The following is a 110,338-nucleotide window of genomic DNA, read 5'->3' on the forward strand; positions in this document are numbered from 1 at the left end:
GGGTCATGTGTACACCCTGTAGGAGCTGCCGAAGGCTGCGATCTTTTGGGATCAATGCGGTTTAACGAATCGCATCAATCCAGCATCAACACCTTGGCCAGAACGATCTTCGGCCCTTTCATCTTCTTGATGATGATCCGCAGGCCTTCGACTTCCAGCACTTCTTCCTCTTCCGGAACGCGCTTGAGGCTCTCATAGACCAGTCCGGCAAGGGTTTCGGCTTCGACGTGGTCGAGGTCGATGCCCAGCAGTCGTTCAACCTTGAACAGCGGCGTATCGCCCCGCACCAGCAGTTTGCCCGGCTGATACGCGAGGATCCCGCGTTCGGCCTTGCGGTGTTCGTCCTGGATGTCGCCCACCAGCACTTCCAGCACGTCTTCCATGGTCAGGTAGCCGATGATGTTGCCGTCGGCCTCTTCGACCACAGCGAAGTGCGAGCCGCCCTTGCGGAACTGCTCCAGCAGCTGCGACAGCGGCATGTGCCGCGACACGCGCTCCAGCGGGCGGGTCAGTTCGGCCAGGTTGAACGACTCGGGAATGTGGTCCAGCGCCGCCAGTTCCAGCAGCAGATCCTTGATGTGCAGCAGGCCGACGAACTCCTGGCGCTCGCTGTCGTACACCGGGTAGCGGCTGAATTTGTGGCGACGGAACAACGCCAGGATTTCCTTGAGCGGTGCATTGAACTCCAGGGTGACCAGGTCTTCCCGGGAGTTGGCCCAGTCGACCACTTCCAGTTCGCCCATCTCCACCGCCGAGGCCAATACACGCATGCCTTGGTCACTCGGGTCCTGGCCACGGCTGGAGTGCAGGATCAGTTTCAGTTCTTCACGGCTGTAGTGATGCTCGTGATGCGGGCCGGGTTCACCTTGCCCTGCAATGCGCAGGATGGTGTTGGCGCTGGCGTTGAGCAGGTAGATGGCCGGGTACATGGTCCAGTAGAACAGGTACAGCGGCACGGCGGTCCACAGCGACAGCAATTCGGGCTTGCGGATCGCCCAGGATTTCGGGGCCAGTTCGCCGACCACGATGTGCAGGTAGGAAATGATGAAGAACGCGGTGAAGAACGATACCGCCTTGACGACTTCGGCCGAATCGACTCCGACCGCGCTCAACACCGGCTCAAGAATGTGGGCAAACGCAGGTTCACCGACCCAACCCAGGCCCAGGGAGGCGAGGGTGATACCCAATTGGCAGGCAGACAGGTAAGCATCGAGTTGACTGTGCACGGTGCGCAGGATGTGCCCGCGCCAGCCGTTTTTGTCAGCGATGGCCTCGACTCGGGTCGAGCGTAGCTTGACCATGGCAAATTCCGCCGCAACGAAAAAACCGTTGAGCAAAACCAGGATCAGAGCAAAAAGAATCATGCCGAAGTCGGCGAAAATTGTAGCGAGGGTCAAGCCAGGGGAAGGGTCCATGATGGAGTTTTGCGGGTTCCGTATATTCAAGAGAGAAGTAAAAACCGCGCCTGAAAGGCAGGCGCAAGTCAGCCAATGTAGCGGCTGACTTGGCGGTTGCCTAGTGGCGCGTGCTGGCCGGTATCAATCGGCGGTGCTGATAACCCGTGATTTGGTGACCTGAGCCGGGGCAAAGTGGCAAGTAAAGGTGCTGCCGTGGCCCGGTACACTGCTGATTTCCATCCGTGCCCGATGACGTAACAAAACGTGTTTGACGATTGCCAGCCCCAGGCCCGTGCCGCCGGTGTTGGAGTTGCGGCTGGAGTCGACGCGATAGAAGCGTTCGGTCAGGCGCGGCAGGTGTTTGGCATCGATGCCGATCCCGGAGTCCTGCACACTCAGGTGCGCTCCCTGGTCATCGCCCCACCAGCGAATTCGGATATTGCCTTCGGCCGGGGTGTATTTCACCGCGTTGAACACCAGGTTGGAAAACGCACTGCGCAACTCAGCCTCGCTGCCCTTGAGCAGAATCGTCGGGTCGGCTTCCAGGATGATTTTCTGGTTTTTCTGGCCGGACAACTGCTGCGCATCGCTCTTGATCGATTGCAGCAAGCCGTCGATCGGCACCGGCTGGTTGTCCGACGGATAATCGGTGGCTTCCAGCTTGGCCAGCAACAACAGGTCGTTGAGCAGGGTCTGCATGCGTCCGCCTTGTTGCTGCATCTGCTGCAAGGCACGGCTCCAGCGCGGGTTCACCTCGTCGACGTTGTCGAGCAAGGTTTCCAGGTAACCGCAGATCACCGTCAACGGTGTGCGCAGTTCATGGGACACGTTGGCGATAAAGTCTTTGCGCATTTGCTCAAGCTGATGGATGCGCGTCACATCGCGCACCAGCATCAAGTGTTCGTTGTTGCCGTAGCGGGTGATGTACAGCTGAATGCGCACGCGGTCGTTGGTCGGCGAGGGGATTTCCAGCGGCTCGGCGTAGCTGTCTTGCTCGAAGTATTCCTTGAAGCGCGGATGGCGCACCAGGTTGGTCACCGGTTGGCCGCTGTCCTGTGGCGTCTTGAGGCCCAGCAGGGTTTCGGCGGCGCGGTTCCACCATTCCAGGTTGCCGTCGGTGTCGAGCATGATCACCGCGTCTTTCAGCGCGGCGGTGGATTCCTGAACCCGGTCGATCACCGCTTGCAGGCGCCCGCGAACCCGTTGGTCGCGGCGTTGCAGGTGATAGATGCTGTCGAATACCTCGCCCCACAGGCCGTAGCCGTCGGGCGGTGCTTCATCGGGTTTGTGCAGGCGCAGCCACTCGTGCAGACGCAGCAATTGCTTGAGGGTCCAGGCCAGGTAAAGACCCAGGCCTGCGGCGAGGCTCCAGCCGTAATAGCCGGTGATCAGGCCGATCACCAGGCAGGCGGTGACCAGCAGCAGCATGTGGCGAATCAGGGTGCCATGCCAGTTTTGGTTCACGAAAAAAATACGTCCTTGAAAGTGAAACCGCTGCGATCATCAGGCCTTGGTCGAGAACCGGTAGCCAGTGCCGCGCACGGTTTGTACCAGATTTTCGTAAGCATCGCCGAGGGCTTTGCGCAGGCGTCGAATGTGCACGTCAACCGTACGCTCTTCGACGTAGACGTTGCCACCCCAGACCTGATCCAGCAACTGGCCACGCGTGTAGGCGCGCTCCTGGTGGGTCATGAAGAATTGCAGCAGGCGGTATTCGGTGGGACCCATCTCGGCGGGACGGCCATCGATGGTCACGCGGTGGCTGATCGGGTCCAGCAGCAGACCGCCGACTTCGATCGGTGCCTCGCCATCGGTCGGACCGGCACGGCGCAGCACGGCCTTCAGGCGCGCCACCAGCTCACGTGGGGAAAACGGCTTGGTGATGTAGTCGTCGGCGCCGACTTCCAGGCCCTGGATCTTGTTGTCCTCTTCACCCTTGGCGGTGAGCATGATGATCGGGATGTCCCCGGTCAGTTCATCGCGCTTGAGGCGACGGGCCAGTTCGATACCGGACGTGCCGGGCAGCATCCAGTCGAGCAGGATCAGGTCCGGTTTACGGTCGACGATAATGGCGTGGGCCTGCTGGGAGTTTTCAGCCTCCAGGCAGTCATAGCCGGCCATTTCCAATGCAACGGCGATCATTTCGCGAATGGGCGCTTCGTCGTCGACGATCAGAATGCTCCTGCCAACCATGCCTTAATCCTCTTGTCATTTAACTGTCTTGCGCCGCATTAGATAACGGAATTATTGCAGTCGTGTGACAGTATTTTAGTTGCCCTGCGATTGTAGCGAACCTGGACTAAGCTCTAATTCCGAATCCTGACAACCACAAAAGGAAGGTTTCCATGAACTACATTGCTCAATCCTGGAAGGCTTTGCTGGTCACTGCTGCGTTAACGCTGCCGACACTGGCCTTTGCCGCCGACCCGGCGATGATGAAAGACGGCATGATGGTCGATCACAAGGGCATGACTGTGTACACGTACGACAAGGACAAGGATGGCAAGTCGATGTGCAACGGCGAGTGCGCCGAATACTGGCCGCCAATGATGGCGCCGGCGGGTGCCAAGGCTGAAGGTAAATGGACAGTCGTCAAGCGTGACGATGGCATGATGCAATGGGCCTATGGCGGTAAGCCGCTGTACTACTACAAGGACGACAAGAAAGCCGGAGAAATGAAGGGCGACAAGAAGAAAGACGTCTGGCACGTCGTTCACGAGCATATGTAACATCGCAAAAAGATCGCAGCCTTCGGTAGTAGCTGCCGCAGGCTGCGATCTTTTCAACGGTCAACGGTCAACGGTCAACGCAACGCATAGTCCAGAACAATCCCGACGAAAATCGCCAATCCCGCCCAGTGATTGTGCAAAAACGCCTTGAAGCAACGCATCCGGTCTTTGCCTCGGGTGTACCAGAATTCCCACGCAAAACAGCCCGCTGCCGCCAGCAAACCGAGATGGAACCAGCCACCGAGCTCGAACTTCGACCCGGCCAGCAACAAGCAGCCCAGCGCCAAGCCTTGCAAAGTCAGGATGATCACCCGGTCTGCATCGCCGAATAGAATCGCCGTGGATTTCACGCCGATCTTCAGGTCGTCATCGCGGTCAGTCATCGCGTAATACGTGTCGTAGCCCACGGTCCACATCAGGTTGGCGATCCACAGCAGCCACGCGACAGCCGGAAGTTCACCGGTTTCTGCAGTGAACGCCATCGGCATGCCCCAGGAAAACGCCGCGCCCAGCACCACTTGCGGGTAATAGGTGTAGCGCTTCATGAACGGGTAACTGAACGCCAGCGCCAGGCCGCCCAACGACAGCCAGATCGTTGCGGCATTGGTGCACAACACCAGCAGGAAACTCACGCCCATCAGCAATGCGAAGAACACCAGCGCCTCTTTGGAGCTGATCTTGCCGCTCACCAGCGGCCGCTGTTCGGTACGCTTCACATGGCCATCGACCTTGCGGTCCGCCCAGTCGTTGATCACGCAGCCGCCGGCGCGGGTCAGCACCACGCCGAGGACGAAAATCACAATGTTGGCCAGGGACGGCGAACCCTTGCCGGCAATCCACAGCGCCCACAGCGTCGGCCACAGCAGCAGGTAAATGCCGATCGGCTTGTCCATGCGCGTCAGCTGAATGAAATCCCAGGCCCGAGGGTTCAAGCGGTTCAAGGACTTGAGCAGGCTTTGGTACATCAACGATTCTCCGATTGGGCGCAGGCGACGTCCCAGAGGGAAGGCAGGAAAATTTCGGCCACCAGCACGCTCAGCGCGCCACGGTCAAAACGCGAACGGCGGCCCCACAGCTCAGGCGATTGCACCTCGGCGGGCAGCCACGCTTGCGGATAATGGCAAACCTCGATGGCCCGGCGCTGGAAGGCATGATCGCAAAACAGCAATTCGCCCAGCGAGCGGCTACCCAGTTCGTCCATGTGCAAGCCGTCGCCTTGCAATGCACTGCGTGACGCCACGCTGCGCGCAAACACCCACGCCTGGCCGTGACCGCGCAAATACACCTCACGCACCCAACCCTCACTGCCTTCGGCCAGATCCAGCGCTGCGCATTCGTCGGCACGCAGGGGTTGCCAGCCTTCGAACATCGGCGAGACGCTGAAGGCATCATTCGACAGATGAATCAGACGTCTGGTCAGCGAGCCTTCGTCGAACAGCCAGTCGAGGGTGGAGGCATCGGGGAGGGGCGCCAGTTCGCTGCGCGAGAGCCAGAGAGGAGCTGGAGAGGGAGATTCTGTGTGATGCACAATGAGTCATTATTGGCAGCAAATGAGGCGGCGAGCTTAACATGTCAGCCGCCGATATCGATTGAAATGGCCTGCCGTTGCGCCGAACAGGCTTGCATCCAGCGGCCCCGATCAGTACAAAACGCGCTGAGTTGGACGGCAGTGCTACAACCATCGACCGTCCGGCCGGCAAAACGCCTGAACCCTGAGGAAGTATCTGAATGAAAAAGTGGCAATGTATCGTCTGTGGCCTGATCTACAACGAAGCCGACGGTTGGCCGGATGACGGCATTGTGCCGGGCACTCGTTGGGAAGACGTGCCGGCAGACTGGCTGTGCCCGGACTGCGGTGTGGGCAAAATGGATTTTGAAATGATCGAAATCGCTGCCTGAATAATTGAGGAGTAAGGAATGAACGCACCTGTCGTCATCATTGGCACCGGCCTGGCTGGCTACAACGTGGCCCGCGAGTTTCGCAAACTCGATAGCGAAACCCCGCTGCTGCTGATTACCGCCGATGACGGACGCTCCTACTCCAAGCCGATGCTCTCCACCGGCTTCGGCAAAAACAAGGATGCCGATGGCCTGAGCATGGCCGAACCCGGCGCCATGGCCGAGCAGCTCAAGGCCGAAATACGCACCCACACGCGCATCAGCGGCATCGACCCGGGCCACAAGCGCCTGTGGATCGGTGAAGAAGCGGTGATCTACCGCGACCTGATCCTGGCCTGGGGCGCCGAAACCGTGCGCGTGCCCATTGAAGGCGACGCGGCGGATTGCGTATTCCCGATCAACGACCTGGAAGACTACGCACGCTTCCGTGCGGCGGCGGCCGGCAAGCGCCGCGTGCTGCTGCTCGGCGCGGGCCTGATCGGCTGTGAGTTCGCCAACGACCTGACCCTGGGCGGCTACGAAGTGCAACTGGTTGCTCCGTGCGAGCAAGTCATGCCGACCCTGTTGCACCCGGCGGCCGCGGCTGCCGTGCAGGCTGGCCTCGAAAGCCTCGGCGCGCGCTTCCACCTCGGGCCGGTGCTCAACCGCCTGCAGCGCGTGGCGGAAGGCCTGGAAGCGCACCTGTCCGATGGCCAGGTGATCCCGTGCGACGTGGTGGTCTCGGCCATTGGCCTGCGCCCACGGGTCGACCTCGCGGCAGCGGCCGGTTTACAGGTCAACCGCGGCGTCATGGTCGACCGGCACCTGAAAACCTCCCACGCCAACATCTACGCCCTGGGCGACTGCGCCGAGGTCGACGGGCTGAACCTGCTATACGTGATGCCCCTGATGAGCTGTGCGCGAGCGTTGGCGCAAACCCTCGCCGGCAATCCGGCCGCCGTCACCTATGGCCCGATGCCGATCACCGTCAAAACCCCGGTCTGCCCGTTGGTGGTATCCCCGCCGCCACGGGGCGCAGAGGGCATCTGGACAGTCGAAGGGCAGGGCGCCGACATCAAGGTGTTATGCCGCGATGCCGCGGGCAAGCTGCTCGGTTACGCCCTCACCGGTGCCGCCGTGATGGAAAAACTGGCCCTGAACAAAGAGCTTCCGGCTCTGTTGGCGTAAATACCGGTCGTTCTGTCGGAATCACCCCCCTTTTGCCCTAACAATGGCCGCGCCGATACTGGCGCGGGGCCTCACTGCGTGCCATCCTCACTCCCGTCTGCCGCAGAGTAGAGCACCTGCGGCGCTTTTGGCGCTGTTCCGCAGAGAGCAGCACGGACATAACAACAACAAACCGTCAAAGGGGCTTCACTCACATGCGTAAACCAGACCTCGCTGCAGCCATTGCTGAAAAAGCAGACCTCACCAAAGAACAAGCCAACCGCGTTCTCAACGCCGTTCTTGAAGAAATCACCGGTGCTCTGCACCGCAAAGACAGCGTGACGCTGGTGGGCTTCGGTACCTTCCTGCAACGCCATCGCGGTGCCCGTACCGGCAAAAACCCGCAAACCGGCGAACCCGTCAAAATCAAGGCCAGCAACACCGTTGCGTTCAAGCCAGGCAAATCGTTGAAAGACAGCGTTAATCCGTAAGCCGTTTTCACCTCTCGCGTAGCGGGGGAGTGGAATAAAAAATGGGCACGCCAACCAGGGTTGGGTGCCCATTTTTTGTGGGTGGCGAATCAGCCGAGCCCGCTTTGTTGCTTGGCGAGAATCGCCGCCATTTGCGGCTCATCCAGATGATCCAGCGCCCGCTCTACCAGCAAATGCGTCCCTTCAGCCATGCGACTGATCGCCAGGGCTACTGAGCGGCGCGAGCCGTCTACATCATCGGCCAGGTCAGCGGCGATGGCGCTGATGGACAGCAGATCTTCCGAGGCGTTGGCCAGGAGTGCTTCGGTATTGATGTCCGGGCAGACACTGAAGAGTTGGCCGCTGCGTTTCGTTGGTGTTTGTTTTGGTGGGGCGAGATAGTGATCTTGGGCGCGTTCGGCGGCTTCGTGGAGTTTTTTGGAATCGAGGGATTCGTAGGGGGATGTGGCTTCGTTTTCGGATGCGTCGGGCATCGGAGTCATTGGTGTAAATCCTTGGTTAAGAAGTTTGCTCCCGATTTCGGACTTGCACATCCGGTCGCCGTTTTTGGTGGTGACGATCAGAGGTTATCGATGAATTCAAAATTCGCCTAGTTCATGTATAGCGCAGCATTTTGAAGGAGGTTTCCGATAGGTTTGTAGGGTGGGGGGATCAAAAGATCGCAGCCTTCGGCAGCTCCTACAGAATGTGTTTCTTCAGGTACAGAAGTGGCGTGTGGAGTGGCCGGAGTGATGTGTTGATAATTGTGACTTGGTAGTCATCGTGCAGGTAATGGTAATGATCTTCTCCTAATGCAGCTGGATACTGGTGTTATCAGCTGAAGCCGTTAAACTGCTCCGGCCGTTCATTTTTCTCTTGAGGCTGTGCACATGAAATTTCGTTTTCTGCTGTGGATGCTGGGTTTGTTGATGGGTAAGGCCAGCCGGACTAATCCGGCGTTTCAGCAGCAGTTGGGTGACAAGGACCTGGTGTTTCAGCTGCAGACCCTGGACGGGAAAGTGGCGCGGCATTTCCGCGTGAAGGACCAGCGCATCACCAGCCAATCGGGTGTGCATGCCGAGCCTGCGTTTGCGATTGCCTTTAAGGATGCTGCTTATGGCTTTGCCACGATGCAGGCGAAGAACAAGCAACTGGCGTTCATGACGGGGATTCAGGACAAGTCGATTCAGATCAAGGGCAACCCGGCGCTAGTGATCTGGTTCCAGGGGCTGACCAAGTATTTGAAGCCGAAGAAGGCCAAGCCCAAGGCTTGAGGTCTTTCAGGTAGACCGAGTGATATTCATCGCGGGCAAGCCCGCTCCCACAGGGATCACCTAAATCCTGTGGGAGCGAGCTTGCTCGCGATGCTTTTCAGCCTTGGGTGAACTGCGAAGCCAGTTCGCGCAGCAGCATTTCGGCCTCGAGGACTTTGCTGACCACGTCGTTGGCTTTTTCGCGGCTCAGGCCAAGGCGTTCGAGCAGGGCGTCGGGGATGTCTTCGTCGGGGCCGGAGCCGATGCCTCGGCTGCGCAGCAGGCGCACCGACAGGCAGACCAGGTTCGGGTACTCAGCGAAGTCGCCGTCGTAGTGTGGATCGTGCTGGAAGCGCAGGGCGGTAGCCAGTTCTTCAGGCATGTCCCAGTAGCGCATCAGCCACGAGCCGATCTGTTCACGGCTGATGCCCAGCAGGTGTTGTTCCACAAAGCTGTGGCACAGGTGCGGGTTAACCTCCAGGTGGCGGCAGATCAGCGAGAAGTGCGGCGGGAACACGTGGGCCAGCAGCAGGTAGCCGAAGTTGTGCAGCAGGCCGGCCAGGTAGGTCAGGCCGGCTTCCGGGCGCTGGGCGCGCGGCATGGCGCGGGTCAGGCCTTCGATGACGGCGGCGGTGTAGATCGATTGCTGCCAGTACGGCGTGGAGTGTTGCGGGTGGTCCTTGGGCAGGCTCAGGGTTTTACCCAGGGCCAGGCCCAGCGCCAGATTGATCACCAGGTCGAAGCCCAGCACGCGCACGATGGCGTCTTCCACTGAACGGATCTTGCCCGGTGAGGCGTAGTACGGTGACGCGGCCCAGCTCACGACTTGTGCAGCCAGCGCCGGGTCGGTTTCGACCACGCCGGTGATGTCGTCGATGGTGGCATTGGGGTCGACGCGCAGCTTGATGATTTTTTGCGCGGTTTCGGCCAGCGGTGGAATCTCGATGGTCGCTTCCAGGCGCTGCTGGATACGCCGAGCAGTGAACGCCTGGACGGCCTGGGTGATTTCCTCGCGGTCGTCATCGGGGCGGTCGAGGTTGGGACGGATGCTGGTCAGGTTTTCACCGAAGTTGGCGGCGCTGGCCTTGGTCAGCATGGTCTTGAAGTCTTCGCTGGAGATTTCCAGCAGCACGCCCGGCTCACCGGAATTGACCAGCAGCTTTGGTTCGCGCAGCAGGCTTTCTTCGTACAGGCACGGCGAACTGGTGAGCGCCGGCAGGCCGGGCAACAGACTCAGGTTGTGCTTGCCGAGCATTTTTTCCAGGCGTTCGACGGGTACGGCAGTGAGGCGGCGACCGGTGAGTTCGGTCAGGCGATTGAGGTCGAGCAACTGGCTCTGCGGGAACAACACCATCAACGCGCCGACGCTGTCATCCAGCAGAACGGCCTGCACTTTGCGCGCGGCATTGAGGCCGTGATGGTCCAGCACTTCTTCGTAGGCAATGGCCAACTTGCCCAGCATCAGCCGAATAACCGACGGAGCGTGCGGGGTGGCGGGTGCGAGGGCAACTTCGGTCATGGACAGTATCCGTTTCAAAACAATTGCAGGAGTATAACCAGCTTGCTCAAACCCATGGCCCGGAAACTGCGACGGTGCTTACACTTGGCCGTATTGCTGCCCGTGACGCAGCCAGCGGTCGAGTAGCGGGCTGACGTGGGTCGGCCAGCGTTCGAGCAATGCCTGGGCGGCATCCCGTACGGCGGGCAACAAATCGGCATCGCGCATCAGGTCGGCGACCTTGAATTGCAGCAAACCTGTTTGCCGGGTGCCGAGCATTTCGCCGGGGCCACGCAGTTCCAGATCCTTTTCGGCGATGACGAAACCATCGTTGGTTTCGCGCATGATGCCCAGGCGCTGACGGCCGATTTGCGACAGCGGCGGATGGTAGAGCAGCACGCAATGGCTGACGGCGCTGCCCCGGCCGACGCGGCCGCGCAACTGGTGCAGTTGCGCCAGACCCAGGCGCTCGGGGTTCTCGATGATCATCAGGCTGGCGTTGGGTACGTCCACGCCCACTTCGATCACCGTGGTCGCGACCAGCAGTTGCAGGTTGCCGGCCTTGAACTCGGCCATCACCGCGGCTTTTTCTGCAGGCTTCATGCGGCCGTGGATCAGCCCGACCTTCAATTCGCCGAGGGCTGCGGTGAGGTCCTCATAGGTGGTTTCGGCGGCCTGGCAGGTCAACTCTTCCGACTCTTCGATCAGTGTGCAAACCCAATAGGCCTGACGCCCCTCGGCGCAGGCGCTACGCACCCTCTCGATGACTTCGACCCGCCGGGTGTCGGTGATCAGCACGGTGTTGACCGGGGTTCGGCCCGGTGGCAGTTCGTCGAGGATCGAGGTGTCGAGATCTGCGTAGGCGCTCATCGCCAACGTGCGCGGAATCGGCGTGGCGGTCATGATCAATTGATGCGGGCACATGCGCCCGCCGACGCCTTTCTGCCGCAAGGCCAGACGCTGCTGCACGCCGAAGCGGTGCTGCTCGTCGATGATCACCAACGCGAGGTTCTTGAATTGCACTTCGTCCTGGAACAGCGCGTGAGTACCAACCACCATCGGTGTGCCGCTGGCGATTTGCTCCAGCGCAGCCACGCGGTTCTTGCCTTTGAGCTTGCCGGCCAGCCACGCGACTTCGATGCCCAGTGGTTCGAGCCAGCGCTTGAACGTGATGAAGTGCTGCTCGGCGAGAATCTCGGTGGGCGCCATCAGGGCGACCTGATAACCGGCCTCCAACGCTTGCAGTGCAGCGAGGGCAGCAACCACGGTTTTGCCGGCACCAACGTCGCCCTGGATCAGCCGCAGCATCGGTTCGTGCTGGCTGAGGTCATAAGCGATTTCGTTGCCGACCCGTTGCTGGGCGCCGGTCGGGTTGAAGCCGAGGTTGGCCAGGTATTTGGCCGGCAGTTGGGTGGCTTTGGGCATCGCTGGTGCACGCAGGGAGCGCATGCTTTCGCGCAGACGCTGTTGCGACAATTGATGGGTCAGCAGTTCTTCGAAGGCCAGACGGTGCTGCGCCCAGTGGTGACCGAGGGCCAGCTCATCGACATCGGCATCGGCGGGCGGGTTGTGCAGGTAGCGGATCGCATCGGCCAACGGCGCCAATTGGTAGTCGCGGGCCAGTTCGTTCGGCAGCCAGTCGGGCAGGCTGCTGGGGCCGAGCAGGGTAAGGGTCTGCATGCACAACTGGCGCAAGCGCTGTTGGGTCAGGCCTTCGGTGAGCGGGTAGACCGGGGTCAAGGTTTCATCCACCGGCGGCGGTTCGTCACCAGTGATGGCGCGGTATTCCGGGTGGTAGATCTCCAGCCCCGAAGCACCGGGCCGCGCTTCGCCGTAACAGCGAATCCGCGTGCCGCGTTTGAGGCCTTCTTTTTGCGCGTTGCTGAAATGGTAGAAACGCAGGCTTAAGCCCCCGGTGCCGTCCTGCAGTCGAACCACCAGGCTGCGCCGACGGCCCATGACCACGTCGGCGCCGCTGACGGTGCCTTCGATGACCGCGTCCTGTCCGGGTCGCAATGCGCCAATCGGGACGACACGGGTGCGGTCCTGATAGCGCAGGGGCAGGTGGAACAGCACGTCCTGGAGGTTTTCCAGGCCGACCTTGGCCAGTTTCTCGGCCATGGCTTCGCCGACACCCTTGAGTGCCGTCACCGACACTTGCGACAACTCGCTCATGACCGTTGCTTAGCCCGCAGCGACTTGTGCCGCTGGCTTGGCCACCGAGCACAGGCGAATGGAGTCGGCGAGAATCTCGATTGCTTTCGGACGCGGGAAGCTGGCGCGCCAGGCAATGGCCACGGTGCGGAAGGGTACGGGTGCCGAGAGCGGGCGCACTTCGATCACGCCGGGGGCGTAGTGATGGCTGTCGACTGCCGATAACGGCAGGATCGAAATACCCAGGCCGGATGCGACCATGTGGCGAATGGTTTCCAGGGAACTGGATTCCACCGTGGTGTGCTTGGCGCCGTCGTTGCCTTTGGTCAGGGTCGGGCAGGCTTCCAGTACCTGATCGCGGAAGCAGTGACCTTCGCCGAGCAGCAGCAAGCTCTTGTCGTTGAGCAGGCTGGCGTCGATGGAATCTTTTTGCGTCCACGGGTGCTGCGCTGGCATGAGCACGTAGAACGGCTCGTCGTAGAGTTGCAGGGTCAGCACGTCGGCTTCATTGAACGGCAGCGCGATGATGATCGCGTCGAGCTCGCCGTTGCGCAGTTTGTCGCGCAGCACGTGGGTGAAGTTTTCTTCGATGTACAACGGCATCTGCGGGGCGACCCGGTGCAGTTGCGGAATCAGATGCGGAAACRGGTACGGCCCGACGGTGTAGATCGCGCCGACTTTCAGAGGGGCGGTCAGTTGGTTCTTGCCGGCCTGGGCCAGTTCGCGGATGCCCTGGGCTTGTTCCAGCACTTTCTGCGCCTGGGCGACGATGCCTTCGCCGACCGGGGTCAGGCGCACGGCGCTTTTGCTGCGCTCGAAAATCAGCACACCGAGTTCGTCTTCAAGCTTTTTCACGCCCACCGAAAGGGTCGGCTGGCTGACGTGGCAACGCTCGGCCGCGTGGCCGAAGTGCTGCTCTTGGGCGAGGGTAACGATGTAGCGTAATTCTGTAAGAGTCATAGCAAGCGTCCATGAAGTTGCGGGCCAAGCATACCGGCTGCAATCGATAGACGCACGTTATCAGACTGTACGTGTCGAGTGACACCGGGCAATGCGAAAGGCAAAAAAGATCGCAGCCTTCGGCAGCTCCTACAGGGATTACATCAACCTGTGTAGGAGCTGCCGAAGGCTGCGATCTTTTGATTGTTAACGCCGGCGTTTTTCCAGCGAGTAAACAAAGGGGGCAACAATTTCGATGGAGCCATTGGTCAGCATGTCGGCCGGTGGTTTGGGCAGCGGTTGAGCGCGGCGGATCATTTCCAGGGTGGCCCGGTCCAGATCGGCAGTGCCCGAGGCGCCGACCAGCTCAAACGACAACACATTGCCTTCGGCATCCACGACGAAACGCAGACGGTTCATGCCTTCCTTGCCCCGCGCCTGGGCACTTGCAGGGTACTTCTTGTACTTCTGCAGGTGCGCCAGCAAGGTGCCTTGCCAGTTGGCCTTGGCCGCCAGTTGAGCTGACGAAGGGCCGGGCGCAGGCTGGGCGGATTTCTCCGTTGGCGTTTGAGTCTGTTGCGTTTCGGCTGGTTTCTCTTCGGCCGGCTTTTCTTTCGGCGGTTCGGGTTTCTTCTCTACCGGCTTGGGCGGCTGCGGCTTCGGCTTGGGTTTGACCGGCTTGGGCACGGCAATTTCAGCTTTCGGCGCTTCGGCGAGCTTGGGTATCGGCAGTTCTTCAACCGGAGCCGGTGGCTGCGGCGGGGTGACGACCTTCGGCGGAGCAGGCGGTGGCGGGGCAGGAACCGGTGCCAGTTCGACCATCATTGCCTGAGGGGGCAATTCGATGGGCGGACGGCCGGACCAGTTCAGCGCCAGCGCGATGGCCAGCGCGTGAACACCCAGCACTACTGCCAGGCTACCGCTGTAACGCGTCAGCTTATGGCGCGTCGTGATCATTTCTTGGCTGCCGTCTCGAGACCGACCAGACCCACCTTCAGGTAACCGGCGGAGCGCAGGTTGTCCATCACGCTCATCAGGTCGCCGTAATCCACGCCTTTGTCGGCCTGGAAGAAGATCGTCGTGTCTTTCTTGCCCTGGGTCCTGGCGTCGAGCGTGGCGCCGAGTGCTTCGGCTTTCACCTCGTCTTCGCCGAGGAACAGGCGCTGGTCAGCCTTGACGCTGAGGAACACCGGTTTCTCTGGCCGCGGCGCCGGCTTGGCGGTCGAGGCGGGCAGGTCGACCTTGATGTCCACGGTGGCCAGTGGGGCCGCCACCATGAAGATGATCAACAGCACCAGCATCACGTCGATGAACGGCGTGACGTTGATTTCGTGGTTTTCGGACAGATCGTCGTCTGCCCCTTCTTTCAAATGCAGGCCCATGGCCGATTACCCCACTTTCACCATGTGCGGTTGCGAGCTGCGCTCAGGCTGGTGGTCGAGGTCGCGGCTGACCAGCAGCAGGACCTGTGCCGACGCGTCGGACACCTGAGCCTTGTAACCGGCAATGGAGCGGGCAAAGACGTTGTAGATCACGACCGCAGGGATCGCTGCAACCAGGCCCAGCGCGGTAGCCAACAGGGCTTCGGCGATGCCGGGAGCGACGACGGCGAGGTTGGTGGTCTGGGTCTTGGCAATGCCGATGAAGCTGTTCATGATGCCCCAAACGGTGCCGAACAGGCCGACAAACGGGGCAGTGGAACCGATGGTGGCGAGTACGCCGGTGCCGCTGCTCATGTTACGACCGCAGGCCGCGACCAGGCGCTCAAGACGGAAGCTCACGCGTTCCTTGATGCCTTCCTTCTCGCGGCTGTTGACCGACAGGCGCATCTCTTCGAGGGCGTCGTGCACCAGCAGGTTGGCCAGGGTGCCTTCCTTCGCCGCAGTGGCGCTGGCTTCCTTGAGGGAGGCGGATTTTTTCAGTTGGGCGATTTCACCGCGCAGACGACGCTTGGCGCCCATCAGCTCAAGACCCTTGGCGATCCAGATGGTCCAGGTGATGATCGAGGCGATGGCCAGGCCGATCATCACGATTTTTACGATGATGTCGGCGTTCTTGTACATGCCCCACGGCGACAGGTCATGGGCCATGCCCAGAGTGTTGTCGGCTTCGAGGACTTCAGGGGCGTCTTCACCCAGCGTTTCTGCCGGTGTGGCGTGATCGGCCGGAGCAGGTGCGGTGGCGGCTGGTGTGGCTGGCGCCTGGGCATCGGCGAAAGCGGCGACTGGCGCGAGCATCAGGCTGAGGAGCAGGGCGGCCACCGCGCTCCAGGCGCGAGGTCGTTTGGTTGGCGAAGCGGAGAATTGATTACGTGTCATGCTGGCCGGACCTGAGAGAAAAAACGGGTGATGTTCTTCCAGGCCTCGAAAGGCCGAGAACAAAAGTGGGGCGCATTATTGCAATTAATTCTTGTTAACAGAAGTAATAGCGTCTCTTTTTTTCCTGCATTGCTAGCCGCCTATCTATTGCCGGCGCTAGTCTGTGGCTTTCCGATGGGAGTTTTCTGATGTCTGCGCCTACTGTTTTGATCGCCGGCTGCGGTGATGTCGGCAGCCGCCTGGCCACACAATTGCTGGCGACGGGGTGGGAGGTCCATGGTCTGCGACGCGACGTTTCACGCCTGCCCAACGGCGTTATCGGTGTTGCTGGTGACCTGTTCAACAAAGATTGCCCGGCCACTTGGCCAATTGGCGCCGTGGATTACCTGGTGTATTGCGCGGCGGCCACCGATCACGATGAAGCCGGTTACCGTGCTGCCTATGTCCAGGGCCTGGAGCATGTGCTGGAGTGGCTGAACGACTACGGGCAGGTGCCCAATCGCCTGTTGTTTGTTTCCAGTAGCAGTGTTTACGGGCAACAGGAGGGCGAGTGGGTCGACGAAACTTCGCCAGCCGTGGCGGCAGGTTATTCCGGACGTGTGATGCTCGAAGCCGAGCAACTTGCCCTTAAAAGCGGCATTCCGGCCAGTATCGTGCGCTTGACCGGCATTTACGGCCCTGGCCGTGAATGGCTGCTGACGCAGGTGCGCCGGGGTTATCGCGTAGCGGTCGAACCACCGTTGTATGCCAACCGGATTCATGCGGACGATGCCGCGGGGTTGATAGCGTGCCTGCTTGAGGCGGATCGACGTGGTGTGGCGCTGGATGATATCTACATCGGCGTCGATGACGCACCGGCAGCGCTGGCCGATGTGGTGGGCTGGTTGCGTGAGTATCTGGGTGTGACTGAATGGGCCGATGACGACAGCGTGCGTCGCACTGGCAGCAAACGCTGCAGTAATGCGCGGGCTAAAGCCTTGGGCTGGACGCCGAAGTACCCGAGTTTTCGCGAGGGGTATGCGGCGATCATTGAAGGGCGCTGCTGACCTTCAGGCACCCTGAAACAACTGTGGGAGCGAGCAGGCCCGCTCCCACATGGGTTATGCGTAGGTTATTGCTTCTCGAGCAACCACTTGCGCTCGCCCGGCGTAAACGAGGGCATCTCGTCAGCCTGCGCCGTGTTCACGGTCTGGAAAATCTCCAGCTCTTTGCCCTTTCGCGCAAAGATCCAGGCGTTGCCCTGGCCATTTTGTTGCAGCCACATGTTGTCGTTGCCGCCGCTCATGGATGCGCAATCGCCGGCCAGGCACAGCGCATAGCGGTCGCTGCCTGGCAGGCCGGTCACCTGGCCATCGGCCTGGAATTGAACCGTGTTGCCTTCGCCTGGGCCGTTGACGATTGTCCAGCCGCCGCCCATGTAGGCTGAATACAGCGCACGTTCGAAGCTGGCGCCCATCGGTGCGCCATCCGGTACCTGGATCTGTACGCGGTCGAAGACTTGCTCAGGCTCATTGTCGCTGGCGGACTGGCTCAGTTGCTTGCCGTCACGCTTCAACTCACTGGCCGAGCTGCCATAAAAGTCGACTTTCCAGGCGCCGGACTCTTCACCCAGCAGCTTGCCGTCGACATTTTCAAAACCGTTGGTGTAGCGGGCCTGACCAGCCTTGGTGTTGATGTCCCATTCCAGGTTCGGGCCATTGGCCTGGAGCGCTTCGCGCAGGGGGACACCTTTGGATGCAGCGTCAATCGCCATCTGGTTGATCCAGGTGCCGCTGATGTCACGGTCGGCAGGGTTGCTGGCACATCCGCCCAGGAACAGGGCGAGCAGCGAGAGAGCAAGCGCGTTGCGCATGGTGGAATCCTTTCAAACTTTCTTTACAGCAGAGCAGTCGACGCAGCCTTGGGCTGCGCCGCACGCATTACTCGATGACCAGGATGGCATCCATTTCAACCTGCGAACCCTTTGGCAGGGCTGCTACACCGATGGCGGCGCGGGCAGGGTAAGGCTGGTCGAAGTACTTGCCCATGATCTCGTTGACCTTGGCGAAGTGGCTCAGGTCGGTGAGGAAGATGTTCAGCTTGACGATGTCCTTGAACGAACCGCCAGCGGCTTCGGCCACGGCCTTGAGGTTCTCGAACACCTGAACGGTCTGGGCTTCGAAGCCTTCAACCAGTTCCATGGTTTTTGGGTCCAGGGGAATCTGACCCGACATGTAAACGGTGTTGCCAGCCTTGATCGCCTGGGAGTAAGTACCGATGGCGGCCGGGGCCTTGTCGCTGGTGATAACAGTCTTGGTCATGTATGACTCCTTGTAATGAGTTGGCGAGCTATGCACGCATGCGGGTGATGCGAATCACCCCGGACAAGGCGCGCAGTTTCTTGATCACGCGGGCCAGGTGCACGCGGTCGTGCACGCTGACCACCAACTGGACCACGCTGATGCGACCATCGCGTTCGTCCATGCTGATTTTCTCGATATTGCCGTCGGCCGCGTTGACGCTGCTGGCCAGCAGGGCGATCAGGCCGCGCTGGTGCTCCAGCTCGACGCGCAGCTCGACGTTGAATTCGCCGGTGACATCCTTGGCCCACGAGAGCTGGATGCATTTTTCCGGGTTGTGCCGGATTTCGCTGATGTTGCGGCAATTATCCAGGTGCACGACCATGCCTTTGCCGGCAGACAGGTGACCGACAATCGGGTCGCCCGGGATCGGCGTGCAGCACTTGGCGTAGCTGAGCACCAGGCCCTCGGTGCCGCGAATCGCCAGCGGGCCTTCCGGACTTGGCAAATGTTCGCCTTCGCCCAGCAGTCGGCGGGCCACCACATAGGCCATGCGATTGCCCAGACCGATGTCTTCGAGCAAATCTTCGATCAGTTCGAGACGGTACTCGATAAGCATGGCCTTGACGCGTTCGGCCGGGATTTTCTCCAGCGCGCTGTCGAAACCGTTGAGGACCTTGTTCAGCAGGCGTTCGCCGAGGCTGATGGATTCGGAGCGGCGTTGCAGCTTCAGTGCGTGGCGGATGTGCGTGCGCGCCTTGCCGGTGACCACGAAGTTGAGCCAGGCCGGGTTCGGCCGCGCGCCGGGAGCGCTGACGATCTCGACCGTGGAGCCGCTTTGCAGCGGTTCGGACAGCGGTGCGAGTCGACGATTGATCCGGCAGGCGATGCAGCTGTTGCCGACGTCGGTGTGTACCGCGTAAGCGAAGTCGACCGCCGTAGAGCCCTTGGGCAGCTCCATGATCCGGCCTTTGGGCGTGAACACGTAGACCTCGTCCGGGAACAGGTCGATCTTCACACTTTCGATGAATTCCAGTGAGTTGCCGGCGCGTTGCTGCATTTCCAGCACGCCTTTGACCCACTGGCGGGCGCGGGCGTGAGTGCCTTTCGGCTGCTCGTCACCGCTGGACTTGTACAGCCAATGGGCGGCGATGCCGTTGTTGGCCATCTCTTCCATTTCGCGGGTGCGGATCTGGATCTCGATCGGTACGCCGTGCATGCCGAACAGCGTGGTGTGCAGCGACTGATAGCCGTTGGCCTTGGGGATCGCGATGTAATCCTTGAAGCGTCCCGGCAGTGGCTTGTACAAATTATGTACAGCGCCCAGCACGCGGTAGCAGGTATCGACCTTGTCGACGATGATCCGGAACGCGTAGACGTCCATGATCTCGTTGAAGGCCCGACGCTTGCCGCGCATTTTCTTGTAGATGCCGTAGAGGTGTTTCTGCCGGCCGCTGACCTCGCCCTGGATGCCATCGATGGCCAGGCAGTGGCTCAAGGACTCTTCAATCTTGTTGACGATTTCCTTGCGGTTGCCCCGGGCGCGTTTGACCGCCTGGTAGATCCGCGCGGAACGCATCGGGTGCATGGCCTTGAAGCCGAGGTCTTCGAATTCTATGCGGATGGCGTGCATGCCCAGCCGGTTGGCGATGGGCGCATAAATTTCCAGGGTTTCCTTGGCGATGCGTCGGCGTTTTTCGCCGGACAACACTTCCAGGGTGCGCATGTTGTGCAGGCGGTCGGCCAGCTTGACCAGGATCACGCGAATGTCGCGGGCCATGGCCATGGCCATTTTCTGGAAGTTTTCGGCTTGTGCCTCGGCCTTGGTCTCGAAGTTCATCTGGGTCAGTTTGCTGACCCCGTCGACCAGTTCGGCCACGGTTTCGCCGAACTGCGCTTGCAGCGCTTCCTTGGCGATACCGGTGTCTTCGATCACGTCATGCAGCATTGCAGCCATCAGGCTCTGATGGTCCATGTGCATGTCGGCAAGAATATTCGCAACCGCGAGTGGGTGCGTGACGTACGCCTCGCCGCTACGGCGGCGTTGGCCGTCGTGGGCTTGTTCGGCGTAGAAATACGCTCGGCGGACCAGGTTGACCTGGTCGTTGCCGAGGTAGGTCGATAAGCGATCGGCGAGGGCGTCTATGCTCGGCATGATATCTCCTGCCGTAAGCTTTTATCCCGCGCCGTGCTACGTCGACCAGGCATAGGCTTAGACGGCCTCGTTGGACTCGTCCTCGAATGCAGCAAAAAGCGGTTCATCTTCAACGATTTCGGCTTCGGCGATAGCTGCGTAGTCGATCAGGCCTTCAGCGATTTCGCGCAGGGCGACGACGGTAGGCTTGTCGTTTTCCCATGCTACTTTCGGCTCTTTGCCCCCGGTGGCCAGTTGACGGGCACGCTTGGTAGAGAGCATGACCAGCTCAAAGCGGTTATCCACGTGTTCTAGGCAGTCTTCAACGGTTACGCGGGCCATGGTCTTCCTCGTAGCAAATGCAATATGCGCGCTGCCCGGATGGGCGAGCGGACTCAACAGTTTAAAAAATCACCAGCGATTAGGGAAGCGCTGATTTTTTGACCAAGCCCCACAACGCGCTGCAAGTGCCAATGTAAAGCCCTTGCAGCGGTTTTGGGAAGAGCTGATTAACCGAGCAATTCAGCCAGCAATTTGCCGTGACGCTGCTGCTGACGCTTTTGAATCAGCTGATTGGCGCGGAAAATCGCCTTCAGATCGTGCAGCGCGTGGGCGAAATCGTCGTTGATGATCAGGTAGTCGTAGTCGACGTAGTGGCTCATTTCGCTGACGGCTTCGCGCATCCGGCCGTCAATGACTTCGTCACTGTCCTGGCCGCGATTGGTCAGGCGCTGGTGCAGGGCCTGCAATGACGGTGGCAGAATGAAGATCGAGCGGGCCTGAGGCATCAGCTTGCGCACTTGCTCGGCACCTTGCCAGTCGATTTCCAGAATCAGGTCGTGGCCTTCGTCCAGTGTCTGCTGCAGGTGGCTTTGCGACGTGCCGTAGAGATTGCCGAACACTTCGGCGCGCTCAAGAAAATCCCCGTGTTCGATCATCTTCACGAACTCGCTGCGGTCGACGAAGTGATAGTTCACGCCATTCACTTCACCGGGGCGCATGGCGCGGGTGGTGTGGGAGACCGAGACGCGGATCTCCGGATTGGCGTCGGTCAGGGCCTTGACCAGGCTGCTCTTGCCCGCGCCCGAAGGGGCGGAAATGATGTACAGGGTGCCGGTGCTGTGTGTCATGTCGGGGTAGCCTTACTCAATATTCTGCACTTGTTCGCGCATCTGCTCGATCAACACCTTGAGGTTGACCGCAGCCTGGGTGCTGCGCGGGTCGAAGGCTTTGGAGCCCAGTGTATTGGCTTCGCGGTTGAGTTCCTGCATCAGGAAGTCCAGGCGCCGACCGGCGGCGCCGCCGGATTTGAGCACCCGGCGAACTTCGATGATGTGAGTACTCAGGCGATCCAGTTCTTCGGCGACGTCGCTTTTTTGCGCGAGCATGACCATTTCCTGCTCCAGGCGCTGCGGGTCCATCTCGGCCTTCATGTCGGCGAAGCGGTCGAGGACTTTCTGGCGCTGGGTGGCGAGCATTTGCGGGACCAGTTCGCGCAAGGTCACCACGTCTTCTTCGATGGAGCTCAGGCGCTCGTTGATCAGCCGCGCCAGCTCCGCGCCTTCGCGCTCGCGGCCGGCCTTCAGTTCCTTGAGACCCTGATTGAACAGTGCCAGCGCTTCGGCGTTCAAGGCTTGCGGGTCGATTGCGTCGCCTACCAGTACGCCGGGCCAGGCCAGGACTTCCAGCGGGTTCAGCGCGGCCGGGTTCTTGATCAGGCTGGCGATGGTCTCGGCGGCGGCGACCAGTTGCGCGGCGCGCTCCTGATCGATTTGCAGCGCTTTGCCGGTGTTTTCTTCGGTGAAGCGCAGGGTGCATTCGAGCTTGCCCCGCGATATACCCTGGCGCAGGGCTTCACGAACAGCGCCCTCGAGGTCGCGAAAGGACTCCGGCAGGCGCAGGTGGGGTTCCAGGTAGCGGCTGTTGACCGACCGCAGCTCCCAGCTCAGGGTGCCCTGGACGCCGGCGTTTTCGACGCGGGCGAAGGCGGTCATGCTGTGCACCATGGCGGTACCTCGCAATGCAGATCGGCACCGAACCGAGGTTCCGGGAATCCGATATCAATGAATTAAAGCCGACTGGCAGCAAAGGCGCAGGATTGTAGCGCAGTGACGCGGATGCGCCCAAACACACGGTGTGACAAAGAACGGCAGGCCTGCACCGACGCGCGGTACAGAGCCCTCGGTCGTCGGCGGAATTTTTTAGAAGTGCCCAGTGGCGGCCGTCGGCTCTATAATGCTCCGCAGTTTTCCGTCCCCAGTACAGGTACTCCCTATGATACGTCCAAGTGGTCGCGCTGCCGATCAGCTCCGCTCGATCCGCATCACCCGCAACTACACCAAACACGCCGAGGGTTCTGTGCTGGTCGAGTTCGGTGATACCAAGGTCATCTGCACCGTCAGCGTTGAGCCGGGCGTACCGCGTTTCCTGAAAGGCCAGGGCCAGGGTTGGTTGACAGCCGAGTACGGCATGCTGCCGCGCGCTACCGGCGAGCGTAACCAGCGTGAAGCCAGCCGTGGCAAGCAAGGCGGTCGCACCTTGGAAATCCAGCGTCTGATCGGTCGCTCCCTGCGCGCTGCGCTGGACATGTCCAAGCTGGGCGACGTCACCCTGTACGTCGACTGCGATGTGATCCAGGCCGATGGCGGCACCCGCACGGCTTCGATCACCGGCTCCATGGTTGCGCTGATCGATGCCTTGAAAGTCATCAAGAAGCGTGGCGGTCTGAAGGGGGGTGACCCGGTCAAGCAGATGATCGCTGCTGTTTCCGTGGGCATGTACAAGGGTGAGCCTGTGCTTGACCTCGACTACCTGGAAGACTCGGCCGCCGAGACGGACCTGAACGTGGTGATGACCAGCGCTGGTGGTTTCATTGAAGTCCAGGGCACTGCCGAAGGCGCGCCGTTCCAGCCTGAAGAGTTGAACGCCATGCTCGAGCTGGCGAAGAAAGGCATGAACGAGATCTTCGAACTGCAAAAGGCCGCATTGGCTGACTGACCGGACTGCTCCAGGCAAGGAGGACACCATGAGTGACGAGCAACTGCCACTGCCCACGCCGAGCCAAGAGGTGCGTCAGTGGGCCATGTTTTGCCACTTGTCCGCCTTGCTGGGGATCTGGATTCCGTTTGGCACGATCATCGGCCCGCTGATTCTCTGGCAGATGAAACGCGAGATGGACCCGTTCATCGATGCCCAGGGCAAGGAAGCGCTGAACTTTCAGATCTCCGTCGCCATTGCCTCGGCCATTTGCTTCTTGCTGATGGTGGTGATTATCGGGTTCTTCCTGTTTGGCCTGATCGCGATCGGTGCGCTGGTGCTGACGATCATTGCCGGGGTGAAGGCCAATGAAGGGCAGCCTTATCGGTATCCGTTCACCTGGCGGTTGATCAAGTAAGCCAGGACGCTGGCGCTGTTTTAAGCGCAGTTCAATACAAATGCCCCGACATGTCGGGGCATTTGTATTTTTGCAATCAGATTAATCTCTAATGTTGCGTACTTGGTCGCTCGCTATTCAAATGAAGTTCATTCGTGCAAATAAAACTCCTTACACGTTTAGTCACAAACTGCAAGACTCAGTACGGCTTGTATGCTTGGCAATGAGACTTGGCGATTGATAAAGTTTCCGCAAGTAATATTTATAAAGAAATATTTCGATATATTCGGACCATTGACGGTCTCTGAATCCAATACTAGTCAGTGTTGAGATGGATCAACCTGTTCAAGAGGCGTGTCCAGGTAAAAAGTTCGCCCCTGAATGTAAAAGCAAGAATATCCCAAATGCTTCAGCTCGATTTTTATGGAACGCTTGTCGCCGCCTCTTTAGTACTTTTGCTGGGACGCGCTCTTGTCTCACGTGTCGGCTTTTTACGTACTTATAATATCCCGGAACCTGTAGCAGGCGGCCTGGTGGTTGCCTTGGGTCTTCTGGCTTTGAGAACCCTCGATTTCGAAATCCGATTTGATACCTCGCTGCAAACTCCCTTGATGTTGGCGTTTTTTGCCACCATCGGCTTGAGTGCAGACTTCGCCAGCCTGAAGAAGGGCGGGCGCGTCGTGGGGATCTTTTTGCTGGCGGTTGTCGGACTTCTGGTGATCCAGAATGCGATGGGTATCGGGCTTGCAACGGTGCTGGGGCTCGACCCCTTGATGGGCTTGCTGACAGGCTCGATTACCTTGGCAGGCGGCCACGGTACAGGTGCTGCGTGGGGGGCGACGTTCAGCGAGAAGTTCGGTCTGGCGTCTGCCTCTGAACTGGCCATGGCCTCTGCGACGTTTGGCCTGGTGCTGGGCGGTTTGATCGGTGGGCCTGTTGCCCGCCTGCTCATCAGTCGTGTCCAGACACCCGGCTGCGAGCAGGAAAAGCCACGGTTGCCCAAGGGCTTTGAACAACCGAACAAAGAGCGCTCGATCACGTCGTTTTCGCTAGTCGAGACATTGGCTTTGATCGCTGTCAGCCTGCTGGCGGGCTCACTCCTGAATGGGTGGCTTCAGGGGACCGCATTTGAGTTGCCAACGTTTGTTTGCGTGTTGTTCGTGGGCGTGCTTTTACGGAACGGGCTTTCGGCGCTTGGCGTGTATCAGGTGTTTGAGCGTGAAGTCTCAGTGCTGGGGAACGTCAGCTTGTCGCTGTTTCTGGCGATCGCTCTGATGTCACTCAAACTGTGGGATCTGGCTGCACTGGCTTTGCCGATCTTCATCATCCTGGCTGCGCAAACGCTGGTCATGGCACTGTTCGCGATTTTTGTGACGTTCAGGATGATGGGCAGTAACTACGATGCGGCTGTACTGGCGGCAGGGCACTGCGGTTTTGGACTGGGTGCCACGCCAACGGCCATCGCTAACATGCAAGCGGTAACACAGCGCTACGGGCCTTCGCAGATAGCGTTCCTGGTGGTGCCTATGGTGGGCGCTTTCTTCATCGACATCATTAATGTCATCGTGATCAAGTTGTACCTTGCACTGCCGTTTTTCGCCGCGGTTTGAAGTTCAGGCCGTTGGGCCCCCCTGAATAGAATGCATAAAAAATGCCCGTATCTTGCGATACGGGCATTTTTTCGACCGTCTATCAGACTGTTCAGTGAAAAATCACTTAGATCGTCAGCGTCCAGTCGTAGTCCACGATCAGCGGCGCGTGTTGCGAGAACCGCGGCTGGCGTGGCAGGCGTGCACTGCGTACGAAGCGGCGCAGGCCCGGGGTCAGCAGTTGATAGTCGAAGCGCCAACCGAGGTTGAGCATCTCCGCCTGTTCGTTGTCCGGCCACCAGCTGTACTGGTCGCCTTCACGGCTGACTTCCCGCAGGGCGTCGACATAACCCATGTTGCCGACAATCTCGTCCATCCAGGCACGTTCAGGTGCCAGGAAGCCCGGAGATTGCTGGCTGTCGCGCCAGTTCTTGATATCCAGCTTCTGTTGCGCCACGTACAGCGAGCCACAATAAATGTACTCGCGACGTTTGCGTCGCTGTTTATCCAGATAACGGGCGAAGTCGTCCATTAGCTTGAACTTCTGGTTCAAGTCTTCATCGCCGTTCTGCCCCGAAGGGAGCAGCAAGGTCGCGATGCTGACCTTGTCGAAATCGGCTTGCAGGTAGCGCCCGTAGCGGTCGGCCGTCTCGAAACCGAGACCGCTGATGACAGCCTTCGGTTGCAACCGCGAATACAAAGCCACGCCGCCTTGGGCAGGGACTTCGGCATCGCAGGCATAAAGGAAGTAGCCATCCAGTTGGAAGGCTGGGTCATCCAGTTCAAAGGCGGAGGCACGGGTGTCCTGCAGGCAGATGACGTCGGCATTCTGTGCTTGCAGCCAACTGAGCAAACCACGCTCGACTGCAGCCTGAATACCATTGACGTTCACACTGATGATCCGCATAAATGGCCCCAAAAATCGCGTGCGTGTATGATACACGGCGTCAAGCTAATTAGCTAAATCCGTGGTATTTGGGGTTTTTTTCATGCAAGCGTATCAGCGCGATTTCATTCGTTTTGCCATCGATCGCGGCGTTTTGCGCTTCGGTGAGTTCACCCTGAAGTCCGGGCGTACCAGTCCTTACTTCTTCAACGCCGGCTTGTTCAACTCGGGCTCGGCTCTGGCGCAACTGGGGCGTTTCTACGCCGCCGCCATTGCTGAAAGCGGCATTGCGTTCGACGTGCTGTTTGGCCCGGCCTACAAGGGCATCCCGTTGGCGGCGACCACCGCCGTGGCGCTGGCTGAACATCACAACCGTGACCTGCCATGGTGCTTCAACCGCAAGGAAGCCAAGGCCCACGGCGAAGGCGGCAGCCTGGTCGGCGCACCGTTGACCGGCGATGTGCTGATCATCGACGACGTAATCACCGCTGGCACCGCGATCCGTGAAGTGATGCAAATCATCGCTTCCCAGGACGGCGCCAAGGCCGCTGGCGTGCTGATCGCCCTGAACCGTCAGGAGCGTGGCAACGGCGAATTGTCGGCGATCCAGGAGGTCGAGCGTGACTTCGGCATCCCGGTGATCAGCATCGTTTCGCTGAATCAGGTGCTGGAGTTCCTGGCTGATGACCCGCAGCTCAAGCAGCATCTGCCGGCCGTGGAAGCCTACCGCGCCCAGTTCGGCGTCTGACGCTAGCCCCTGTAGGAGCGAGCTTGCTCGCGAAAAACTTCAACGATAACGCGGAATGACTGAGGAATCGCGGTGTTCTGACGTCCATCGCGAGCAAGCTCGCTCCTACAGGGATCGTGGGCAAAAAAAGACCCCGCTCAGCCAGGCCGAGCGGAGTCTTCTTGTTTGCGCTATCGCTTAAGGACGCTTGCGATTGCTGATCAGGGTGCCCACCCCGGTATCGGTGAAGATTTCCAGCAGGATCGCGTTCGGCACGCGCCCGTCGATGATCAGCGAGCTGCCCACACCGCCCTGGACCGCTTCCAGTGCGCAACGGATCTTCGGCAGCATGCCGCCGTAGATGGTGCCGTCGGCGATCAGGTCGTCGACTTGCTGGGTCGTCAGGCCGGTCAGGACCGTGCCCGACTTGTCCATCAGGCCGGCAATGTTGGTCAGCAGCATCAGCTTCTCGGCTTTCAATGCTTCGGCGACTTTACCGGCCACCAGGTCAGCGTTGATGTTGTACGACTCGCCGTTGGCACCGACACCGATGGGTGCGATCACCGGAATGAAATCGCCCTTGACCAGCAGGTTCAGCAGATCGGTGTTGATCCCGACCACTTCGCCCACATGGCCAATGTCGATGATTTCCGGGGTGGTCATTTCCGGGGTCTGGCGGGTAACGGTCAGCTTCTTCGCGCGAATCAGCTCGGCGTCTTTACCGGTCAGGCCGATGGCGCTGCCGCCATGACGGTTGATCAGGTTGACGATGTCCTTGTTGACCTGGCCGCCGAGGACCATTTCCACCACGTCCATGGTCGCGGCGTCGGTGACGCGCATGCCGTCGACGAAATGGCTCTCGATCGACAGGCGCTTGAGCAGGTCACCGATTTGCGGGCCGCCACCGTGAACCACCACCGGGTTGATGCCCACGGCCTTCATCAGCACGATGTCGCGGGCGAAGCCGGTTTTCAGCTCCTCGCTTTCCATCGCGTTGCCGCCGTATTTGATCACCAGGGTCTTGCCGACATAACGGCGGATGTAAGGTAGCGCTTCGGACAGGACCTTGGCGGTGTTGGCGGCGGCTTCGCGTTCGAGGGTCATTCAGGGCTCCGGGTGAATCAGAACGGTAGTTGGAGATCAGGTGCAACGCGCTTGAGCTGGATGTGGAACACATCCTTGATGCGTTGCAGTTCAGCCTCGTCATCGGCCTCGAAACGCAGCACCAGCACCGGTGTGGTGTTGGATGCGCGTACCAGGCCCCAGCCTTTGGCATAGTCGACTCGCACGCCGTCAATGGTGGTCAGGTCAGCGCCTTCGCCCCACTGCGCATCGTGCAATGCATCAATGATGCTGAATTTGCTCTCTTCGGTCACATGGATATTGATTTCCGGCGTAGAAATATCGTTCGGGAAGGTCGCGAACAGCTCTTCGGCCGAGGATTTTTCCTTGCTGAGGATCTCCAGCAAGCGCGCGGCGCTGTAAATGCCGTCGTCGAAACCGAACCAGCGCTCCTTGAAGAAGATGTGCCCGCTCATTTCGCCGGCCAACAGGGCGCCGGATTGTTTCATTTTCTTTTTGATCAACGAGTGACCGGTCTTCCACATTAACGACCGGCCACCGTATTCCTTGATCAGCGGTATCAGGCGGCGGGTGCATTTGACGTCGAAGATGATCTCGGCGCCCGGGTTGCGCGCCACGACGTCGCGGGCGAACAGCATCAGCAGGCGGTCCGGGTAAACGATGCTGCCGGTGTTGGTCACCACGCCGACGCGGTCGCCATCGCCGTCGAAGGCCAGGCCGATATCGGCCTTGGTTTCCTTGACCTTGTTGATCAGGTCCACGAGGTTTTCAGGCTTGCCCGGGTCCGGGTGGTGGTTGGGGAAATTCCCGTCGACTTCGCAAAACAGCGGGATGACTTCGCAGTTCAGCGCTTCGATCAGCTGCGGGGCGATCACGCCGGCCGCGCCGTTGCCGCAGTCGACGACCACTTTCAGGCGACGGGCCAGCTTGATGTCCTGGACGATTTCGGTGGTGTAGCGGTCAAGGATCTCGACCTGGGTGATGCTGCCCTGGCCGCTGCTCAGGTTGTTGGTCTTGAGGCGGTCATGCAGGGCCTGGATCTGTTCGTTGGCCAAGGTGTCGCCGGCAATGACGATCTTGAAGCCGTTGTAGTTCGACGGGTTGTGGCTGCCGGTAAGCATCACGCCGGATTTGCCGGCCAGTACGTTGGCGGCGTAGTAGAGCGCCGGAGTCGGGACCAGGCCGACATCACTGACGTGGCAGCCGCTGTCAGCGATGCCTTTGATCAGTTGTGCGACCAGTTCCGGGCCGGACAAGCGGCCATCGCGACCGACGGAAACGTTTGGCTCGCCCTGGGCCAGGCTTTGGGAGCCGACGGCGCGGCCGATCCAGTAAGCGGTTTCAGCGTTCAGGAATTCCGGAACGGTGCCGCGAATGTCATAGGCGCGGAAGATGCTGTCAGGGAACTTGGGTGCGACTTTGGCCGGGGTGTTCATCTGTGGAAATGCTCCATCTCGAAAGTGGCTGGACAGGCCGCCGATTCATTCGGCGGCAGGTTCAAACTGAAGGGTATGACGGCGTTTTTCACAGAGAGTTCGTGGTATGAAAGGGCCATGACGCGCCTGACGACAAGGGTTTGACCGGRCAATGCCTTGATTTTCGGAGCTAAACCTTGCAGATGACAATTTGAATTTTGTGGCGAGGGAGTCCGTTCCTCCACCACAAGAAGAGCGTGACCGGATCAGCGAGTACCGGTATGGCCGAAACCGCCAGTGCCGCGCTCGGTTTCAACAAACTCTTCAACCATCTCGAAGTGAGCCTGCACCACCGGCACCAGCACCAGTTGCGCCAGGCGCTCGCCGACCGGCATGGTGAATTCGGTCTGGCCACGGTTCCAGCAGGAGACCATCAATGGGCCTTGGTAGTCGGAGTCGATCAGGCCGACCAGATTGCCCAGTACGATGCCGTGCTTATGGCCCATTCCCGAGCGCGGCAGAATCAGCGCCGCCAGGTTCGGGTCACCGATATAGACCGACAGGCCGGTGGGAATCAGCACGGTTTCACCCGGCTTGATCACGGTGTCCTGTTCCAGCATGGCGCGCAGGTCGAGGCCGGCGGAGCCCGGTGTGGCGTATTGCGGCAGCGGGAATTCGGTACCGATGCGGGGGTCGAGGATCTTGGCTTGCAAAGCGTGCATGTAAATTAAACCTGGTTCAGACGTTCGGCGATAAAAGTGATCAGCTGGCGAGCAATCTTGCTCTTGCTGGTCTGGGCGAAGAGTGTGGCGTGTAGCTCACGGTCGATCACGCTGCAGGCGTTTTCTTCGCTGTTGAAGCCAATGCTCGGGTTGGCGACGTCGTTGGCGACGATCAAATCGAGGTTCTTGTCTTTCAGCTTGCGCGCAGCGTAATCGAGCAGGTGTTCGGTCTCGGCGGCGAAACCGACACTGAACGGGCGGTCGGGGCGGGTGGCGATGGTGGCCAGGATGTCCGGGTTACGCACCATCTGTAGCAACAAGCCGTCGCCGTTCGTAGGGTCTTTCTTGAGTTTCTGTGGGGCAACGACTTCCGGGCGGTAGTCCGCAACGGCTGCCGAGGCGATGAACAGGTCGCAAGGGATCGCCGCTTCGCAGGCAGCGAGCATGTCGCGGGCGCTGACTACATCGATGCGGGTGACGCGATCCGGGGTCGGCAGATGCACGGGACCGGTGATCAGGGTCACACGGGCACCGGCTTCCACGGCGGCTTCGGCCAGGGCAAAGCCCATTTTCCCGGAACTATGGTTGGTGATGTAACGCACCGGGTCGATGTTTTCCTGGGTCGGACCGGCCGTGATCAGCACGTGTTTACCGGTCAGGGCCTGACGCTGAAAGCAGTCGGCGGCGCACTGGGCCAGTTCAAGGGCTTCGAGCATGCGCCCCAGCCCGACGTCGCCGCAGGCCTGGCTGCCGGAGGCTGGGCCGAAGACCTTGATGTCGCGGCTTTCGAGGGTTTGCAGGTTGGCCTGGGTCGCCGGGTCGCGCCACATGGCCTGGTTCATTGCCGGTGCAACGGCGACCACTGCGTCGGTGGCCAGCACCAGCGTGGTCAGCAGGTCGTCGGCAATGCCTTGGGCCAGACGGGCGATCAGGTCCGCAGTGGCGGGGGCGATCAGCACCAGGTCGGCCCATTTTGCCAGCTCGATGTGGCCCATGGCCGCTTCGGCCGCCGGGTCCAGCAGGTCCAGGTGGACCGGGTGCCCGGACAGGGCCTGCATGGTCAGTGGGGTGATGAACTCTGCGCCGCCACGGGTCATGACCACGCGCACTTCGGCGCCCTGGTCGATCAGGCGGCGAACCAGGTCGGCGCTCTTGTAGGCGGCGATACCGCCGCCGACGCCCAGAACAATGCGTTTCCGATACAGCCGCTGCATAGGCCTGCCTTTCAATTCGTTGGTGACTTACGTGGCGAAACCCCCTCCCCAGGGTGAATTCGCCCGCAAAAAAGATGGGCTACGATATCACAGCGACCGCTACGGAACAGCGGCGCCCACAGACAGGGAGGTGCTATGAGTATTCGCGATTGGCCGGCGGCGGAACGGCCGCGGGAGAGGTTGCTTGAACAGGGCGCGGGAAGCCTTTCGGATGCCGAACTGCTGGCGATCTTTTTACGCACGGGCGTGGTGGGTAAAAGTGCAGTGGATTTGGCGCGACACCTGTTGAATCAGTTTGGCAGCCTGCGATTGCTGCTTGAGGCCGATCAGGAAACGTTCAGCAAGCAGTTGGGGCTTGGGCCGGCGAAATTTGCACAGTTGCAGGCTGCGCAAGAAATGAGCAGGCGTCATCTGGCCGAGCGTGCGCGCCAAAAATCGGCACTGGAGAATCCTCACGCGGTTCGTGAGTACCTGAAATCGATGCTGCGACACGAGCCACACGAGGTATTTGGCTGCCTGTTTCTCGATTCCAAGCATCAGGTGCTGACGTTTGAGACGCTGTTTCGCGGCTCCATCGACAACACCAGTGTTCATCCGCGAGAGGTGGTCAAACGCGCCTTGGCCAACAACGCAGCGGCATTGATCCTCTGCCACAACCATCCTTCGGGTAACACCGACCCTAGTCAGTCCGACCGGGTGCTGACCAAGCGCCTGCAAAAGGCGCTGGAGTTGATTGACGTGCGGGTGCTTGACCATTTCATCATCGGCGACGGCGATCCGTTGTCGATGGCTGAGTATGGGTGGATGTAGATCTGGTGGGGGAATGCAGAACCCTGTGGGAGCGAGCTTGCTCGCGATGGCGTCGGCACATTCAGCATTGATGTTGCCTGAAAGTCCGCTATCGCGAGCAAGCTCGCTCCCACAGGTTTTGTGTTGTGTCAGATTATTTGAGGTTTACCTTCGAATAATCCTGCCGCCCAAACGGGCTGACCGAGTACCCCTCGACATCCTTGCGCGTCAGCGCGAAAGCAGTCGGGTGGGCCAGGGGCAGCCACAACGCCTGTTGCTGGATCTGCGCCTGCGCCTGTTCGTAGAGTTTGCTACGCACACCTTGCTCGCCAGTGGTCTTGCCGGCGCTGATCAGCTTGTCCAGATCCTGGTTGCAGTAACGGGCGAAGTTGGTCCCGGATTTGACCGCAGCGCAGGAAAACTGCGGCGTGAGGAAGTTGTCCGGGTCACCGTTGTCGCCAGCCCACCCCATGAACAGCAAGTCGTGTTCACCGGCCTTGGCGCGGCGGATCAACTCGCCCCATTCGATCACGCGTATTTCTGCCTGAATGCCGATTTCGGCCAGATCGGACTGCAGCAGTTGCGCACCTAGGCTCGGGTTGGGGTTGAGCAGGCTGCCGGAAGGGCGGGTCCAGATGGTGGTCTGGAAGCCGTCCTTGAGCCCGGCCTTGGCCATCAAGGCTTTGGCCTTTTCGATGTCGTGAGGGTAGCCCGGCAGGTTTTTCGCGTAGCTCCAGGTGTTGGGCGGGTACGGACCGTTGGCCGCCTCGGCAGTATCCTCGAACACGGCTTTGACATAGCTGGCCTTGTCGAAGGCAAGGTTGATGGCCTGACGCACCTCTGGCTTGTCCAGCGGCGGGTGCTGGCTGTTGATGCCGACGAATGCGGTCATGAACGCGTCAGTCTTTTCGACTTTCAGGGTCGGCTCTTTCAGCGCTTCCTGTACGTCCAGAGGCTTGGGCGACAGGGCGATCTGGCATTCGTTACGGCGCAATTTCTGCAGGCGCACGTTGGCATCCGGCGTGATGGCGAAGATCAGCGGATCTACAGAGGGTTTGCCGCCGAAGTATTCGGGGTTGGCTTTGTAGCGAACCGAGGCGTCCTTCTGGAAGCGCGTGAATACGAACGGCCCCGTGCCGATCGGCTGGCTGTTGAGCTTCTCAGGCGTGCCGGCCTTCATCAGTTTGTCGGCGTACTCGGCCGAATAGATCGAGGCGAAGCCCATGGTCAGGGTCGCCAGGAAGGTCGAATCCGGGTGGTCGAGGGTGAAGCGCACGGTTTGTGGGTCAAGGGCGTCGATTTTCTTGATCAGTGCAGGCAACTGCATCGATTGCGCATGCGGGAAGCCGCTCTGGGCGACTTTGTGCCACACATTGGCCGGGTCGAGCATGCGGTCGAAGCTGAAAATCACGTCTTCGGCGTTCAGGTCACGTGTCGGGGTGAAGTACTCGGTGCGATGGAATTTCACCTGCGGGTGCAACTTGAAGACGTAGGTCAGGCCGTCGGGGCTGACTTCCCAGCTGTCGGCGAGGCTGGCGACCACTTTGCCACTGGCCGTGTCGAAGTCCACCAGGCTGTTCATCAGCACATCGGCCGAGGCGTTGGTGGTGGTCAGCGAGTTGTACTGCACCACGTCGAACCCTTCAGGGCTGGCCTCGGTGCAGACGCTCAGGGCGGCGGCAAAGGCCTGTGGGCTCAGCAGAAGCGGGGCGAACAACAGCGGTAGGGCAGCAAGGCGCATGGTCGGCTTCCTTTTCAGGTCGAAGGCCCATCTGCAAGTGCAGTCTGGAAAAGGCTTACCCTAGTGGGCTCTTTTGCAAATGACTATCCCCTTTTTCATTTTAAGGGGACTATAGGCGACTGAATTTGCTGTGCCACGGCTGAGCAAACTCTCTGGTTGGCTCGGTTAGCGATACTCTGCGACGAGCGGTCGCCATCGACGATAGCCTTTGTCCAAGGCGCTCGGAGTCCGAAAAACGGGGTTTTTGTGAATTCAACGCACACCGAATGTTGTTGCTCTCCAGTCTTTCTGGTATAAAGCAGCGCTCTTTTCTAGGGGCCCGGTTCCTTCACTGTAGGTGTAGCCGGTAAGACCTCTAAAGAAACGCGGCGCCTGGCGCCAAATGACTGAGAGATTAAGCGGCCAACCCATGCCGGGTTGGGCATGTGGTTTTAGAGGGCTGAGGCATGTCTAGAGTATGTCAAGTTACCGGTAAGGGTCCGGTAACCGGGAATAACATTTCCCACGCAAACAACAAAACCCGTCGTCGTTTCCTGCCGAACCTGCAGCATCACCGCTTCTGGGTTGAAGAAGAGAAACGTTTTGTGCGTCTGCGCGTATCTGCCAAAGGCATGCGTATCATCGACAAGCGTGGCATCACTGTCGTGCTGGCCGAACTTCGCCGCGATGGCAAGGTTTAAGGGAGCTAATCATGCGTGAATTGATTCGTTTGATTTCGAGCGCCGGTACTGGTCACTTCTACACTACCGACAAGAACAAGCGTACTACCCCGGACAAAATCGAGATCAAGAAATATGATCCGGTTGTTCGCAAGCACGTGATCTACAAAGAAGGCAAAATCAAGTAATTGATTTTTCCCTCTTACAAAAAAGGCCCGTATCGCGAGATACGGGCCTTTTTTGTTGCCTGAGGGTTTTTGTGTCGGCTTTCAGGGGCTCTTCGCCGGCTCAAACACCTGAAATCTTCAAGCCTTCTGTTCAAACGCCACATAGATCTTGCGGCATGGCTCCAGCACTTCCCAGGTGCCTTTGAACCCGGCCGGAATGACGAAGCGGTCTCCGGCGCGCAAGGTCTTGGCGTTGCCGTCGCTGTCGCGCAGCACCGAAACACCCTGAACGATTTCGCAGTATTCGTGTTCGGTGAAGTTCACCGTCCACTGGCCGACGGCACCTTCCCACACACCGGCGTTCAACTGACCACAAGGGCTATTGTAGTGGTTGTAAACCGCTTGCTCCGGGTCGCCCTTGAGCACTTTGGTCGGGTCCGGACGGTAGCGTTCGGCGGCGGTGGTAGCCTGGCTGAAGTCGACGACGTTCTGGATGTTCATTGTTGTTATCCCTCCGTGATTACGGCGCGAGTGGTTGGTCAGCCCAAAGTCTATGTTTATTAAAATGAACATCGCAAGGCCATTTGCCGGCGTTATGTCAAATATATTGAAACTTTATGGGCGGCTGGTTTAGGGTGGTGGATGCCTTGGGCCGATAAGCAGGCTGGCCGGGCAGAATTCCTGACAGCGCCCGCGAAGAACGCGGGTGTCGTATCAATAAGAGGAGGACACTCGCATGACCACCCTGACCCGTGCCGACTGGGAACAACGTGCCCGCGACCTGAAAATCGAAGGCCGCGCCTATATCAATGGCGAATACACCGACGCCGTCTCCGGCGAGACTTTCGAGTGCATCAGCCCGGTCGATGGCCGTCTGCTGGGCAAGATTGCCAGCTGTGACGCCGCCGACGCCCAGCGCGCCGTGGAAAACGCCCGCGCCACCTTCAATTCCGGTGTCTGGTCGCGCCTGGCGCCGACCAAGCGCAAATCCACCATGATCCGTTTCGCCGGCCTGCTCAAGCAGCACGCCGAAGAGCTGGCCCTGCTTGAAACCCTGGACATGGGCAAGCCGATCAGCGACTCCCTGTACATCGACGTTCCCGGCGCGGCGCAAGCCCTGAGCTGGAGCGGCGAAGCCATCGACAAGATCTACGACGAAGTCGCTGCAACCCCGCACGATCAACTGGGCCTGGTGACTCGTGAGCCCGTTGGCGTGGTCGGCGCCATCGTGCCGTGGAACTTCCCGCTGATGATGGCGTGCTGGAAACTGGGCCCGGCGCTGTCCACCGGTAACTCGGTGATCCTCAAGCCGTCGGAAAAATCGCCGCTGACGGCGATTCGCATCGCTGAGCTGGCTGTCGAAGCCGGCATCCCGAAAGGCGTTCTGAACGTGTTGCCGGGTTACGGTCACACCGTCGGCAAGGCCCTGGCCCTGCACAACGACGTCGACACCCTGGTGTTCACCGGTTCGACCAAGATCGCCAAGCAGCTGTTGATCTACTCCGGCGAGTCGAACATGAAGCGCGTCTGGCTCGAAGCAGGCGGCAAGAGCCCGAACATCGTGTTCGCCGATGCGCCGAACCTGCAAGACGCTGCCGAAGCGGCTGCCGGTGCCATCGCCTTTAACCAGGGCGAAGTTTGCACCGCCGGTTCGCGCCTGCTGGTGGAGCGTTCGATCAAGGATAAATTCCTGCCGCTGGTGATCGAAGCGCTGAAAACCTGGAAGCCGGGCAACCCGCTGGACCCGGCGACCAACGTTGGTGCGCTGGTTGATACCCAGCAGATGAACACCGTGCTGTCTTACATCGAGTCCGGTCATGCCGACGGCGCCAAGCTGGTGGCCGGTGGCAAGCGTACGCTCCAGGAAACGGGCGGCACTTACGTTGAGCCGACGATTTTCGACGGTGTGAGCAACGCGATGAAAATCGCCCAGGAAGAAATCTTCGGCCCGGTACTGTCGGTCATCGCATTCGACAGCGCAGAAGAAGCCATCGCCATTGCCAACGACACACCATATGGCCTGGCCGCTGCGGTCTGGACGGCCGACATTTCCAAGGCTCACCTCACCGCCCGCGCACTGCGTGCCGGTAGCGTGTGGGTCAACCAGTACGATGGCGGCGACATGACCGCTCCGTTCGGTGGCTTCAAGCAGTCCGGCAATGGTCGCGACAAGTCCCTGCACGCGTTCGACAAGTACACCGAGCTGAAGGCGACCTGGATCAAGTTGTAAGTCAGTGAGGGAGCTCGATGGTTAAGTCGGGCGTCCTGAGCGACGCAGATCCCCTGTGGGAGCGAGCTTGCTCGCGATAGCGGTGTAACAGTCGACTTCAATGTTGAATGTTGTACCGCTATCGCGAGCAAGCTCGCTCCCACAGTGTTTTGTGTTGTACATAAAAATATCCACAGGAGCGTGGAACATGCGTTGGGCGACGTATTTCGCCGTTTTGGCATCTGTCCTGAGTGTCGGCCTGGCCCTGGGGGTCAGCATGCCGCTGGTGTCGTTTCGCCTGGAAAGCTGGGGCTACGGCTCGTTTGCCATTGGTGTGATGGCGGCGATGCCGGCCATCGGTGTCCTGTTGGGGGCGAAAATCTCCAGCCATCTGGCGGCGCGTTTCGGCACGGCCAATCTGATGCGCCTGTGCCTGTGGGCCGGGGCGGTTTCGATCGGTTTGCTGGCGCTGTTGCCGAGCTATCCGATCTGGTTGGTGTTGCGCCTGATGATCGGGGTGATCCTGACCCTCGTATTCATCATCGGTGAAAGCTGGATCAACCAACTGGTGGTCGAGCAATGGCGCGGGCGGTTGGTGGCGCTGTATGGCAGCAGCTACGCACTGAGTCAGCTGGCCGGGCCGGTGTTGTTGGGCTTCCTTGGCACCGAGCACAATTATGGTTTTTGGGTCGGCGTCGGTTTGCTGATGGCGGCTCCATTTCTGTTGCTGGGGCGCAGTGGTGCGCCGAGCAGCGAGGCCAGCAGCGTGACCTTGCGTGATTTGCTTGAGTTCTGCCGTGGCCTGCCGGCGATTGCCTGGGCGGTGTCGCTGTTCGCCGCGTTCGAGGCGATGATTCTGACGCTGTTGCCGGTCTATTGCCTGCGCCAGGGCTTCACCACGGAGATCGCCCTGGCGATGGTCAGTACGGTGGTGGTCGGCGATGCAGTGCTGCAATTGCCGATTGGTGCGTTGGCCGATCGCTTGTCACGCCGTGCATTGTTTACCGGCTGCGCAGTCGTCTTGCTGCTGTCGAGTCTGGCGATTCCGATGCTGATCGACACGCTGCTGATCTGGCCACTGTGGGTGTTGTTCGGCGCCAGCGCTGGCGGGTTATTCACCTTGTCGTTGATCCTGATCGGCGAACGTTATCGCGACGATGCACTGGTGCGGGCTAACGCCCATATCGCCCAGCTGTGGGGGATTGGTTGTCTGATCGGGCCGCTGCTGGCGGGCGCCGGCAGCCAGTGGATCAGCGGTCATGCGTTGCCGTTGCTGATGGCGGTGGGGGCCTTGGGCGTATTGATCGTGGTGTCGCGGCAAGGGGCGTTTGGTACCGCGCAACCGGCATAGCTCAAAAGATCTTTTGAGGGTTCTACAACATCTTCTCCAGCCCAACCGTATTGCTCAGCCACGCATTGAATCGCCGCCACCAACTCCCTGGCTCCTTGGTCAGGGTGTGCATTTTTCCGTCGTCTTCGGTGGTCCAGACGATCTGACCGTTTTCCAGCTCCACCTGATAACTCAGGGCCGGCGCCATACCCTGCAGTGCCAGTTCGTGGACCCGTGCGGCCAACTCCGGACTGTCCACCAGCACGCCGACTTCGGTGTTCCACAGTACCGAGCGCGGATCGAAATTGAACGAGCCGATAAAGGACTTCTGCTGGTCGAAGATCATCGCCTTGCTGTGCAGGCTGGATTCAGAGCCGTGATAGGCGTTGCTGGAAAAAAGATACCGCCCGCTACCGCTGTCGCCTCCCTCGCCGGGTTGGCGACGCAATTCGTACAGCTTCACGCCGTGCTCCAGCAGTGCCCTGCGATAGGGCGCGTAACCACCGTGTACAGCGGGAACGTCCGTGGCTTCCAGTGAATTGGTCAGCAAGCTCACGGAAACGCCGGCATCGGCGCGCCCGGTCAGGTACACCAGTCCCGGCTGGCCGGGCACAAAGTAGGCCGAGATCATGATCAGCTCTTTGCTGACGTTATTGAGTTCAGGTGCGAGTTGCGTGGTCAGCAGCAACTGCGGATCGGGTTCGCCCTTGGCCAGTACCTTGCTCGGCGCATCCCACAATGCCTGGTTCCAGGCCCAGATCAGTTCGCGGCGCCAGATGTCCAGGCGTGGGTGGGTGGTGAAGGTCATCAGGTGTTTGTAGAGCGTGTGATTCTGTTTGCGCGTTTCCGCCAGGGACTCTTCCAGTCGGGCGCGAGTGTTTTCCAGGTCATGGGGTGTGGGTTTGCTCGACAGGAATTCGTCGATCGGTTTACTCAGGGCGCTGTTCCAGTACTGGTCGAAACTGTGCCCGAGTTGCTCGGCGACGGGGCCGACACCGAGCATGTCGATGTCAGTGAAATTCATGTTGGGCTTGGCATCGTAATACTCATCCCCCAGATTGCGTCCGCCGACGATGGCCATGCTGTTGTCCGCCAGCAACAGCTTGTTGTGCATGCGTCGATGTTGTTGCGACAGATTGAACAGCCGGCCCACGGTACGGGTCACGCCGGTGCTGCGGCCAAGATTCAGCGGATTGAACACGCGGATCTGGATTTTCGGATGCGCGGCGAGGGTGGCGATGACGCGGTCCAGGCCGTCGCTGGCGGTGTCGTCGAGCAGTACCCGCACCCGCACGCCCCGGTCGGCGGCCTTGAGCAACTCCTCGATCAACATGCGCGTGCTGATGCCGTCATGCACGATGTAGTACTGCAAGTCGAGGCTGCTTTGGGCGTTACGGATCAGTTCGGCGCGGGCGGTGAAGGCCTCGGTGCTGTCTGACAGCAGGCGAAAGCCCGATTGCCCCTTGTAAGGTGCAGCCTGTGCCTGGACCGAGCGACCGAATGCGGAGTCTGAAGCCGGCAACGCCTGGCTCGGCACACGCTGAGCGTCGAAGCTGGAGCAACCGCCCAGGAACGTGGCGAGCAGCAAAAGAGCAAGCAGGGGTTGTCTGGCTCTCACGTAGGATCGTTCCGTTTGGCGGCGCACATAGGCATATGGACGCTGATTCCCGAAGAAAAGTCAGTCACTGAGCTGATCGGTTTCCGCCAGCAGTTTGATCGCTGTCGCACCGACCTTGCGCACCGCGTCTTCGATCTGCGGTGTTGGTTTGGCAGCGTAGTTCATGCGCAGGCAATTGCGGTACTTGCCCGAGGCGGAAAAGATGCTGCCCACGGCAATCTGTACGCCCTGGTCGTGCAATGCACGATTCAGTTTCAGGGTGTCGAAGCTGTCCGGTAGCTCCACCCACAGCATGAAGCTGCCTTGCGGACGACTGGCACGGGTGCCGGCCGGGAAGTAGCGGCTTACCCAATCGATCATCAGGTCGCGATTGCGATGGTATTGCGTGCGCATCCGCCGCAAATGCGGTTCGAAATGGCCATCTTTAAGGAATTCGGCGATGGCGATCTGCGGTTGTGGGGCAGTGGAACCGGTGCTGATGTATTTCATGTGCAGCACCCGTTCCAGATAGCGGCCGGGCGCGACCCAACCGATGCGCAGGCCCGGGGCCAGGGTCTTGGAAAACGAACTGCACAACAGGACCCGACCGTCCTCGTCGAAGGACTTGATCGTGCGTGGACGCGGGTAGGTGTAGGCCAGTTCGCCATACACATCGTCCTCGATGATCGCCACGTCATAGCGCTGGGCAAGCGTCAGTAACGCGCGTTTACGCGACTCCGGCATGATGTAGCCCAACGGGTTGTTGCAGTTGGGGGTCAACTGTATGACCTTGATCGGCCACTGCTCCAGGGCCAGTTCCAGCGCTTCGAGACTGATGCCGGTCAGCGGATCGGTGGGGATTTCCAGGGCTTTCATGCCCAGGCCCTTGAGGGTCTGCATCGCGCCGTGAAAGCTCGGCGAGTCCACCGCGACAATGTCGCCGGGTTCGCAGATCGCCCGAATGCTGGTGGACAGCGCTTCGTGGCAACCCGTGGTGACCACCAGATCACTGGCGCTCAACTGGCAGCCGGAATCGAGCATCAGGCGAGCGATCTGTTCGCGCAGTTCGAGGTTGCCGTGGATGTTGTCGTAATACAGGCCAGGCATGTCCTRCCGCCGGCTGATTCGCGCCAGGTCGCGCAGCAGCGGTTTCATGGTCGGAGTGGTGATGTCCGGCATGCCGCGGCCCAGTTGCACCACGTCTTTGCGCGGCACGGCGCGGATCAATTCCAGCACCTGATCCCATTGAGAGATGTCCACCGGGCGCTGGGCCGGGCGACCGACCGCTGGCAAATCCGGCAATTCGCGACTGGCAGGAACGAAGTACCCGGACTTGGGCCGTGGCATGGCCAGCCCGCTGTCTTCCAGCACCCGGTAGGCCTGCTGCACCGTGCTCAGGCTGACGCCGTGCTCGACGCTCAGCGCCCGTACCGAGGGCAGCCGGTCACCGGGGCGATAGAAGCCCTGTTCGATACGTGTGCCGAGCAACTCGGCGAGGTTGACGTAAAGGGTCATGGTGCAGCCTCGATAGGGGTGATTTGGTTAACCAGCACAGATCGAGCGAAAAATCGGGATTCAGTGGTGGAATCGGCAAAACTGTATGGAGTTAATACAGCTGTTTTGAATCTGTAATGCTTTTGCGCGCCCACGCATCATGGAGCCTCTGGCTACCCAAGTAAACAGGAGCATCCAAGATGAACGGTTTGAGCGATGTGCGGCTGACGTTACACAGTCAGGAACTGGTGACCGGGCAGAACAACGGCACGCGGGAGGCGGGCATGCACAATGTGTTGTCCGACCAGAGTCGTTGGGATCAGTTCTGGCGTCGGCTGCACACGCGCAAGGCGTTGCTGGCCCTGACGGCTGACCAGCTCAAGGATATCGGGCTGACGCGGGAGCAGGCGCGGGAGGAGGGGCTGAAGCCTTTCTGGAGGATCTGAGTTTTGCAGTGTTCTTCAGGGCCTCATCGCGAGCAAGCTCGCTCCCACAAGGAGCGGTGTTGAACACAAATCTTGTGAACACCGCCAAACACTGTGGGAGCGAGCTTGCTCGCGATGGCGCCGGTACAGGCCCAGCAAAACCTTCAGACCAACTCTTTAAGCCGATGCCACAACATCCCCAGCGCTAACAACGGCGAACGCAAATGCTTGCCGCCGGGGAAGGTGATGTGTGGCACCTTGGCAAACAGATCGAAGCCGCCGCTGTGCTGGCCGCTGATAGCTTCGGCCAGCAGCTTGCCGGCCAGGTGCGTGGCATTCACGCCATGACCGGAATAGGCCTGGGCGTAGTACACGTTCGGCTGGTCCTTGAGTCGTCCGATCTGCGGCAGGCGATTGGCACCGATGCCGATCATGCCGCCCCATTGGTAATCGATCTTCACTGCGCTCAGTTGCGCAAAGACCTCCAGCATTTTCGGGCGCATATACGCGGCGATGTCTTTCGGGTCGCGGCCCGAGTAATGGCAGGCGCCGCCAAACAGCAGGCGCCGGTCCGCCGAGAGCCGGTAATAATCCAGCGCCACTCGCTGGTCACAGACCGCCATGTTCTGCGGCAGCAGGGCGTGGGCCAGTTCTTCGCTCAATGGTTCGGTGGCGATGATGTAACTGCCGGCGGGCAGGACTTTTCCGCTGAGTTCCGGATTGAGGTTGTTGAGGTAGGCGTTGCAGCCCAGCACCAGGGTTTTGGCGCGCACCGAGCCCTCGGCGGTATGGACCTTGACCTCGGGGCCATAGTCGATGCGGGTCACGGCCGAGTGCTCGAACAACTGGACCCCCAGATGTTGTGCCGCGGCTGCTTCGCCCAAGGCCAGGTTCAGTGGATGCAGGTGCCCCGAGCCCATGTCGATCAGGCCGCCGACGTAACGCGTGGAGCCGACCACGGTGTGCATCTCATTGGCTTGCAGCAATCGGGTCTCGTAGCGATAACCGAGGCTGCGCAATTCTTCGGCATCCTCGGCGAATCCTTCAAGGTCACGGGGCTTGTTGGCGAGGTCGCAGTAACCCCAGGTCAGGTCGCAGGGGATCTGGAAGCGCTCGACCCGTTGCCGGACGATTTCCACGGCTTCCAGGCCCATGAGTTTCATCTGCCGTACGCCTTCGACGCCGATGATGTTAGCGAATTGATCGAGGCCGTGGCCGACGCCGCGAATCAGCTGCCCGCCGTTGCGTCCACTGGCGCCCCAACCAATTTTATGGGCTTCAAGCAACACCACGCTGAGGCCACGCTCGGCCAGCTCAAGCGCCGTGTTCAACCCCGAAAACCCGCCGCCCACCACACAGACATCGGCCAGCACTTCGCCTTTGAGCGCCGCAAGTTCGGGCTGCGGCAGGCTGCTGGCGGCGTAGTAGGAAGCGGTGTGGTTCAGAGCAGGCTGTTGAGCACGGGCATTCATGTGCGTGATCCTGGTTCTTGCTTTTAGAAAACTTGACGGAGCATAAGCCGGACCTTTCCGGGCGGGCAACATTGGTCGGCTGGTACTGTCTGGATCGGAGCTTTTGCGTCAGAATCCCGCTCTATTCCGCTATTGGTCACCGCTGCAATGAGCTGCAACAGCCAGACAATCCGCACATTGCGACAACAGATTCCCTCGTTCGAGTGCGTTCCCGGCTGCCATGACTGCTGCGGGCCGGTGACCACCTCGCCGGAAGAAATGTCGCGCCTGCCGCGCAAGACCCGCGCCGAGCAGGATGCCGCCATGGAAGAACTCAACTGCGTGCATCTGGGGCCGAATGGTTGCACGGTGTATGACGAGCGGCCGCTGATCTGCCGGTTGTTCGGCACCACCAAGACCTTGCCGTGCCCGAATGGGCGCGGGCCGGTGGAGCTGATTCATCCGCGGGTGGAGACGCAGGTGTTTGAGTACATGGCCAACACTCGGCAGGTGTTGGTTTAAAAGATCGCAGCCTGCGGCAGCTCCTACAAAAAGCGTGTGTACACACGTAGGAGCTGCCGCAGGCTGCGATCTTTTGATCTTCAATCCGGAATCGGCAAGGTCAGGCTCTCCTTCACCTCTTCCATCACGATATAGCTCTTGGACTCGCGCACATGGGGCAACTTGAGCAGGATGTCGCCCAGCAACTTGCGGTACGACGCCATCTCGGAAATCCGCGCCTTCACCAGGTAGTCGAAATCCCCTGACACCAGATGACACTCCAGCACGTGGGGCAATTTCAGCACCGCACGTCGGAACTCTTCGAAAGTATCGCCGGATTTGTAGTCCAGGCTGATCTCGACGAACACCAGCAGACTACCCTTCAGGTGCTGCGGATTGAGCCTGGCGTTGTAGCCCATGATGATCCCTTCGCGCTCCAGACGCCGGACCCGCTCAGTACAGGGCGTGGTCGAGAGCCCGACCTTTTCTCCAAGCTCCGTAAAGGAAATCCGCCCGTCCGCTTGCAGGATCCGCAGGATGTTGCGGTCGATCTTGTCCAGCTCACGTTTGGTCTGAGTGTTGGTACGCATAGGGGATGCGCCTCCGTGAAAAGGGTTTTTGCCGAGAATTGTCGCCAAATATAGGCGCTTATATAGTGAAAAGCACTGGTAAATCTTTTTTACACTGCGCGCATCTGAAGCTCTGAATAACAAACGTCAGCGGTTATCCGCGATGAGGGATATGAAAATGCGCGTCATGGTCTTGGGTAGCGGCGTCATCGGTACCACCAGTGCTTATTATCTGGCCCGTGCCGGGTTCGAAGTGGTGGTGGTCGACCGGCAGCCGGCTGCTGCCATGGAGACCAGTTTCGCCAACGCCGGGCAGGTCTCGCCGGGTTATGCCTCGCCGTGGGCCGCGCCGGGCGTGCCGCTCAAGGCCATCAAGTGGCTGTTGCAGCGCCACGCGCCGCTGGCGATCAAGGCCACTGCCGACATCGACCAGTACCTGTGGATGGCACAGATGCTGCGCAACTGCACCGCCAGCCGTTACGCGGTGAACAAGGAGCGCATGGTCCGCCTGTCCGAGTACAGCCGTGACTGCCTCGACGAACTGCGTGCCGAAACCGGCATCGCCTACGAAGGCCGCAGCCTCGGTACTACCCAGTTGTTCCGCACCCAGGCCCAGCTCGACGGCGCGGCGAAAGACATCGCCGTGCTGAAAGAGTCCGGCGTGCCGTTCGAACTGCTCGACCGCGAAGGCATTGCCCGCGTTGAGCCGGCGCTGGCCAGCGTCACGGACATCCTCGCCGGTGCCCTGCGCCTGCCGAACGACCAGACTGGCGACTGCCAGATGTTCACCACCAAGCTTGCAGAAATGGCCGCAAACCTCGGTGTGCAATTCCGTTTCGGCCAGGACATTCAGCGCCTCGACTTCGCCGGTGACCGCATCAACGGTGTGTGGATTGACGGCAAGCTGGAAACCGCCGACCGCTACGTGCTGGCCCTCGGCAGCTATTCGCCGCAGCTGCTCAAGCCGCTGGGGATCAAGGCACCGGTGTATCCGCTCAAGGGCTACTCCCTGACCGTGCCGATCACCAACCCGGCGATGGCCCCGACTTCGACCATTCTCGATGAGACCTATAAGGTCGCGATCACCCGTTTCGACAACCGCATCCGCGTCGGCGGCATGGCTGAAATTGCCGGTTTTGACTTGTCGCTGAACCCGCGCCGGCGCGAAACCCTGGAGATGATCGTCAACGACCTTTATCCTCAGGGCGGCAATCTGGCCGAGGCCAGCTTCTGGACGGGCCTGCGTCCGACCACTCCGGACGGCACCCCGATTGTCGGCGGAACAAAGTTCAAGAACCTGTTCCTGAACACCGGTCACGGCACGCTCGGCTGGACCATGGCCTGTGGCTCCGGTCGCTTGCTGGCTGACCTGATGGCGAAGAAAAAGCCACAGATCAGCGCCGAAGGCCTCGATATTTCCCGTTATGACAACAAAACCCAGGAGCCTGCAAAGCATGTCAGTCCAGCGCCAGCTCACCAATGAGCGCATGAGTCAGATCGTCACCCATAACGGCACGGTTTACCTGGCCGGACAGGTCGGCGATGACATGAACGCCGGGATTGAGCAGCAGACCCGTGAAACCCTCACCAACATCGAGCGGTTGCTCGATCTGGCGGGCACCGACAAGCACAATCTGTTGTCGGTGACGATTTACCTGAAAGACATCGACGCGCATTTCGAAGGCATGAACGCGGTGTGGGACAAGTGGCTGCCAAAAGGCGTCGCCCCGGCCCGCGCCACGGTTGAATCGAAATTGTGCGAACCGCAAATCCTGGTCGAGCTGTCGGTTGTCGCCGCTCTGCCATAAGCTTTCAGACAGATCCCTCTCCCGGTGCTGCTGGCGGTTCACGCCGTCAGCCAGCGCCGGTTTTTCTTCCCGATAACCCGACCAGAAGTCTGCCGCCATGCGTCCTGCCCGTGCCCTGATCGACCTTCAAGCCCTGCGCAATAACTACCAAATCGCCCGTGAGCTCACGGGGGCCAAAGCCCTCGCGGTGATCAAGGCCGATGCCTATGGCCATGGCGCTGTGCGATGCGCACAAGCGCTGGAAGCCGAGGCGGACGGGTTTGCCGTGGCCTGCATCGAAGAGGCGTTGGAGCTGCGGGCGGCGGGTATTCGTGCGCCGATCCTGCTGCTGGAAGGTTTTTTCGAAGCCGACGAGCTGGCACTGATCGTCGAGCATGATTTCTGGTGCGTGGTGCATTCGCTGTGGCAACTCGAAGCCATCGAGAAAGCGGCGTTGAGCAAGCCGATCACGGTGTGGCTCAAGCTCGACTCGGGCATGCACCGGGTTGGCCTGCATCCGGCGGATTATCAGGCGGCCTACCAACGACTGCTGGCCAGCGGCAAGGCCGCGAAAGTGGTGCTGATGAGCCACTTTGCGCGCGCCGATGAGTTGCACGAACAGGCCAGCGCCGACCAGGTGGCGGTGTTTGAAGCGGCGCGTAAGGGTTTGTCCGCCGAAGTGAGTTTGCGTAACTCGCCGGCAGTGCTCGGTTGGCCACAGATTCCGAGCGATTGGGTGCGTCCGGGCATCATGCTCTATGGCGCCACGCCGTTCGAAGAAGCCAATGAAGTGGCTGCGCGCCTGCAACCGGTGATGACGCTGGAATCGAAAGTGATCAGTGTGCGTGAACTGCCGGCCGGCGAGCCTGTCGGTTACGGCGCCAGATTCATCACCTCCAAACCGATGCGCATTGGCGTCGTGGCCATGGGGTACGCCGATGGCTACCCGCGTTCGGCACCGACCGGCACGCCGGTGTTGGTGGCTGGTCAGCGTAGTCAGCTGATTGGCCGGGTATCGATGGACATGCTCTGCATCGACCTGACCGATGTGCCGCAGGCCGGCCTCGGTTCGACCGTCGAATTGTGGGGCAAAAACATCCTCGCCAGCGATGTCGCCATGGCTGCCGGCACGATTCCATACCAGATATTCTGCAACCTGCGCCGAGTGCCACTGCTCTATTCCGGGGCTTAGTGCCCGAAGCTCCAGACCGGAAGTCGCCTCGCTGAACAGGATTCAGGTCAAAGTGTTGTAAATACTGAACGCTGTCGCCATGATAACGCTCACTATTCCAACAATTTTGAATCCTGGAGGCGCAAGCTTTGGACGTCGGTGAACGACTGCAATCCATCCGTAGGCTCAAAGGCCTTTCCCAGCGTGAGCTCGCCAAACGGGCGGGGGTCACCAACAGCACGATTTCGATGATCGAAAAGAACAGCGTGAGCCCTTCGATCAGTTCGCTGCGCAAGGTGTTGGGCGGGATTCCCATGTCCATGGTCGAGTTCTTTTCCGAAGAAATCCTGCAGGAAAAACCGACTCAGATCGTCTACAAGGCCAACGAGCTGATCGATATTTCCGATGGCGCGGTGACCATGAAACTGGTCGGGCGTGCCCATCCGAGCCGGGCGATCGCATTCCTCAATGAAATCTATCCGCCAGGCGCCGACACCGGTGACGAGATGCTCACCCATGAGGGTGAGGAAACCGGCATCCTGGTCGAAGGAAAACTGGAACTGGTGGTCGGTCTCGAAACTTTTGTCCTCGAAGCCGGCGATAGCTACTACTTTGAAAGTACCAAGCCACACCGTTTCCGTAATCCGTTCGATGTACCGGCGCGACTAATCAGCGCAGCCACGCCGGCGAACTTCTAAGAAAAGAGGCGTCCTGCCAGCATCGCAGAGGCGCCCGGGCTGTGTTTCCGCCGCAGCCTATGACCCCTCCGACTTTGGGGTTGTTTCAGTGCGACGGGCTTACCGCTATACTTGCGCCCGCCTGCGAACCGTGGCCGTAGGCGTGACTAGCCACCATTGAGGGTGAACGCGTGAACCTAATTATGAAAATGCTGGCTGCACCAGCAACCGTATTGGCCCTATGGGCTGTCAGTGTCAGCGCTCAAGCTGTAACCAACGACGAAATCGCCAAACGCCTTGAGCCAGTCGGCCAGGTTTGTGTTCAGGGTAAAGAGTGCAAGGGCATGGAAGTGGCCGCTTCCGCTGGCGGCGGTGGCGGTGCAAAAACCCCGGATGAAGTGATTGCAAAACATTGCAACGCTTGCCACGGTTCAGGCCTGTTGGGCGCGCCGAAAATCGGTGATGCCGCCGCTTGGGGCGAGCGTGCCAAGAAAGAAGGTGGTGTTGACGGCCTGCTCGCCAAGGCGATCTCCGGCCTCAACTCGATGCCGCCAAAAGGCACCTGCGCCGATTGTGCAGACGCCGAGCTCAAAGGCGCCATCCAGAAGATGTCCGGCCTGAAATAAGCCTGAGTCTTGCTGCTGAAAAGCCGCTTTCGAGCGGCTTTTTTGTGCCTGTGATTTCGAAAAACGCCGCTGATCTCTGTAGGAGCGAGCTTGCTCGCGAAGCGTTCGAAGGCGCCGCAGGGTGTCAGGCTCGCCGCGTTATCGTTGACGACCATCGCGAGCGAGCTCGCTCCTACAAGGTTTTTGTGCTCGCGATTAGACCCTTAGCCTGTTCATTGCGGCAAAGACCCGGCAAGCTCGGAGCAACCCCAATCCATGGAACGTGAGGGAGGATCCGATGGTTCAGCTGTGCTCTATCGAACAGGCGGTCGATGACGTACTGGCGCGGTTGCCGGTCCACATTCACATGGGCCTGCCCCTGGGCCTGGGCAAACCCAACCATTTCGTCAACGCGTTGTATCGACGTATCGCGCAGTCTCCCGAGCGGCGGCTGACGATCTACACCGCGTTGTGTCTGGGGCGCCCGCCCTTGGGCGATGGTTTGCAAAAGCGTTTTCTCGAACCCTTTGTCGAAAGGGTCTTCGGCGATTATCCGGAGCTGGAATTTCTCGCCGACCTGCGTCGCGACCAACTGCCGGGCAACATCCACATCCAGCAATTCTTCATGCAGCCCGGCAGCCTGCTCAACAGTGCCACGGCGCAACAGGATTACGTCAGCAGCAACTACAGCCATGCGGCGCGGGACATCAACGCCGCCGGGTTGAACCTGGTGGCGCAATTGGTGGCCAGCGATGCCGAACATCCCGACCGCTTGAGCCTGAGCTGCAACCCGGACATCACCCTCGACCTGCTGCCGATGATTGCCAAGCGCCGCGCCGCCGGAGAAACCATCCTGATGGTCGGCCAGGTGCACAACGATCTGCCTTACATGCCTGGCGATGCGGAGCTCGGCATCGACACCTTCGACTTGCTGATCGACCAGAAGGACAACACCACGCTGTTCTCCACGCCGAACATGCCGGTGGGGTGTCAGGACCATTTCATCGGCCTGCACGCCAGCACCCTGGTGCGTGACGGCGGCACCTTGCAGATCGGCATCGGTTCCATGGGCGATGCGCTGACGGCGGCGCTGCTGGCGCGGCAAGCCGACAACGACGGATACAGCGCTTTGCTGGCAGACGTAAACCTCAGCCACTGGGCGCAACTGGTCGAGCGCGAGGGCGGTATCGAACCCTTCGCCAAAGGCCTGTATGGCTGCAGCGAAATGTTCGTCAACGGCTTGCTGGTGCTGGCCGATGCCGGGATCGTGCGGCGCAAGGTTTATCCCGATGTGGCGACCCAGCAGCAGGCGAATGCCGGCACCCTCGACGAGACTGCTCAAACCGATGGCATCTCGGTGCACGGCGGATTTTTCCTCGGTCCGCGCAGCTACTACGAGCGCTTACGCGAGTTGCCGCAAAGCAAGCGGCTTGCATTCAATATGACCCGCATCAGCTACATCAACGAGCTCTACGGCCAGGAAGAACTCAAGCGCTTGCAACGCCTGGATGCGCGGTTCATCAACACCGCGTTCACCGTGACCTTGCTCGGTGCGGCGGTGGCGGATCAGCTCGAAGACGGACGTGTGCTCAGCGGCGTAGGCGGGCAATACAACTTCGTGGTTCAGGGCCATGCGCTGGCAGGCGCGCGCTCGGTGTTGCTGCTGCGCAGCTGGCGCGAGTCCGGCGGCGACGTCAGCTCGAACATCGTCTGGGAGTATGGTCACTGCACGATTCCGCGGCATCTGCGGGACATCGTGGTCACCGAGTACGGCATCGCCGATCTTCGCGGCAAAACCGATGCGGCAGTGATTGAGGCCTTGCTCAATATCAGCGACTCGCGTTTTCAATCGGGATTGATCGAGCAGGCGCAGAAAGTCGGCAAACTGCCCAAGGACTTCCGTCTAGATCCGCGCTTTACCGATAACAGTCCGCAGCGTTTGCAGGCGATTCAGGCGCGGCATCCGCAGCTGTTTCCAGAGTATCCGCTGGGCTGTGATTTCACCGAGGTGGAGCAGGATCTATTGCGGGCGCTGAATTGGCTCAAGAGCAAGTTCAAGCTGAGCGAGGTGCTGGAGTTGGGCAAGGCAGCGCTGGATGCGCCGGAGGCGGCAGCATTTCCGGAACATCTGGAACGCATGCAACTGGCTAACCCGGAGGGGATGAAGGAGGATTTGTATCAGCGGTTGCTGCTCACAGGCCTCAAGGCCACCGCGCAGTAACCGACCACCGAAAACAACTGTGGGAGCGAGCTTGCTCGCGATAGCGGTGTATCAGTCAACGAAGATGTCGACTGACACTATGCAATCGCGAGCAAGCTCGCTCCCACAGGGTATTGCAGTGTTCGGGCGTTATTCGATGAAGGTCACAACACCATCGGCCAGCGACTTCACGCGGGCCAGCGACTCTACGCGATAACCCTGGGAGTCCAGTTCCGCACGGCCGCCTTGGAACGACTTCTCGATCACGATGCCCAGGCCCGCCACGGTGGCGCCGGCCTGTTTGATGATCGAAATCAGCGCCTGGGACGCCTTACCGTTGGCCAGGAAGTCATCGATGATCAGCACACGGTCGCTGCTGGTCAGGTGGCGCGGGGAGATCGCGACGGTGCTTTCGGTCTGCTTGGTGAACGAGTACACGGTCGCCGACAGCAGGTTTTCGGTCAGGGTCAGGGACTGGTGCTTGCGGGCGAAAATCACCGGCACGCCGAGGTTCAGGCCGGTCATGATCGCCGGGGCGATGCCCGAGGCTTCGATGGTGACGATCTTGGTGATGCCCGAATCCTTGAACAGCGTGGCGAATTCGTCGCCGATCAGCTTCATCAGGGCCGGGTCGATCTGGTGGTTCAGAAAGGCGTCGACTTTCAGGACCTGGTCGGAAAGCACGATGCCTTCTTCGCGAATTTTCTTGTGCAGGGCTTCCATGAAGCTGTCCTCTTTTGGCGCCTGTGCGCCGAAGGTCATGTAAAAGTGGTCAATTCTAGCGCTTTAACATCGCGCGTATATCCGCCAATGCGTTGTTGCCTCGCACGGCTTTGACTTCGGTCGGTGTGTCGTCGTTACCTTCCCAGGCCAGATCGTCCGGCGGCAGCTCATCGAGGAAACGGCTCGGCGCGCAATCGATGATCTCGCCGTACTGCTTGCGCTTGGCGGCGAAGGTGAAGGCCAGGGTCTGGCGCGCGCGGGTAATGCCCACGTAGGCCAGGCGACGTTCTTCTTCGATGGTGTCGGCTTCGATGCTGGAGCGGTGCGGGAGGATTTCCTCTTCCATGCCCATGATGAACACGTAGGGGAATTCCAGGCCCTTGGAGGCATGCAAGGTCATCATCTGCACGCCTTCGGCGCCGTCTTCCTCTTCCTGCTGACGCTCCAGCATGTCGCGCAGCACGAGTTTGCCGATGGCGTCCTCGACGGTCATCTCGCCTTCTTCGTCTTTCTCCAGGGTGTTCTTCAGCGCCTCGATCAGGAACCAGACGTTACCCATGCGGTAGTCGGCGGCCTTGTCGCTGGAGCTGTTGGTGCGCAGCCAGTTCTCATAGTCGATGTCCATGACCATGCTGCGCAGGGCCGAGATCGGGTCTTCGCCGGCGCACTGCTCGCGCACCCTGTCCATGAAGCGCTTGAAGCGCGACAGGCGATCGGTGAAGCGGCTGTCCAGATGCTCGCCCAAACCCATCTCGTCGGTGGCGGCGTACATCGAGATCTTGCGCTCGGTCGCATAGTTGCCCAGCTTCTCCAGCGTGGTCGAGCCGATCTCGCGGCGCGGCACGTTGATCACCCGCAGGAAGGCGTTATCGTCATCCGGGTTCACGATCAGGCGGAAGTAGGCCATCAGGTCCTTCACTTCCTGACGTCCGAAAAAGCTGTTGCCGCCAGACAGGCGATACGGCACCTGGTGATGCTGCAACTTCAGCTCGATCAGCTTGGCCTGGTAGTTGCCGCGATAGAGGATCGCGAAATCACTGTATGGGCGGTCGGTGCGCAAGTGCAGGCTGAGGATTTCCATGGCCACGCGCTCGGCCTCGGCGTCCTCGTTGCGGCAGCGGATCACGCGGATCTCGTCGCCGTGGCCCATTTCACTCCACAGCTGCTTTTCGAATTCGTGGGGGTTGTTCGAGATCAGCACGTTGGCGCAACGCAGGATGCGGCTGGTGGAGCGGTAATTCTGCTCCAGCATCACCACTTTCAAGGACGGGTAGTCTTCCTTGAGCAGCATCAGGTTTTCCGGGCGGGCACCACGCCAGGCATAGATCGACTGGTCGTCGTCACCTACCACGGTGAACTGGTTGCGTTTGCCGATGAGCATTTTTACCAGCAGGTACTGGCTGGCGTTGGTGTCCTGGTATTCATCGACCAGCAGGTAGCGCACCTTGTTCTGCCACTTTTCCAGGATGTCGGCGTGCTCTTCGAACAGCTTCACCGGCAGCAGGATCAGGTCGTCGAAGTCCACCGCGTTGAACGCCTTGAGCGTGCGCTGATAGTGGGTGTAGACGATGGCGGCAGTCTGTTCCTTGGGGTTGCGCGCGTTTTCCAGGGCCTGGGCCGGCAGGATCAGGTCGTTTTTCCAGGCGCCAATCATGTTCTTGATCTCGTCGACGCCGTCGTCGCCCGAGTATTCCTTCTGCATGATGTCGGTCATCAGGGCTTTGACGTCAGTCTCGTCGAAGATCGAGAAGCCCGGTTTGTAGCCCAGCCGCACGTGTTCCTTGCGGATGATGTTCAGGCCCAGGTTGTGGAACGTGCAGACCGTCAGCCCACGACCTTCACCGGCACGCAGCAGAGTGCCAACCCGTTCCTTCATCTCGCGGGCGGCCTTGTTGGTAAAGGTCATGGCGACGATGTACTGGGCGCGAATGCCGCAGTTCTGGATCAGGTGCGCGATTTTGCGCGTGATCACGCTGGTCTTGCCGGAGCCGGCGCCGGCGAGCACCAAAAGAGGGCCGCCGACGTAGCTCACGGCTTCTTGCTGCCGGGGATTGAGTCGGGACATAGGTAAATTCAGGAGTCAGTCACAAAATGGGCCGGCATTTTAACAGGCTCAGCGAATTGTGCTGCTCTGTCCGACTTGTGACGTACCACGCTATCTGTAATTGCCGGTTTTGTTACTTTCACGCAGGATGCGCAATGAATTTGCGGCTAATGTTCGTAATTCCAGATGCAAAGGGCTCGATTTGATAACTGATGTCATTGTCATTAGTTATCGGAACGGCATAATGCCCGTCGCCTACATCTTTGCAGAGTCTAGGGAGCTAGCTTGTCTACGCCTGTCGAACCCTTGCGTTTGCTGCTACTGGCCGAAGAGCCAGCGTGGGCAGCGTTGTTGCGCGAGTGTCTGGTTCCTATGGGGAGCTCGGCCGTTCTCATCAGCGCGCCGAGTTGGGAGTCGGTCAGCAGCCTGTTCGATGACAACCGCAGCGCGGTGTTATTGACCATCCCGCAACTTCAACCGGCGCCGGGCCGTTGCGGCCTGCCGACGGTGTTGCTGCTCGACCATGAGCCGCTGACCCCGCCCGACGGTGTGAGTGACTGGCTGGTGCGCGATCTGCTCGATACCGGCATGTTGCGCCGCTGCCTGCGTCATGTGCGCGAGCGTGGCGTCCTGGAAAACACTCTGCAACGCCTGGCCGAGCAAGATCCGCTCACTGGCATCGCCAATCGCCAGGGCTTCCAGACCCTGCTGACCGCGCGGCTGGCGGAAAACGACGGGCGCGGCCTGGCCCTCGGTCATCTCGACCTCGACAACTTTCGTTATGCCAACGATGCCCTTGGCCATCAGGCCGGTGACCGTTTGATCCTGCAAGTGGTGGCGCGGCTCAAGAGCCAGCTCGAGACCGGCGATCAACTGGCACGCCTGGGCAGCGATGAATTCGCTTTGCTGATCGACACCCGTCGCGCTCCCCAGCGTGCCGAGTGGATGGCCGAACGCATCAGCGAAGCATTGGCCGAGCCTTATTGGGTCGACGGCGAAAGCCTGCTGATCGGTTCCAGCCTGGGCATCGCCTACGCCCGGGCCCAGACCGATGCGGATCCGCTGATGTGGCATGCACATATCGCCATGCAGCAGGCCAAAAGCACCCAGGGCTGCACCTTTCACATTTTCAACGAACGCATCAACCGCAATGCCCGCAGCATCGCCGACCTCGAAACCGAGCTGCGCCGGGCGCTGCGCCGCGATGAGCTGGAGCTGCACTACCAGCCACGGCTGAACCTCGCAGACGGGCAAATCGTCGGCCTCGAAGCCCTGGTGCGCTGGCGCCATGCCGAGCGCGGCTTGTTGCCGCCGAGTGAGTTCGTGCCGCTGGCTGAGCAAAGCGGTCTGATCGTGCCGCTGGGCTACTGGGTGATTTCCCGGGCCTTGCGCGACATGCAGGCGCTGCTTGAGCTGGGTTTGCCACCGTTGCACATGGCAATCAACCTGTCGTTCCGGCAATTCCAGGACAGTCAGTTGCTTTCGACCTTGAGTCGCCTGATTGCCGAGCGTGGCGTCGAGGCGCAGTGGCTGGAATTCGAGCTGACCGAAACCGCCGTGATGCGCCGCAGCGATCTGGTCAAGCAGACCATGGACGCTCTCGGGCGTCTCGGTGTGCGCTTCTCCCTCGACGACTTCGGCACCGGTTTCTCGTCCTTCGTGCACCTCAACAGTCTGCCGATCACCTTGCTGAAGATCGACAAGAGCTTTGTCGGCGGCATGGAACAGCGTGAGGAAAACCGCAAGCTGGTCCACGCGATGATCAACCTGGCGCACAACCTCAACCTTGAGGTGGTCGCAGAAGGTGTGGAAACGCCGGAGCAACTGGATCTGCTGCGCGGATTTGAATGCGATCAGGTGCAGGGATATTTGATCAGCAAGCCTTTGCCGTTGGCTGAGCTGGTGGAGTATCTGATGTTTGGCAGCAATCAGCAGTCGATGCTGGAAATCGTGAATTAAAAACCCCACGACCCCCTGTAGGAGTGAGCCTGCTCGCGATGAGGCCAGGTCAGTCAACATTCATGTCGGCTGATAGTTCGCTATCGCGAGCAGGCTCACTCCTACAAGGGATATCAGTCTGTCTGAGCGACCTCGAAGCGCTGCTCTGACGTCGTGTCCCGCTTGATCATCCGTTTCATCTTCCATTCAAATCCCAGCGTCAGGCTCACCGCCGCGCACGCCAGCCCCAGCGCCAGGCCCCACCAGACACCCGTTGGCCCCCACTGCAAATGGAACGCCATCCACCACGCCGCCGGTGCGCCGATCAGCCAATAGCAACCCAGGCCGACGAGGAAAGTGGTCTTGGCATCCTTGAGTCCGCGAATGCAGCCCATGGCAATGGTTTGCACGCCGTCGAACAGCTCGAACCAGGCCGCCACCGCCAACAGGCTCACGGCAAGGTTGATGACATCGCGAAACGCCGGGTCATTGTGGTCGAGAAACAAACCGACCAACTGGTTTGGCAGCAACCAGAAGACCATGGCGAAACACAGCATCGCCGCCGCCCCGAATGCAATACCGACCCGCCCGGCCAGCCGTGCATCCAACAGTTGCCCGGCACCGTAGTGCTGACCGATACGCATGGTGATCGCGTAGGAAATACCCGCCGGGACCATGAATGCCACCGAGACGATTTGCAGGGCGATCTGGTGCGCGCCCAGTTGTGTGCTGCCCATGGTGCCCATGCACAGCGCAGCGAAGGCAAACAGCCCGACCTCCACGGCATAGGTACCGCCAATCGGCAGGCCCAGACGCCACAGCTCCTTCAGGTACTGGCGGTTCAGCCGAGACAGGCCCTGACGCAGCGGATAGGCCTCATAAGCCGGATGCCGCCGAATGTGCCACGCCAGTGCGAGTGCCATCAGGTTGGCGACAATCGCCGTGACCAGCCCGATGCCCATCAATCCCGGTTTCGGCAGGCCGAACATCCCGGTAATCAGCGCATAGTTGAGCAGGAAATTGGCCACGGTTCCGCCCAGGCTGATGACCATCACCGGTGTCGCACGGCCAATGGCACTGGTGAACCCGCGCAGGGCCATGAAGCTCAGGTAGCCGGGCAGGGCGAACGGCAGGAAGATCAAAAACTGCCCGGCCATCTGGACGTTGCTTTCGGTCTGGCCGAATAACAACAGTACCGGTTTGAGGTTCCAAAGCAGCAAACCGGCGGCCAGCGCCATCAGCCATGCCAGCCACAACCCGGCCTGGGTCAGCCGGGTAGCCCCGACAATATCGCCGGCACCCTGACGGATCGCCACCAGTGTGCCGACCGCCGCGATCACGCCGATGCAGAAAATCGACACGAACGAATAGGTCGCTGCACCGAGCCCGCCACCGGCCAGTGCTTCGGGACTCAGGCGCGCCATCATCAGGGTGTCGGTGAGGACCATCAGCATGTGCGCCAACTGCGAGGCAATCAGCGGCCCCGCCAGCCGCAGGATGGCCCGGAGTTCAGTACGTGCTGGATGCTGCATGATCATCACGCTCGATTGTCAGAGAAAACAGGAAGCGTCGATTCTCGGCGCTCTGCGGGGTTTGCACAAAGGGATAAAAAGGATGGGTGGCATGATTAAAACTCATGTGAGAGAGTTTCCGATAAGTTGAAGCAATCGTGCTGTAGGAGCTTTCCTGATGTCCCGTCGTCTTCCTCCCTTGTATGCCCTTCGAGCATTCGAAGCGGCGGCGCGGCATAGCTCGTTTACTCGCGCCGCCGAAGAACTGTCGATTACCCAGAGTGCGGTCAGCCGACATATTCGTACGCTCGAAGAGCATTTTGCCTGCCGCTTGTTTCACCGCAGTGGCCGCAACCTGCAACTGACCGAGTCGGCCCGTTTGCTGTTGCCGGGCATCCGCGAAGGCTTCACCGCCCTGGAGCGCGCCTGCAATACCTTGCGCGCCGAGGACGACATCCTGCGCATGAAAGCCCCGTCGACCTTGACCATGCGTTGGCTGTTGGCGCGGCTCAGTCGTTTCCGGCACCTGCGACCGGGGAACGAAGTGCAATTGACCAGCGCCTGGATGGACATCGATACGGTGGACTTCAACCACGAACCCTTTGACTGCGCTGTCATCCTCAGCAACGGGCATTTTCCCCCGGACTGGGAGGCGACTTTCCTGTTCCCCGAAGAGCTGATTCCGGTGGGCGCGCCGAATCTTCTGAAGGATCAACCGTGGGACGTTACGCGTCTGGCCAGTACCGAGCTGCTGCATCCGACACCGGACCGCCGTGACTGGCGCAACTGGCTGGAGCGCATGGGCCTGACCGATCGAATCTCGCTCAAGGGCGGGCAAGTGTTCGATACGCTGGAGCTGGGCATGATCGCTGCCGCTCGAGGTTACGGCGTATCCATGGGCGATTTGCTGATGGTGGCGGAGGATGTTGCGCAGGGACGTCTGAGTTTGCCGTGGCCGACCGCCGTCGCCAGTGGTGAGAATTATTACCTGGTCTGGCCGAAAACCCGGCCCGGTGGCGAGCGTTTGCGTCGCCTCAGCGATTTCCTGCAAGGCGAGGTCCGGGCCATGGAGTTACCGGATGTCGAGCGCCTGGACTGAATCGATGGCATCGACTCAATTTCCGTTTGTCGCACATCTGCGGATCAATTGTCTTTCTTGGCATTTGCTACCGATGTCTCCACTTTTATGCTTGCTGAAACGTTTCTTCAGGTCTATAAAAATGGCACAACTCCAAGAAAGGCTATTGCCATGACCCCACTCAAACTCTTCGTTGCCCTCAGCGCACTGTCCGCTGCCTCCCAAGCCCTAGCCTGGGATTACGTCCTGCTCGACACCGACAAAGCCGCCCAGAACTGGCAAATCACCAGCCAGCAACTCGGCGTAAAAACCGACAAACCTTTCAGCGTGACCCTGCGCACCTTGCACGGCGGTCGGCAGGAAGGCGTCAGCATCGTCGACATCGATAACGGCACGATGAAACTTTCGGTAGTTCCAACTCGCGGCATGAACGTCCTGCAGGCCTCGGTCGGTAACGTGCGCATGGGTTGGGATTCGCCAGTCAAGGAAGTGGTCAATCCGTCCTTCATCGAGCTCAACGGCCGTGGTGGCCTGGGCTGGCTGGAAGGCTTCAATGAATTGGTCACCCGCTGCGGCTACGAATGGGTCGGCCACCCCGGCATCGACAACGGCGAACTGCTGACCCTGCACGGTCGCGCTGCCAATATCCCGGCCAACAAAGTCACTCTGCACATCGATGAAAAACCGCCGTACGCCATCAGCCTGCGCGGCGAGCTGAAAGAACAGGCTTTCAAGAAAGTCGACTTCTCGGTCGCGACCGAACTGGTCACCGAGCCCGGCAGCGTAGCGTTCGCCCTCAACGACACCCTGACCAACAACGGCGACTATCCGAAGGAATACCAGGCGCTGTATCACAGCAACTTCAGCACCCCATTCCTGGAGCAGGGCGCCCGCTTCGCCGCGCCGGTGAAACAGGTGTCGCCGTTCAACGATAAAGCCAAAAGCGATTTGCCGGACTGGCAAACCTATCGTGCACCGACCAAGGACTACGACGAAACGGTTTACAACGTAGTGCCGTACGCCGATGCCAAGGGCGATACATTGACCGTCCTGCATAACAAGGCCGGCAGCCTGGGCGTCTCGGTCGGTTTCAACACTCAAACACTGCCCGTGTTCTCCCTGTGGAAAAACACCGATACCCAAGGGCAGGGCTATGTCACGGGGCTGGAGCCAGGCACAAGTTTTTCCTACAACCGCCGGTATCAGCGGCCACTGAACCTGGTGCCAATGATTGGGCCGAAGGAGCAGAAGCAGTTCCGCATCAGCTACGGCTTGCTCGCGGATAAGACCGCTGTGGATAAGGCGCTGAAGCAGGTGAGCGAGATTCAGGGTGGGCGGGAGACTGAGGTGCGGCAGACGCCGTTGGTTGATCTCAGCAAGGGGTGATGCTGACTAGAGTGTTGTTGGCCGATATTGCAGCGCTTCGGCCAAGTGCTCGCGTCTGATCTCATCGACTTGTTCAAGGTCCGCCAGAGTGCGCGCTACTTTGAGCAGTCGATGGGCCGCTCGCAGCGACAAGGTCAGCCGTTCACACGCYGTTTCCAGCCAGGTTTCGTCGACTGTGGATAACTTGCAGTGTCTGCGCAGGCCCGGCAAATCGAGAAATGCATTGGCACAGCCCTGGCGTTTTTGTTGCCGTTCTCGTGCATTGGCAACCAACTCGGCGGCGGTGGCAGTGTCGTCACCGGGTTTTAACGCAGGATTTAACGCCGTGGCTTCGCGTGCGACGGTTAGATGCAGATCAATGCGGTCCAGCAGCGGCCCCGACAGTTTGTTGCGATAGCGCTGCACCATGTCCGGCGTACAGGAACAGCGGCCGCTCGGTTCGCCAAGATATCCACAGGGGCAGGGATTCATCGCAGCGACCAGTTGAAAGCGAGCCGGGAAGCGCACGCGGTCCTTGGCGCGGGAAATCACGATGTGGCCGGATTCCAGCGGTTCTCTCAGTACCTCCAGTACCTTGCGATCAAATTCCGGGAGTTCATCAAGGAACAGCACACCGTGGTGGGCGAGGGTGATTTCGCCGGGTTGCGGTTTCGAGCCGCCACCGACCAGTGCAGGACCTGATGCAGAGTGATGTGGCTGGCGAAACGGTCGCTGCGGCCAGTGGCTCAGCGGCACACAGCTGGCGACTGACTGAATCGCCGCGACCTCCAGTGCTTCGTTTTCGGCCAAGGGTGGCAACAGCCCTGGTAATCGGCTCGCCAGAAGTGTCTTGCCCGTACCTGGTGGCCCGCTGAACAGCAGGTTATGCGCACCCGCTGCCGCAATCAGCAGCGCGCGTTTGGCTGCCATTTGCCCCTGAACTTCATTCAAGTCGGGATAGGGTTTACTGGCGTAGAGCAAACCATTGGAAACGTAAGGCTCGATGGGCGTGTGCCCATTGAAATGTGCCACTGCCTGCAGCAGATGGTCCACTGCAATGACCTTCAACCCCGACGCCAGGCAAGCCTCCTCGGCATTCGCCTGCGGCACCATCAACCAGCGCCCGGCCTTGCGCGCCGCCAATGCCGCCGGCAGCACCCCACGGACGGGCCGCACTGCACCGGAAAGCGCCAGCTCCCCCAGGCACTCCACGTCATCCAGTGTCAGCGTCGGCACCTGCACGCTGGCCGAGAGAATCCCCAGGGCAATCGCCAGATCGAACCGCCCGCCATCCTTGGGCAAATCCGCGGGCGCCAGATTCAACGTGATCCGTCGCGCCGGAAATTGCAGCCCCGAATTGATGATCGCGCTGCGCACCCGATCCTTGCTTTCCTTCACCGCCGCCTCGGGCAGGCCGACCATGGTCAGCGACGGCAAACCATTGGCCAGATGGACTTCAACAGTAACGGCTGGCGCCTCCACGCCGACCTGGGCGCGGCTGTGGACGATGGAGAGGGACATGGTCGTTCCTTGAGCTAAACGGGGGCCGCTTCCTGCGGGTTGTTCAAGGGTAGTCAGAAGATGGGAATTTTGCGTGGCGGGAGGGAAGGTGAACTTTCGCAGGATGTTGCCAGCCATCGTCGGATGATTGGCAGACAAAAAAACCGCCAGTCAGGCGGTTTTTTTGGGGGGCAGATTCAAGCTCTTTTACCGGCAAGCAGGCCTGGAGGTTCAAGTTCTCTGCCGTGCGCGATGGCAACTTCAATAAAGCGTTGTTGATTGGCTGATAAACTTCCAGCCAAGCGAAGCGCTTCCGCGTGCAACTCAGCAATTTGTAGCAGCTTCGCCTTTCGCTTTTTGGGGCTCATACACACCTCGTGCGATTGGATGTTTGTTTTGATGTTATTGGTCGCTCAAGTAGATGACAAGGCGGTTGGTCTGGTCAAAGTCGAACCCGAGCTCTCGATAGTAAAAAACAACGTTCGGATCAGGATCCTGGATTTCGATCTCTCTGCACCCAAGCATACGCGCATAGAAATCTGCGGCCAGTAATGCGATTGGAGCAATCAAGCCACGAAGCGGATGGGATTTATCTGGATTCCCCTGCAAAAGAACCACCTTCAAACAAATAGTGCTCCTTCGCGGGGTTGCATAGCACAAGCCACAAAGACTCTGCTCACACCAAATTGCCAAATCCAAACCCTTGGCATCTTTGCGCTTCCAGTCTGGGATGTAATCCCACGGGTAGATTGCTACTCCTTCCCAAAAATGACTTTTTTCTATCGCTGCTGCAGTAATGGGCTCAAACCTGACAGCGGATACGTCAATTTTTAATGCACGAGGCGCGATTTTCTTAATGAATGTTTTGTAGGCGAGCTTCCGCGCGTTTGATTTAAGAGTTTGGTTACGAAGGTCCGTGCCTTTCCCTTTTCTTCTCATTGCTTACGTCTATCGAATATCAAGGCGAAAAGCGTAAACGAACGGGTGCGGAGTGATAAATCAGGCCGGAGAGCTGGTTTTTGTAGGACCGTGCCTAGAAAGATGAAGGACGTCGGTGAAAGAGCGTGGATGGTCTTGCCTGAGGAAGGTTGCTGCTTATGATCTCGCTGAATGCAACCGTAGGAGGCGTGAATGAACAAGAATGGAATGCGGCCGATTCATCCTGGTGAAGTTCTAAGTGAGGAGTTTCTGAAGCGTCTGGGCATTACAACCAATGCTCTGGCTCGCTCGCTGAACGAACCAGGGGCGGAAATAAGCGATGTTGTGAATCAGCGGAGCGGTGTCAGTGTTGGTCTGGCGCAAAAGCTATCCATCCACCTGAATACCACACCCGATTTCTGGCTGAATCTGCAATCGACCTACGAACTGCGCTCAGCCTGGATCGAGCGTGGTTGAACGTTAAATATTCAAAGCGACTGCAAGACCCGTGAAGCCCGCTTCCACCACGGTTTTACCGGGCGTCTTGCCTGCTCCCGCTCTGTCATCATCTGCGGCACATCCTGCAGCCGAATCCACGGCTGGTTGTTCCAGTGCAGCAAGCTCAACGACATTTCCGGCCAATTGAGCAGGCTCAGTTGTGGGCGCTCGATTGCAGCAGGGTGTTGGGCGTCTCGCAGGGCGGGAACGACTTCGTGGGTGAGCCATTCGCGTAAGGCTCGGTATTCGGGGCAGTAGTGATAGACCAGTAATGCGTAAACGCCGGATTCGCTGATCAGAAGGGTGTTTTCGATGCTGCCGTGGATGAGCATTTTTACGGTTTGACGCTGGTCGGGATCGAGTTTCCGGACGGCGCGTTCGTCGAGGTAGAGGCGCAGGAGGCGGCCGAGGTCGCGGGCGCTGAACCAGGGTTGGTTTTGCAGGAGAAGTGCATGGAGGTGGAGTTTGTGGCGGGTGAAGACGTGAGGGATCAGGTAAGCGTCATCGCTATTCATTGATACAGCTCCTTTTGCTTAAGGGCTGCCAGTAATTGTCGCCAAACAATTGGGTGGCAGTTGTACGCGGGTTGGCGAACCGGAGCAAAAGGAACCCGGCAGATCCGAAGATCTCCCACGCACAACCGCCATGACTCGATGTGGCGGAGTATTTCCCGCCTTCGGATGGTCGTCGTGCGCCTTAAGCTTCCAGGTCGCCAAACCCAGTGCTGAATGTTCAGCCGGGATGAGCTTAGGAATCGGCGCTTAGCGACGCAATCGGACGGCGGTGTGATGTTTGTAGGACGTTGCCGGGATTTTTGCGGGGCTTAGGATCAAAAGATCGCAGCCTTCGGCAGCTCCTACAGGGGCTGTATTTCAAATCAGGATTGATGAGTTACTCGGTCGGCGGACTCAGCTTCGCTTCCAACTCCGCCACCTTCGCCTCTAGGCTTTCCAACCGTGCCCGGGTGCGTGCCAATACAACCATCTGGCTATCGAATTCTTCCCGGCTCACCAGATCCAGTTTGCTGAAGCCGCTCTGCAGCAACATTTTGAATTGGCTTTCGATTTCTGCTTTCGGCAGAGGCGTGTCGCCGCTGAAGAGGCGGGAGGCGGTGCCGGTGAGGGCGTCGAGGAAGTCTTTGGGCGCGAGCATGGGCAATGTCCTGGAAACAATGGCGGGCAGTGTATCACGCAGTGTCTATAGTTCTTTGCGCAGGCGAAGGGCGCACACTTTTCGCGCATGGGGACGGACGGCGTCGCACCGTTATTGTGCGTAACCCGGCGAGTGTTGTTGCGATATGGCGGACATCTGCCGGCAAAAGATTGAAAACTATGAGTTTTGTGGAGATGGCAAGGTTTCTGCTTAGATGCTGGTGACCCATGCACTGATGCAGTCGCTGTGACGAATGCAGTGCGCCAAGCGAAACACGGGGGAGTGCTTCGTGAGGAGCGGTTAGCTGGCGTCGAACGGGCAGGTAAGGCCGACGATGCGTTACAAAGCCAGGCACTGCGCTTAGACTTGAGACGGGTTTGTTTTCCTGGGGCAAGTTCACCAATTCGGGAGAGAGTTTTCATGAAGCTAGTCACTGCCATCATCAAGCCGTTCAAGCTGGACGACGTACGCGAGTCGCTGTCCGAGATCGGCGTGCAGGGCATTACCGTCACTGAAGTCAAAGGCTTTGGTCGGCAGAAGGGTCACACCGAGCTGTATCGCGGCGCGGAATACGTGGTCGATTTCCTGCCCAAGGTGAAGATCGACGTCGCCATCGACGACAAGGATCTGGACCGGGTAATCGAGGCCATCACCAAGGCTGCCAACACCGGCAAGATCGGTGACGGCAAGATCTTCGTGGTCAATCTGGAACAGGCGATTCGCATCCGTACCGGCGAAACCGATACCGACGCTATCTAAGCCGCCACAAACCCAACGCCCCAGGAGAAAACAATATGACTCTGCGTAAATTCGCAGGGCTAGGAGCCCTGTTGTCCATCGTAATGCCCAGCCTTGCCTTGGCGGCAGACGAAGTGGCGGCACCCGTCCTCAACTCCGGCGATACCGCCTGGATGATGACCTCTACAGCCTTGGTGCTGTTCATGACCATTCCCGGCCTTGCGCTGTTCTACGGCGGTATGGTCCGGTCGAAAAACATTCTTTCCGTGATGATGCAGTGCTTCGCCATTACTGGTCTGATCAGCGTCCTGTGGGTCATTTATGGCTACAGCATCGCGTTCGACACCACGGGCATGGAGCAGGGCGTCATCAACTTCAACTCGTTCTTCGGCGGCATGGGCAAGGCATTCCTCGCCGGCATCACGCCTGCCAGCCTGACCGGTCCTGCGGCGCTGTTCCCCGAGGCGGTGTTCGTCACCTTCCAGATGACCTTCGCGATCATCACCCCGGCGTTGATCGTCGGCGCCTTCGCCGAGCGGATGAAGTTCTCCGCGATGCTGGTTTTCATGGGCGTGTGGTTCACCCTGGTTTACGCGCCGATTGCGCACATGGTCTGGTCCGGTAACGGCGGCCTGTTGTGGGACTGGGGTGTTCTGGACTTCGCCGGTGGCACGGTGGTGCACATCAACGCCGGTGTGGCCGGTCTGGTTGCCTGCCTGGTGCTGGGCAAGCGTAAGGGCTTCCCGACCACGCCGATGGCGCCGCACAACCTCGGTTACACCTTGATGGGCGCGGCCATGCTGTGGGTCGGCTGGTTCGGTTTCAACGCCGGTTCCGCCGCTGCGGCCAACGGCACCGCCGGTATGGCGATGCTGGTGACGCAAATCGCTACCGCCGCTGCGGCGCTGGGCTGGATGTTTGCCGAGTGGATCACCCATGGCAAACCTAGCGCACTGGGTATCGCTTCGGGCGTGGTTGCCGGTCTGGTGGCAATCACCCCGGCTGCCGGCACCGTTGGCCCGATGGGCGCGCTGGTAATCGGTCTGGCGGCTGGTGTGGTGTGCTTCTTCTGCGCCACCACCCTGAAGCGCAAGCTTGGCTATGACGACTCCCTGGACGCCTTCGGCGTGCACGGTATCGGCGGTATCCTCGGCGCAATCCTGACCGGTGTGTTCGCAGCGCCGTCCCTGGGTGGCTTCGGCACCGTCACCGACATCGCCGCACAAGTGTGGATTCAGTGCAAAGGCGTGGGCTTCACGGTGATCTACACCGCGATCGCCACATTCATCATCCTCAAGGTGCTGGATGCGGTCATGGGCCTGCGCATTAACGAAGAAGAAGAAGCGGTCGGCATCGATCTGGCGCTTCACAACGAACGCGGCTACAACTTGTAAGCACGCGCATAAAAAACTTGCCCGGCTTGCCGGGCATTTTTTTGTCTGAAATTTGTCGTTGGAGGAACAGCTGAATGGTTTTTTCCTACAGGTTTTGCGATGTTTGCGCCGGGTGTTTTTGTGCGGTCGAAGGCTTACAGGATTGAAGGAATATTAGGGCCTTTGTTTTTTCCCAGAGCGCGCTAGAATGCGCCCCGAACGTGCGGAGAACTGTATGTGGCAACAGACTCTGATTACCTTGCGGGCGAGGCCTCGGGGCTTTCATCTGGTAACGGACGAGTTACTCGCCGGCCTGCCTGAACTCAAGGCGTGTCGGGTCGGTCTGTTGCATTTGTGGCTGCAGCATACCTCGGCGTCGTTGACCATCAACGAGAACGCCGATCCGGCGGTACGTCGCGACTTCGAACGATTTTTCAATCGTCTGATCCCACAAGGAACAGACGGCTATGAGCATAACGACGAAGGCCTGGACGACCTCCCGGCGCACTTCAAGGCCAGCGTGCTTGGCTGTCAGCTCAGTTTGCCGATTTCGGCAGGCCGGCTGGCGTTGGGGACCTGGCAAGGCGTTTACCTGGGCGAGCACCGTGATCATGGCGGTGCCCGCAAAGTCCTCGCCACCGTGCACGGTGAAGAGGCATAACCGCTGGTCAGCAGCGGCTGTTGATTTTTTTCCGGCAGCCTTCGACAGAGGGCAAAGCTGGGCTATAACTAATCTGCTTTTCGCAAGTCATGAGGTAGAACATGAGCGACGATGATCTGGAAAACGACGACCTCGAAGTAGGCGACGACGAAACTGAAGAAGGTCTGGAAGCAGCGGCGGAAGACGTCGCTGAAGACGACGGCGGTGATGCGCCGGTTCCGACCGCCAAAGGCAAGGCCAAGGCAGCGGTATCGGTCGATGAGCTGCCGAGTGTCGAAGCCAAGAACAAGGAACGCGATGCTCTCGCGCGGGCCATGGAGGAGTTTTTGGCCAAGGGTGGCAAGGTGCAGGAAGTGGAGGCCAATGTGGTCGCCGATCCGCCCAAGAAGCCGGACAACAAGTACGGCAGCCGGCCTATCTGAGCCTGCTACCCGCTTGCTGAAAAAGCCCGCCGTCGCTGCGGGCTTTTTCGTGCCTCATGGAAAAGCAAAAGATCGCAGCCTTCGGCAGCTCCTACAGGTATACGCAAATTTCTGTAGGAGCTGCCGAAGGCTGCGATCTTTGTGAAATCACCCTCGAAACTAAACGGTATTCCACCGCGCCAGCAACGCCGGCAGCTCGGTCAGGCTGCGAATCTCCGCATCCGGCAGTCGTTCTGCTTCCCAGACCTTGCCTGCCGGGTTGAACCAGATTGCCCGCAACCCGGCCTGTTGCGCCCCGGCAATGTCATCACCCGGATGATCGCCGATGTGCACCGCCGTTTGAGCGGTCGCACCACCCCGTTGCAACGCCTCATGAAACAGTCGCGCATCGGGTTTGGCGATGCCGATGTCTTCGGCACACAACGCAAACTTGAAGTAGTCCGCCAGCCCCAGCCGACGCACATCGGCATTGCCATTGGTGACCACGCCGAGGGCGTAATGATTGGCGAGGATTTCCAGGGTCGGTTCGACCTCCGGAAACACATCGATCTGATGGCGAGCGTGCAGAAACACTTCAAAACTCTTGTCCGCCAGATCCGACGCCTCGTGATGTCCGTAACCGGACTCTTCCAGCGCATGGAACAGCACTCGCCGACGCAGGGCGCTGATGCGGTGCTTGAGGCTTGGCTCGTTGCTCAATACACGCTCGCGAATAGCCCACAGGTGCTCCACCGGCACTGCCCCAAGGTTGGGCGCGTGCTCGGTCAGCCATTCACGCAAAACGGCTTCGGCGCTGACGATCACGGGGGCGGTGTCCCACAGGGTGTCGTCGAGGTCGAAGGTGATCAACTGAATACTCATGAATCGTCGCCTTTCATGCGTTTGGCCCGTGGGTGGGCGCTGTCGTAGACCGCTGCCAGATGCTGGAAGTCCAGGTGGGTGTAGATCTGCGTGGTCTTGATGTCCGAGTGGCCGAGCAGTTCCTGCACCGCGCGCAGGTCCTGGGAGGACTCCAGCAAATGGCTGGCGAAGGAGTGCCGCAGCATGTGCGGGTGCAGGTTCTGCCCCAGTTCGCGCTCACCCGCAGCCTTGACCCGCACCTGGATCGCCCGCGGGCCGAGACGCCGGCCTTGCTGGCTGACAAACACCGCATCGTCTGCCGGGTTGGTCATGGCCCGCAGAGGCAGCCACTGTTCCAGCGCCTCGCGGGCCTTTTTGCCTACCGGCAGCAGGCGAGTCTTGCTGCCTTTGCCAAGCACCTGGACCATGCCGTCGGCCAGGTCGAGCTGATCGAGATTGAGCCCCGTCAACTCCGACAGCCGCAGGCCGGAGGAATAGAACAGCTCGAGAATCGCCTGGTCCCGACGCGCCAGAAAGTCATCTTCAATCCCGCCTTCAAGCAGTTGCAGAGCGCGGTCGGTGTCGAGAGTTTTCGGCAGGCGGCGTTCGCCTTTCGGCGGCGCAAGGCCATTGGCCGGATCGTGGTCGCACAGACCTTCGCGGTTCAGGTAGTGATAGAGCCCGCGAACGGCCGACAGCAATCGCGCCAGGCTGCGGGACGATTGGCCCTGGGCGTGCAAACGGGCAATCAGGCTGCGCAGGCGCTGGATGTCCAGCGCCGCCCAACTGCCGATGCTCTGTTTGACGCACCAGCCCAGCACTTTATCGAGGTCGCGGCGGTAGGCCGACAGCGTGTGCGGCGACACTTGCCGCTCACTGCGCAGGTGTTCGCAGTAAGCGTCCAGTTGCCGTTCCATGTTCAGCGTACCGAGCGCAGGGAGTTGTTGACCCGTGGCAGCACGCGACCCATGACTTCAGCGATGTAGCTCAGGAACAGGGTGCCCACCGAGCTTTTGTAGTGCTGCGGATCACGGCTGGCGATGGCCAGGATGCCGTGGATGCCTTGGTGGCTGATGACAACGACCGCGGTGGAGCCAATCTGCTTGCGCTGTTCTTCACCGAACAGGAAGTCCAGTTCGTGCTCGCGCAGGCTGCCGCTGACGCTTTTGTCTTCCGAGAGCAAGCCGCCGATGGCCACTTGTGCTTCGGCGTGAGTGGCCCAGCGGCCGACCGGCATGGCGTTGTCGCCGAGCAGGATGAGGCTGACGAAGGGCACCTGGAACTCTTGGCGCAGACTGTCTTCGACGCACATCACCACGTCTTCCAGGCTGGCGGCATCCATCAACGCCAGGATCAGGCGACGGGTCTTGTCGAACAGTCGGTCGTTGTCCCGGGCCACGTCCATCAAATGCGAAAGGCGATGACGCAGTTCAATGTTGCGGTCGCGCAGGATCGTCATCTGTCGTTCCACCAGCGACACGGTATCGCCGCGTCGATGGGGAATACGCAGGGACGGGAGCAGTTCTTCGTGCTCGACGAAGAAGTCCGGATGAGCCTCCAGGTAGGCGGCAACAGCCGCCGCCTCCAGGCTTTCGGACGGTGATTCGTCAGCTTGTCGTGCGGGTACCTGAGGCTTGTCGGTCATGGATTTCGCTCACTCAAAGACGCACTTGTCCTTCATATACGCGCACTGCCGGGCCGGTCATCATCACCGGTTGGCCAGGGCCTGCCCATTCGATGGACAGACGCCCGCCTGGCAGGTCGATCAATAGCGGCGAATCCATCCACCCCTGGCTGATCGCGGCCACTGCGGCGGCACAGGCGCCGGTTCCGCAGGCCTGGGTTTCCCCGGCTCCACGCTCCCAGACGCGCAACTGCGCGCGGCTCCGGTCGATGACCTGGAGAAAACCGACATTGACCCGTGCCGGGAAGCGCGGGTGATGTTCGATTTTCGGCCCCAGTTCATGCACCGGCGCATTGTTGATATCGCTGACCCGCAGCACGGCATGGGGGTTGCCCATGGACACGGCAGCCAGATCGACCGGGGTGCCGTCGACGTCGACCTGATAACTCTTGGCCTGCTCCGGCGCCTGGAACGGAATATCCGCAGGCACCAGACGCGGGGCGCCCATGTTGACGCCGATCTGGCCGTCGTTTCGCACGTCCAGTTCGATGACGCCGCTTTTGGTCTCGACGCGGATCTGCCGTTTTGCGGTCAGGCGCTTGTCCAGTACGAAGCGGGCGAAGCAGCGCGCACCGTTACCGCACTGTTCCACTTCGGAACCGTCGGAGTTGAAGATCCGATAGCGGAAGTCCACGTCCGGGTTACTCGGCGCCTCGACGATCAGCAACTGGTCGAAACCGATGCCGGTGTGCCGGTCACCCCATTGCTTGGCGTGCTTGGGCAGAATATGTGCGTGCTGGCTGACCAGGTCGAGGACCATGAAGTCATTGCCCAGGCCGTGCATCTTGGTAAAACGCAGCAGCATGTTTTTACTCCGGCAGCAGGCTTTCGCCAGCAAACAACTCGGCTACCGTCTCACGGCGACGCACTTCAAATGCCTGATCACCGTCCACCAACACTTCAGCGGTACGGCCGCGGGTGTTGTAGTTGGAGCTCATGACAAACCCATAGGCACCGGCCGAATGCACGGCCAGCAGGTCGCCTTCTTCCAGTGCCAACTGACGATCCTTGGCCAGGAAGTCGCCGGTTTCGCAGATCGGGCCGACGATGTCGTAGGCGCGAGCAGCGGTATTGCGCGGGCGCACGGCAGTGACGTCCATCCAGGCTTGATACAGCGCCGGGCGGATCAGGTCGTTCATCGCGGCGTCGACGATGGCGAAGTCTTTGTGCTCGGTGTGCTTGAGGTACTCGACCTGGGTCAGCAATACACCGGCATTGGCCACGATGAAGCGGCCCGGCTCGAACACCAGCGCCAGGTCGCGGCCGTCGAGGCGTTCACGCACGGCTTTGATGTAGTCGGCAGCCAGTGGCGGCTCCTCGTCCTTGTATCGCACGCCCAGGCCACCACCGAGATCGATGTGGCGCAGGTAGATGCCACAATCGCCGAGGCGGTCGACCAGGCCCAGCAGGCGGTCGAGAGCGTCGATGAACGGCGGCAGGGTGGTCAGTTGCGAGCCGATGTGGCAATCGACGCCGACCACTTCCAGGTTCGGCAGCTGCGCGGCACGCACGTACACGTCTTCGGCGTCGGCGATGGCGATGCCGAACTTGTTCTCTTTGAGACCGGTGGAAATGTACGGGTGGGTGCCGGCATCGACATCCGGGTTCACGCGCAGCGAAATCGGCGCGCTAACGCCCAGTTCGGCGGCGACCACTTGCAGGCGTTCCAGCTCGTCGGTGGATTCGACATTGAAGCAATGCACGCCGACTTCCAGGGCGCGACGCATGTCGTCACGGGTCTTGCCGACGCCGGAAAACACAATCTTGTCGGCGCTGCCGCCAGCGGCCAGTACGCGTTCCAGTTCGCCACGGGAGACGATGTCGAAACCGGCGCCCAAACGCGCCAGGACATTCAGGACACCCAGGTTGGAGTTGGCCTTGACCGCGAAGCACACCAGGTGCGGCGTGCCGGCCAGTGCATCGGCGTAAGCCAGGTATTGGGCTTCGATGTGTGCACGGGAGTAAACGTAAGTCGGTGTGCCAAAGCGCTCGGCGATTGCAGAGAGGGCAACACCTTCCGCGAACAGTTCACCGTCACGGTAGTTAAAAGCGTCCATGAGGTTCCCTTATTGGTAGACGTCGTGCTTGTGTGCTTTGGAGGCAGGCTGCTGCTGTGACGATTTGGCCTGCTCGGCAGGGTCCTGATTTTCGTCAGGCAGGTACAGCGGGCCTTTTTGACCGCAGGCAGACAGCAGGCAGGCAACCGCGAGGAGCGCAGCAAGGGAGGAGATCAGGCGCTTCATGGCGAAATCCTTGAAAATGCATTAATTGCGCCGGAGTATACCGGCCACCCGGCAGCTTGCCTATGCAGCGGACCGCCCGTCTGGCGGGGCTTGGCCGCAAGCACATCGAACCCTGTGGGAGCGGGCTTGCCCGCGATGAGGCCATAACAGGCGCATTGATGTTGAATGTGAGGCCGCCATCGCGAGCAAGCTCRCTCCCACAGTTAGGCAACTGGGCGTTATCCTTTGCAATCGACGGGGCTCGGTCGTATCTTGCGGCGCTTGAGCCTGATCAGACACTTTTTGAGGTTGCCGTAATGAGTTTGTCCGAAGCGCGTTTCCATGACCTGGTCGATGCCACCCAGCAAACCCTGGAGGACATCTTTGACGACAGCGATCTGGATATCGATCTGGAGAGCTCGGCCGGTGTGCTGACCGTCAAGTTCGAGAACGGCAGCCAGTTGATCTTCAGTCGCCAGGAGCCGCTGCGTCAGCTGTGGCTGGCAGCGGTTTCCGGCGGTTTCCACTTCGACTACGACGAAGAAAGCGAGCGCTGGATGTGCGACAAGAGCGAAGAGCAGTTGGGTGAAATGCTCGAGCGTATCGTCCAGCAACAGGCTGGCGTCGAGCTCGATTTCGAAGGCCTGTGAGATCGTGACTCAGCCTGCGCCTGTCCGTGCGCCCAAGCCGCTCTACAGCAATGTCAGCCTGGCGGTGCCGTCGCCCTGCAGCGGTGTCTGTCGGCTGGACGAACAGAAAGTCTGCCTGGGGTGCTTTCGTCATGTCGAAGATATTCGTGAGTGGCGTTCGGCCGATGACGAACGTCGGCGGGTGATTTGCGCGCAGGCTTCGAATCGCAAGGCTGGCGCTCTGTAGGAGCTGCCGAAGGCTGCGATCTTTTGGCAGCTCTGAAGATTGCCGAAGAACAAGATCAAAAGATCGCAGCCTGCGGCAGCTCCTACGCCGCCGCGTGGCGGCTTGTATATTTTTTGAGCTGTGATAGTGTCCGGAAACGCCTCAACCCACCGAGGCTTATGAAAACCCCGCCTTTTTCTGGCGGGGTTTTGCTTTTTTCGTGCAGAAGAAAGGAGTCTGCCCAGATCATGACCGCACCTTCCATCACCCTTACCCGTCTGGACGTCCAGCGTCTGGAGCGTCTGATCGACAGCCTGGACGAGACGCTGCCGGGCGTTATTGCGCTGCAAACCGAACTGGATCGCGCTGATACCGTGGTCGGCCACGATGAAGTGCCGGCGGATGTCGTGACCATGAATTCCCGTGTGCATTGTCGAGAAGAAGGCAGTGGCAAGGACTACCACCTGACCCTGGTGTACCCCAAGGATGCGAATGCCGACGAAGGCAAGGTCTCGATCCTGGCGCCGGTGGGCAGCGCGCTGCTTGGCCTGAAGGTTGGTCAGCATATCGATTGGCCGGCTCCGGGCGGCAAGACCCTGAAGCTGACGCTGCTGGAAGTCGAATCGCAGCCGGCCAATGGCGGCGCGTTCCCCGAGTGACACCCCCTCAGACCTGATCGAGCGCCTCGTTCAACGCGTGCTCCAGGTCGGCTTTGTAGCGCAGGTACAGATGGGTGGAACTCTGACCTTCGCCGACCAGGCCTGACAGGTCGAGGTCGGTGATGTAGCAGCGGTAGCGTTCGGTTTCCCGGCGCTGCCCGACGATTTCCCGGGCGACCACGCTGAACAGCTGGTCGCCATGCTCCAACTCGGAAAACTCCCGTTGATTGCAATACAGCGTGACCTGCACCTGACCCGGTGCGGCTTTGCCGACGATCGCCTGCACGTCGTAGAGCGGCTTGTTCACCGGTGTCTGCGGTACCGGTCGGGCTTCGATGCGGCGCGCCCGGCCAGGGCCTGACGGCAGCAACTGGCAATACAGGGTGTCGAGGTTCAAGGGGTGGGCAGCATCCATTGGCAACAGGGTATCGCGACGGTGCTGGATCGATTGCAGGAAACGTTGCAGCGGCACCAGCAGGCTTTGCTCGTCGTGCCAGGGCAGGCGTTGCTGCCACAGGGCATTGAACTCATCGAGCACGTACAGATCGGCCTGATTTTCGTTGACCCGATAGAACACTTGTATGCAGTCCGGCTGGCCCGTCGGCAGGAGCAGCGCGAGGTCGTGGTCTTCCAGTGCCTTCGGATCCAGGTGCAACGGGCTGTAGCTGGCCATTTCCTCGCCCAGGTAATCGATCAGCGCCGGTAGAGTGGCCAGCGCGATGTGCTGGACCTGGCCGGGCACCAACTCCAACACGTGGTAGTGCTGCTGGACCTGGATCAGGTAGCGATGATTGAGCCGGCTCAACAGCAGGTTCTGCGCAGTATCGAGGATTTCCTCCACCCGTTGGGCAATGAACTGCGCGCGGTTATGGCAGAAGCAACGTACCCGCAGCTTCGGCTGATGTGGCCCGGCCGGCAGGTTGTTGAGGTAATCGCGGATGCAGTCGAGCAGGGCGTGGGGGCCGTCGTAGCGACCGACCAGCACTTCATTCCAGCTGTTGAGTGTGACCTGGTCCAGGGTCAGCACCAGGTTTTCCCGGACACCGGCGTAGCTCAGGGAATCGGTGCGCTCGGTGGTCATCAGGATGTTCAGGTCGCGATGGTGCTTGAGCGGATCGATGCCGACATTCACCAGAATCAGCACTTCACTCGGCACGCTGGCGCGCAGCAGCGGTTCTTCGGCGACGGTGGGCAAGGGCAGGGCGATGGTCTGTTGCAGGCTGCGGAGCAAGTTGAACAGTTCGAATTCGCTCAAGTCGCTGGTGCCGGGGTGTAAGGCCAGGCGGGTACTGCTGTCGATCACGCCATTGCGGTGGCACCAGGTCAACAGTTCCAGCAAGTGGCGGCTGCGTTTGATCGGCGCGAAATGTTCCCACTCCAGCGCCGTCAGGTTGCCGTTGTACAAGCCCCACTGGCTTTGCCCCGGTTCTTTCCTGTTCGGTGCCTGCACCAGCGTCAGGGTGTCTTCAGCCAGGTCCGGGGCGATACCGGGGTTGATGAACTCGACTTTGCCGGCCTTGCGCTCGAACGCGGCGTACAGGCGACGGCCGAGGACACTCAGGTCGCGCTTGTTGATGCGGCTGACCGTTTGTTCGTGACGGGCAAACTGTGTGAGAAAGCGGTAGCTGTAGTTCAGTTCATTGACCAGCGCCCGCCGCTCGGAGCTGACCTGGCGGATTTTCCACTGACTGCGGCTATCGAGCAGGGCCAGTTGGCGCTGGTCCCAGTGCCATTCGCGGGCCAGGCGCTCGAGCAAAGAGCGTTGCCAGCTCTGGGTGCGGCTGCTGCCGGTCAGTTTGCGATTGACCTTCAGGTACAGCGCGCGACGCACCAGCTCCAGCCTTTCCGGTTCGTTGCGGGCGACCAGGTATTCCTCGATGCGCCGGTACACCACGACATACGGGTCCAGCTCGTCGAGGTCGAGCCGGTTGGCGAATACCGCTTGTTTGAAGCGCAGGCTCAGGCAATGGACCCTTGGGTGTTCACTGGCGTAAACCTCGGTCAGCAACAGCTTGAGTACCGATTTGTAGGGTGACTCGATGCCCTTGAACAACTGCCAGAGCCCGGCGCCGATAAATTCACCGGGCGGGATGAAGGCCAGGTTGCCGAGGTCGAGGGTTTCATCTGCGCGGATGAAGCGTTTGGAGATCAAGGTATGGGTGTATCGGTCGTAGCTCGACTCTTCGTAGACCGGCACCAGCCACCAGATCGGTGTACGTCCGGCCAGCCAGATCGCGGTGCGGTAAAACTCGTCCAGCAACAGGTAGTGCTGGGTGGTGCCGCAATCTTCCGAACTCAGCTGGGTATCGCGCTCGCCCCGGACGAAACGGGTCGGGTCGATCAGAAAGAAGTGCGCCTCGGCACCCTGGCTGGCGGCCCAGACTTCCAGCAACTGGCATTTTTTGTGCAGTTCGGCGAGTTCGTTCTCGGTCAGGTCCGGCCCATGGCAGACCCACACATCCATGTCGCTCTGGTCGGCCTGAGCCAGGGTGCCGAGGCTGCCCATCAGGAACAGTCCGTGAATCGGCCGGGGCGGGTTGCTGCCGTGGCGCGGTTTGTAGGAAAACGATCGGGTCAGGCGCTGGGCTTCAGCGAGGACATTGGCATCCGGTTCGAAATTCGACAGCCCGGCCGGCGTACTGCCGCAAACGTAGCCGGGCAACAGCGGATGGTTCACGTGGAAAAACAGCGGCAGCAAGGTCAGGACCTCTTGCTGGCGGGTCGACAACCCTTCCATGGCGCGAGCCATGCGTCCTTCGTTGAGTTTCAGAAAGCGTGCGCGCAACTGGCTGAGAACCTTGCGGTCGATTCCCTCGTCCAGATCGGGGCGGATTTCATGGTTGCGGGTCATGTCAGCTCAAACCGGCTCGCAGGGCTCGGACGTGGGGCTCTTCGGATGAGGGGCAGTTTAGCGTCTTGAGGCGAGGACCTTTAAGCTGATTTTTTCTGGCGTCAGAATTCTATCGGCTGGAGACGGAAATCAGGGGAATGTGCCCGCGGAAATCCCTGGCTCGGGGTCTCCGTGGGCGATGCGGCAGAATTCAGGCTGTTACTTCGGCGTTAAGAATGGTCAGCACGGATTGCACATTTTGCGCGGCGTCACGACCCAGGCTGGTCAGGTAACCGCCATCAGGCTGGTCGGTCAGTTCTTTTTCAAAGAGGCGTTTGGCGGCGGCAATGTGTTTCGGGGCAGCGGTCTGATGAATTTTCAGACCTTCCTGGGAACTGTCCAGGTTGAAGAGTGCGAGGACTTCCAGTTCGGCAACCAACTCAGGGGTAAGCGACATAAGGACTCCAGACTTTCTAGGAATTGGACGACAGCGCCCCTAAGGTGAACCCGCTTGTCCGGCATGTCCAGTGCCCGCGACAGGGTTTTTTTCTCTGTAGGAGCGAGCTTGCTCGCGAAGGTCATCAACGATGACGCTGGAAACCTGACGCCCCGCGGCGCTCTCGGGTTTTTCGCGAGCGAGCTCGCTCCTACAGGGAGCGGGTAGGGCTTACTGCTTTTCCGGCGGCAGCTCGGGCAATGCACGCAGTGCAGCTTCGTACCATTCGGTGTTGAACGCGCGGTCTTCTTCGAGGATCGCGTCGATTTCTACCGCCAAAACGTGAGCCATCAAGTTGAGGATTTCTTCCCGCTCGTAACCCACCAGCGTCAGCTTGTTGAACGTCGCCTTGGCCGCTGGCGGGTTGTCGCTTTCGATCTGGTTTTCGATGGCCTGGATCAGGGTACTTTCGGCGAACTCTTCTTCGTCGTTGTCGATATCGTTCAGCTCGCTCATGGCAGGCTCCTCAGGGAAAGGTGGTCAGTTTACCCGCATTCAACCGCGTGATGCTGCTGGCAAGAATCCCGGCAGCGTTCTATAAACAGGCACTGCCCACCCCGCATGGTCTGGAGGCTTTGTGATGATCAAGCTTTATGGATTCTCCGTCAGTAACTACTACAACATGGTCAAGCTGGCGCTGCTGGAAAAAGGTCTGCCTTTCGAAGAAGTACCGTTTTACGCCGGCACCAGCCCCGAGGCACTGGCCATCAGCCCCCGCGGAAAGGTCCCGGTGTTGCACGTAGAACAGGGCTTCATCAATGAAACCAGCGTGATCCTCGAATACATCGAGCAAAGTCAGAACGGCACGCCGCTGCTACCGAGCGATCCGTTCGAACGCGCGCAGGTGCTGGCACTGGCCAAAGAGATCGAGCTGTATATCGAATTGCCGGGGCGGGCCTGTTACGGCGAAGCATTCTTCGGCATGACCGTACCGGAAGCGATCAAGGAAAAAACCAAGGCCGAACTGTTGTTGGGGATGGCAGCCCTGGGCCGGCACGGCAAATTCAGCCCTTACGTGGCTGGCGACAGCTTGAGCGTGGCGGATCTGTATTTCCTGTTCAGCGTGCCGCTGGCGTGTGGGGTCGCCAAGAAGTTGTTTGACATCGATCTGTTGGCCGAGCTGCCGGCGGCCAAGGCGCTGTTGCAGCGGTTGGGGGAAAACCCGAACGTTCAGCGAGTGGCGGCGGACAGGGAAGCGGCGATGCCGGCGTTCATGGCGATGATTGCTGCCAAGAAGTAGTTCTGCGGGGTTTTGAGGTCAGTCATCGTCGGAACGCCGCCCGGAGCCGGCTCGCTCCCACAGGGTTGGATGTGCGAACACTATCCAGTGTGGGAGCGAGCCGGCTCCGGGCGGCGATCCGACGATGCATTTGACGATTTAGCGACTGGCCAGAAGTGCCTGGCCGCGCACTACAGCAGCCTTCACCTGTGCCGGCGCGGTGCCGCCGATGTGGTTACGGGCATTGACCGAGCCTTCGAGGGTCAGCACGGCGAACACGTCCTGATCGATCTGGTCGCTGAACTTGCGCAGCTCTTCCAGGCTCATTTCCGCCAGGTCCTTGCCGCTGTCCACGCCGTACTTCACGGCATGACCGACGATTTCGTGGCAATCACGGAATGGCAGGCCGCGACGCACCAGGTAGTCGGCCAGGTCGGTGGCGGTGGAGAACCCGCGCAGGGCCGCTTCGCGCATCATCGCGTGCTTGGGCTTGATCGCCGGAACCATGTCGGCAAAGGCCCGCAGCGAGTCGCGCAGGGTATCGGCGGCGTCGAACAGCGGTTCCTTGTCTTCCTGGTTGTCCTTGTTGTAGGCCAGAGGCTGGCCTTTCATCAGGGTCAACAGGCCCATCAGCGCGCCGAATACGCGACCGGTCTTGCCACGCACGAGCTCCGGTACGTCCGGGTTTTTCTTTTGCGGCATGATCGAGCTGCCGGTGCAGAAACGGTCCGGCAGATCGATGAACTGGAACTGCGCACTGGTCCACAGCACCAACTCTTCGGAGAAGCGCGACAGGTGCATCATCGCGATGCTGGCGGCCGAGCAGAATTCGATGGCGAAATCGCGATCGGAGACGTTATCCAGCGAATTGCCGCCTACCGCGTCGAAACCCAGCAGTTGAGCGGTGTATTCACGATCGATCGGATAGGTAGTGCCGGCCAGCGCGGCGCTGCCCAGCGGCATGCGGTTGGTGCGCTTGCGGCAGTCGACCAGGCGCTCGTAGTCGCGGCTGAGCATTTCGAACCAGGCCAGCATGTGGTGCCCGAACGTCACCGGCTGTGCAGTCTGCAGGTGGGTGAACCCCGGCATGATGCTGGCGGCTTCGCGCTCGGCTTGCTCCAGCAGGCCATTTTGCAGGCGGGTGATTTCGGCCAGGATCAGGTCGATTTCGTCACGCAGCCACAGGCGGATGTCGGTAGCGACCTGATCGTTACGGCTGCGGCCGGTGTGCAGTTTTTTACCGGTCACGCCGATGCGGTCGGTCAGCCGCGCCTCGATGTTCATGTGGACGTCTTCGAGGTCGATGCGCCAGTCGAACTGGCCGGCCTCGATTTCACCCTGGATGGTCTTCAGGCCATCGATGATGCTGTCGCGCTCGGCATCGGTCAGCACGCCGACCTTGGCCAGCATGGTGGCGTGGGCAATCGAGCCCATGATGTCGTGGCGATACAGGCGCTGGTCGAAGGTGACGGAGGCGGTGAAGCGGGCGACGAAGGCGTCGACGGGTTCACTGAAGCGGCCGCCCCAGGACTGATTGGTCTTGTCAGTGCTCATGAATTCGCTCGTATCGGCTTGAAGTAGGAAGGCGTGGAACGCTGACGCGGATAATAACAGGGTTGCCAATCCTGTCGCTGACACTGGTCGACAGGTTTTTTTGGGGGGACGAGTCCAGGCTTGGGTAAGCCCCGCGCATTTTTGCGGAACGATATTTTCCAATTGAGCTGTATCGTCCCGGCAACCGTCTACAGTTGGACAGTAGGATCAGCGCACTTTTCGTTGCAGCCGCTGATTATAAAAAGAGGGGAGTGTTCAGATTGCGTAACAGCAAACCCTGTGGCGACGTGTCGCCAATGCGGGCCTGGGCCGCCAATCGCCCGGCAGATGAAAATTTAGCCGCCGGACCAGCGGCACTTTTTGACGCTCGCGCTAGTCTTAGCGTGGATCGCGGTGACGGACGTCACTTCACCTGTCTACGCTATCCTTGTGCGAGACTCACGCAGGAATCCAGCGCAATATGAATGTCCTGATCGTTGATGACGAACCCTTGGCCCGCGAGCGCCTGAGCCGAATGGTTGGCGAACTCGAGGGATACAGTGTCCTGGAGCCTAGTGCCACGAATGGCGAAGAGGCGTTGGCACTGATCGACAGCCACAAACCGGATATCGTGCTGCTTGATATCCGCATGCCCGGCCTGGATGGCCTGCAAGTGGCTGCGCGGTTGTGCGAACGCGAAACCCCTCCCGCCGTGGTGTTCTGCGCCGGGCCCGATGAATTTGCCGTGGAAGCCTTACAGGCCAGCGCCGTAGGCTATCTGGTGAAACCTGTGAGAACTGAACAATTACATGACGCATTAAAGAGAGCCGAGCGCCCCAATCGTGCCCAGCTCGCCGCCCTGACCCGCCCTGCTGCCGAAAGCGGCAACGGACCGCGCAGCCATATCAGCGCCCGAACCCGTAAAGGGATCGAGCTGATTCCGCTGGATCAGGTGGTGTATTTCATTGCCGACCACAAATACGTGACCTTGCGCCACGAAGGCGGCGAAGTGCTACTCGATGAGCCGCTCAAGGCCCTCGAAGACGAATTCGGTGACCGTTTCGTGCGTATCCATCGCAATGCGCTGGTCGCCCGCGAGCGTATCGAGCGACTGCAACGCACACCCCTGGGGCATTTTCAGCTGTTCCTCAAAGGCCTCAATGGTGATGCGCTGATCGTCAGCCGGCGTCATGTGGCTGGCGTGCGCAAGATGATGCAACAGCTTTAAACAGCTGTTCGCAGGCGAATTTCACACCCGATTGCCGGACATCCGGGGCCAGGGAGGCCGAGTAGTATCTGATACAAGTCAAAGTGGATTTGGCTGAGCTGTTATTATCCGCCGTATCTATTCAGTACGGATTGATCCATGTCCTCTCGCCAGATCCGCATCGCCACCCGCAAAAGCGCTCTCGCCCTGTGGCAGGCCGAATTCGTCAAAGCCCGTCTTGAAGCGGCTCATCCGGGCCTGCTGGTGACACTCGTCCCCATGGTCAGTCGTGGTGACAAGCTGCTTGACTCACCGCTGTCGAAAATCGGCGGCAAGGGCCTGTTCGTCAAGGAACTCGAAACCGCTCTACTGGACAATGAAGCAGACATCGCCGTGCACTCCATGAAGGACGTGCCGATGGACTTCCCCGAAGGCCTTGGCCTGTTCTGCATTTGCGAAAGGGAAGACCCGCGCGACGCCTTCGTTTCCAACACCTACACCAGTCTCGATGAGTTGCCCCATGGCAGCATCGTCGGCACCTCCAGCCTGCGCCGCCAGGCTCAATTGCTGACCCGTCGCCCGGACCTGGAAATCCGCTTCCTGCGCGGCAACGTCAACACTCGCCTGGCCAAGCTCGATGCCGGCGAATACGACGCCATCATCCTCGCCGCTGCCGGCCTGATACGCCTGGGATTTGAAGATCGCATTACCTCGGCCATCAGCGTCGACGACAGCCTTCCAGCCGGTGGCCAGGGCGCGGTGGGTATCGAATGCCGCAGCGCCGACCGTGAAATCCACGCTCTGCTGGCGCCCCTGCATCACCAGGACACCGCCACCCGCGTGACCGCCGAACGCTCTCTCAACAAGCACCTCAATGGTGGCTGCCAGGTGCCGATTGCCTGCTACGCCGTGCTGGAAGGTGAGCAGGTGTGGTTGCGCGGGCTGGTGGGCGATCCAAAGGGTGGTCTGCTGCTCAGCGCAGAGGCCCGCGCTCCTCGCGGCGATGCCGAAGCGCTGGGAGTGCGAGTGGCCGAAGACCTTCTCAGCCAGGGTGCCGACGCCATACTCAAAGCGGTCTATGGCGAGGCTGGTCACGAGTGATCGGCTGGCGCTTGCTGCTGACGCGTCCCGCCGATGAGTCGGCGGCGCTGAGCAGTCTTTTGGCCGAGCAGGGGATATTCAGTAACAGTCTGCCGCTTTTGGACATCATGCCCATTGCGGCCACTGACACAATGCGCCAGGTGATTCTGGCGCTGGATCAGTTCTGCGCGGTCATTGTGGTCAGCAAGCCGGCCGCCCGGATCGGCGTCGAACTGCTCGAGCGGTATTGGCCAACACCGCCCGGTGTGAAGTGGTTCAGCGTCGGCGCGGCGACTGCGCAGATCCTCGAGGATCACGGATTGGACGTGAGCTTCCCGGCAGAGGGCGATGACAGTGAAGCCTTGCTCGAACTTTCCCGACTGCGCGAGGCTATCGCACAACCCGATGCGCGAGTGTTGATCCTGCGCGGGGAGGGCGGGCGCGAGTTGCTGGCGGAGCGTTTGCGTGAGCTTGGTGCTAGTGTCGAGTATCTGGAACTGTACCGCCGGGCATTGCCGATTTACCCGCCGACAGCGCTGCCGGAACGGATCCAGGCGGAACGCCTGAACGGGCTGGTGGTCAGCAGTGGACAAGGTTTTGAGCACCTGCATCAATTGGCCGGCGACGCCTGGCCGCAGTTGGCGCAGTTGCCGTTGTTTGTACCAAGCCCCAGGGTTGCCGAGCTGGCGCGTGCCGCCGGGGCCAAAACAGTTGTGGATTGTCGCGGTGCGAGTGCCGCGGCCTTGCTGACGGCGTTACGGGAGCATCCCGTACCCGTTTTCTAATGCAAAGGATGGATACGTGAGCGAAACAGCCTTGCCTAAAGATGACTCGCGACGGGTGATCGATGCACCTGTTGATGCACCTGTTGATGAAATGCCGCCGCCGCCACCTGCTGCCGAGCAGCGTCGAGGCAATGGTCTGGCAATCATTGCGCTGCTGTTGGGAGCGGCCGGTGTCGCGGTGGGCGGTTGGGGTGTCTGGCAGGTGCGTCACCTGCAAGCCAATAATCAGCAGCAACTGAGCCAGATGCAGGTGCTGAATGACCAGGCGCAAAACCTCAAGCTCAATGAGGAGCGCCTGAGCGCACGCCTGGCGCAATTACCTCCCGCCGATGAACTGGAAGCACGTAGCCGTCTGGTGATTCAGCTGCAAGGTGATCAGCAGCGGCTGAACCAACGGCTGGAAACCGTACTCGGCGCCAGTCGCAAGGACTGGCGTCTGGCCGAGGCCGAGCACCTGCTGCGTCTGGCCAGCCTGCGACTGTCGGCCTTGCAGGACATCAGCAGCGCCCAGGCACTGGTCCAGGGTGCCGATGAGATACTGCGCGAGCAGAACGACCCAGGCTCTTTTGCCGCTCGCGAGCAGGTGGCCAAGACCCTGATTGCCTTGCGCAGTACCGAACAACCGGATCGCACCGGGCTGTTTCTGCGTCTGGGCGCGCTGCGCGATCAAGTGGCCAGCCTCACCGAGCTGGCGCCGGAGTACAAGGACCGTGGCGATTCGTTGCTGGGTCTGACCGCCGATGGCGACGGTGCCAGCCGCTGGGCGCAATGGTGGGATCAGATTTCCCGCTACATCCGTATCGATTTCAGTGCCGACAAAAACGTTCGCCCATTGCTGGCCGGCCAGAGCCTGAGTCAGGTACGCCTGGCCCTGAGCCTGGCGCTGGAGCAAGCGCAGTGGGCCGCACTCAATGGCCAGGCGGCGGTTTACTCCCAGGTGCTGGACGAAGCGCGGGACATCCTCAAGGGCAACTTCAACCCGGACAACGCACAAAGCAAAGTAATGCTTGAGCAGGTGGCCGAGTTGAGCAAGCAACCTGTCACCGTAGTCACTCCGGACATGACCGGCACCCTGAGCGCGGTGCAGGGGTATCTGGAGCGGCGCAACCTCAATGCCGAAGATTCGGTCAAGCCACTGGCCAGGCCTGCCGCGAACACCGCGCCGGAGGCCACGCCATGAAACGCCTCTATGTGATCGTGTTCCTCGTGATCGCCGCTGCCGCTGCGCTGGGGCTGGCGATTGCCGAACACTCCGGTTACGTGCTGATTGCCTACAAGACCTTCCGCTACGAGTCGAGCCTGTGGGCTACTTTGGCGCTGGTGGCTGTGCTCTGGCTGGTGATCTGGGGCGTCAAATCGCTGGTCGAACTGGTGATGACATCCAGTGGCGTGGTCAACCCGTGGTCTCGGCGTAACCGCAGTCGTCGGGTGCAGGTGGCGATCGAGCACGGTCAACTGGACCTGGCCGAGGGTCGCTGGGCCAGTGCGCAACGTCACTTGCATCGGGCCGCCGAAGCCGAGCGCCAGCCGCTGCTTTACTACCTCGGTGCGGCCCGTGCCGCGAACGAACAAGGCCATTACGAAGAAAGCGACAACTTGCTGGAGCGCGCCCTGGAGCGTCAGCCTCAGGCCGAGTTGGCTATCGCCTTGAGCCACGCTCAGTTGCAGACCGATCGCGGTGATACCGAAGGTGCCCTCGCCACCCTGCAAGCCATGCGTGAACGCCATCCTCATAACGCACAGACCCTGCGGCAGTTGCAGCGCTTGCTTGAGCAGCGTGGTGACTGGTCGGCAGTGATTCGCCTGCTGCCGGAGCTGCGCAAAGACAAAATCCTGCCGGCGGCCGAGCTCGCCGAGCTGGAGCGTCGGGCCTGGGGGGCGAACCTGTCTCTGGCAGCGCAACGGGAAGAAAACGGAACGGAGGGGCAGCAATCGCTTGAACGTGCCTGGCAACAACTGACCTCGGCACAGCGTCAGGAGCCGCAACTGGTGCTCGCGTATGCCGAACAACTGCGTCAATTGGGGGCTCAGGTCGAGGCCGAAGAAGTGCTGCGTACTGCTCTCAAACGCAGTTACGACAGTCATCTGGCACGACTCTACGGACTGGTTCGCGGCAATGATCCGGCCCGCCAGTTGCAGGCCGCCGAAGGCTGGCTCAAGGACCATCCGGCCGATCCGGGCCTGCTACTGACACTGGGTCGTCTATGTCTGCAAAACAGTTTGTGGGGCAAGGCCCGGGACTATCTGGAAAGCAGCCTGCGTGTACAACGCAATCCGGAAGCCTGTGCGGAACTGGCACGCTTGCTGGCGCAAATGGGCGATACCGAGCGCAGCAACCAACTGTTTCAGGAAGGCCTGGGGTTATTGGATGAACGCTTGCTCGCGGCCCCTCTGCCAGTGCCAGTCCGCGCTTGACCCGTTCGCTGGCGCCAGGTTTCGGCGTCTGAGCGATGACCTGCGGCGAAGGAGTGATCGCCCTCGCCGCAGTGCGATGAATAGTTGAAATTCAGTTGCCGCATCTCGTCGCAGACAAAGTCCTACAGAGGACTACATTTTATCCTCTCGCCTGCGTCGGGATTTCCCTACGCCTGTGCTGAAGTCTCTGTGGGCACTTGCCTTGTAAGGCCGTCGTGCTTTCCTCTACCGTAATGGTCTGTCACTACTTTTACGGAAAAGCCATGTCTTTGGCCTGCTCACGCTCCTTGTTTTTCATGGCTTTCATTGCGGGCGCTCTGGCGATAGGCGTTTCCTACTACCTGGAATATGCAGTCGGCCTGCGGCCTTGTGGATTGTGTCTGTTGCAACGGTTTTGCATGGCGCTCTTTGCCGGTGTCTGCCTGTTGGCTTCGGTCCATGGCCCCGGTCGCATCGGAAACGTTCTGTATTGGCTGCTCAGTCTTTGTTGCAGCCTCGCGGGCACTGTCACGGCGTGGCGACAGGTCCTGCTGCAAAGCCTTCCGATGGAACAGGCAGCGGCGTGCTCGACCCATCTGGCGGACCTGTTGGCCAGTTCTCCGTGGCTATCCGTCGTACAACAAATGTTCAAGGGCGCTGCCGATTGTGTGGAAATTTCCTGGACGCTGTTCGATCTGAGTCTCACCGAGTGGAGCCTGCTGTTCTTCGTCGCGATGATGATTCTGGCCGTTTACCAGTCGTTGCGACTGGTCTGGACCAGCTATCAGCGACCACTCAGCGGCGAGTCGTCGCACCGGGCCTTTGCGGGCGATTAAACACTTGTATGAACTTTATCGCCTGCGTACCTTGAAGCCAGTGTCGTGCGGGCATAATCTGGCCCGCACGTGTCATTGGAATTATGTTGCTCGATGACGCTCTGCCTGAAATCGCCCCCGACGTAACAAGAGGGCGACGGGCATTGAGCAGCTGACCCACAAGGGAAGAGAGATCACCATGCTCGAAAGTTGTCAGAATGCTCAGGAACGCTGGGGTGGAGTGCACCTGCTGATCGATCGCTGGTTGCAGGAGCGCGAAGAGCTGATCGATGCATACGACAAGCTCGGTGCCGATCCAGAGGCACTGTCCACGAATCGCAAGCCATTGCAGGAGTTCTGCGGCGTGTTGGTCGATTATGTATCGGCCGGGCATTTCGAGATCTACGAACAGCTGACGGGGGAGGCCAAGGCCTTCAACGACAAGCGTGGGCTGGAGCTCGCCGAGACCATCTACCCGCGCATCGATGTCATCACTGAAAAGCTGCTTGCGTTCAATGACCTTTGCGACGAAGGCAAATGCGTTGCCGAGAAGTTCAAGGAACTGGGTAGCCTGTTGCACGAACGCTTCGAACTGGAAGACTGCCTGATCGAAGTGCTGCACACAGCCCACAAGGAAGCCGATTCGGTTCAGGCCTGAAGCACTTCCTGCAAGACCCCGAAACGGCGTGCCAAGGCACGCCGTTTTTCATTTCCGCTGTCAGCTGGTTGCACCGCGCAATTCGACTTCGAACACCAATGGAGTGAACGGTGCGATCACGTCGCCGGCACCGTCGGCGCCATAGGCTTGGGCCGACGGAATCACCAGTCGCCATTTCGCCCCGACCGGCATGTTTTGCAATGCACTGCGCCATCCGGCGATCACGCTGTCGAGACTGAACCATTGTGGCTGGCTGTTCTGATCGAACACCGTGCCATCGGGCAAGCGACCGATGTACAGCACCTGCACTTTGCCGTTCGGTCCGGCCTTGGCACCAGTGCCTGGCGTCAACTCCTTCAGCAACACGCCATCAGCCAGTTCGCGCACGCCGGGCTTGGTCTTTTCTGTGGCGAGAAAACGCTGTTCCTTTTCCAGCGCCATTTCGCTTTGCGGCTCGGCTGACTGCATGGCGATCCGGGCTTCATGTTCGGTCAATATCTGCCGGATCTGCTCGTCCTTCAGCGCCAGCGGTTTGCCCTGATAGGCCTGCTGCAATCCTTCGACCAGCGCCTGGAGTTGCAGGTCGGGAGCCTCCTGGCGCAAGCGTTCGCCAAGGCTCGCACCCAGGCTGTAAGCGAGATCGCGGGCTTCATTTTCCTGTGTTGTCGCGGCGGCTTGGGCCACCGAAAAAAACACGCACAGCGATAAAAAAAGGTAGCGCGACATGGGCACTCTCCGATCTGAATTGCGGGCGATTATGCCAGTGAGAATGCGCGCAACGGTGAACTGCTTTTGCGTCGCGACAGAAGTTTTTCGATCCTTTGCAACGCGGGGCTTTCGATAGTGTCAACATGCCCTAGCGGCGGTTGCAGCAGAGGTCTAGTATGAGCCGCACTCACTTCAGCCAGGAGGTAAACCATGTCGGCCACCAAGAAGCCAGTAAACACTCCATTGCACCTGCTCCAACAACTCTCGGGCAGCCTGCTCGAGCACCTGGAAACCGCTTGTTCCGAAGCCTTGGCTGATGCTGAAAAACTGCTCGCCAAACTGGAAAAGCAGCGCGGAAAAGCGCAAGAGAAACTGCACAAGTCCCGCACCAAATTGCAGGACGCTGCGGCGGCCGGAAAAGCCAAGGCACAAGCCAAGGCCAAGGACGCAGTGGCCGACCTTGAAGAGCTGCTCGATGCCCTCAAGGATCGTCAATCGGAAACCCGCGGCTACATTCTGCAACTCAAGCGCGATGCCCAGGAAAGCCTGAAACTGGCCCAGGGCGTCGGTCGTGTACAAGAGGCTGTCGGCAAGGCGTTGTCCCTGCGTGCAGCCAAACCTGCTGCGGCACCTGCGAAGAAAGCCGCTGCCAAACCGGTTGCTGCAAAAGCACCGGCCAAGCCGGCCGCCAAAGCACCGGTGAAAGCCGCAGCCAAACCAGCAGCGAGAAAAGCAGTCGCTGCCAGCGCTGCGAAACCGGCTGTTAAAACGACGCCAGCCAAGCCTGCCGCAGCCAAATCTAGTGCTGCAAGAACTGCTGCCGTCAAACCCGCCGTGGCGAAAACCGCGGCTGCAAAACCAGCTGCAAAAACGGCCGCTAAACCCGCAGCAAAACCCGCAGCCAGAACCGCAGCAGCGAAGCCTGCTGCGAAGCCGGCCGCCAAATCTGTCGCGGCCAAACCCGCTGTAAAACCTGCTGCGAAAACTGCGGCCAAACCCGCTGTAAAAGCAGCGGCCAAGTCGGCCGCTAAACCGGCCGCCAAACCTGCTGCGGCTAAACCTGCCGCTGCTGCCAAACCGGCCACCGCCAAACCCGCTGCCAAGCCAGCGGCGGCGAAGCCAGCTGCAAAACCAGCAGTGAAAAAACCTGTTGCCGCCAAGCCGGCCGCCGCGCCAGTTGCCAAGCCAGCCAACCCGGCTCCGGCAGCAACGTCTGCTTTAGCAGCAGCCACCTCGACAGCCACGCCAGCGCCAACGCCGGCCGCCGCATCGATCGCAGCAACCACCCCAACCAGCGCTTCCTAAGTGCCGGTTACCGCGACGCGCAGCTGATGCAGCGCGTCGCGGTCCAGGTGGGCGGCGCCTGCCGCCACACCATTGAGCCAGGCCGATAGATCGGTCGCCTCACCTTGCGGCCAACTCAACGCCGATCGTTCCAGTCGTACCAACAGATGTCGCTCGGCTTCCAGTTCGAGTGCCTTCACTTGCTCGCGCAAAGCATTCAGTTCGCCATCGTCGGCGGCAACGACTTTCCAATTCACCCGCAAGGCTCGCAGCGGTCGCACCACGTCTGCGTCCCACGGCTCGGCCACGCTACGCAGTTGCTGCAATCGGTGTTCGTTAAAGGCGACGCCACGTTCTCCCAGCCACAGTCCGCAGAGTAGCAAGCACACATTGATGCCCGCCGACTGCAATTGCAGGCATGCGGGTTCAACGCCGGGCTGGGCATAAGTACTAAGGGAAAAACTCCACAGGTCAGAGGACATAGTGCTACTCGCGCCAGTTGCGAGCGAAGCTGGTAGACTCCGCCGCCATTATGATTCGACTTCAGAACCTGACTTTACAGCGTGGCCCGCAACGTCTGCTAGAAGACGCCGAGCTGACCCTGCACGCCGGCCACAAAGCCGGCCTCATCGGTGCCAACGGCGCCGGCAAATCGAGCCTGTTCGCCTTGCTTAGGGGCGAGCTGCACCCGGACTCGGGTGATTGCTTCCTGCCGGCCGACTGGCGTATCGCCCACATGCGCCAGGAGGTCGACACCCTCGAACGCCTGGCGGTCGACTACGTGCTCGATGGCGACCTGCGCCTGCGCCAGGTGCAACGCGACCTGGCGGCAGCCGAAGCGGCCCATGACGGTGCCGCACAGGCCCGCCTGCACTCCGAACTCGACAGCGCTGACGGTTACACCGCCGACGCCCGGGCGCGCAAGTTGCTGGCCGGTCTCGGGTTCACCAATGAGCAGATGGATCGTCAGGTCGGGGATTTCTCCGGTGGCTGGCGGATGCGTCTGAACCTGGCACAGGCCTTGATGTGCCCATCGGACCTGCTGCTGCTCGACGAACCGACCAACCACCTGGACCTCGACGCCATCATCTGGCTCGAAGAATGGCTCAAGAGCTATCCCGGCACCTTGATGCTGATTTCCCACGACCGCGACTTCCTCGATGCCGTGGTCGATCACGTGGCCCACGTCGATCAGCGCAAAATCACCCTGTACCGCGGTGGCTACAGTGCCTTCGAGCGTGCCCGTGCCGAACGCCTGGCCCAGCAACAGCAGGCCTACGAGAAGCAGCAGGTGCAACGTGCGCACATGGAAAGCTACATCGCCCGCTTCAAGGCCCAGGCCACCAAGGCGCGTCAGGCCCAGAGCCGGATCAAGGCACTGGAGCGGATGGAAGAGCTGACCGCTGCCCACGTCGATTCGCCGTTCGACTTTGTCTTCCGTGAATCGCAGAAGATTTCCAGCCCGCTGATCGACCTGTCCGATGCCCGCCTGGGTTACGGCGACAAAGCCGTGCTGGAGAAGGTCAAGCTGCAACTGACCCCGGGTGCGCGAATCGGTCTGCTCGGCCCGAACGGTGCCGGTAAATCGACCCTGATCAAGAACCTTGCCGGTGAGCTCTCGCCATTGGCCGGTCGCTTGACCCGTGGCGAGAACACCGTGGTCGGTTACTTCGCCCAGCATCAACTCGATTCTCTGGATTCCAAGGCCAGCCCTTTGCTGCACTTGCAGCGCCTGGCGCCGACCGAGCGCGAACAGACCCTGCGCGACTTCCTCGGCGGTTTCGACTTCCGTGGCGCGCGAATCGACGAACCGGTACTGAATTTCTCCGGTGGCGAGAAAGCGCGCCTGGCGTTGGCCTTGATTGCCTGGGACCGACCGAACCTGTTGCTGCTCGACGAACCGACCAACCACCTGGACCTGGAAATGCGCCTGGCGTTGACCATGGCCCTGCAGGAATTCAGTGGTGCGGTACTGGTGGTCTCTCACGATCGTCACTTGCTCAAAAGCACCACCGACAATTTCTATCTGGTGGCGGACGGCAAAGTCGAAGAGTTCGACGGCGATCTGGAGGACTACACCCGCTGGCTGGTGGAGTATCGCCAGCGCAACGCCCCGGTCAGCAACACGCCGGTCAACCCGGACAAGACCGACAAGAAAGCCCAGCGTCAGGCCGCTGCTGCGTTGCGTCAGCAACTGGCACCGCACAAGCGCGAGGCTGACAAGCTCGAAGCCGAGCTGGGCAAGGTCCACGAAAAGCTGGCGAAAATCGATGCCAGTCTCGGCGACAGTGACATCTACGAACCGGCACGTAAGAACGAATTGCGTGATCTGCTAGCCGAACAGGCCAAGCTGAAGGTGCGTGAGGCGGAGCTGGAGGAAGCGTGGATGGAAGCCCTGGAATTGCTGGAAGGCATGCAGGCGGAGCTGGAGGCACTGTCCTGATGGACGCCTTCAAGCTGCCGCTGCCGGCGGTGTGGGTCGAGCCGATCTGGCTCGGCGTGCAAATCCTGCTGATCCTGCTCGCCGGTTACATCACCCAGCGCTTTGTTGCCAAATGCCTGACTCGTCTCGGTGAGCGCTACCCGTTTCCGCCGCAGTTGCTGATGCCGCTGCGCGGGGGCCTGCGCTGGCTGATCATGGGCAGTGCGTTGATTTTCGTGCTGGGGCGCCTCGGGGTTTCGGCCACGGTGCTCTGGACCGCGCTATCCGGTTTTGTCGCGGTCGCGGCGGTGGCGTTTTTCGCCATGTGGAGCGTGCTCTCCAATCTGCTCTGCGCGATTCTGATCTTTACCGTCGGTCCGTTCCGCCTCGGTGATGTGGTCGAGTTGGTGGACACCACCGACAAGCCTGGCGTCAAAGGCCGGGTGGTGGCGATCAACCTGCTGTACACCACGCTGATCGAGGCCGAAGAACTCGGCACTGGCAGCGCCATGGTGCAGGTGCCCAACAGTTTGTTCTTCCAGCGTTCGGTGCGGCGCTGGCGGGGGACGGATGGTTTCCCTTCAAGCGGGTTTGAGAAGTAAGCCAGCTCAAGATCTTTGCTTTTGGCTGTTAGCAGTCGCCATGTCCTACAAAAAATCGGTAGTCATCCAATCAAAGCCGCATTAGTTTAGACGTCTGTCACGAGTCTGAGTCGAGGTGTGCAATGGAGCTTGAAACATGGCTGGCGTTTTTTGCCGCCTGCTGGGTGATCAGCCTGTCCCCCGGTGCCGGCGCCATTGCGTCGATGTCCAGCGGTCTGCAATACGGATTCTGGCGCGGCTACTGGAACGCCCTGGGTCTGCAATTGGGCCTTGCAGTGCAGATCGCCATCGTCGGCGCCGGTGTGGGCGCGATTCTGACGGCGTCGGCCACAGCCTTCTATGCGATCAAATGGTTCGGCGTGGCGTACCTGGTCTACCTCGCGATCAAGCAATGGCGTGCGCTGCCAAGCGATATGAGCGATGACGCGGCGGTGCGTCAGATCGGCAAGCCGATGGCCCTGGTGTTCCGTGGTTTCCTGGTGAACATCAGTAACCCCAAGGCGCTGGTGTTCATGCTGGCGGTGTTGCCGCAGTTCATCGATCCCCATGCTCCACTGCTGATTCAGTATCTGGTGATCGGCGTGACCATGATCTGCGTCGACTTGATCGTCATGGCCGGCTACACCGGTCTGGCGTCCAGGGTGTTGCGTCTGCTGCGCACACCGAAACAGCAAAAACGCATGAATCGGACCTTTGCCGGACTGTTCATCGGTGCGGCAGCATTCATGGCGACGCTGCGCAAAGCTGCGGTCTAAACCCGCAGAAATCCAGGAAGGCGACCCATGAGGTCGCCTTTTTCATTGGTGTATCAATACCTTGGAGAGCCCGTGATTTCACCGGAAGTCCCGACAATGCTTGAGCGAAACCCGTTGGGCGTTAACAATATGTAACTTCGTTTTTCAAATTGAGATTCATTCATGATTGCCCCCTCCCGTTTGCTGGCCTGGCTGTTGCTGCCGCTGTTCGCGGCGTGCAGCGTTCAACTGCTGGCCGCCCCCGCCGAAGGTGCGCCGCAGGCGCTGCACTTGCTCGATTACATCGGCGCGGATTACCCGGACACGGTGCAGGCGGGCAGCATCACGGACCAGGCCGGATTTCGCGCGCAACAAGAGTCGGTCAAGACGCTGGGAAGTCTGATTGCGGCCATGCCGGCCAAACCGGAAAAAGCCGCGCTGGAGCAAAGCCTGACCGCGCTGGGAAATTCCATCGGCGCCCGTCAGGACGGTGCTGATGTCACTCGCCAGGCCCGGCAACTCGGTGCAAAGCTGGCTGTGGCCTATGAAGTCAGCCAGGCCCCGGTCATTACGCCGGACCCGGCGCGTGGCGCGCCGTTGTACGCTCAGCATTGCTCGGTCTGCCATGGCGATACAGGGGCCGGCGACGGCCCGGCGGGCGTCGGGATGAAGCCACCGCCGTCCAACCTGCGCGATACCAAGCGGCTGGATCGACAGAGCCTCTACGCGATCTACAGCACCTTGGGTCTGGGCGTCGAGGGGACTGACATGCCGGCCTTTGCCGATCAACTGGATGATCGTCAGCGTTGGGACCTTGCCACCTATATCGCCAGCTTCAGTGTTGACCCGGCGACGGCCAAGGCTGAAAAGACCTACAACATCGCCGACCTGGCTCGTCAGACCCCGGCGGAAGTACAGACCGCCGAAGGCCCGCAAGCCACCGCAACCTTCCGTGCCCAGCGGGCGCAACCGCCGCAGGTCAAGCGTGGCCCGGCGCAACTGCTCGACTACACCGCAGCCACTCTGGACAAGAGCATCGCGGCGTATCGTACCGGTGAGCATGATCAGGCTTATGACTTATCCGTAGCGGCGTATCTGGAAGGCTTCGAGCTGGTTGAGAGCTCGCTGGATAACATTGACGCCAACGTGCGTAAAGACACTGAAAAATCCCTGATGGCCTACCGTCAGTCGTTGCAGGACGGTCTGCCGGTGAGCGAGGTCGAGCAGCGCCTGGACGTGGCCAAGGCCAAGTTGAAGGCATCGGCCGGCCTGCTGGGCAACGACGGTTTGAGCTGGTCGCTGAGTTACATTTCCGGCCTGCTGATTCTGCTGCGCGAAGGTCTGGAAGCGATTCTGGTGCTGGCGGCGATCCTGGCTTTCCTGCGCAACACGGGTCAACAGGCGGCGGTACGCAGCGTCAACGCCGGTTGGGGGTTGGCGTTTTTGGCGGGACTGGGTACCTGGGCGCTGGCAGCCTATGTGATCGACGTCAGCGGTTCGCAGCGCGAATTGCTGGAAGGTGCGACGGCGTTGTTTGCCAGTGTCATGGTGTTGTGGCTGGGCGTGTGGATGCATGACCGTCGTCACGCGGCGGCCTGGCAGGATTACATCAAGACCAGCCTTGTGGGTGGCGGTGGGCGTTTCGGCTTTGCGACCCTGGCGTTTTTCTCGGTGTATCGCGAACTGTTCGAAGTGATTCTGTTCTACGAAACCCTGTGGTTGCAGGCAGGTCCGGCGGGGCATAACGCGGTGCTGGCCGGTGGGGCTACGGCGCTGGTGCTGCTGGTCGTCCTGGCCTGGGTGATTTTGCGCGGTTCGGCGAAGCTGCCGCTGGCGCTGTTCTTCAGCATCAACGCCGGTCTTTTGTGCGCCTTGTCGGTGGTGTTTGCCGGGCATGGCGTGAAAGCGCTGCAAGAAGCCGGGATCTTCGGCACTCGACCGGTGCCGTTCTTTGACTTTGAATGGTTGGGGATCCATGCCGATGCGTATTCGCTGAGTGCACAGGCTGTGGCGATTGCAGCAATCATCGTGTTGTATGGCCGTAGCCGGGTGGTTGAGAAGCAGCGGGTGCAGGTTTCTTAAAGGGCATTCGCTGCGCTCATATTCGCGGGCAATAGAGGAAAACATGATGCGTGTGTGGATCGATGCCGACGCCTGCCCACGGGCAGCCAAGGATCTGGTGGTGAAGTTCGCCCTCAAGCGCCAGTTCGAAGTGGTGCTGGTGGCCGGGCAGCCGCAAATCAAGCCGGGTCTGGCGCTGGTCAAGCTGATCGTGGTGCCGAGCGGCCCGGATGCAGCGGACGATTATCTGGTGGAACACGCGGTGCCCGGTGAGCTGGTGATCTGCAGCGACGTGCCATTGGCCGACCGTTTGGTGAAGAAGGGCGTGGCTGCGCTCGATCCACGGGGCAAGGAGTTTGATGCGCAGAACATGGGGGAGCGGTTGGCGGTGCGCAACCTGTTCACCGATTTGCGCGAACAGGGGCAAATGGGTGGGGGGCCAGCGCCGTTCGGCGACCGTGAGAAGCAGGCGTTTGCTAATGCGCTGGACCGGATTTTGACTCGGCTCACCCGCAAAACCTGAGCCTGTCAGTGAACCCTGTGGGAGCGAGCTTGCTCGCGATAGCGGACTTACAGACAACATTGATGTTGAATGTGCTGGCCCCATCGCGAGCAAGCTCGCTCCCACAGTTTTGAAGGGGGTCAGGCGTCGTCTTCGTGGGTCAGTTCCAGTACCCGGTCCACCAGTTTGTTGATCCCCGATGCGGCTTCGCTGATGCTCTGCGCCAGCATGTAAGCCGGAGTGCTCACCAGTTTGCGCGCCTTGTCCTCGACGATGTCACTGACCGCGCAATCGGCATGGGTGGCACCCATCTTGTTCATCGCGGCAGCGGTGTCGGTGTCATTGCCAATGGTGCAGGTGACGCCGGGGCCGTAGATCTTTGCCGCCAGGGCAGGGGAGATACACATCAACCCCACCGGCTTGCCGGCCTCGGCAAAGGCTTCGGTCAATGCCAGGACATCCGGTTGAACGGTGCAGCCAGCGCCTTCGATGGCGAAGTTGGACAGGTTCTTGGCCGAGCCGAAGCCGCCGGGCACGATCAGCGCATCGAACTCATCGACGTTCGCGTCACGGATATCCTTGATGTTGCCCCGGGCTATCCGTGCCGACTCCACCAGCACGTTGCGCGATTCAGGCATTTCTTCGCCGGTCAGGTGATTGATCACATGCAACTGCGCGATGTTCGGTGCGAAACACTGCACCTGGGCACCGCGCTGGTCCAGACGCAGCAGGGTGATGACGCTCTCGTGGAGCTCGGCGCCGTCGTACACGCCACAACCGGAAAGGATCACTGCAACTTTTTTGCTCATGGGCTTTTCTCCAGATTCATGGCGTTAAATGTCCACTAATTTGTCACTCGTTGCCATAGGGTTAATTCACGACTACACATAGCATCTGTCCTCAAGATTCCGGTCAGGGCGCGTCATGGACTTCATTCTGTATGCGGTGCCGTTTTTCTTTGTGCTGATCGCCGTCGAACTGCTGGCCGACCGTTGGCGCGGGGTCAGTAATTATCGGGTGGCGGACGCGATCAACAGCATCAGCACCGGCGTGCTGTCGACCACCACGGGGCTGCTGACCAAAGGCGTGGGGCTGGTGACCTACGCGTTCGCCCTCAAGTACCTGGCGCTGTTCGAACTGTCGGTCGACAGTGTGTGGGTCTGGGTGTTCGCCTTTGTCTTCTATGACTTCTGCTACTACTGGCTGCACCGCATGGGCCACGAGCGCAACATCCTCTGGGCCGCCCATTCGGTGCATCACCAGAGTGAGGACTACAACCTGTCCACGGCGTTGCGCCAGACCAGTACCGGATTCCTGCTGAGCTGGATCTTCTATCTGCCGATGGCCGTGTTCGGCGTGCCGCTGCTGATGTTCGTCAGCGTCGCGGCGCTCAACCTGCTCTACCAGTTCTGGGTGCACACCCGGCACATTCCCAAGCTTGGCTGGTTCGAATGGTTCTTTGTCACGCCGTCCAATCATCGGGCTCACCATGCACAGAACGCTCTCTACATGGATCGCAACTACGGCGGCGTGTTCATTATTTGGGACCGTCTGTTCGGCTCGTTCCAGGAAGAAGACGACAACGAGCCGGTGATCTTCGGTGTGACCACGCCGCTGGCGAGCTGGAATCCTGTGTGGGCAAACGTGCAGTTCTACGCGCAGTTGTGGGCAGATGCGCGGCGTGCCGAGAGCACCTGGGACAAGCTGCGGATCTGGTTCATGCGCACCGGTTGGCGCCCGGCGGACGTGGCGGCCAAATACCCGATGAACAAGCCGGACCTGTCCTTGTTCCGCAAATTCGAGGTGCCGCTGGACGGGCGTCAGCAGCTTTATATCCTGCTGCAGTTCTGCGTCTACATCGCGCTGGGCAGCTACTTGATGAATCTTGAACCGAAACTGCCAGTCGCCGCCCTTATGTTGGGTTGGGGGGCGGTGGCGTTCGGTCTGTTTGTGCTGGGCGTGGCCCTGGAGAATCGCCCGTGGGCGTTGAAGCTGGAGTGGGTGCGGCTGGCGTCGAATCTGCCATTGGTATGGCTGGCCCCGATGGTGGGGTTGTGGCCGGCCAGTGCGGTGGGCTGGGTCGGCCTGCTCAGTTACAGCCTGTTGAGCGGAATCGGTCTCTACTGTTGCAGAAATCGCATTACTCGGTTGGCGTCGTAGGACCCTCGATTTTGGTTCGTTCGACCTTCATGGCTTGCTCGTCGGCGTAGACCTGCCTGGCCAGGCGGGCATTCTTGAAGCGCCGGCGCAGCCATAGCACGAATCCCAGGACCAGCAGGGCGCCGAGCACCCAGAGTTCGTACTTCTTCACACTGCCGAGCATGCCTTCGAGCACGGCGCCGAAATGGTACGCGGCCGCCGCCAATGCGGCGGCCCAGATCGCCGCGCCAATCCCGTTGAGCAGCAGGTAACGGCCCGGCGGATAGCCCGACAGCCCGATGGCCACCGGCATGACCGTGCGCAAACCGTAGACGAAGCGGAAGCTCAGCACCCAGATGTCCGGATGCTTGCGAATGTGTTCCAGCGCCCGGTCGCCCATCATTTGCCAGCGCGGTTTGCGCGCCAGCAGCTTGCGACCGTGCTTGCGTCCCAGGAAGTACCACAGTTGGTCGCCGGCATAGCTGCCGAAGAAGGCCACGACCACCACCAGGTTGATGTCCATGTATCCACGGAACGCGAGGAAGCCCGCGAGTACCAGAATGGTTTCGCCTTCGAAGAACGTGCCTAGAAAGAGGGCAAAGTAGCCGAAGTCATGCAGGAATTGTTGGAGCATTGTCTGGGTGCTGGCGAAATGAACGCGCAGCCTAACCCTTCGGACACATTCAGGAAAGTGTCCAAATGTGTCTCGACGTGAACATTTCCTACAAGGACAATGGAATGCGGCTACCTGTCGCAGCGTGCACATAACTGTAATACGTTCGTCATAATGGCCGCTTATAACTGTCACGCTCGCACGTCTGCGGGCTCAGGAGTCTGCCGTGAGCTTTGCCCCCGCCAACCGTTTGTTCCCCGCAACCCGCCTGCGCCGCAACCGTCGTGATGACTTCTCGCGTCGTCTGGTCCGTGAAAATGTCCTGACCGTCGATGACCTGATCCTGCCGGTATTCGTGCTGGACGGTGAAAACCGTCGCGAAGCGGTGGCCTCGATGCCGGGTGTCGAACGCCTGACCATTGACCTGTTGCTGGAAGAGGCGGCCAAGTGGGTCGAGCTGGGGATTCCGGCGCTGGCGCTGTTCCCGGTAACACCCTCGGAGCTCAAGTCGCTGGACGCCGCCGAAGCGTGGAACCCGGAAGGCATCGCCCAACGCGCGACCCGTGCGCTGCGTGCGCAATTCCCTGAGCTGGGCGTGATCACCGACGTCGCCCTGGACCCGTTCACCACCCACGGCCAGGACGGCATTCTTGATGAAGTAGGCTACGTGCAGAACGACATCACCGTCGACGCACTGGTCAGGCAAGCCCTGTCCCTCGCCGAAGCCGGCGCCCAGGTCGTGGCGCCATCGGACATGATGGACGGCCGCATCCAGGCGATCCGCGAAGCCCTCGAGGTGGCCGGTCACGTCAACGTGCGGATCATGGCCTACTCGGCCAAGTATGCCAGCGCCTATTACGGCCCGTTCCGCGATGCGGTCGGTTCGGCGCTGAACCTGGGCAAGGCCAACAAGGCCTCCTATCAGATGGACCCGGCCAACAGCAACGAAGCCCTGCACGAAGTGGCGGCGGACTTGTCAGAAGGTGCAGACATGGTCATGGTCAAGCCAGGCATGCCGTACCTGGACATCCTGTGCCGGGTAAAAGAAGAATTCAAAGTGCCGACGTTTGTTTATCAAGTCAGCGGCGAATACGCCATGCACATGGCGGCGATCCAGAATGGCTGGTTGAGCGAAGGGGTTATCCTCGAGTCCCTGACCGCTTTCAAACGTGCAGGGGCAGATGGCATCCTGACGTACTTTGCCGTTCGTGCTGCTCAATTGTTACGAGAGCAAAAATAGCCCTCCCAGGAACATTCGATGAATACCGAAGTGCTCACTGAAGTTGCCGTAAAAGACGCTCAACCTGTGGTGGAGCAAGTCGACGAGACCCCGCCGGAGCTGGAGCCGGCTCCGCCCGCGGCGGTCGTCGAGACCGCTGCGCCAGTGCCAGCGGTGGCCATCCCCGGTCTGGATGACAGCAGCCTGTACATCCACCGCGAGCTCTCGCAACTGCAGTTCAATATCCGCGTGCTGGAGCAGGCGCTGGACGAGTCCTACCCGTTGCTGGAGCGGCTGAAGTTTCTGCTGATCTTCTCCAGCAACCTGGACGAGTTCTTCGAAATTCGTGTCGCCGGCCTGAAGAAGCAGATCACTTTCGCCCGTGAACAGGCCGGTGCCGATGGTCTGCAACCGCACCAGGCCCTGGCTCGCATCAGTGAGCTGGTTCACGGTCACGTCGATCGTCAGTACGCAATCCTCAATGACATTCTGTTGCCGGAGCTGGAAAAACATCAGGTCCGCTTCATCCGTCGCCGCAATTGGACGACCAAGCTCAAAACCTGGGTCCGCCGCTATTTCCGCGACGAGATCGCCCCGATCATCACCCCGATCGGCCTCGACCCGACGCACCCGTTCCCATTGCTGGTGAACAAGAGCCTGAACTTCATCGTCGAACTCGAAGGTATCGACGCCTTCGGTCGCGATTCCGGTCTGGCGATCATCCCGGCGCCACGCCTGCTGCCGCGCATCATCAAGGTGCCGGAAGAAGTCGGCGGCGCAGGCGACAACTACGTGTTCCTGTCGTCGATGATCCACGCCCATGCCGATGACCTGTTCCAGGGGATGAAGGTCAAGGGCTGCTACCAGTTCCGCCTGACCCGGAACGCCGACCTGGCGCTGGATTCCGAAGATGTAGAAGACCTGGCCCGTGCCTTGCGCGGCGAGCTGTTCTCCCGTCGTTATGGCGATGCGGTACGTCTGGAAGTGGCTGATACCTGCCCGAAACACCTGTCCGACTACCTGCTCAAGCAGTTCAACCTGGGCGAGAGCGAGTTGTATCAGGTCAACGGTCCGGTGAACCTGACGCGGCTGTTCAGCATCACTGGTCTGGACAGCCAGCGCGAGTTGCAATATCTGCCGTTCACCCCGCAGATCCCGAAACTGCTGCAGAACAGCGAGAACATTTTCAGCGTGATCAGCAAGCAGGACATCTTGCTGCTGCACCCGTTCGAGTCGTTCACCCCGGTGGTCGACCTACTGCGCCAGGCCGCCAAGGATCCGCACGTGCTGGCGGTGCGCCAGACGCTGTACCGTTCTGGCGCCAACTCGGAAATCGTCGATGCGCTGGTGGATGCGGCGCGTAACGGTAAGGAAGTCACCGCGGTGATCGAGTTGCGTGCGCGGTTCGACGAAGAATCCAACCTGCAACTGGCCAGCCGTCTGCAAGCGGCCGGTGCGGTGGTGATCTATGGCGTGGTCGGCTTCAAGACACACGCCAAGATGATGCTGATCCTGCGTCGCGAGGCGGGTGAAATCGTGCGTTACGCGCACCTCGGCACGGGTAACTACCACGCCGGCAACGCCCGCCTGTACACCGACTACAGCCTGCTGACCTCCGACGATGCCTTGTGCGAAGACGTCGGCAAACTGTTCAGTCAGTTGATCGGCATGGGCAAGACGCTGCGCATGAAGAAATTGCTGCACGCGCCGTTTACCCTGAAAAAGGGCATGCTCGACATGATTGCCCGCGAAACCCAGTTCGCCCTCGACGGCAAACCGGCGCACATCATCGCCAAGTTCAACTCGCTGACCGATCCGAAGATCATCCGCGCGCTGTACAAGGCCAGTCAGTCAGGCGTGCGCATCGATCTGGTGGTGCGTGGCATGTGCTGCCTGCGGCCGGGCATCGCCGGGGTCTCCCACAACATCCACGTGCGTTCGATCATTGGCCGCTTCCTGGAACACACCCGGGTCTTCTACTTCCTCAACGGTGGCGACGAGCAGATGTACCTGTCCAGTGCCGACTGGATGGAACGCAACCTCGACAAGCGCGTCGAGACTTGCTTCCCGGTGGAAGGCAAGAAGCTGATCATGCGGGTCAAGAAAGAACTGGAGTTGTATCTGACCGATAACACCCACAGCTGGAGCCTGCAGTCGGACGGTCGTTACATCCGTAACACACCAACCGGCAACCAGAATCCGCGCAGCGCCCAGGCTACGTTACTGGAGCGTTTGGGCAGTCCGATACTGGCTGTTCGTTAACGCAGCGACCCTAAAAAAGGGCGATCCATATGGATCGCCCTTTTTTTGTATCAACGCGGTCCCCTGTAGGAGCGAGCTTGCTCCGGGCGGCGCTCCGACGAAAAACGTGAGGGCAACGCGTATCCAGATAACACGCGTTATCGTTAGCCTCCATCGCGAGCAAGCTCGCTCCTACAGGGGGGAATCAGCGTGCGTTCAGCACAATATCGACGCGAGTGAGCCATTCCGCTTCGATGGCGAAGTCGGCCTGGGTCAGCTGGTTTTCGTCCAGCCAGTTCTCCGGGAACACTACTTCCAGGCTGTTGCCATAGGCGTTCAGCTCCACCTGGGGCATTTGCTGGGTGCCACGGATGTGGTGGAACAGGATTGCAAAGCGCAGCAGCACGCACAGGCGAATCAGCTTGATGCCGTCGTCGCCGAAATCGGCGAACTTGTCCTTGGGAATATTGCGGCGGTGGCCGCGCACCAGTAGTGCGAGCATCAATTGGTCTTCGCGGGAGAACCCGGCGAGGTCGGAGTGCTCGATCAGGTAGGCGCCGTGCTTGTGGTACTGATAGTGAGCAATGTCCAGGCCCACTTCATGGACCTTGGCCGCCCAGCCGAGCAGTTCGCGCCAGACGCCGTCTTCCAGATCCCAGTCCGCGGCCACCTGATCGAACGCATGCAGCGCCTTGCGCTCGACCCGTACCGCTTGCTCTTGATCGACGTGGTAGCGCTCCATCAGCGAAGTGAGGGTGCGCTCGCGCACGTCTTCGTGATGATGGCGGCCCAGCAGGTCATAGAGCACGCCTTCGCGCAGGGCGCCTTCGCAGTGATCCATGCGTTGCAGTTCGAGGGAATCGAAGATCGCTTCGAGGATCGCCAGGCCGGCCGGGAAAATCGCACGGCGATCCGGCTTGATACCATCGAAGTCGATTTTCTCGACGTCGCCGAGCTTGATCAGTTTGCGCTTGAGCCAGGCCAGGCCTTCGGCATTGACCTCGCCGGTGCCGTGACCGCCAGCCTTCAACGCCAGACCGATGGCGCGGATGGTGCCCGAGGAGCCGATGGCTTCATCCCAGGTCAGGCGGTGCAAGGCGTGCTCGATGCTCATGATCTCCAGCCTCGCCGCCGTGTACGCCTGGGCGTAACGGGCCGGGGTGATCTTGCCGTCCTTGAAATAGCGCTGGGTGTAGCTGACGCAACCCATCTGCAGGCTTTCGCGCAGCAGCGGTTCGAAGCGCTGGCCAATGATGAATTCGGTACTGCCGCCGCCGATGTCGGCCACCAGGCGCTTGCCCGGGGTATCGGCGAGGGTGTGGGACACGCCGAGGTAGATCAGGCGCGCTTCTTCACGACCGGAGATGACTTCCACCGGGTGGCCGAGGATTTCTTCGGCGCGACGGATGAATTCGGCGCGGTTGCGGGCTTCACGCAAGGCGTTGGTGCCAACAATGCGAACGGCGCCGGTGGGCATACCGCTGATCAGTTGGGCGAAGCGCTTGAGGCAGTCGAGCCCGCGCTGCATCGATTCTTCGTTGAGATGGCGCTCTTCGTCGATGCCAGCGGCCAGCTGAACCTTCTCCCCGAGACGCTCGAGAATACGGATCTCGCCGTTCTGGGCCTTGGCCACGACCATGTGAAAGCTGTTGGAGCCCAGGTCGATTGCGGCGATCAGGGACAGATTCTTGGCTTGGGATTGCGGCATGGTCAGGGGTCTCGGTCGATAACCTCGACATCGTGCCACGATCAAAGGCTGGCGCCAACGCGAAGGTGACCGCTTCGCGGTCAATCGCGAGCAAGCTCGCTCCCACAGGGTTCCAGGTTGCCGCTAATCCCGCGACCGACGCAGGCCCCATGTGGGAGCGAGCTTGGTCCGGGCAGCGTTCCGACGATGACGGCTTAGCTGGCGCTGAAGATCTGTCAGCCCGCCGCTTCAACCGTCCCAATGAAATTCGCCAGCTCCGCCGTCTGCGGGTTGGCGAACAGTGCTTTCGGATCCCCAACCTCATGCACCTTGCCCTGGTGCATGAACACCAACTTGTCCCCAACCTCCCGGGCGAAGCGCATTTCGTGGGTGACCATGATCAGCGTCATTCCTTCCTTCGCCAGTTGCCGGACCACGCTCAGCACTTCGTTGACCAGTTCCGGGTCCAGCGCCGAGGTGATTTCGTCGCATAGCAAAACCTTCGGCGACATCGCCAGTGCCCGGGCAATCGCTACCCGCTGTTGCTGCCCGCCGGACAGCCGATCAGGGAAGGCATCGAACTTTTCCCCCAGTCCGACCCTTTCCAGCATCTGTCGCGCCAGCTCGGCGGCCTTGGCTTTCGGTACTTTCTGCACCACTTGCGGCGCGAGCATCACGTTCTCACCCACGGTCAGGTGCGGGAACAGGTTGAACTGCTGGAATACCATGCCGACCTTCTGCCGCAGGCTGCGCAGATCGGCGCGGGCGGCGTCGAGGTATTCGCCGTCGACTTCGATCACGCCGTCGTTGATCGACTCCAGGCCGTTGAGGGTGCGCAGCAAGGTCGATTTGCCCGAACCGCTACGGCCGATGATCGCCACCACCTGGCCTTCCTCGACACTCAGATCGATGCCTTTGAGCACATGGTGATCGCCGTAGTATTTATGCAGGGCGGAAATTCTAAGCAGAGGCATGCAGTCTCCTTTCCAGGTAGCGCGCACTGAGCGACAAGGGATAACAGAGCAGGAAATAGCCGAGAGCGACGAGGCCGTAGACCATGAAGGGTTCGAAGGTGGCGTTGGCGAGCATGCCGCCAGTCTTGGTCAGTTCGGTGAAACCGATGATCGAGGTGACGGCGGTGCCTTTGACCACTTGCACCGAGAAACCCACGGTCGGCGCCACGGCGATGCGCAACGCCTGGGGCAGGATCACATAGCGCAATTGTTCCAGCGGGGTCAGCGCCAGGCTCGACGAGGCTTCCCACTGGCCGTTGGGAATCGACTCGACGCAACCGCGCCAGATCTCCGCCAGGTAAGCGCTGGTGAACAGCGTCAGCGCGATCGCCGCTGCCATCCACGGCGAAATCTCCACCCCGGCCAGCGCCACGCCAAAAAACACCAGGAACAGCTGCATCAACAGCGGCGTGCCCTGGAACAGTTCGATATAAGTGCGAGCGAAACTGCGCGGCAGGGATTTCTCCGAGATGCGCATGACCATGATCAGCAAGCCAATCAGCCCGCCGCCAATGAACGCCACCAGCGACAGCGCCAGCGTCCATTGCAGGCCGGTGAGCAGGTTGCGCACGATGTCCCAGAAGGTGAAATCGCTCATTGGCTGTTCCTCGCGATAAACCGATGCCCGATCCAGTTCAGCAATTGGCGGATCAGCAGCGCCATACACAGATAGAGCAGCGTGGTCAGGGCATAGGTTTCAAAGGCTCGGAAGTTGCGAGATTGAATGAAGTTGGCCGCGAAGCTCAGCTCTTCAGTGGCAATCTGTGAACACACCGCCGAGCCGAGCATCACGATGATGATCTGGCTGCTCAGGGCTGGCCAGACCTTACCCAGCGCCGGCAGCAGCATCACGTGACGGAAGGCTTCGAAACGTGTCATCGCCAACGCCGCCGCGGCTTCCAACTGACCCCGGGGGATCGCCTGGATGCCAGCGCGGATAATCTCGGTCGAATAGGCTCCGAGGTTGATGACCATCGCCAGCACCGCCGCCTGCCATTCGGAAATCTGCACGCCCAGGGACGGCAAACCGAAGAAGATGAAAAATAACTGCACCAGAAATGGCGTGTTGCGGATCAACTCGACGTAGACCGCGAAAACCCCCGCGAAAGGCCGGATGTTCCACGCCCGCACCAGCGCCCCGACGATGCCCAGCCCCACGCCGAGCACAGCGCCGATGGCGGTCAGCTCAAGGGTGAACAACGCACCACGCAGCAACAGATCGGTGTTGTTCACCACCGGCAGGAAATCGAACTGATAAGCCATAAAACGTCTCCAGCGCGCCGAATCAGAGATCGGCTGGCAGCGGTTCTTTCAGCCAGGTCAGGGCGTTCTTTTCCAGCGCGCCATCGCTCTTGGCGGTCACGAGGATCTGGTTGACCTTGTCCAGCAGCGCCGGCTCGTTCTTGTTAACGCCGACGTAGACCGGCGAATCCTTGAGCTTCACTTTCAGCGCCGGCACGCGTTTCGGGCTCTTCTCGCTGATCGCCACCATCACCACGTTGCCGCTGGCGATCAGGTCGACCTGGCCGGCCAGGTAGGCGGCAATGGTCGAGTTGTTGTCTTCGAAACGCTTGATGGTCACGCCTTCGGGGGCGACCTTGGTCAGCTCGATGTCTTCGATGGCGCCACGGGTGACGCTGATGGTTTTGCCCTTGAGATCGTCCAGGCCCTTGATGTTGGCGTCTGGCGGACCGAACACGGCGAGGTAGAACGGCGCGTAGGCGCGGGAGAAGTCGATGACTTTTTCGCGCTCCGGGTTCTTGCCGAGGCTGGAGATCACCAGGTCGACCTTGCCAGTGGTGAGGAACGGGATGCGGTTGGTGCTGTTGACCGGGGTCAGTTCAAGTTTGACCTTGAGCTGGTCGGCCAGCAGTTTCGCGGTGTCGATGTCGAGGCCGCGGGGTTGCATGTCCGGGCCGACCGAGCCGAACGGCGGGAAGTCCTGGGGCACGGCGACCTTGAGGACTCCGCGCTTGACCACATCGTCCAGACCGTCGGCGTGGGCGGGTGCCTGGCTCAGCATCAGGCTGGCAAACAGGGCAGCAAGGAGGGCGCTGTAACGCTGGGTCATGGCAAATCTCCGAATCGGCAAGAAGTGATTTCTGCGGATCGACAGAGCATGGGCCATGCCAACATGGGGTTTTGAGGGCGCCAGGGCGCGGTTTTGCTGGCGTCGCACGGTCTTACTGGTCTGAACAGTCAGGTTGCGTTTCGCACCCCGATGGCGCAGCCGTGAAAATCACCGAACCCCCATGGGGCACGACTTGCCGGGCGTCGCGAATAGCTTTACAACTGAGCGCACATTGGCCTGGTTCGTCTGGAAAACCATGAATTCGATCTCCCGTGCCGTACCTGAAGTGGCGTTGCAAGCCATCCGCAAACTGATTACCGAGCAGGGCTTCGGGCCGGGGGATGCCTTGCCCTCGCAACGGGAACTGGCGGTGCAATTGGGGGTTAGTCGGGCGTCGTTGCGCGAGGCGTTGTCATCGTTGAGTGCGCTGGGCGTGATCAGCATCCAGCCGGGCAAAGGCGTGTTCGTGCAGGCGCCGGTGGAGCTGCCGCGAGGCGAGGCAGCGCCAGGCTGGCCGTTCGCGGCGCAGGCTTCGCCGCTGGATATCTTCCAGTTGCGCTATGCGCTGGAGGGGTTTGCCGCGGGGCTGGCGGCCGTGACCTTGAGCACCGATGAACTCGATGCACTGGAAGACAATGTCGCCGCCATGCGCAACGAACTGAAAGCCGCCGATTTCGAAGCGGCGGCGCGCCTGGACTTCGAATTCCACCGCCGCATCCTGCTGGCCAGCGGCAATCAGGCGATGCTGAGCATCCTGACTGCCAGCGCCGACATCTTCCTGGAGAGCCAGAAGCTACCGTTCATCCGGGCCGAGCGGGCCATGGAAACCTGGCAGGAACACCGCAAGATCCTTCGCGCGCTGGCTCGCCGAGTCTCTGGCGCCGCGCAGAAAGCCATGCACGAGCATGTGCGTAACGCGGCGTTGCGCACCGGAATCGCCTTCGTCGCTCCCGCCACGGCGTGACCTGGGCTATACCCAAACTCATGGAACACCATAGCGAGACTCAATCAACTGCACCTTCCTGAACGAGGGAAGGGCAGCTATGATGGGCCACGTTTTTTTGCTTACAACCCTGGAGAATTCCATGAGCAGCGATCTTATCAAACACGTTAGCGACGCTAGCTTCGAGGCCGACGTACTCAAGGCTGAAGGCGCTGTACTGGTCGATTACTGGGCTGAGTGGTGCGGCCCTTGCAAAATGATCGCTCCTGTTCTGGACGAAATTGCCGAGACCTACAAAGGCAAGCTGACCGTTGCCAAGCTGAACATCGACGAAAACCAGGAAACCCCGGCCAAGCATGGCGTGCGCGGTATCCCGACCCTGATGCTGTTCAAGAACGGCAACGTTGAAGCGACCAAGGTCGGCGCACTGTCGAAGTCGCAACTGGCTGCTTTCCTCGACGCCAACATCTAAGCGTCGCTGTAAAGTTTCCTGAAAAAGCCCCGCAAATAGCGGGGCTTTTTGCGTATTCAGGGCTAGACGCTCCTAAACTCAGGTGGTACATTCGGCCCCGCACTGGTTTCTCCATTGCCCCCTGCTAGCCGTCGCCGACGCACTCCTTTTCGAATAAGTACGCGATCCTGTCGCCTTCTCTGCGGCGCGGCCTCATTAAGCCAAAAGCTTAATTTCCCCCCTCCATAAATGATTACGTCATTCCTATATGAATCTGACTGAACTCAAGCAAAAGCCGATTACCGAACTGCTCGAATTGGCCGAACAGATGGGCATAGAAAATATGGCCCGTTCGCGCAAGCAGGACGTGATTTTCTCCCTGCTCAAGAAGCACGCGAAAAGCGGTGAGGAAATCTCCGGTGATGGCGTGCTGGAGATTCTCCAGGACGGCTTCGGCTTCCTGCGCTCCGCTGACGCTTCCTATCTCGCAGGTCCAGACGATATCTATGTCTCGCCGAGCCAGATCCGTCGTTTCAACTTGCGCACCGGTGACACCATCGTTGGCAAGATCCGTCCTCCAAAGGAAGGCGAGCGTTATTTCGCGCTGCTCAAGGTCGACACGATCAACTACGATCGTCCCGAGAACGCGAAAAACAAGATTCTCTTCGAGAACCTGACCCCGCTGTTCCCGACCGTGCGCATGAAGATGGAAGCCGGCAACGGTTCCACCGAAGACTTGACCGGTCGTGTCATCGACCTGTGCGCCCCGATCGGTAAAGGCCAGCGCGGCCTGATCGTTGCACCGCCGAAAGCCGGCAAGACGATCATGCTGCAGAACATCGCGGCAAACATCGCTCGTAACAATCCTGAAGTTCATCTGATCGTATTGCTGATCGACGAACGTCCGGAAGAAGTGACCGAAATGCAGCGCACCGTGCGCGGCGAAGTGGTTGCCTCGACGTTCGACGAGCCGCCAACCCGCCACGTGCAGGTTGCCGAAATGGTGATCGAGAAGGCCAAGCGCCTGGTCGAGCACAAGAAAGACGTGGTGATCCTGCTCGACTCCATTACCCGTCTGGCTCGCGCCTACAACACCGTGATCCCGAGCTCCGGCAAGGTACTGACCGGTGGTGTCGATGCCCACGCCCTGGAGAAACCGAAGCGTTTCTTCGGCGCTGCGCGGAACATCGAAGAAGGCGGCTCGCTGACCATCATCGCTACCGCGCTGGTAGAAACCGGCTCGAAGATGGACGAAGTGATCTACGAAGAATTCAAAGGCACCGGCAACATGGAACTGCCGCTGGATCGTCGTATCGCTGAAAAACGCGTGTTCCCGGCCATCAACATCAACCGTTCCGGCACCCGCCGCGAAGAGTTGCTGACCGCCGACGACGAGCTGCAGCGCATGTGGATTCTGCGCAAGCTGCTGCACCCGATGGATGAAGTGGCTGCCATCGAGTTCCTGGTCGACAAGCTGAAGACGACCAAGACCAACGATGAGTTCTTCCTGTCGATGAAACGCAAGTAAGTCGAGCAGGCACAAAAAGCCGGGGAAACCCGGCTTTTTGCTATCCGATTTTTGATCGGGCGGCAGTTCGTGGTTCTGAACCGAAGGGTTCGGCGCTAAACTGCCTGCCCCGAACGCCACGGCCAACACGAGGCTTACGCATGCAGTATCGCGACTTGCGCGACTTTATCAGCGGGCTGGAACAGCGCGGTGAACTCAAGCGCATTCAGGTTCCGGTGTCCCCAGTGCTCGAAATGACCGAGGTCTGTGACCGCACTTTGCGCGCCAAAGGCCCGGCCCTGCTATTCGAAAAACCCACCGGTTATGACATTCCTGTGCTCGGCAACCTGTTTGGCACCCCCGAGCGCGTGGCGCTGGGCATGGGCGCCGAGGCGGTCAGCGAACTGCGCGAAATCGGAAAGCTGCTGGCGTTCCTCAAAGAACCCGAGCCACCGAAAGGCTTGAAGGATGCCTGGTCCAAGCTGCCGATCTTCCGCAAGATCATTTCGATGGCGCCGAAAGTCGTCAAGGACGCGGTGTGCCAGGAAGTGGTCATCGAAGGCGACGACGTCGACCTGGCGATGTTGCCGGTGCAGACCTGCTGGCCGGGCGACGTTGGCCCGTTGATCACCTGGGGCCTGACCGTCACCAAAGGCCCGAACAAGGATCGCCAGAACCTCGGCATCTATCGTCAGCAAGTGATCGGTCGCAACAAGGTCATCATGCGCTGGCTGAGCCACCGTGGCGGCGCGCTGGATTACCGCGAATGGTGCGAGAAGCATCCCGGCCAGCCGTTCCCGGTTTCCGTGGCATTGGGCGCGGACCCGGCGACCATCCTCGGCGCCGTGACCCCGGTGCCCGACAGCCTTTCCGAATACGCTTTCGCCGGCCTGTTGCGCGGCAACCGCACCGAGCTGGTGAAATGCCGCGGCAATGACCTGCAAGTGCCGGCCACCGCCGAGATCATCCTCGAAGGCGTGATCCATCCAGGCGAAATGGCCGATGAAGGCCCGTACGGTGACCACACCGGTTACTACAACGAAGTCGACAGCTTCCCGGTATTCACTGTCGAGCGCATCACCCACCGGATCAAACCGATCTACCACAGCACCTACACCGGCCGTCCACCGGATGAGCCGGYGATTCTCGGCGTTGCGCTGAACGAAGTGTTCGTGCCGATCCTGCAGAAGCAGTTCCCGGAGATCACCGATTTCTACTTGCCGCCCGAAGGCTGCTCGTACCGCATGGCCATCGTGACCATGAAGAAGTCGTATCCGGGCCACGCCAAGCGGGTAATGCTGGGTGTCTGGTCGTTTTTGCGACAGTTCATGTACACCAAGTTCGTTATCGTCACCGACGACGATATCAACGCCCGGGACTGGAACGACGTGATCTGGGCCATCACCACGCGCATGGACCCCAAGCGCGACACGGTGATGATCGACAACACGCCGATCGACTATCTCGACTTTGCCTCGCCGGTGTCCGGCCTGGGGTCGAAAATGGGCCTCGATGCCACGCATAAATGGCCGGGCGAAACCACCCGCGAGTGGGGCCGAGTCATCGTCAAGGACGATGCCGTGACCCAGCGGATCGATGCCATCTGGAATCAGTTAGGAATAGATTGATGCGTGTAACCTTGCAGCCCTCCGGAGCAGTGCTTGAGATATTGCCCGGTGAGCGGATTCTCGATGGCGCACGACGTTTGGGCTACGAATGCCCGCAAAGCTGCCGCAACGGCAATTGCCACGTGTGCGCGGCACTGCTGGTGGAAGGCCGGGTCGAACAGACCGGCGATGTGCGTGATCATGGCGAGTTCTACACTTGCATAGCGGAGCCGCTGGAAGACTGCATCGTGCTGTGGGATGGCGTGCTCGCGCTGGGAGAACTGCCGGTGCGCAGCGTGTCGTGTCAGGTCATTGAGTGCAAGGACGTGGGCGGCGACACCTGGCGCGTGCGTCTGCGGGCTCCGGCCGGTAAACCGCCGCGCTACCATGCCGGCCAGTACCTGATGATCGAACGCGAGAACGGCGAAAAGTCCGCCTTCTCCCTCGCCTCGGCACCACATGCTGGGCGCGACCTGGAAATCCATGTACTGGCGCGCGAATCCAGTGCGTTGAGCCTGATCGAACAGCTTCAGCGCAACAGCATGGTGCGGGTCGAGTTGCCGTTTGGCGATACCCACCTGGAGGAGTTGCCGGACGGTCCTCTCGTGCTGATCGCCGCTGGCACCGGCATGGGCCAGGTCCACGGCCTGATCGAACATTGCCGGGCCTCGGGTTTCAAGCATCCGGTGCATCTGTATTGGGGTGTGCGTCGCCCAGAAGACTTTTATCAAGTCGAGCA

The 110,338-nt window shown here is 60.3% G+C and carries 111 protein-coding genes and 2 pseudogenes (1 of these 113 cut by a window edge); 57 read left to right on the forward strand and 56 right to left on the reverse strand.

Going from position 1 to position 110,338, the window contains the following annotated elements; all coding sequences use genetic code 11:
* Positions 1–74 precede the first annotated feature (74 nt).
* The 3 genes from AC1DXW_RS01510 to phoB all read right to left on the reverse strand — a co-directional run bounded on the left by AC1DXW_RS01510 (position 75) and on the right by phoB (position 3,590).
* Complete coding sequence (locus AC1DXW_RS01510; RefSeq protein WP_477752251.1) at positions 75–1,415, reverse strand: hemolysin family protein; 1,341 nt, start codon at positions 1,413–1,415, stop codon at positions 75–77.
* A 123-nt stretch (positions 1,416–1,538) separates the two neighbouring features.
* Positions 1,539–2,825 (reverse strand): phosphate regulon sensor histidine kinase PhoR, encoded by a 1,287-nt coding sequence (gene phoR / locus AC1DXW_RS01515; protein ID WP_477752299.1) that lies wholly within the window; start codon positions 2,823–2,825, stop codon positions 1,539–1,541.
* A gap of 75 nt (positions 2,826–2,900) precedes the next feature.
* Positions 2,901–3,590 (reverse strand): phosphate regulon transcriptional regulator PhoB, encoded by a 690-nt coding sequence (gene phoB / locus AC1DXW_RS01520; protein WP_003229608.1) that lies wholly within the window; start codon positions 3,588–3,590, stop codon positions 2,901–2,903.
* Between the two features lie 152 nt (positions 3,591–3,742).
* On the opposite strand from phoB, the gene AC1DXW_RS01525 reads away from it, so the two are divergent.
* Entirely contained in the window at positions 3,743–4,126 is a 384-nt protein-coding gene (locus tag AC1DXW_RS01525) for a COG4315 family predicted lipoprotein (RefSeq protein ID WP_477752252.1), read from the forward strand.
* A gap of 74 nt (positions 4,127–4,200) precedes the next feature.
* Here AC1DXW_RS01525 and ubiA read toward each other — a convergent pair whose 3' ends face one another.
* A complete protein-coding gene (gene ubiA, locus AC1DXW_RS01530; RefSeq protein WP_477752253.1) occupies positions 4,201–5,091 on the reverse strand; it encodes a 4-hydroxybenzoate octaprenyltransferase in 891 nt (296 codons plus the stop codon).
* Positions 5,091–5,654 carry a chorismate--pyruvate lyase family protein gene (locus AC1DXW_RS01535; RefSeq protein ID WP_477752254.1) on the reverse strand — a complete coding sequence of 188 codons (564 nt, stop codon included), beginning with the start codon at positions 5,652–5,654 and terminating at the stop codon, positions 5,091–5,093. Before AC1DXW_RS01535 ends, ubiA begins: the two co-directional genes overlap by 1 nt.
* Positions 5,655–5,854: 200 nt before the next feature.
* On the opposite strand from AC1DXW_RS01535, the gene AC1DXW_RS01540 reads away from it, so the two are divergent.
* The 3 genes from AC1DXW_RS01540 (at position 5,855) to AC1DXW_RS01550 (ending at position 7,662) form a co-directional block, all read left to right on the forward strand.
* Positions 5,855–6,025 carry a rubredoxin gene (locus tag AC1DXW_RS01540; RefSeq protein ID WP_477752255.1) on the forward strand — a complete coding sequence of 57 codons (171 nt, stop codon included), beginning with the start codon at positions 5,855–5,857 and terminating at the stop codon, positions 6,023–6,025.
* An 18-nt stretch (positions 6,026–6,043) separates the two neighbouring features.
* Positions 6,044–7,192, forward strand: coding sequence for an NAD(P)/FAD-dependent oxidoreductase (locus AC1DXW_RS01545; RefSeq protein WP_477752256.1), 1,149 nt, complete (start codon positions 6,044–6,046; stop codon positions 7,190–7,192).
* A gap of 194 nt (positions 7,193–7,386) precedes the next feature.
* Positions 7,387–7,662 (forward strand): HU family DNA-binding protein, encoded by a 276-nt coding sequence (locus AC1DXW_RS01550; RefSeq protein WP_003195589.1) that lies wholly within the window; start codon positions 7,387–7,389, stop codon positions 7,660–7,662.
* Positions 7,663–7,751: 89 nt separating this feature from the next.
* Here the strand turns inward: AC1DXW_RS01550 and AC1DXW_RS01555 are convergent, their stop codons facing one another.
* Positions 7,752–8,144: a DUF6124 family protein gene (locus AC1DXW_RS01555; RefSeq protein WP_477752257.1), complete on the reverse strand. Its 393-nt coding sequence runs from the start codon at positions 8,142–8,144 to the stop codon at positions 7,752–7,754.
* A gap of 387 nt (positions 8,145–8,531) precedes the next feature.
* Here AC1DXW_RS01555 and AC1DXW_RS01560 point away from each other — a divergent pair, with 387 nt between their 5' ends.
* The gene (locus AC1DXW_RS01560; protein ID WP_008018281.1) at positions 8,532–8,915 is read left to right on the forward strand and encodes a hypothetical protein; all 384 of its coding nucleotides are present in this window, start codon (positions 8,532–8,534) and stop codon (positions 8,913–8,915) included.
* Between the two features lie 97 nt (positions 8,916–9,012).
* On the opposite strand, the gene AC1DXW_RS01565 is transcribed toward AC1DXW_RS01560, so the two are convergent.
* The 6 genes from AC1DXW_RS01565 to exbB all read right to left on the reverse strand — a co-directional run bounded on the left by AC1DXW_RS01565 (position 9,013) and on the right by exbB (position 15,803).
* On the reverse strand, positions 9,013–10,413 hold the full coding sequence (locus AC1DXW_RS01565; RefSeq protein ID WP_477752258.1) for an aminoacyl-tRNA deacylase and HDOD domain-containing protein: 1,401 nt from the start codon (positions 10,411–10,413) through the stop codon (positions 9,013–9,015).
* A 78-nt stretch (positions 10,414–10,491) separates the two neighbouring features.
* Positions 10,492–12,567, reverse strand: coding sequence for an ATP-dependent DNA helicase RecG (gene recG / locus AC1DXW_RS01570; RefSeq protein ID WP_223460471.1), 2,076 nt, complete (start codon positions 12,565–12,567; stop codon positions 10,492–10,494).
* 9 nt (positions 12,568–12,576) lie between these two features.
* Positions 12,577–13,506, reverse strand: coding sequence for a LysR substrate-binding domain-containing protein (locus AC1DXW_RS01575; protein WP_477759731.1), 930 nt, complete (start codon positions 13,504–13,506; stop codon positions 12,577–12,579).
* Positions 13,507–13,692: 186 nt separating this feature from the next.
* Positions 13,693–14,442, reverse strand: coding sequence for an energy transducer TonB family protein (locus AC1DXW_RS01580; protein ID WP_477752260.1), 750 nt, complete (start codon positions 14,440–14,442; stop codon positions 13,693–13,695).
* Entirely contained in the window at positions 14,439–14,867 is a 429-nt protein-coding gene (exbD, locus tag AC1DXW_RS01585; RefSeq protein ID WP_007975187.1) for a TonB system transport protein ExbD, read from the reverse strand. The genes AC1DXW_RS01580 and exbD overlap by 4 nt, the downstream gene beginning before the upstream one ends.
* 6 nt (positions 14,868–14,873) lie before the next feature.
* Positions 14,874–15,803, reverse strand: coding sequence for a tonB-system energizer ExbB (gene exbB / locus AC1DXW_RS01590; RefSeq protein WP_477752261.1), 930 nt, complete (start codon positions 15,801–15,803; stop codon positions 14,874–14,876).
* A gap of 188 nt (positions 15,804–15,991) precedes the next feature.
* On the opposite strand from exbB, the gene AC1DXW_RS01595 reads away from it, so the two are divergent.
* Positions 15,992–16,849, forward strand: a complete 858-nt coding sequence (locus tag AC1DXW_RS01595; RefSeq protein WP_477752262.1) for an SDR family oxidoreductase — start codon at positions 15,992–15,994, stop codon at positions 16,847–16,849.
* 65 nt (positions 16,850–16,914) lie between these two features.
* Here the strand turns inward: AC1DXW_RS01595 and AC1DXW_RS01600 are convergent, their stop codons facing one another.
* The 6 genes from AC1DXW_RS01600 to AC1DXW_RS01625 form a co-directional block, all read right to left on the reverse strand.
* Complete coding sequence (locus AC1DXW_RS01600) at positions 16,915–17,655, reverse strand: hypothetical protein (protein ID WP_477752263.1); 741 nt, start codon at positions 17,653–17,655, stop codon at positions 16,915–16,917.
* A 67-nt stretch (positions 17,656–17,722) separates the two neighbouring features.
* Positions 17,723–18,103, reverse strand: coding sequence for a RidA family protein (locus tag AC1DXW_RS01605; protein ID WP_003229509.1), 381 nt, complete (start codon positions 18,101–18,103; stop codon positions 17,723–17,725).
* A gap of 28 nt (positions 18,104–18,131) precedes the next feature.
* Positions 18,132–20,237 carry a bifunctional GTP diphosphokinase/guanosine-3',5'-bis pyrophosphate 3'-pyrophosphohydrolase gene (gene spoT / locus AC1DXW_RS01610; protein WP_477752264.1) on the reverse strand — a complete coding sequence of 702 codons (2,106 nt, stop codon included), beginning with the start codon at positions 20,235–20,237 and terminating at the stop codon, positions 18,132–18,134.
* 57 nt (positions 20,238–20,294) lie between these two features.
* Positions 20,295–20,558: a DNA-directed RNA polymerase subunit omega gene (gene rpoZ / locus AC1DXW_RS01615; RefSeq protein ID WP_007921129.1), complete on the reverse strand. Its 264-nt coding sequence runs from the start codon at positions 20,556–20,558 to the stop codon at positions 20,295–20,297.
* 167 nt (positions 20,559–20,725) lie between these two features.
* Positions 20,726–21,346 carry a guanylate kinase gene (gene gmk, locus AC1DXW_RS01620; protein WP_046038947.1) on the reverse strand — a complete coding sequence of 207 codons (621 nt, stop codon included), beginning with the start codon at positions 21,344–21,346 and terminating at the stop codon, positions 20,726–20,728.
* A gap of 12 nt (positions 21,347–21,358) precedes the next feature.
* Positions 21,359–22,222, reverse strand: coding sequence for a YicC/YloC family endoribonuclease (locus tag AC1DXW_RS01625; RefSeq protein ID WP_477752265.1), 864 nt, complete (start codon positions 22,220–22,222; stop codon positions 21,359–21,361).
* A 268-nt stretch (positions 22,223–22,490) separates the two neighbouring features.
* Here AC1DXW_RS01625 and rph point away from each other — a divergent pair, with 268 nt between their 5' ends.
* The 3 genes from rph (at position 22,491) to gltS (ending at position 25,199) form a co-directional block, all read left to right on the forward strand.
* On the forward strand, positions 22,491–23,213 hold the full coding sequence (rph, locus tag AC1DXW_RS01630; protein WP_007989575.1) for a ribonuclease PH: 723 nt from the start codon (positions 22,491–22,493) through the stop codon (positions 23,211–23,213).
* A 28-nt stretch (positions 23,214–23,241) separates the two neighbouring features.
* A complete protein-coding gene (locus AC1DXW_RS01635; protein WP_007996522.1) occupies positions 23,242–23,610 on the forward strand; it encodes a DUF4870 domain-containing protein in 369 nt (122 codons plus the stop codon).
* 383 nt (positions 23,611–23,993) lie between these two features.
* Complete coding sequence (gene gltS, locus AC1DXW_RS01640) at positions 23,994–25,199, forward strand: sodium/glutamate symporter (protein WP_477752266.1); 1,206 nt, start codon at positions 23,994–23,996, stop codon at positions 25,197–25,199.
* A 106-nt stretch (positions 25,200–25,305) separates the two neighbouring features.
* Here the strand turns inward: gltS and AC1DXW_RS01645 are convergent, their stop codons facing one another.
* Positions 25,306–26,085, reverse strand: a complete 780-nt coding sequence (locus AC1DXW_RS01645; protein ID WP_003176915.1) for an exodeoxyribonuclease III — start codon at positions 26,083–26,085, stop codon at positions 25,306–25,308.
* A gap of 82 nt (positions 26,086–26,167) precedes the next feature.
* Between AC1DXW_RS01645 and pyrE the strand changes: the two genes are divergently transcribed.
* The gene (gene pyrE, locus AC1DXW_RS01650; protein WP_008047079.1) at positions 26,168–26,812 is read left to right on the forward strand and encodes an orotate phosphoribosyltransferase; all 645 of its coding nucleotides are present in this window, start codon (positions 26,168–26,170) and stop codon (positions 26,810–26,812) included.
* 177 nt (positions 26,813–26,989) lie between these two features.
* Here the strand turns inward: pyrE and argB are convergent, their stop codons facing one another.
* From argB to coaBC, 4 genes and pseudogenes are all read right to left on the reverse strand, one after another.
* Positions 26,990–27,895 carry an acetylglutamate kinase gene (argB, locus tag AC1DXW_RS01655; RefSeq protein ID WP_008047078.1) on the reverse strand — a complete coding sequence of 302 codons (906 nt, stop codon included), beginning with the start codon at positions 27,893–27,895 and terminating at the stop codon, positions 26,990–26,992.
* Positions 27,896–27,912: 17 nt separating this feature from the next.
* Positions 27,913–29,289, reverse strand: a pseudogene (locus AC1DXW_RS01660) (phosphomannomutase/phosphoglucomutase); the annotation flags it as partial.
* 266 nt (positions 29,290–29,555) lie between these two features.
* Positions 29,556–30,011: a dUTP diphosphatase gene (gene dut / locus AC1DXW_RS01665; RefSeq protein ID WP_007975171.1), complete on the reverse strand. Its 456-nt coding sequence runs from the start codon at positions 30,009–30,011 to the stop codon at positions 29,556–29,558.
* 5 nt (positions 30,012–30,016) lie between these two features.
* Positions 30,017–31,225 (reverse strand): bifunctional phosphopantothenoylcysteine decarboxylase/phosphopantothenate--cysteine ligase CoaBC, encoded by a 1,209-nt coding sequence (coaBC, locus tag AC1DXW_RS01670; RefSeq protein ID WP_102700099.1) that lies wholly within the window; start codon positions 31,223–31,225, stop codon positions 30,017–30,019.
* A gap of 135 nt (positions 31,226–31,360) precedes the next feature.
* Between coaBC and radC the strand changes: the two genes are divergently transcribed.
* The gene (gene radC, locus AC1DXW_RS01675) at positions 31,361–32,035 is read left to right on the forward strand and encodes a RadC family protein (protein WP_218431783.1); all 675 of its coding nucleotides are present in this window, start codon (positions 31,361–31,363) and stop codon (positions 32,033–32,035) included.
* A gap of 133 nt (positions 32,036–32,168) precedes the next feature.
* Here radC and AC1DXW_RS01680 read toward each other — a convergent pair whose 3' ends face one another.
* Positions 32,169–33,755 carry an ABC transporter substrate-binding protein gene (locus AC1DXW_RS01680; RefSeq protein WP_477752267.1) on the reverse strand — a complete coding sequence of 529 codons (1,587 nt, stop codon included), beginning with the start codon at positions 33,753–33,755 and terminating at the stop codon, positions 32,169–32,171.
* Between the two features lie 446 nt (positions 33,756–34,201).
* On the opposite strand from AC1DXW_RS01680, the gene rpmB reads away from it, so the two are divergent.
* Complete coding sequence (gene rpmB / locus AC1DXW_RS01685; RefSeq protein ID WP_007975166.1) at positions 34,202–34,435, forward strand: 50S ribosomal protein L28; 234 nt, start codon at positions 34,202–34,204, stop codon at positions 34,433–34,435.
* A gap of 11 nt (positions 34,436–34,446) precedes the next feature.
* Positions 34,447–34,602, forward strand: a complete 156-nt coding sequence (gene rpmG, locus AC1DXW_RS01690; RefSeq protein ID WP_003177274.1) for a 50S ribosomal protein L33 — start codon at positions 34,447–34,449, stop codon at positions 34,600–34,602.
* 117 nt (positions 34,603–34,719) lie between these two features.
* Here rpmG and AC1DXW_RS01695 read toward each other — a convergent pair whose 3' ends face one another.
* Positions 34,720–35,082: a cupin domain-containing protein gene (locus AC1DXW_RS01695; protein WP_108217231.1), complete on the reverse strand. Its 363-nt coding sequence runs from the start codon at positions 35,080–35,082 to the stop codon at positions 34,720–34,722.
* Between the two features lie 235 nt (positions 35,083–35,317).
* On the opposite strand from AC1DXW_RS01695, the gene AC1DXW_RS01700 reads away from it, so the two are divergent.
* Both AC1DXW_RS01700 and AC1DXW_RS01705 read left to right on the forward strand, forming a co-directional pair.
* Entirely contained in the window at positions 35,318–36,811 is a 1,494-nt protein-coding gene (locus AC1DXW_RS01700) for an aldehyde dehydrogenase (RefSeq protein WP_007996504.1), read from the forward strand.
* A gap of 187 nt (positions 36,812–36,998) precedes the next feature.
* Positions 36,999–38,141, forward strand: a complete 1,143-nt coding sequence (locus AC1DXW_RS01705; protein WP_477752269.1) for an MFS transporter — start codon at positions 36,999–37,001, stop codon at positions 38,139–38,141.
* 22 nt (positions 38,142–38,163) lie between these two features.
* On the opposite strand, the gene AC1DXW_RS01710 is transcribed toward AC1DXW_RS01705, so the two are convergent.
* Positions 38,164–39,738 (reverse strand): phospholipase D-like domain-containing protein, encoded by a 1,575-nt coding sequence (locus AC1DXW_RS01710; protein ID WP_477752270.1) that lies wholly within the window; start codon positions 39,736–39,738, stop codon positions 38,164–38,166.
* Between the two features lie 60 nt (positions 39,739–39,798).
* Positions 39,799–41,232, reverse strand: a complete 1,434-nt coding sequence (locus AC1DXW_RS01715; RefSeq protein ID WP_477759732.1) for an aminotransferase-like domain-containing protein — start codon at positions 41,230–41,232, stop codon at positions 39,799–39,801.
* 179 nt (positions 41,233–41,411) lie between these two features.
* Between AC1DXW_RS01715 and AC1DXW_RS01720 the strand changes: the two genes are divergently transcribed.
* Positions 41,412–41,657: a DUF1127 domain-containing protein gene (locus AC1DXW_RS01720; RefSeq protein ID WP_477752272.1), complete on the forward strand. Its 246-nt coding sequence runs from the start codon at positions 41,412–41,414 to the stop codon at positions 41,655–41,657.
* A gap of 143 nt (positions 41,658–41,800) precedes the next feature.
* Here AC1DXW_RS01720 and AC1DXW_RS01725 read toward each other — a convergent pair whose 3' ends face one another.
* Positions 41,801–43,108 (reverse strand): NAD(P)/FAD-dependent oxidoreductase, encoded by a 1,308-nt coding sequence (locus AC1DXW_RS01725; RefSeq protein WP_477752273.1) that lies wholly within the window; start codon positions 43,106–43,108, stop codon positions 41,801–41,803.
* 147 nt (positions 43,109–43,255) lie between these two features.
* Between AC1DXW_RS01725 and AC1DXW_RS01730 the strand changes: the two genes are divergently transcribed.
* Entirely contained in the window at positions 43,256–43,609 is a 354-nt protein-coding gene (locus AC1DXW_RS01730; protein ID WP_477752274.1) for a YkgJ family cysteine cluster protein, read from the forward strand.
* A gap of 80 nt (positions 43,610–43,689) precedes the next feature.
* Here the strand turns inward: AC1DXW_RS01730 and AC1DXW_RS01735 are convergent, their stop codons facing one another.
* The gene (locus AC1DXW_RS01735; protein WP_007975155.1) at positions 43,690–44,178 is read right to left on the reverse strand and encodes an Lrp/AsnC ligand binding domain-containing protein; all 489 of its coding nucleotides are present in this window, start codon (positions 44,176–44,178) and stop codon (positions 43,690–43,692) included.
* A 157-nt stretch (positions 44,179–44,335) separates the two neighbouring features.
* Here AC1DXW_RS01735 and dadA point away from each other — a divergent pair, with 157 nt between their 5' ends.
* From dadA to AC1DXW_RS01765, 6 genes are all read left to right on the forward strand, one after another.
* The gene (gene dadA / locus AC1DXW_RS01740; RefSeq protein WP_477752275.1) at positions 44,336–45,640 is read left to right on the forward strand and encodes a D-amino acid dehydrogenase; all 1,305 of its coding nucleotides are present in this window, start codon (positions 44,336–44,338) and stop codon (positions 45,638–45,640) included.
* Positions 45,612–45,965 carry a RidA family protein gene (locus AC1DXW_RS01745; protein WP_477752276.1) on the forward strand — a complete coding sequence of 118 codons (354 nt, stop codon included), beginning with the start codon at positions 45,612–45,614 and terminating at the stop codon, positions 45,963–45,965. The genes dadA and AC1DXW_RS01745 overlap by 29 nt, the downstream gene beginning before the upstream one ends.
* A gap of 97 nt (positions 45,966–46,062) precedes the next feature.
* Positions 46,063–47,136, forward strand: coding sequence for an alanine racemase (gene alr, locus AC1DXW_RS01750; RefSeq protein ID WP_477759733.1), 1,074 nt, complete (start codon positions 46,063–46,065; stop codon positions 47,134–47,136).
* 128 nt (positions 47,137–47,264) lie between these two features.
* Positions 47,265–47,813 (forward strand): cupin domain-containing protein, encoded by a 549-nt coding sequence (locus tag AC1DXW_RS01755; protein WP_008023455.1) that lies wholly within the window; start codon positions 47,265–47,267, stop codon positions 47,811–47,813.
* Between the two features lie 182 nt (positions 47,814–47,995).
* Positions 47,996–48,418, forward strand: coding sequence for a c-type cytochrome (locus AC1DXW_RS01760; RefSeq protein ID WP_477752300.1), 423 nt, complete (start codon positions 47,996–47,998; stop codon positions 48,416–48,418).
* Positions 48,419–48,695: 277 nt separating this feature from the next.
* On the forward strand, positions 48,696–50,618 hold the full coding sequence (locus tag AC1DXW_RS01765) for an acetyl-CoA hydrolase/transferase C-terminal domain-containing protein (protein ID WP_477752278.1): 1,923 nt from the start codon (positions 48,696–48,698) through the stop codon (positions 50,616–50,618).
* Between the two features lie 129 nt (positions 50,619–50,747).
* Here AC1DXW_RS01765 and AC1DXW_RS01770 read toward each other — a convergent pair whose 3' ends face one another.
* Complete coding sequence (locus AC1DXW_RS01770) at positions 50,748–51,320, reverse strand: xanthine phosphoribosyltransferase (RefSeq protein ID WP_046038985.1); 573 nt, start codon at positions 51,318–51,320, stop codon at positions 50,748–50,750.
* A 55-nt stretch (positions 51,321–51,375) separates the two neighbouring features.
* Complete coding sequence (gene rep / locus AC1DXW_RS01775; RefSeq protein ID WP_108217218.1) at positions 51,376–53,385, reverse strand: DNA helicase Rep; 2,010 nt, start codon at positions 53,383–53,385, stop codon at positions 51,376–51,378.
* 264 nt (positions 53,386–53,649) lie between these two features.
* Between rep and AC1DXW_RS01780 the strand changes: the two genes are divergently transcribed.
* Positions 53,650–55,323, forward strand: a complete 1,674-nt coding sequence (locus tag AC1DXW_RS01780; RefSeq protein WP_477759734.1) for a putative bifunctional diguanylate cyclase/phosphodiesterase — start codon at positions 53,650–53,652, stop codon at positions 55,321–55,323.
* Positions 55,324–55,436: 113 nt separating this feature from the next.
* Here the strand turns inward: AC1DXW_RS01780 and AC1DXW_RS01785 are convergent, their stop codons facing one another.
* Positions 55,437–56,834 (reverse strand): NorM family multidrug efflux MATE transporter, encoded by a 1,398-nt coding sequence (locus tag AC1DXW_RS01785; protein WP_477752280.1) that lies wholly within the window; start codon positions 56,832–56,834, stop codon positions 55,437–55,439.
* Between the two features lie 157 nt (positions 56,835–56,991).
* Here AC1DXW_RS01785 and AC1DXW_RS01790 point away from each other — a divergent pair, with 157 nt between their 5' ends.
* Both AC1DXW_RS01790 and AC1DXW_RS01795 read left to right on the forward strand, forming a co-directional pair.
* Positions 56,992–57,912 (forward strand): LysR substrate-binding domain-containing protein, encoded by a 921-nt coding sequence (locus tag AC1DXW_RS01790; protein ID WP_477752281.1) that lies wholly within the window; start codon positions 56,992–56,994, stop codon positions 57,910–57,912.
* 150 nt (positions 57,913–58,062) lie between these two features.
* A complete protein-coding gene (locus AC1DXW_RS01795; RefSeq protein ID WP_477752282.1) occupies positions 58,063–59,277 on the forward strand; it encodes an aldose 1-epimerase family protein in 1,215 nt (404 codons plus the stop codon).
* A gap of 6 nt (positions 59,278–59,283) precedes the next feature.
* Here AC1DXW_RS01795 and AC1DXW_RS01800 read toward each other — a convergent pair whose 3' ends face one another.
* From AC1DXW_RS01800 to AC1DXW_RS01810, 3 genes are all read right to left on the reverse strand, one after another.
* Entirely contained in the window at positions 59,284–60,777 is a 1,494-nt protein-coding gene (locus AC1DXW_RS01800; RefSeq protein WP_477752283.1) for a YifB family Mg chelatase-like AAA ATPase, read from the reverse strand.
* A gap of 176 nt (positions 60,778–60,953) precedes the next feature.
* Entirely contained in the window at positions 60,954–61,124 is a 171-nt protein-coding gene (locus AC1DXW_RS01805) for a hypothetical protein (protein ID WP_477752284.1), read from the reverse strand.
* 34 nt (positions 61,125–61,158) lie between these two features.
* Complete coding sequence (locus tag AC1DXW_RS01810) at positions 61,159–61,695, reverse strand: N-acetyltransferase (protein ID WP_477752285.1); 537 nt, start codon at positions 61,693–61,695, stop codon at positions 61,159–61,161.
* 192 nt (positions 61,696–61,887) lie between these two features.
* On the opposite strand from AC1DXW_RS01810, the gene AC1DXW_RS01815 reads away from it, so the two are divergent.
* The gene (locus AC1DXW_RS01815) at positions 61,888–62,151 is read left to right on the forward strand and encodes a HigA family addiction module antitoxin (protein WP_477752286.1); all 264 of its coding nucleotides are present in this window, start codon (positions 61,888–61,890) and stop codon (positions 62,149–62,151) included.
* 11 nt (positions 62,152–62,162) lie between these two features.
* On the opposite strand, the gene AC1DXW_RS01820 is transcribed toward AC1DXW_RS01815, so the two are convergent.
* Complete coding sequence (locus AC1DXW_RS01820) at positions 62,163–62,687, reverse strand: BRO-N domain-containing protein (RefSeq protein ID WP_477752287.1); 525 nt, start codon at positions 62,685–62,687, stop codon at positions 62,163–62,165.
* Positions 62,688–63,063: 376 nt separating this feature from the next.
* Positions 63,064–63,324: an accessory factor UbiK family protein gene (locus AC1DXW_RS01825; protein WP_477752288.1), complete on the reverse strand. Its 261-nt coding sequence runs from the start codon at positions 63,322–63,324 to the stop codon at positions 63,064–63,066.
* Between the two features lie 420 nt (positions 63,325–63,744).
* Between AC1DXW_RS01825 and glnK the strand changes: the two genes are divergently transcribed.
* The 4 genes from glnK to sutA all read left to right on the forward strand — a co-directional run bounded on the left by glnK (position 63,745) and on the right by sutA (position 66,518).
* The gene (gene glnK / locus AC1DXW_RS01830) at positions 63,745–64,083 is read left to right on the forward strand and encodes a P-II family nitrogen regulator (protein WP_002555808.1); all 339 of its coding nucleotides are present in this window, start codon (positions 63,745–63,747) and stop codon (positions 64,081–64,083) included.
* Between the two features lie 35 nt (positions 64,084–64,118).
* Positions 64,119–65,456 (forward strand): ammonium transporter, encoded by a 1,338-nt coding sequence (locus tag AC1DXW_RS01835; RefSeq protein WP_477759735.1) that lies wholly within the window; start codon positions 64,119–64,121, stop codon positions 65,454–65,456.
* Between the two features lie 214 nt (positions 65,457–65,670).
* Positions 65,671–66,096, forward strand: coding sequence for a secondary thiamine-phosphate synthase enzyme YjbQ (locus AC1DXW_RS01840; RefSeq protein ID WP_008015517.1), 426 nt, complete (start codon positions 65,671–65,673; stop codon positions 66,094–66,096).
* A gap of 101 nt (positions 66,097–66,197) precedes the next feature.
* Complete coding sequence (gene sutA, locus AC1DXW_RS01845; protein ID WP_108217207.1) at positions 66,198–66,518, forward strand: transcriptional regulator SutA; 321 nt, start codon at positions 66,198–66,200, stop codon at positions 66,516–66,518.
* Between the two features lie 159 nt (positions 66,519–66,677).
* Here the strand turns inward: sutA and AC1DXW_RS01850 are convergent, their stop codons facing one another.
* The 6 genes from AC1DXW_RS01850 to lptM are packed head-to-tail and all read right to left on the reverse strand — an operon-like array spanning position 66,678 to position 71,285.
* Positions 66,678–67,379 carry an HAD family hydrolase gene (locus tag AC1DXW_RS01850; RefSeq protein ID WP_477752290.1) on the reverse strand — a complete coding sequence of 234 codons (702 nt, stop codon included), beginning with the start codon at positions 67,377–67,379 and terminating at the stop codon, positions 66,678–66,680.
* A complete protein-coding gene (xerC, locus tag AC1DXW_RS01855) occupies positions 67,376–68,275 on the reverse strand; it encodes a tyrosine recombinase XerC (RefSeq protein WP_477752291.1) in 900 nt (299 codons plus the stop codon). The genes AC1DXW_RS01850 and xerC overlap by 4 nt, the downstream gene beginning before the upstream one ends.
* A gap of 2 nt (positions 68,276–68,277) precedes the next feature.
* A complete protein-coding gene (locus AC1DXW_RS01860) occupies positions 68,278–69,003 on the reverse strand; it encodes a DUF484 family protein (protein WP_477752292.1) in 726 nt (241 codons plus the stop codon).
* 13 nt (positions 69,004–69,016) lie between these two features.
* Positions 69,017–69,847 (reverse strand): diaminopimelate epimerase, encoded by an 831-nt coding sequence (gene dapF / locus AC1DXW_RS01865; protein ID WP_150671962.1) that lies wholly within the window; start codon positions 69,845–69,847, stop codon positions 69,017–69,019.
* A gap of 4 nt (positions 69,848–69,851) precedes the next feature.
* Entirely contained in the window at positions 69,852–71,099 is a 1,248-nt protein-coding gene (gene lysA, locus AC1DXW_RS01870; RefSeq protein WP_477752293.1) for a diaminopimelate decarboxylase, read from the reverse strand.
* A gap of 9 nt (positions 71,100–71,108) precedes the next feature.
* Positions 71,109–71,285 (reverse strand): LPS translocon maturation chaperone LptM, encoded by a 177-nt coding sequence (lptM, locus tag AC1DXW_RS01875; RefSeq protein ID WP_477752294.1) that lies wholly within the window; start codon positions 71,283–71,285, stop codon positions 71,109–71,111.
* Positions 71,286–71,581: 296 nt separating this feature from the next.
* Here lptM and cyaY point away from each other — a divergent pair, with 296 nt between their 5' ends.
* The 3 genes from cyaY to rnk all read left to right on the forward strand — a co-directional run bounded on the left by cyaY (position 71,582) and on the right by rnk (position 72,778).
* Positions 71,582–71,914: an iron donor protein CyaY gene (cyaY, locus tag AC1DXW_RS01880; protein ID WP_007980802.1), complete on the forward strand. Its 333-nt coding sequence runs from the start codon at positions 71,582–71,584 to the stop codon at positions 71,912–71,914.
* Positions 71,915–71,918: 4 nt separating this feature from the next.
* Positions 71,919–72,140, forward strand: a complete 222-nt coding sequence (locus AC1DXW_RS01885; protein ID WP_477752295.1) for a DUF1289 domain-containing protein — start codon at positions 71,919–71,921, stop codon at positions 72,138–72,140.
* Positions 72,141–72,367: 227 nt separating this feature from the next.
* Positions 72,368–72,778, forward strand: a complete 411-nt coding sequence (gene rnk / locus AC1DXW_RS01890) for a nucleoside diphosphate kinase regulator (RefSeq protein WP_007992229.1) — start codon at positions 72,368–72,370, stop codon at positions 72,776–72,778.
* Between the two features lie 7 nt (positions 72,779–72,785).
* Here the strand turns inward: rnk and AC1DXW_RS01895 are convergent, their stop codons facing one another.
* The 3 genes from AC1DXW_RS01895 to AC1DXW_RS01905 form a co-directional block, all read right to left on the reverse strand.
* Positions 72,786–75,629 (reverse strand): class I adenylate cyclase, encoded by a 2,844-nt coding sequence (locus AC1DXW_RS01895; protein WP_477752296.1) that lies wholly within the window; start codon positions 75,627–75,629, stop codon positions 72,786–72,788.
* A 190-nt stretch (positions 75,630–75,819) separates the two neighbouring features.
* On the reverse strand, positions 75,820–76,065 hold the full coding sequence (locus tag AC1DXW_RS01900; RefSeq protein WP_007980796.1) for a TIGR02647 family protein: 246 nt from the start codon (positions 76,063–76,065) through the stop codon (positions 75,820–75,822).
* 210 nt (positions 76,066–76,275) lie between these two features.
* Positions 76,276–76,560 carry a hypothetical protein gene (locus tag AC1DXW_RS01905; RefSeq protein ID WP_007992234.1) on the reverse strand — a complete coding sequence of 95 codons (285 nt, stop codon included), beginning with the start codon at positions 76,558–76,560 and terminating at the stop codon, positions 76,276–76,278.
* Positions 76,561–76,684: 124 nt separating this feature from the next.
* On the opposite strand from AC1DXW_RS01905, the gene AC1DXW_RS01910 reads away from it, so the two are divergent.
* Positions 76,685–77,344, forward strand: a complete 660-nt coding sequence (locus tag AC1DXW_RS01910; protein WP_477752297.1) for a glutathione S-transferase family protein — start codon at positions 76,685–76,687, stop codon at positions 77,342–77,344.
* 138 nt (positions 77,345–77,482) lie between these two features.
* On the opposite strand, the gene argH is transcribed toward AC1DXW_RS01910, so the two are convergent.
* Positions 77,483–78,877: an argininosuccinate lyase gene (gene argH, locus AC1DXW_RS01915; RefSeq protein WP_477754313.1), complete on the reverse strand. Its 1,395-nt coding sequence runs from the start codon at positions 78,875–78,877 to the stop codon at positions 77,483–77,485.
* A 341-nt stretch (positions 78,878–79,218) separates the two neighbouring features.
* Between argH and AC1DXW_RS01920 the strand changes: the two are divergent.
* From AC1DXW_RS01920 to rsd, 8 genes and pseudogenes are all read left to right on the forward strand, one after another.
* Positions 79,219–79,341 (forward strand): annotated as a pseudogene (locus tag AC1DXW_RS01920) (sensor histidine kinase); the annotation flags it as partial.
* The gene (locus AC1DXW_RS01925; protein ID WP_223456459.1) at positions 79,338–80,084 is read left to right on the forward strand and encodes a LytR/AlgR family response regulator transcription factor; all 747 of its coding nucleotides are present in this window, start codon (positions 79,338–79,340) and stop codon (positions 80,082–80,084) included. The pseudogene AC1DXW_RS01920 and the gene AC1DXW_RS01925, both read left to right, overlap by 4 nt.
* A 138-nt stretch (positions 80,085–80,222) precedes the next feature.
* The gene (hemC, locus tag AC1DXW_RS01930; protein WP_477754314.1) at positions 80,223–81,164 is read left to right on the forward strand and encodes a hydroxymethylbilane synthase; all 942 of its coding nucleotides are present in this window, start codon (positions 80,223–80,225) and stop codon (positions 81,162–81,164) included.
* A complete protein-coding gene (locus AC1DXW_RS01935; protein WP_477754315.1) occupies positions 81,161–81,928 on the forward strand; it encodes a uroporphyrinogen-III synthase in 768 nt (255 codons plus the stop codon). The genes hemC and AC1DXW_RS01935 overlap by 4 nt, the downstream gene beginning before the upstream one ends.
* A 16-nt stretch (positions 81,929–81,944) precedes the next feature.
* Positions 81,945–83,108: a uroporphyrinogen-III C-methyltransferase gene (locus AC1DXW_RS01940; RefSeq protein ID WP_477754316.1), complete on the forward strand. Its 1,164-nt coding sequence runs from the start codon at positions 81,945–81,947 to the stop codon at positions 83,106–83,108.
* Entirely contained in the window at positions 83,105–84,343 is a 1,239-nt protein-coding gene (locus AC1DXW_RS01945) for a heme biosynthesis HemY N-terminal domain-containing protein (protein WP_477754317.1), read from the forward strand. The genes AC1DXW_RS01940 and AC1DXW_RS01945 overlap by 4 nt, the downstream gene beginning before the upstream one ends.
* Positions 84,344–84,606: 263 nt before the next feature.
* Complete coding sequence (locus tag AC1DXW_RS01950; protein ID WP_477754318.1) at positions 84,607–85,158, forward strand: disulfide bond formation protein B; 552 nt, start codon at positions 84,607–84,609, stop codon at positions 85,156–85,158.
* Positions 85,159–85,336: 178 nt separating this feature from the next.
* The gene (rsd, locus tag AC1DXW_RS01955) at positions 85,337–85,795 is read left to right on the forward strand and encodes a sigma D regulator (RefSeq protein WP_477754319.1); all 459 of its coding nucleotides are present in this window, start codon (positions 85,337–85,339) and stop codon (positions 85,793–85,795) included.
* A gap of 60 nt (positions 85,796–85,855) precedes the next feature.
* On the opposite strand, the gene AC1DXW_RS01960 is transcribed toward rsd, so the two are convergent.
* Positions 85,856–86,521 carry an FKBP-type peptidyl-prolyl cis-trans isomerase gene (locus AC1DXW_RS01960; protein WP_477754320.1) on the reverse strand — a complete coding sequence of 222 codons (666 nt, stop codon included), beginning with the start codon at positions 86,519–86,521 and terminating at the stop codon, positions 85,856–85,858.
* A 192-nt stretch (positions 86,522–86,713) separates the two neighbouring features.
* Between AC1DXW_RS01960 and AC1DXW_RS01965 the strand changes: the two genes are divergently transcribed.
* On the forward strand, positions 86,714–87,808 hold the full coding sequence (locus AC1DXW_RS01965; RefSeq protein WP_477754321.1) for an AlgP family protein: 1,095 nt from the start codon (positions 86,714–86,716) through the stop codon (positions 87,806–87,808).
* Here AC1DXW_RS01965 and AC1DXW_RS01970 read toward each other — a convergent pair.
* The gene (locus AC1DXW_RS01970) at positions 87,805–88,269 is read right to left on the reverse strand and encodes a TIGR02444 family protein (RefSeq protein ID WP_477754322.1); all 465 of its coding nucleotides are present in this window, start codon (positions 88,267–88,269) and stop codon (positions 87,805–87,807) included. The genes AC1DXW_RS01965 and AC1DXW_RS01970 overlap by 4 nt on opposite strands.
* Before the next feature lie 50 nt (positions 88,270–88,319).
* Here AC1DXW_RS01970 and AC1DXW_RS01975 point away from each other — a divergent pair, with 50 nt between their 5' ends.
* From AC1DXW_RS01975 to AC1DXW_RS01995, 5 genes are all read left to right on the forward strand, one after another.
* Positions 88,320–90,230 (forward strand): ATP-binding cassette domain-containing protein, encoded by a 1,911-nt coding sequence (locus AC1DXW_RS01975; RefSeq protein WP_477754323.1) that lies wholly within the window; start codon positions 88,320–88,322, stop codon positions 90,228–90,230.
* Positions 90,230–90,811: a mechanosensitive ion channel domain-containing protein gene (locus AC1DXW_RS01980; RefSeq protein WP_477754324.1), complete on the forward strand. Its 582-nt coding sequence runs from the start codon at positions 90,230–90,232 to the stop codon at positions 90,809–90,811. Before AC1DXW_RS01975 ends, AC1DXW_RS01980 begins: the two co-directional genes overlap by 1 nt.
* Before the next feature lie 122 nt (positions 90,812–90,933).
* The gene (gene rhtB / locus AC1DXW_RS01985) at positions 90,934–91,566 is read left to right on the forward strand and encodes a homoserine/homoserine lactone efflux protein (protein ID WP_477754325.1); all 633 of its coding nucleotides are present in this window, start codon (positions 90,934–90,936) and stop codon (positions 91,564–91,566) included.
* 162 nt (positions 91,567–91,728) lie between these two features.
* Positions 91,729–93,627 (forward strand): FTR1 family protein, encoded by a 1,899-nt coding sequence (locus AC1DXW_RS01990; RefSeq protein WP_477754326.1) that lies wholly within the window; start codon positions 91,729–91,731, stop codon positions 93,625–93,627.
* 46 nt (positions 93,628–93,673) lie between these two features.
* Positions 93,674–94,129, forward strand: coding sequence for a YaiI/YqxD family protein (locus AC1DXW_RS01995; protein ID WP_477754331.1), 456 nt, complete (start codon positions 93,674–93,676; stop codon positions 94,127–94,129).
* 119 nt (positions 94,130–94,248) lie between these two features.
* Here AC1DXW_RS01995 and elbB read toward each other — a convergent pair whose 3' ends face one another.
* A complete protein-coding gene (gene elbB, locus AC1DXW_RS02000; RefSeq protein ID WP_108217183.1) occupies positions 94,249–94,917 on the reverse strand; it encodes an isoprenoid biosynthesis glyoxalase ElbB in 669 nt (222 codons plus the stop codon).
* 115 nt (positions 94,918–95,032) lie between these two features.
* Between elbB and AC1DXW_RS02005 the strand changes: the two genes are divergently transcribed.
* Positions 95,033–96,268, forward strand: a complete 1,236-nt coding sequence (locus tag AC1DXW_RS02005) for a sterol desaturase family protein (RefSeq protein ID WP_477754327.1) — start codon at positions 95,033–95,035, stop codon at positions 96,266–96,268.
* On the opposite strand, the gene AC1DXW_RS02010 is transcribed toward AC1DXW_RS02005, so the two are convergent.
* A complete protein-coding gene (locus AC1DXW_RS02010) occupies positions 96,249–96,881 on the reverse strand; it encodes a DedA family protein (RefSeq protein WP_477754328.1) in 633 nt (210 codons plus the stop codon). The two genes, AC1DXW_RS02005 and AC1DXW_RS02010, sit on opposite strands and share 20 nt — an antisense overlap.
* A gap of 205 nt (positions 96,882–97,086) precedes the next feature.
* Between AC1DXW_RS02010 and hemB the strand changes: the two genes are divergently transcribed.
* Together hemB and ppk1 are read left to right on the forward strand one after the other, a co-directional pair.
* Positions 97,087–98,100: a porphobilinogen synthase gene (gene hemB, locus AC1DXW_RS02015; protein ID WP_477754329.1), complete on the forward strand. Its 1,014-nt coding sequence runs from the start codon at positions 97,087–97,089 to the stop codon at positions 98,098–98,100.
* A gap of 18 nt (positions 98,101–98,118) precedes the next feature.
* Positions 98,119–100,341, forward strand: a complete 2,223-nt coding sequence (gene ppk1 / locus AC1DXW_RS02020; RefSeq protein WP_477754330.1) for a polyphosphate kinase 1 — start codon at positions 98,119–98,121, stop codon at positions 100,339–100,341.
* Positions 100,342–100,525: 184 nt separating this feature from the next.
* Here ppk1 and ppx read toward each other — a convergent pair whose 3' ends face one another.
* The 5 genes from ppx to AC1DXW_RS02045 form a co-directional block, all read right to left on the reverse strand.
* Positions 100,526–102,028: an exopolyphosphatase gene (gene ppx, locus AC1DXW_RS02025; RefSeq protein WP_477754644.1), complete on the reverse strand. Its 1,503-nt coding sequence runs from the start codon at positions 102,026–102,028 to the stop codon at positions 100,526–100,528.
* Positions 102,029–102,243: 215 nt separating this feature from the next.
* On the reverse strand, positions 102,244–102,981 hold the full coding sequence (locus AC1DXW_RS02030; protein ID WP_477754645.1) for an amino acid ABC transporter ATP-binding protein: 738 nt from the start codon (positions 102,979–102,981) through the stop codon (positions 102,244–102,246).
* A complete protein-coding gene (locus tag AC1DXW_RS02035; protein WP_477754646.1) occupies positions 102,968–103,618 on the reverse strand; it encodes an amino acid ABC transporter permease in 651 nt (216 codons plus the stop codon). The genes AC1DXW_RS02030 and AC1DXW_RS02035 overlap by 14 nt, the downstream gene beginning before the upstream one ends.
* The gene (locus AC1DXW_RS02040) at positions 103,615–104,283 is read right to left on the reverse strand and encodes an amino acid ABC transporter permease (protein ID WP_477759736.1); all 669 of its coding nucleotides are present in this window, start codon (positions 104,281–104,283) and stop codon (positions 103,615–103,617) included. The genes AC1DXW_RS02035 and AC1DXW_RS02040 overlap by 4 nt, the downstream gene beginning before the upstream one ends.
* Positions 104,284–104,305: 22 nt before the next feature.
* The gene (locus AC1DXW_RS02045; RefSeq protein WP_477754648.1) at positions 104,306–105,091 is read right to left on the reverse strand and encodes a transporter substrate-binding domain-containing protein; all 786 of its coding nucleotides are present in this window, start codon (positions 105,089–105,091) and stop codon (positions 104,306–104,308) included.
* A 256-nt stretch (positions 105,092–105,347) separates the two neighbouring features.
* Between AC1DXW_RS02045 and AC1DXW_RS02050 the strand changes: the two genes are divergently transcribed.
* The 5 genes from AC1DXW_RS02050 to AC1DXW_RS02070 form a co-directional block, all read left to right on the forward strand.
* Positions 105,348–106,055 (forward strand): FadR/GntR family transcriptional regulator, encoded by a 708-nt coding sequence (locus AC1DXW_RS02050; RefSeq protein WP_477754649.1) that lies wholly within the window; start codon positions 105,348–105,350, stop codon positions 106,053–106,055.
* A 121-nt stretch (positions 106,056–106,176) separates the two neighbouring features.
* Positions 106,177–106,506: a thioredoxin TrxA gene (gene trxA, locus AC1DXW_RS02055; protein WP_003206727.1), complete on the forward strand. Its 330-nt coding sequence runs from the start codon at positions 106,177–106,179 to the stop codon at positions 106,504–106,506.
* A gap of 247 nt (positions 106,507–106,753) precedes the next feature.
* Positions 106,754–108,013 (forward strand): transcription termination factor Rho, encoded by a 1,260-nt coding sequence (rho, locus tag AC1DXW_RS02060; protein ID WP_046039047.1) that lies wholly within the window; start codon positions 106,754–106,756, stop codon positions 108,011–108,013.
* Positions 108,014–108,153: 140 nt separating this feature from the next.
* A complete protein-coding gene (ubiD, locus tag AC1DXW_RS02065; RefSeq protein ID WP_477759737.1) occupies positions 108,154–109,620 on the forward strand; it encodes a 4-hydroxy-3-polyprenylbenzoate decarboxylase in 1,467 nt (488 codons plus the stop codon).
* Positions 109,620–110,338: the 5' portion of a CDP-6-deoxy-delta-3,4-glucoseen reductase gene (locus AC1DXW_RS02070; RefSeq protein WP_477754651.1), read on the forward strand. Its footprint extends 250 nt past the window's final position; 719 of the gene's 969 nt are visible here — the first part of the coding sequence; it begins with the start codon at positions 109,620–109,622; the stop codon falls past the right edge of the window. The genes ubiD and AC1DXW_RS02070 overlap by 1 nt, the downstream gene beginning before the upstream one ends.

The organism is Pseudomonas sp. P4_C4, assembly GCF_056402055.1.

Bases quoted from the DNA above. Each gene is read 5' to 3' on its own strand.
- phoR (WP_477752299.1), bottom strand. From the start codon at position 2,825: ATGCTGCTGCTGGTCACCGCCTGCCTGGTGATCGGCCTGATCACCGGC.
- rpmG (WP_003177274.1), top strand. From the start codon at position 34,447: ATGCGTGAATTGATTCGTTTGATTTCGAGCGCCGGTACTGGTCACTTC.
- rep (WP_108217218.1), bottom strand. From the start codon at position 53,385: ATGTCCCGACTCAATCCCCGGCAGCAAGAAGCCGTGAGCTACGTCGGC.
- argB (WP_008047078.1), bottom strand. From the start codon at position 27,895: ATGACCCTCGAACGCGAAGCCGCCGCCAACACCGCCAAGGTCCTGTCC.
- AC1DXW_RS02035 (WP_477754646.1), bottom strand. From the start codon at position 103,618: ATGAGCGATTTCACCTTCTGGGACATCGTGCGCAACCTGCTCACCGGC.
- AC1DXW_RS01895 (WP_477752296.1), bottom strand. From the start codon at position 75,629: ATGACCCGCAACCATGAAATCCGCCCCGATCTGGACGAGGGAATCGAC.
- AC1DXW_RS01990 (WP_477754326.1), top strand. From the start codon at position 91,729: ATGATTGCCCCCTCCCGTTTGCTGGCCTGGCTGTTGCTGCCGCTGTTC.
- rsd (WP_477754319.1), top strand. From the start codon at position 85,337: ATGCTCGAAAGTTGTCAGAATGCTCAGGAACGCTGGGGTGGAGTGCAC.
- AC1DXW_RS01625 (WP_477752265.1), bottom strand. From the start codon at position 22,222: ATGGTGCACAGCATGACCGCCTTCGCCCGCGTCGAAAACGCCGGCGTC.
- AC1DXW_RS01785 (WP_477752280.1), bottom strand. From the start codon at position 56,834: ATGCAGCATCCAGCACGTACTGAACTCCGGGCCATCCTGCGGCTGGCG.
- AC1DXW_RS01600 (WP_477752263.1), bottom strand. From the start codon at position 17,655: ATGCGCAACGCGCTTGCTCTCTCGCTGCTCGCCCTGTTCCTGGGCGGA.
- sutA (WP_108217207.1), top strand. From the start codon at position 66,198: ATGAGCGACGATGATCTGGAAAACGACGACCTCGAAGTAGGCGACGAC.
- AC1DXW_RS02030 (WP_477754645.1), bottom strand. From the start codon at position 102,981: ATGCCTCTGCTTAGAATTTCCGCCCTGCATAAATACTACGGCGATCAC.
- AC1DXW_RS01790 (WP_477752281.1), top strand. From the start codon at position 56,992: ATGTCCCGTCGTCTTCCTCCCTTGTATGCCCTTCGAGCATTCGAAGCG.
- AC1DXW_RS01705 (WP_477752269.1), top strand. From the start codon at position 36,999: ATGCGTTGGGCGACGTATTTCGCCGTTTTGGCATCTGTCCTGAGTGTC.
- rho (WP_046039047.1), top strand. From the start codon at position 106,754: ATGAATCTGACTGAACTCAAGCAAAAGCCGATTACCGAACTGCTCGAA.
- glnK (WP_002555808.1), top strand. From the start codon at position 63,745: ATGAAGCTAGTCACTGCCATCATCAAGCCGTTCAAGCTGGACGACGTA.
- AC1DXW_RS01760 (WP_477752300.1), top strand. From the start codon at position 47,996: ATGAAAATGCTGGCTGCACCAGCAACCGTATTGGCCCTATGGGCTGTC.
- AC1DXW_RS01560 (WP_008018281.1), top strand. From the start codon at position 8,532: ATGAAATTTCGTTTTCTGCTGTGGATGCTGGGTTTGTTGATGGGTAAG.
- dut (WP_007975171.1), bottom strand. From the start codon at position 30,011: ATGCACGCTTTGCAAGCCAAGATCCTCGACCCCCGCATCGGTACCGAA.
- exbB (WP_477752261.1), bottom strand. From the start codon at position 15,803: ATGACACGTAATCAATTCTCCGCTTCGCCAACCAAACGACCTCGCGCC.
- AC1DXW_RS01945 (WP_477754317.1), top strand. From the start codon at position 83,105: ATGAAACGCCTCTATGTGATCGTGTTCCTCGTGATCGCCGCTGCCGCT.
- AC1DXW_RS01810 (WP_477752285.1), bottom strand. From the start codon at position 61,695: ATGAGAAGAAAAGGGAAAGGCACGGACCTTCGTAACCAAACTCTTAAA.
- AC1DXW_RS01825 (WP_477752288.1), bottom strand. From the start codon at position 63,324: ATGCTCGCGCCCAAAGACTTCCTCGACGCCCTCACCGGCACCGCCTCC.
- AC1DXW_RS01770 (WP_046038985.1), bottom strand. From the start codon at position 51,320: ATGGAAGCCCTGCACAAGAAAATTCGCGAAGAAGGCATCGTGCTTTCC.
- AC1DXW_RS01595 (WP_477752262.1), top strand. From the start codon at position 15,992: ATGTCTGCGCCTACTGTTTTGATCGCCGGCTGCGGTGATGTCGGCAGC.
- AC1DXW_RS01765 (WP_477752278.1), top strand. From the start codon at position 48,696: ATGGTTCAGCTGTGCTCTATCGAACAGGCGGTCGATGACGTACTGGCG.
- AC1DXW_RS01510 (WP_477752251.1), bottom strand. From the start codon at position 1,415: ATGGACCCTTCCCCTGGCTTGACCCTCGCTACAATTTTCGCCGACTTC.
- ppx (WP_477754644.1), bottom strand. From the start codon at position 102,028: ATGCCGCAATCCCAAGCCAAGAATCTGTCCCTGATCGCCGCAATCGAC.
- AC1DXW_RS01950 (WP_477754318.1), top strand. From the start codon at position 84,607: ATGTCTTTGGCCTGCTCACGCTCCTTGTTTTTCATGGCTTTCATTGCG.
- AC1DXW_RS01545 (WP_477752256.1), top strand. From the start codon at position 6,044: ATGAACGCACCTGTCGTCATCATTGGCACCGGCCTGGCTGGCTACAAC.
- AC1DXW_RS01965 (WP_477754321.1), top strand. From the start codon at position 86,714: ATGTCGGCCACCAAGAAGCCAGTAAACACTCCATTGCACCTGCTCCAA.
- AC1DXW_RS01645 (WP_003176915.1), bottom strand. From the start codon at position 26,085: ATGCGGATCATCAGTGTGAACGTCAATGGTATTCAGGCTGCAGTCGAG.
- AC1DXW_RS01960 (WP_477754320.1), bottom strand. From the start codon at position 86,521: ATGTCGCGCTACCTTTTTTTATCGCTGTGCGTGTTTTTTTCGGTGGCC.
- AC1DXW_RS01680 (WP_477752267.1), bottom strand. From the start codon at position 33,755: ATGCGCCTTGCTGCCCTACCGCTGTTGTTCGCCCCGCTTCTGCTGAGC.
- alr (WP_477759733.1), top strand. From the start codon at position 46,063: ATGCGTCCTGCCCGTGCCCTGATCGACCTTCAAGCCCTGCGCAATAAC.
- AC1DXW_RS01735 (WP_007975155.1), bottom strand. From the start codon at position 44,178: ATGCGTACCAACACTCAGACCAAACGTGAGCTGGACAAGATCGACCGC.
- AC1DXW_RS01700 (WP_007996504.1), top strand. From the start codon at position 35,318: ATGACCACCCTGACCCGTGCCGACTGGGAACAACGTGCCCGCGACCTG.
- spoT (WP_477752264.1), bottom strand. From the start codon at position 20,237: ATGCCGAGCATAGACGCCCTCGCCGATCGCTTATCGACCTACCTCGGC.
- dadA (WP_477752275.1), top strand. From the start codon at position 44,336: ATGCGCGTCATGGTCTTGGGTAGCGGCGTCATCGGTACCACCAGTGCT.
- AC1DXW_RS01730 (WP_477752274.1), top strand. From the start codon at position 43,256: ATGAGCTGCAACAGCCAGACAATCCGCACATTGCGACAACAGATTCCC.
- ppk1 (WP_477754330.1), top strand. From the start codon at position 98,119: ATGAATACCGAAGTGCTCACTGAAGTTGCCGTAAAAGACGCTCAACCT.
- AC1DXW_RS01910 (WP_477752297.1), top strand. From the start codon at position 76,685: ATGATCAAGCTTTATGGATTCTCCGTCAGTAACTACTACAACATGGTC.
- AC1DXW_RS01905 (WP_007992234.1), bottom strand. From the start codon at position 76,560: ATGAGCGAGCTGAACGATATCGACAACGACGAAGAAGAGTTCGCCGAA.
- exbD (WP_007975187.1), bottom strand. From the start codon at position 14,867: ATGGGCCTGCATTTGAAAGAAGGGGCAGACGACGATCTGTCCGAAAAC.
- gltS (WP_477752266.1), top strand. From the start codon at position 23,994: ATGCTTCAGCTCGATTTTTATGGAACGCTTGTCGCCGCCTCTTTAGTA.
- AC1DXW_RS01995 (WP_477754331.1), top strand. From the start codon at position 93,674: ATGCGTGTGTGGATCGATGCCGACGCCTGCCCACGGGCAGCCAAGGAT.
- AC1DXW_RS01815 (WP_477752286.1), top strand. From the start codon at position 61,888: ATGAACAAGAATGGAATGCGGCCGATTCATCCTGGTGAAGTTCTAAGT.
- AC1DXW_RS01970 (WP_477754322.1), bottom strand. From the start codon at position 88,269: ATGTCCTCTGACCTGTGGAGTTTTTCCCTTAGTACTTATGCCCAGCCC.
- AC1DXW_RS01605 (WP_003229509.1), bottom strand. From the start codon at position 18,103: ATGACCAAGACTGTTATCACCAGCGACAAGGCCCCGGCCGCCATCGGT.
- AC1DXW_RS01925 (WP_223456459.1), top strand. From the start codon at position 79,338: ATGAATGTCCTGATCGTTGATGACGAACCCTTGGCCCGCGAGCGCCTG.
- AC1DXW_RS01900 (WP_007980796.1), bottom strand. From the start codon at position 76,065: ATGTCGCTTACCCCTGAGTTGGTTGCCGAACTGGAAGTCCTCGCACTC.
- trxA (WP_003206727.1), top strand. From the start codon at position 106,177: ATGAGCAGCGATCTTATCAAACACGTTAGCGACGCTAGCTTCGAGGCC.
- AC1DXW_RS01805 (WP_477752284.1), bottom strand. From the start codon at position 61,124: ATGAGCCCCAAAAAGCGAAAGGCGAAGCTGCTACAAATTGCTGAGTTG.
- radC (WP_218431783.1), top strand. From the start codon at position 31,361: ATGAGTATTCGCGATTGGCCGGCGGCGGAACGGCCGCGGGAGAGGTTG.
- AC1DXW_RS01840 (WP_008015517.1), top strand. From the start codon at position 65,671: ATGTGGCAACAGACTCTGATTACCTTGCGGGCGAGGCCTCGGGGCTTT.
- AC1DXW_RS02005 (WP_477754327.1), top strand. From the start codon at position 95,033: ATGGACTTCATTCTGTATGCGGTGCCGTTTTTCTTTGTGCTGATCGCC.
- rhtB (WP_477754325.1), top strand. From the start codon at position 90,934: ATGGAGCTTGAAACATGGCTGGCGTTTTTTGCCGCCTGCTGGGTGATC.
- AC1DXW_RS01580 (WP_477752260.1), bottom strand. From the start codon at position 14,442: ATGATCACGACGCGCCATAAGCTGACGCGTTACAGCGGTAGCCTGGCA.
- hemC (WP_477754314.1), top strand. From the start codon at position 80,223: ATGTCCTCTCGCCAGATCCGCATCGCCACCCGCAAAAGCGCTCTCGCC.
- AC1DXW_RS01980 (WP_477754324.1), top strand. From the start codon at position 90,230: ATGGACGCCTTCAAGCTGCCGCTGCCGGCGGTGTGGGTCGAGCCGATC.
- AC1DXW_RS01695 (WP_108217231.1), bottom strand. From the start codon at position 35,082: ATGAACATCCAGAACGTCGTCGACTTCAGCCAGGCTACCACCGCCGCC.
- AC1DXW_RS01550 (WP_003195589.1), top strand. From the start codon at position 7,387: ATGCGTAAACCAGACCTCGCTGCAGCCATTGCTGAAAAAGCAGACCTC.
- AC1DXW_RS01975 (WP_477754323.1), top strand. From the start codon at position 88,320: ATGATTCGACTTCAGAACCTGACTTTACAGCGTGGCCCGCAACGTCTG.
- gmk (WP_046038947.1), bottom strand. From the start codon at position 21,346: ATGACACACAGCACCGGCACCCTGTACATCATTTCCGCCCCTTCGGGC.
- AC1DXW_RS01835 (WP_477759735.1), top strand. From the start codon at position 64,119: ATGACTCTGCGTAAATTCGCAGGGCTAGGAGCCCTGTTGTCCATCGTA.
- AC1DXW_RS01820 (WP_477752287.1), bottom strand. From the start codon at position 62,687: ATGAATAGCGATGACGCTTACCTGATCCCTCACGTCTTCACCCGCCAC.
- AC1DXW_RS02045 (WP_477754648.1), bottom strand. From the start codon at position 105,091: ATGACCCAGCGTTACAGCGCCCTCCTTGCTGCCCTGTTTGCCAGCCTG.
- phoB (WP_003229608.1), bottom strand. From the start codon at position 3,590: ATGGTTGGCAGGAGCATTCTGATCGTCGACGACGAAGCGCCCATTCGC.
- ubiA (WP_477752253.1), bottom strand. From the start codon at position 5,091: ATGTACCAAAGCCTGCTCAAGTCCTTGAACCGCTTGAACCCTCGGGCC.
- xerC (WP_477752291.1), bottom strand. From the start codon at position 68,275: ATGGAACGGCAACTGGACGCTTACTGCGAACACCTGCGCAGTGAGCGG.
- AC1DXW_RS01565 (WP_477752258.1), bottom strand. From the start codon at position 10,413: ATGACCGAAGTTGCCCTCGCACCCGCCACCCCGCACGCTCCGTCGGTT.
- lysA (WP_477752293.1), bottom strand. From the start codon at position 71,099: ATGGACGCTTTTAACTACCGTGACGGTGAACTGTTCGCGGAAGGTGTT.
- AC1DXW_RS01635 (WP_007996522.1), top strand. From the start codon at position 23,242: ATGAGTGACGAGCAACTGCCACTGCCCACGCCGAGCCAAGAGGTGCGT.
- AC1DXW_RS01850 (WP_477752290.1), bottom strand. From the start codon at position 67,379: ATGAGTATTCAGTTGATCACCTTCGACCTCGACGACACCCTGTGGGAC.
- AC1DXW_RS01720 (WP_477752272.1), top strand. From the start codon at position 41,412: ATGAACGGTTTGAGCGATGTGCGGCTGACGTTACACAGTCAGGAACTG.
- AC1DXW_RS02010 (WP_477754328.1), bottom strand. From the start codon at position 96,881: ATGCTCCAACAATTCCTGCATGACTTCGGCTACTTTGCCCTCTTTCTA.
- AC1DXW_RS01555 (WP_477752257.1), bottom strand. From the start codon at position 8,144: ATGACTCCGATGCCCGACGCATCCGAAAACGAAGCCACATCCCCCTAC.
- lptM (WP_477752294.1), bottom strand. From the start codon at position 71,285: ATGAAGCGCCTGATCTCCTCCCTTGCTGCGCTCCTCGCGGTTGCCTGC.
- AC1DXW_RS01795 (WP_477752282.1), top strand. From the start codon at position 58,063: ATGACCCCACTCAAACTCTTCGTTGCCCTCAGCGCACTGTCCGCTGCC.
- argH (WP_477754313.1), bottom strand. From the start codon at position 78,877: ATGAGCACTGACAAGACCAATCAGTCCTGGGGCGGCCGCTTCAGTGAA.
- AC1DXW_RS02040 (WP_477759736.1), bottom strand. From the start codon at position 104,283: ATGGCTTATCAGTTCGATTTCCTGCCGGTGGTGAACAACACCGATCTG.
- rph (WP_007989575.1), top strand. From the start codon at position 22,491: ATGATACGTCCAAGTGGTCGCGCTGCCGATCAGCTCCGCTCGATCCGC.
- rnk (WP_007992229.1), top strand. From the start codon at position 72,368: ATGACCGCACCTTCCATCACCCTTACCCGTCTGGACGTCCAGCGTCTG.
- dapF (WP_150671962.1), bottom strand. From the start codon at position 69,847: ATGCTGCTGCGTTTTACCAAGATGCACGGCCTGGGCAATGACTTCATG.
- coaBC (WP_102700099.1), bottom strand. From the start codon at position 31,225: ATGCAGCGGCTGTATCGGAAACGCATTGTTCTGGGCGTCGGCGGCGGT.
- pyrE (WP_008047079.1), top strand. From the start codon at position 26,168: ATGCAAGCGTATCAGCGCGATTTCATTCGTTTTGCCATCGATCGCGGC.
- elbB (WP_108217183.1), bottom strand. From the start codon at position 94,917: ATGAGCAAAAAAGTTGCAGTGATCCTTTCCGGTTGTGGCGTGTACGAC.
- AC1DXW_RS01540 (WP_477752255.1), top strand. From the start codon at position 5,855: ATGAAAAAGTGGCAATGTATCGTCTGTGGCCTGATCTACAACGAAGCC.
- recG (WP_223460471.1), bottom strand. From the start codon at position 12,567: ATGAGCGAGTTGTCGCAAGTGTCGGTGACGGCACTCAAGGGTGTCGGC.
- AC1DXW_RS01725 (WP_477752273.1), bottom strand. From the start codon at position 43,108: ATGAATGCCCGTGCTCAACAGCCTGCTCTGAACCACACCGCTTCCTAC.
- AC1DXW_RS01525 (WP_477752252.1), top strand. From the start codon at position 3,743: ATGAACTACATTGCTCAATCCTGGAAGGCTTTGCTGGTCACTGCTGCG.
- AC1DXW_RS02050 (WP_477754649.1), top strand. From the start codon at position 105,348: ATGAATTCGATCTCCCGTGCCGTACCTGAAGTGGCGTTGCAAGCCATC.
- rpmB (WP_007975166.1), top strand. From the start codon at position 34,202: ATGTCTAGAGTATGTCAAGTTACCGGTAAGGGTCCGGTAACCGGGAAT.
- AC1DXW_RS01860 (WP_477752292.1), bottom strand. From the start codon at position 69,003: ATGACCGACAAGCCTCAGGTACCCGCACGACAAGCTGACGAATCACCG.
- cyaY (WP_007980802.1), top strand. From the start codon at position 71,582: ATGAGTTTGTCCGAAGCGCGTTTCCATGACCTGGTCGATGCCACCCAG.
- AC1DXW_RS01745 (WP_477752276.1), top strand. From the start codon at position 45,612: ATGTCAGTCCAGCGCCAGCTCACCAATGAGCGCATGAGTCAGATCGTC.
- rpoZ (WP_007921129.1), bottom strand. From the start codon at position 20,558: ATGGCCCGCGTAACCGTTGAAGACTGCCTAGAACACGTGGATAACCGC.